The organism is Blastococcus sp. SYSU DS0541, assembly GCF_054050875.1.
The window spans coordinates 1-115,343 of sequence record NZ_JBJHAD010000001.1 but is presented as its reverse complement, the minus strand read 5'-3'; the positions used below and the strand labels follow the sequence as shown (position 1 = coordinate 115,343).

The following is a 115,343-nucleotide window of genomic DNA, read 5'->3' as shown; positions in this document are numbered from 1 at the left end:
GGCGGCGCGGGACGCGGGGACCGGCACCAGCAGGAGCGGCGGCTCGCCGTCCACCCCGAGCCGGACGGCGGCGACGGCGAGGGCGAGCGCCGCACCCAGCGGCACCGCGAGCTCCGCCCGCCCGTGCTCCTTGAAGGCGTTGACCACCGGGCGCACCGGGCCGGCGTAGGCGGCGGCCGCCACGGTGGGCGGGAAGCCCGCCGGGAAGCGCCGGGGCGAGGCCAGGTGCGGCGCGGCCAGCAGCCGGGCGCAGCCGGGGCAGAGGACCGCGCCGGGGAGTCCGCACCCGGCGCAGCAGCGGGGCAGCACCAGGTCGGCCAGCGCCGCCCCCACCCTGCCGATCGTCGCGCTGAGCACCACGGCAGCCTATGGCCCCGTCCAGAGGCTCGGGTCGAGCGTGCGAGGACTGAGGACGACGGGGTCCTCCTCCTGTGGACGGCGCCCGGCTCAGGACGGGTAGAAGGGCGCCGTCCCCCGCAGCGGCTCGGCGCCGGGGACCAGCGTCACCCACCGGCCCCCGGACAGCTGCCAGACGGTGCCGCCGGCGCTCACCAGCGGCTGCCGCGAGGGGGCGACCGCCAGCGCGGTCGGCTGGCTGGGCAGCCCGGACGTGGAGACCGGGGCCAGGCCCCAGCCGTCGACCCCGACGGTGTACGGGACGATCCGGTCCTCGCCCGCGTCCCCCGCGAGCACCATGAGGCTGCCGCTGTCCCGCCAGCCGACGTCGATGACGCCGGACAGGGTGGGCGCGACGTCCCGCAGGTCGCGCAGCACCACCGCGCTGTCCCCCTCGGAGCGGACGACGGTGCCGACGTGGAGCCGGCGGCCCTGCGCCCCCTCGACGACGACCGCGGCACGGACGCCGTCGGGCGAGAGCTGCAGCACGTCCGCCCGCCCCAGCCCGGGGAGGGTCGGCGCGGCGACCGGCTGCGGCGGCCCCCCGGCGGGCACCCGGACCAGCTCGGCGCCGTCCCGCACCACCCACGCCTCCGTGCGCGTCGCGGCGACGGTCGGCGCGCTGATCGAGCTCCCGCCGAGCACGGGGGCCAGCTCGCCCCCGTAGGGCCCGGCGAGCAGTTCGGCACCGGCCTCGTCGCTGCGGACACCGGTGAGGAAGTTGAGCTGGCCGCTGGCCGCCGCGACGGCGGCACTGTCCAGGTCGTAGCGCCCCTCCCCCGCGGGGCCGGGGACCGCGTCGCCCCGCGGGACCGTGCGGACGGCCCCGGCCTCGACGTAGTGGCCGACCCCGTCGACGGGGACGGCGTCCGGGTCGAAGGAGGCCCAGTCCTCGACGGTCTGCTGCCGGGGCACGCCGCTGGGGGTCACCGGCTCGCCGTCGAGCAGGATGACGACGTTGGTGATCCGCGGCCGGACCAGCTGCTGCAGGCTCCAGACCAGCTGCGCGCAGACCTCGGCGAGGATCGGCGCGGGCTCCGCCGGCAGGCCGCTGAGCTCCACGGTGGCGGTCTGCCCCTCGACCGTGACGGTGGAGCCCAGCTCCACCCCGCTCAGGGGGTTGAGGACGCCGGCGGCCAGCGGCGCCGACGGCCCCGTGATCAGCCGCTCCACCAGCGCCGTGGGCTGGGACTCCCCGCGGATGAGGTAGCGGGGGTCGGGGACGACGCGCGACGCGGTCGGGTCGAGGAAGTAGGCGTCGATCGGGTCGTAGAGCCGCCGGAAGTCGGGCTCGAGCATGATCAGGCCGTCGGGTGGGTTGGTGATCCGCCACTCGCCGTCGACCTGCTGCAGGGTGAAGTCCCGGGTGAAGACGCCCCGCTCGGCGACGGTGAACACCCCGCGGGGGTCGACCGTCCCGATCAGGTTGGCGGTCACCGTGACCGCGCCCTCGTCCGTCGTCACGACGGCGTAGTCGGTGCCGATGACGCTGATCCCGCTGTCGTCGGCCCACGTCTCGGCCGGTCCGGGCGCCAGGTACTGCCGGGCCACCGGGTGGCGGCGCACCGTGCTGGCGGCCGCATCGATGAACTGGCGCACGATCTCCTCGGCGCTGGCCCCGGGCACCGGGGCGACGGGCTCGATGCCGACCGCCTCGGGCACCCGGGCCGGCGCCTGGGTGATCAGGACCGTCGCGGAGTCGGTGGGCACGGTGGAGCAGGAGACGAGCGTCAGCAGCGCGGTGAGCAGCGCCAGGACGACCGCGGGGCGACGGCGGATCACCGCAGCGCCCCCGGCCGGCGCAGCTTCACCGGCCGCAGCGGCAGCGGCGAGCTGGTCAGGTCGGTGCCCGCCACCAGCGGCAGCGTGAGCCGGAACTGCGCACCGGCGCCGGGCTGGCCCCACACCTGCAGCCAGCCGCCGTGCAGACGGGCGTCCTCGAGGCTGATCGACAGGCCCAGCCCGCTGCCGCCCACGGTGCGCACGCGGGAGGGGTCGGCGCGCCAGAACCGGTCGAACACGTGCTGCGCCTCCCCCGGGCTGAGGCCGACCCCGTGGTCGCGGACGGTGACCGCGGCCGCCGACCGGTTGGCCGCCAGGGTGATCTCCACCGGGTGCCCGGCCCCGTGCTCGATCGCGTTGCCGACCAGGTTGCGCAGGATCCGCTCCACCCGGCGGACGTCGACCTCGGCCAGGACCGCCTCGTCCGGCCGGGTGACCACGAGGTCGCAGGCGTGCCGCTCGGCCAAGGCGCTCATCCCGTCGACGACCCGGCCGACCAGCGCGCCCATGTCGGCCGGCGCGGAGTCGAGCACGGCGGCGCCGGCGTCGTACCGGCTGATCTCCAGCAGGTCGGTGAGCAGCGCCTCGAAGCGGTCGAGCTCGGCGCTCAGCAGCTCGGCGGAGCGGGCCACGTGCGCGGGGAAGTCGCCCCGGGCCTCGTGCAGCACCTCGGCGGCCATCTGCACGGTGGTCAGCGGCGTGCGCAGCTCGTGGGACACGTCGGAGGTGAACCGCTGCTGCAGCTGCGAGAGGCCCTCGAGCTGGGTGATCTGCCGCTGGAGGCTGTCGGCCATCGCGTTGAAGCTGGTCGCCAGCCGCGCGAGGTCGTCCTCGCCGCGCACCACCATGCGCTCCTCGAGCTGCCCCTCGGCGAGCCGCTGGGCGGTGCCGGCCGCCTGCCGCACCGGGTCCACCACCAGCCGGGTGACCAGGACACCGATGCCGACCACGAGCAGCGTGAGGGCGACCCCGCTGATGAGCACCGTGGTGCGGATCAGGCCGAGGCTCTCCTGCTCCTGCTGGAGCGGGAAGACGTAGTAGAGCTCGATGCGGTCGGGGCCGGTGGCGTCACCGGTGACCGGCGCGCCCACCACCAGGCTCGGCCGGGGGTCGCCGACGTCGCCGGGGACCATGTCGTACTTCGAGGCCTGGTTGCCGGCGTCCACCGCGGCCCGGAGCTCCTCGGGCAGCGCGGCGGTGAGGGGCCGGCGGTTCGTGGCGGGGATCTCGGCCCCGGCGGAGGGCCGGTAGACCATGACGACGTCGAAGTCGCCGGCCGCGCCGCCGCGGTCCAGCAGCTGGTTCACCGTGCGGGCCAGGGTGGCGCGGACGCTGGCGGCGTCGCCGGTCGCGATGCCGGCGACCTCGCTCTGGGCGTACACGACACCGGCCTGGACCTGGTCGATCGCGGCCTGCCGCTTGACGTCGAGCAGCTGGTCCTTGATCTGGCTGAACAGCACCAGGCTGACGATCACCACCACGGTGCCGGCGAGCAGCATGGTGATGGCGCCGATGCGGACCTGCAGCGACGAACGCCAGGTCTGCGCCGCCCGGGCGCCGAGCTCGTGGAGGGTCCGCCGCGTGCGGCGGCGTGCCCGCCCGGCCCGGCGGCGCAGCCCGCGCCCGAGCCGGACGAGCTCGTCGCGGGTGCCCGGCCGGCCACCTGCCCCCTGCGGGGGGCGACCCGCACCCGTGCCCGTCTCGGGGGTCCGGGTGGCGGTCACCGCTCCAGTGTCACCCGGCCGGCGCCCGATGCGGGGAGCCCGCACAGGGTGACGCGCGACTCGCCCCCGGTCGCGGTGCCGCGGCTCACGGTGGGCCGGCCTTGTAGCCCACGCCGCGCACGGTGAGCACGACCTCGGGCTTCTCGGGGTCCTTCTCGACCTTGGCGCGAAGCCGCTGCACGTGCACGTTCACCAGGCGGGTGTCGGCGGCGTGCCGGTAGCCCCACACCTGCTCGAGCAGGAGCTCGCGGGTGAAGACCTGGCGCGGCTTGCGGGCCAGTGCGACCAGCAGGTCGAACTCCAGCGGGGTCAGCGCGATGGGGACGCCGTCCCGGCTGACCTGGTGCGCCGGGACGTCGATCTGCACGTCGCCGATGCTCAGGTTCTCCGCCTGCCCGGTCTCCCCGCGGCGCAGCTGCGCCCGGACGCGGGCGACGAGCTCGACGGGCTTGAACGGCTTGGTGACGTAGTCGTCGGCCCCGGCCTCCAGCCCCTGGACGACGTCGATCGTGTCGCCCTTGGCGGTGAGCATGACGATGGGCACCGTCGACTGGGTGCGGATGTCCTGGCAGATCTGCAGGCCGTTGCGGCCGGGCAGCATCAGGTCGAGCAGCACCAGGTCCGGCCGGGTCTGCTGGAAGACGCCGACGGCCCGGTTGCCGTCGGAGACGAAGGCGGGTTCGTACCCCTCGCGCCGCAGCACGATGCCGAGCATCTCGGCGAGGGCGGCGTCGTCGTCGACGACGAGGACACGGCCGCGGCTGGGCCCGTTCTGCGGAGCGGTGGGGGGCACGGCGACCATTCTGCGCTGTTCAGGGCGCCGAGGGGGCTGCACCCCACCCGCCAGGGTGGCTGCCGGGACGGCTGGGACCCCCTTGCCACCCCAGGGCACAGGAAGCTCCCCCTGCGCATCAGGGCCCGAAGACGCAGGTGGAGCTTCCTGTGCCCCCTGTGGTGACGTGCTGGAACGGCCCCTCGCAGGGCCCCACCACGAGCGGAGCGAGTGGTGGGGGGCGAGGGGGTCCTTTCAGTAGCGGTAGTGGTCGCTCTTGTAGGGGCCTTCGACGGGGACCCCGATGTAGTCGGCCTGCACCTTGGTCAGCTCGGTCAGCTTCACGCCGAGCGCATCGAGGTGCAGCCGCGCCACGTGCTCGTCGAGCTTCTTCGGCAGCACCGTGACGCCGGGGGTCTGCCCCTCGTAGGCGGCGCGGTTGTTCCACAGCTCGATCTGGGCGAGCACCTGGTTGGAGAAGGAGGCGCTCATGACGAAGCTGGGGTGCCCGGTGGCGTTGCCGAGGTTCAGCAGCCGCCCCTCCGACAGCAGGATGATCGTGTGGCCGTCGGCGAACCGCCACTCGTCGACCTGCGGCTTGATCGTCGTCCGCTCGACGCCGGGGGTGCGGGCCAGGCCGGCGACGTCGATCTCGTTGTCGAAGTGCCCGATGTTGCCGATGATCGCCTGGTGCTTGGTCCGGCCGAGCTGCTCGGCCGAGATGATGTCCTTGTTGCCGGTCGCGGTGATGATGATGTCGGCCTTGCCGATGACCTCGTCGAGCGTGGTCACCTCGTAGCCGTGCATCGCCGCCTGCAGCGCGTTGATCGGGTCGATCTCGGTGACGATCACGCGGGCACCCTGGCCGCGGAGCGACTCCGCGCAGCCCTTGCCGACGTCCCCGTAGCCGCAGACCACGGCCACCTTGCCGCCGATCATCACGTCGGTGGCGCGGTTGATGCCGTCGATGAGCGAGTGCCGGCAGCCGTAGAGGTTGTCGAACTTGCTCTTGGTGACCGAGTCGTTGACGTTGATCGCCGGGAAGAGCAGCCGGCCGTCGCGGGCCAGCTCGTACAGGCGCATGACGCCGGTGGTGGTCTCCTCGGTGACGCCCCTGATGCCCTGGCCGATGCGGGTCCAGTACCCGGCGTCGGTGGCCAGCGTGCCGCGGAGGACGTCCAGGATGACGCCGTACTCCTCGGAGTCGGCGTCGGTGGTGTCGGGGACGACGCCGTCGGCCTCGAAGCGGGTGCCCAGGTGCACGAGCAGGGTGGCGTCGCCGCCGTCGTCGAGCAGCATGTTCGGGCCCACGACCTCACCGGCCTCGTCACGGAACTCGAACAGCCGCTGGGTGCACCACCAGTACTCCTCGAGCGTCTCGCCCTTCCAGGCGAAGACCGGCACGCCGGCCGGCTGCTCGGGGGTGCCCTCGCCGACGACGATCGCGGCGGCGGCGTGGTCCTGGGTGGAGAAGATGTTGCAGCTGACCCAGCGGACGTCGGCGCCCAGCGCGGTCAGCGTCTCGATGAGGACGGCGGTCTGCACGGTCATGTGCAGGGAGCCGGCGATCCGCGCGCCGGCCAGGGGCTGCGCGTCGCCGTACTCGGCACGCAGCGCCATGAGGCCGGGCATCTCGTGCTCGGCGAGCTGGATCTCCTTGCGCCCGAACGGCGCCAGGGAGAGGTCGGCGACCTTGAAGTCGCCGTCGGTCAGCGTGCGGGTGCCAGTGCTGGCGGTCAAGAGAAGCTCCAGGTCCGGCCCGGCTGAGGAGCCGGGCCTCGGGTCGGATGCGTGGTCGCTGCGATCCCCGCCCACGGCGGGGAGAGCGAGCATGCCGAGGCTTCGGCGGGGCTCGTGCCGTGGTCCAGCCTACGTCGTCGGACGGCCATCCGCGGCCGGTGATGCCTGGCGGTCCTGCCGCAGGGGCGCCCCCGGTGTCACGATCCGGGCCACCACCTGCTCGTTGTTGGACGTGTAGGCCTCGTAGCAGACGGTCGCGCCGGAGGCCTCCAGGTACTCCTGCCAGGCGAGGTGCTCGCCGCCCTCCTGCCAGCCCGGGTAGTTGAAGTACTCGTCGAAGAGCACCACCGACCCGGCGACCAGCCGCGGCCCCACCAGCGACAGCACGGTCACCGCCGAGGAGTACAGGTCGCCGTCCACGTGCAGGAAGTGGACGGGCCCGGGGTGCTGGTCGAGGAAGCCGGGGAGCGTCTCGTCGAACCAGCCGGTGACCAGCTCCGCCCCCTCGACCCGGGGGATCCGGTCCACGGCGAAGGCACCGGCGCGCACGTGCGGCCGGTAGTCCGCCGGCAGCCCCTGGAAGGAGTCGAAGCCGTAGACCTCCCTCCCCTCGCGGGACGCCGCGATGATCCGGAGGGAGCGGCCCTGGAAGACGCCGAACTCCAGCGCCATCCCGCCCGGTGGCGCGATCTCGAGCGCGTACCGCAGCGTGCTCTCGGGGTCGTGGAACTCCCGGCCGGTCGGCATGGCCTGGCGCACCCAGCGGGCAGAGCTCAGCGCGGCCTCCCGTTCACCGGCCGCCAGCAGGTCCCGCCTGGCCCGGAACTCCGCCTCCCCGACGATCCGCTCCACCTCGGAGCGGACGATGCGGGTCATCCGTTCCTCGAAGGGGCGCACCAACCAACCGTCGATCCGCCGCCGCACGGCGCCCCTCACGGTGCCGGCACCCTGCCCGTCCGCCATGCGCTCTCCCTTCCGCGGCACCCGGCGCGAACCGGCTCCCGCGATGTCTCGCCGATGGGTCCTGCTACCGGTCGTCGAACAGCCGCGCCCAGGTGTCCCGGCTGCTCAGCTCCGGCAGACGACGGCGGTACTCGTCGCGGGCGCGCTCACCCTCGCGCGCCAGCCGCCACAGGACCGCGGCCCCCTGCCGGGCGAGCTCGAGCATGCGGTCGCGGTCGAAGGAGCGGACGCGCACGCCCGACTGCGAGGGGTCGGTGACGACGGCGGTGTCGAACCGGGCCACGTGCCACCACTGGGCGTCGCCGGCGGCGATCGCGGCGGTTCCCCGCGGCCGGCGCAGCAGCTGCGACAGGATCCGCTTCCCCAGCACCGCGCGCACCATGGACGGGTCGCCCGCCGACACCTCCTTGGGCATCGCCGCGGCGGGGATGCCCGGAACCGCGGACGCCGGGTGGGTGGCCGTCTCCGGGTGCTCGCTCCACAGCTTCCGGACCACCGAGACGGTCTCCGCCCCGCCGTCCGCCAGGACGTCGGGGCCGCTCAGGAAGTCCTCCACCGCCCGCAGCATGAGCGCTGCGAGGCCGTACCGCATCGACACCAGGTAGTCGGTCAGCTGGCGCGCCAGGTGCTCGACGATGCGACGCCGGTCGAAGTCGCTGTGCAGGGCGCTGACGATCAGGGAGTTGCGGAAGCTGAAGTACCGCGACCAGTCGTCCCAGTTCTTCCACGCGAAGTCGGCGTGCCAGACGCCCGCCCCGGGGAGCGTCACGGTGGGGAACCCGGCCGCCCGCGCACGCAGGCCGTACTCGATGTCGTCCCACTGGAAGAACATCGGCAGCGGGTACCCGATCGCGTGGACGACCTCCGAAGGCACCAGGCAGGTCCACCACGCGTTGTAGTCCGCGTCCACCCGGACGTCCTGCTGCTCCTCGGTGAGGTCGGCGTCGGCGAGGGCGCCCGCCACCGGCCGGCCGGCGCGCAGGATGGCCAGATCGGCCGTCTCCGCACCCACGTGCAGCCGGTCGGGGTGCAGCAGGTTGAGCATCTGACCGCCCACGAGCAGCGGCTCGTCGGCGCAGTCGGCGAGCGCCCGCAGCCGCAGCACGCTGTCGGGCTCCAGCCGGATGTCGTCGTCCATGAGCAGGAGGTCGACCGGGCTGCCCGCCGCCTCCCCCAGGGCCTCGTAGATGCCGCGCGTGAAGCCGCCGGCACCGCCGAGGTTGGGCTGCCGGACGTAGCGCAGCGCGGCGCCGAGCGCATCGCGGACCGCGGCGAAGCCGGCACGGGAGTCGACGGTGTCGGTCCCCTGGTCGACGACGTACACGGCCCCGAGGTCACCGGCGACCTCGGGATCGGAGGCGAGCGTCTCCAGGGTTGCCAGGCAGTCGTCGGCCCGGTTGAAGGTGCAGATGACCACCGCGGTCTCGCGGCGCGGCCGGTGGGCGGCCACCGACCAACGAACCCGCTCGACGGTCATCCTCGAGTCGGCGGTCTGGAGCTCCAGCCACAGCGCCCCGCCGTCGACGAACCGGTCCAGCGCGACGGTGAGCGCCACGGTGTCCTGCGAGGCGTCGTCGGCGCTGTGCGCCGCCACCGTGCGCGGCCTGCCGTCGCCGTCCGAGGCGACGACCCGCAGCGTCCCCGACCCGCTGACGACGGCGGTGACCTCGACCTCGCGGACCGACGTCCAGCGCTGCCAGTAGGACGCCGGGAAACGACCGAAGTAGGTGTTGGTGGTGACGACGGCGTGCCCGTCGACGACCACCCGGTCGCGGTCGCGCAGCATGACGCCCTGGGTGGCCACGCTGTACAGCTCGTCGGGTGCCTGGGGCGTGGGGCCGCGGAACAGGGTCCGCTGCGCGACCAGCCTGCCGGGACCGGGCGGTCCTCCGCCGTCCCGACCCTCCGGGCCGGTCGCCTCACGCGTGTGCAGAACCATGGGCCGAACGATCCTCCCACCAGACGAACGGCGCCCGAGGGCGCCCTTGATGATCAAAACTAGACGGGCTCACGCCGTTCGGCAGAGGAGCGCCCTCGGGGCGGACGCACGGGCCGGGGGTCGTCACGGAGAGCGAACCCCTGTTCCCGTCCCACCACGGCCGGTGCGCCGCCGCAGCGAGCGGAACCAGAGGAGCGCCTGGAGCGCGGCCACCGTCGCCGCTCCCGCGGCCACGGCGGCGCCGGCCCGGAGTCCCGGCGGCCGGTGGGTGAGGACGAGCGTCCCCTCACCTTCCGGGACCGCGGCCACGATCAGGCCGGCCGGCCCGTCGACGAGGTCCACCTCCCGGCCGTCGACGGTCGCGGTGTAGCCGGGCCAGGCGAGCCGTGCGAAAGCGATGCGCCCGGCCCGGTCCGCGTCGTAGCGGACCGTCTCCTGCTGCGGACCGGCCGCGCTCCCCAGGACCTCCACGCCGGACGAGCTCCACGAGACCCGCCCCGTGCCGTCGAGCGGCTGCTCGCGCACCCACACCGTCCGGACGTCGTCCCTCTCGAGCACCTGCCACCCCGGCGGCGGCTCCTGCGCCGCCGGGCCGGGCAGCAGCGAACGCTGGATGACCAGCGTGGAGACCCGCATCGCGTCGACCAAGGGCACCGGGATCCCCTCACCGGCCGGTTCCCACAGGCGGTCGAACGCTTCCGGGCAGACGGCGCCGCGGTAGTCCATGCACAGCTCCGTGCCGAACTCGAGGAATCCGATACCGCTGTAGCTGCCGACGGCCCGGGCGCCGGCGGCGCGCGGCAGGTTGCCGAAGAGGATCTCCCCCCGGGCCATCTGCTCGCTCGTGACACCCTCGAGCGCGGCCAGCTGGAGCACCGTCCCCTCGTAGCCGACGGCACCCGCCGCCATGCGGTCCAGGTCGTGCGGCGGGTAGGTCGCGGGGTCGGGAGCCGGCTGCGGCAGGGTGCTCGTCTGCAGGAACAGCACGAGGACCGTGCCGACCACGCCGACCGCTCCGAGCGCCGGCATCCCGCGGCGCAGCCCCGACGCCAGCGCCGCGGCGACGAGTGCGGCCACCAGCACCAGCCCGGCGAGGTGGATGCGGTCCATCTCGGCCGGTCGCACCGCCCAGGCGAGGTACGCGCCGACCAGCACGACGGCACCGCTGGCGGCTGCGCGTCGCCGGACGCGGTCGGTGGCGAGGCCGGCGGACAGCACGACGGCGAAGCAGACCGCAGCCGCGAGGTACAGGTGCTCGATGAGCCGGACGGGCCAGCGGAACAGCCACAGGTTGGAGGGGCCGAGGGCGGCCAGCAGGAAGAAGCCACCGACGACGGCGAGGCTGACCAGCGAGCGGGGCGGGCGGCGCAGCGCATGCCACCGCAGCCAGGGCAGCAGGGGCAGCACGAACCAGGCGAAATAGGTGGAGGGGACGCGTTCCACGAGCGCGCCGTTCCAGTTGAGCATGGCCGGCAGGTACGTGGGCGAGCTGGCGGCCACCAGGTCGCCCACGTCCGGGACGAGGAACGTGTCGTTGGCGACCACCGCCAGGGTCTGCCGGGCCGACACCGGGTTGGTGCCCAGCAACGGCAGGAACACCGCCAGGGCGAGCGCTCCGACGCAGGCGCCCATCACGATCAGGTGGGCCAGCCTGGCGAACCGCCGCTGGAGGAGCAGCTCGACGGCGATCGCCCCCAGCACCACCACCAGCCCCAGCGCCGCGTAGGGGCTGCCGGTGGTCATCGCCAGCGCACCGAAGAGGAAGGGCACGAAGGGGTTGAGCCGGCCACGGGAGTGCCGGCGGGCCGCCCACCAGAAGTGGGTCACCCAGGTGAACGCGAACAGCCCGGCGGGCCAGCCCGATGCCTCGTACCAGAGCGTGAAGCCCGACACCGGGACCGCGGTCGCCACCAGGACGGCCGGGATGCGGCCGGCCCCGCACTCCCGGGCCAGCAGGAACACGCCGGCTGCCAGGACGGCGAGCATCTCGATCATGACCACGGCAGAGGCCAGCGAGAGGTCCTCGAAGAAGGACACCAGGACGAAGTTCAGCAGGTTGACCGGGTTCCAGATGCCCAGCAGCGCCTCGGCGGCGTAGTTCCCGCCCACCCATCCCGCCGGGTCCATCGTCGGCCACCGGCCGTCCCGCAGCTGCTCGCCGAAGACGTGCCAGAGCGGTGCGAACTGCTCGACCTGGTCCCCGACGTAGAAGAAGTGCTCGCCCCGCCACTGCGGGATGGTCCCGATGACCGCCGTCAGGACGCCGACGCCGAGCGCGACGAGCCAGTCGGGCGCCCGCAGCAGAGGTCCGAGGCGACCACGCCGCTCCGGCGGCGACGACCGACCGGCCGTCTCCGACGCGACCGAGGCCCCGGTGGCCTCGGCGACCTCGGCGCTCACCGCCGGCCCCCGGACGCCGACACGGCACCGCTGCCGATGTCACCGGCGGGCCCGGCCGGCCGGCCCGCGAGCAGCCGGCGGGAGAGCAGGAAGGTCACGGGGATGGCGGCCGCGGCGGCGACCAGCGGGGCGACGCGCTCGGCCAGGCCCAGCCACTCCACCAGGACCACCACCCCGACCGTGGTCAGGAGGTAGTTCGTCGCGTTGGTGAGCGGCCAGAGGGCGAACTTCCGCCACGTGGGCCGGGTCCTGAACGTCCACAGCGTGTTCAGGAAGAAGGAGCCGACCATGGCGACGACCAACGCCAGCAGGTGGGCGACGAGGTACGGCACGACGACGTGCAGGAGCAGGTAGGTGCCGTAGTAGACGCCGGTGTTGATCACCCCGACGACGGCGAACCTGGCGACATGCTGGAGCATCAGCCGCGGCCGGCCCTCGACTCCCGCTGCCCGGTGACCGGCTCCGACTGCCACGGGTCCTCCGCGTCCCCACCGACGGCGCCACCGTGGGCTCCCGGCCCACCAGGTGCCGCGGAGGCCACGTTGTTCTCGAACAGCAGCGTCTCGCGCACCGGCGCCCGGGTGCGGCGGGGCGCCTGCACCCCGGGTTCGTGGTCGCTCGCCTCGGCGACGATGAAGTGCGGGCGCTGCTTGGCCTCGAAGTAGATCCGCCCGACGTACTCGCCGATGACCCCCAGGAAGAGCAGCTGGAGGCCACCCAGACCGAGGATCGCCGTGACGAGCGTGATGTACCCGGGGACCGCGATGCCCCCGAAGACGGCGGCGACGATCAGGTAGCCCACGTACGTGAAGGACAACGCCGTCACCAGCAGACCGACGTAGATCGCCAGGCGCAGGGGGGCGTTGTTGAACGACATGATGCCGTCGACCCCGTAGTTCAGCAGCCGGCGCAGCGTCCACTTGCTCCCGCCGGTGCCCTGCCGGGACTCGTTGCGGTAGTCGACGTGCGCGGTGGGGAAGCCGATCCAGGAGAACAGCCCCTTGGAGAACCGGTTGTACTCCCCCATCTGCAGCAGCGCGTCGACCGCGCGGCGGCTCAGCAGCCGGAAGTCCCCGACGCCGTCCTCCATCTGCACCTCGACCAGCGAGTTCGCCAGGCGGTAGTAGAGGCGGGCCAGCACGGTCCGGGCGAGCGCATCCCCCTCCCGCGTGCGCCGGGCCACGACCTGGTCGTAGCCCTGCCGGTGCAACGCGAGCATCTCCACGAGCAGGCGCGGCGGGTGCTGGAGGTCGGCGTCCATGATCACGACGACGTCGCCGGAGGCGTAGGCCAGGCCGGCCAGCATCGCCGACTCCTTGCCGAAGTTCCGGCTCAGGGAGACGTAGCGCACCCGCGGATCGGCGTCGTGCAGCAGTCGCACCACCCCCATCGTCCGGTCGCGACTGCCGTCGTCGACCAGGACGATCTCCACGTCGACCCCGGCGTTCTCGACGGCGTCGAAGACACGCGACACGAGCTGCGGGAGCACCTCTTCCTCGTTGTGGCAGGGCACCACCACGGACAGCAGCATGCGTTGTTCCTCCTCCGGTCCGGCTCCCAGCCTCCCAGGTCACCGCGGACCGTGACACGGACCGGGCCACGGTCATCGGTCCAGGTTGCTACGCCGACGGCCATCCCGCCCGCCGGACCACCGGGTCGCCCCCGCACGGGTCGCGGCTGCCCTCGGCCCGACGGCGGGGCGGATCACTCGCAGCCGACGCCGTCGCCGTCACCGTCCAGGCCCGGCGACCACCCCGGGTCACCGGCGCGGATCGGAGCTGCGCCGTGGGCACGGACCGCGGAGCAGTCCCCGTAGGCGGCGGTTCGCGGTGCGGTCTCGCTCGCCGCCGTCCCCGCACCGACCGGCAGCGGCTCACCCGGGCATCCGGCGAGCACCCTGGCGATCGCGTCACCCTCGGCCGCGGTCATCCACAGACCGTAGGCAGCCTTCACGGCGACCTGCCGGGCCACGTAGGCGCAGCGGTACCGACCGTCCGGTGGCAACCAGGTCGCGGCGTCTCCGTCACCCTTCTGCATGTTGAGCGGCCCGTCGACGGCGAGCAGGTTCAGCGGGTCGTTGGCGAAGCGGATCCGTCGCTCCTCGTCCCAGGTCCGGGCGCCCTTCTGCCAGGCGTCCGAGAGCGCGACCACGTGGTCGATCTGCACGTCGTCACTGGTGTCCTGGCCGCGCTGGAAGGCGATGGTGCGCCCCGAGTACGGGTCGGCGAGGGTGCCGGTCACGACGACGCAGTCCCGGGTCCCCGGCTCGGTCGTCTCCCCGGTCAGGTCGCGGGCCAGGACGTCGTTGCGCGTGTCGCAGCCGTTGCGGTCGGTGTCGACCCAGCCGGGGCCGAACTCGTCGCGGTCGTAGCCGGTCCTCGGGGCGCGGCCCTTCACCTCCAGCCCCTCCAGGGCGGCCAGGGCCGATCCGGCGACCGGCGCGGGCGCCTCGGCCGTCACCCCGGTCCGGTCGCCGCTCCCGGCGACGTCGACCACCTCGCAGCCGGTCAGCAGACCGAGCGCGAGGACCGCACCGGCCAGCCGGCGGGAGCGGGATTCGGGTCGGACGTGCACGCAACTCCCCCAGCAGCCGGACGGCGACCGGGCCGACGCTAGGCCGGGAGCACGGCCGCCCCTCGGCGCAACGCCGGGGTGGCCGGCGTCTCAGCTGAGGTTGGTCGTCGCCCGGTAGAGGACGGCCGGACCGCGTGCGGTGACCGGTGCGCCGGCCGGGAGGAAGGCGGCGCGCCCCTTCTCCAGGGTCAGCTCACCGTCGACCGAGGCGAGGACCGCGACCCCCTCCGTGCACAGCAGCAGCTGCGGCCCCCGCGTGGTGAGCACCCCCGCCTGCTCGTCGAGGTGCACGCGGGTGAGGTCGAAGTCCTGGACGGGGACCGGGTAGCGCAGCCCGCCGGGGCCGAGCACCGGGTGGATCACCGGGACCTTGCCGTCGGTGAAGTCGAGGACCTCGATCAACGCCGCCAGGTCGACGTGCTTGGCCGTCAGCCCACCGCGCAGCACGTTGTCCGAGCTGGCCATGACCTCGACGCCCGCGCCCGAGAGGTAGGCGTGCAGGTTCCCCGCAGGGAGGAAGACCGCCTCGCCGGGGGCCAGCTTGAGGTGGTTGCACATCAGCGAGATGACCACCCCGGGGTCACCCGGGTAGGTCTCCGCGAGGCTCGCCGCCCACCGGTAGGTGTTGATGAACTCGGGGTCGTGCGCCGCCACGAAGCGGGCGGCCGCCCTGGCCACGGCGGACACCAGCTCGGTGCGCCGCTCGCCGGTCAGCGCCAGCAGCTGCGGGATCGCCGCGCGCAGGCCACCACGCGCCAGGGCGGCGATGGTCGGCTTGAGCTCGGGGACCTGCAGTTTGGCCAGGCAGTGCAGCGACTCCTCGACCGGCCGGAAGCCGCAGAGCGCCTCGAACGTGGTGAGCGCCAGCAGGAGCTCGGGCTTGTGGAAGGGGTCCTTGAAGGTGCGCGTCGGGTCGTCGTGCGGGATGCCGGCGGCCTCCTCGGCCGCGTAGCCGGCCTCCGCCTGCGCCGTCGTCGGGTGGGCCTGCAGCGAGAGCGGCGTCTCCGCGGCGAGCACCTTCATCAGGAAGGGGAGGCGCGCGCCGAAGCGCTCCACGACCGCAGGGCCGAGCAGCCGGTCGGGCTCCTCGGCGATCGCCTTGTCCAGCGGGCGGCCGTCGGAGAGCACGCTGGGCTCATCGGGGTGCGCGCCCACCCACAGCTCCGCGTGCGGGCGTTCCGCGGGGACGGGCTCACCCAGGAGTTCGGGGATGACGGTCCGGCTCCCCCACGGGTAGAACCGCACGCCGTTGCTCAGCTGCCACATCGTCCGGACAGATTACGGCCCGCCCCGGCGCCGCCGGGCGCAACTCACCCCCGAGGGGAAGCGAGTCCACCCCCAGCCTCTCTCAGTGCGCCTCGGTGCCGGCCTTCGAGCGGTGCACCGTCAGGTTCATCACCAGCACGACCAGGGCCCCGACCACGAGGCCGAGGAGCGCGCTGGCGAGCGTGTTGACCAGCCACCCGACGACCCCGCCGAGGGCGCCGGTGGCGTCGTGGGCGGCCTCCTCCAGGTGGTGCACCACGTCGTACAGCCCGTGCCAGCCCAGCTCCTCGGTGCCCACCAGGATGATGTGCCCGCCGACCCAGAGCATCGCGGCGGTGCCGACGACGGTGAGGGCGGACAGCAGCTTCGGCATGCCCCGCACCAGGGCGCGGCCGAACGCGGCCACGCGCTTGCCGGTCCGCTGGGCCAGGCTGAGCCCGACGTCGTCCATCTTCACGATCACGCCGACCACGCCGTACACGAGGACGGTGATGCCCACGGCGACGACGACGAGGATGATCGCCCGTGACCAGAACGCCTCGGCGGCCACCTCGTTCAGCGAGATGACCATGATCTCGGCCGACAGGATGAAGTCGGTGCGCACCGCCCCGGAGACGATCGTCTTCTCGTCCGGGAGCGCGTCCTCCACCGTCGCGTGCGACTCCTGGTGGCCGCTGACCCGGTGCCAGATCTTCTCCGCGCCCTCGTAGCAGAGGTAGGCGCCGCCGATCATCAGGATCGGGGTCAGCAGCCACGGCAGGAACTGGCTCAGCAGCAGGATCGCCGGGAGGATGACCAGCAGCTTGTTGCGCAGCGAGCCCAGGGCGATCTTCCGGATGATCGGCAGCTCGCGCTCGGCGTTCAGGCCGTGCACGTACTGCGGGGTGACGGCCGTGTCGTCGACGACGACGCCGGCGGCCTTCATGCTGGCCCGCCCGGCGGCCGCGCCGATGTCGTCGATGGAGGCGGCGGCTGCGCGCGCCAGCACTGCGACGTCGTCGAGCAGGGCTACGAGTCCACCGGCCAAGGGAGTTCCTTCCGATCGGTCAGCACCGGTGTGCTGTCGCAATGATGGTGGACCGTCCGGGGCCCGCGCGCGTCCTCAGGGACGCTGGGCGCGCTCGAGGTCGAGGGCGAGCGCGAGGTAGACGGCGCTGAAGTCGGCGACCGCCAGCTGGCGCGCCACCCGCGGCAGCCGGCCGAACCGCTCGGGCTCCCCGTGCTCGGCCAGGCCGCTGACCGGCACGCTGCGGGCGGCGGCGGTGCTCAGCACCTGCTGCATCGCCTCCCCCGCCGAGCGCGGCTCCCGTTCTCCGGCGTCGTCCTGCCCGCCGGCCTCGCTGTCGCGGATCGTCAGCAGCCGCAGCCGCCGGCCGGTGTCGTCGGCGCGGTCGCGGAAGAAGTCGTCGGCGGCGTCCTGGGGCGCCAGCGGCCCCCCGAGGACGGCGCAGGCGGCCACCCGCTGGTCGGGCAGCCGGAACTCGGTGGCCGGCAGACCCGCGAGGGTGGCGAGCTGGTCGGCGATCCGGGTGGCGGCAGCGCCCGCCAGCGGCCCCTCCGAGGCGATCACCGGCAGTGCGTCGAGCAGCTCCAGGGCCAGGCTCTTGGCCGGGTTCACGAACGTCTCCCGCGCCGGGCCGCACTCCCCGGCCACCTCGTCCAGCGCGGCCGCGACCACCTCCGGGTCGGCCACCCCCTGCGCCAGCAGCCCGAGGTCGGTGGCCAGCTGCAGCATCGGGGTGAGCAGCGACCACAGGGTGGCGTGCCGGACCCGGGTGCGCGGCAGCGCCACGTAGGGCGCCCGCGCGGAGGCGCACACGCTGCGCAGCGGTGCGTCGTCGCCCCCGATGCCGACCAGGGAGACCCCGCGGCGGGCGGCCTCGTAGGCCGGCGCGACCGCGTAGGCGCCGGCTCCGGTGCGGGTCGCCACGACGGCGATGTCGCTCGGGCCGGTCCACACCGGCAGCGCCGGACCGGGGACCACGTCCACGGTGACCGGGCTCGAGGGGCCGAGGAGAGCCCGCAGGACGGAGGCGGCGACGGCGCCCTCCCGCCGGGCGACGACGACCAACCCGCGGGGCCGGCCGCCCTCGGTGACCCGTTCCAGGCCGGCCTCCTCGGTCAGCCGCGTGGTCTCCCGCACCTGCGCGCCCGCCCCGGCGACGGCCGGCAGCAGGCCGCGCGGGTCGCGGGCGCGCAGCAGCTCCAGGTCGTCGAGGACCTCCTCGGCGAACTCCGGCGAGGTCACCGCGTGCCGGTCCTCATCCGCGCTGCCGCGCCTCGTCCAGCAGCAGGACCGGGATGCCGTCGCGGACGGGGAAGGCCCGGTCACAGGTGCCGCAGACCAGCTCGCCGGCCGCCTCGTCGACGGTCAGCGGCGTGTGGTGGGTGTCCGGGCAGGCGAGGATCGCCAGCAGCTCGGGGTCGAGCCCCAGGGGGCCGCCGGCCGGGGTGCTCTGGGTTCCGGTCATTCCCGCTCCTGTCCCGCGCGCACGGTGCCGAGCACCCGGTCGCGCACCTCGCTCATCCGCGCCTGGTCCGGCGCCTCGACGTTGAGCCGCAGCAGCGGCTCGGTGTTGCTGGCCCGCAGGTTGAACCACGCGCCGTCGGGCAGCTCGACGGTCAGGCCGTCGAGCTCGTCGACCGTCACGCCGTCCTCCTTCTCGAAGAGCTCGCGCACCGCCGCCGTCCGCTCCCCCGCATCGGCCACCGTCGAGTTGATCTCGCCGGAGGCCGCGTAGCGCGCGTACGCGGCGGTCAGCCCGGACAACGGCCGGCTCTGCTCGCCCAGCGCCGCCAGCACGTGCATGGCCGCGAGCATGCCCGTGTCGGCCCGCCAGAAGTCGCGGAAGTAGTAGTGCGCGGAGTGCTCGCCGCCGAAGACGGCGTCGGTGCGGGCCATCTCCGCCTTGATGAACGAGTGCCCCACCCGCGTGCGCACCGGCTGCCCGCCGTGCTCGCGGACGATCTCGGGCACCGCCCGCGAGGTGATCAGGTTGTGGATGATCGTCGTCCCGCGACCCTTGGCCAGCTCCCGCACGGCCACCAGCGCCGTGATCGCCGACGGGCTCACCGGCTCGCCCCGCTCGTCGACGACGAAGACCCGGTCGGCGTCGCCGTCGAAGGCCAGGCCGATGTCGGCGCCGTGCTCCACGACGCCGCGCTGCAGGTCGACCAGGTTCGCCGGGTCCAGCGGATTGGCCTCGTGGTTGGGGAACGAGCCGTCCAGCTCGAAGTACATCGGGACCACGTCCAGGGGCAGGTCGGCGAGGACGACGGGCACCGTGTGCCCGCCCATCCCGTTGCCCGCGTCGACGACGACCTTCAGCGGCCGGATACCGGAGAGGTCGACCAGCGAACGCAGGTGGGCGGCGTACTCGGGCAGGACGTCCCGCGACGACACCGTGCCGACCCGCTCGGGGGCGCGCTCGTAGGCGTCCCGCTCGGCCCACTCCCGGATGGTGACCAGCCCGGAGTCCTGGCCGATGGGGGCGGCCCCGGCCCGGCACAGCTTGATGCCGTTGTACTGCGCGGGGTTGTGGCTGGCCGTGAACATCGCCCCGGGCAGGTCCAGCGAGCCGGCGGCGAAGTACAGCAGGTCGGTGGAGCCCAGCCCCGCCTCGACGACGTCGACGCCGCGCCCGATGACGCCCTCGGCGAAGGCGCGGGAGAGCGGGATGGACGACTCGCGCATGTCGTGGGCGGTCACCACCGCCGTCGCGCCGGTCTCGGCGTGCACGAACTCGGCGAAGGCCGCGCCGATCGCCCGGGCGACGTCCTCGTCCCACTGGTCGGGGACGACCCCGCGGACGTCGTAGGCCTTGATGAGGGCCGAGAGATCTCGCACCCCACGACACTATCGGCGCGCCTGGCGAGGTGCTGGAACCGGCCTCGTCCCAGGGTCCCGCGGCGTGCGGAGCGCGTCGTGGGGTGGGGCGCGGTCCTTCTAGGGCAGGTCGGGAAGGACCCGCAGGTGGCCGCGGCGGATGCCGCTGCCGTCGTCGGCGGGGTCGCGCGGCGGCTCGGGCCGGGCGGCCTCGCGGACGGCGTCGGCGAGGGCGAGCAGGTCGTCGCCGGTCGGCCCGACGTCGTCGATGTCGATCTCGTGCCGGACGACCTCCCAGCCGCGCGGGACGGTCAGCCGCTCGGCGTGGAACTCGCACAGGTCGTAGCTGTGCGGCTCGGAGTACGTCGCCAACGGGCCCACGACAGCGGTCGACTCCGCGTAGACGTAGGTCAGGGTCGCCGCTGCCGGTTGCGCGCAGCCGCTGCGCGAGCAGCGCCGTGACTGCCTCACCACCGGTTCCTCACGCAGGGCACAGTAATCGCGCCCGGCCGTGCGCGACAGCAGGCGCACCGGGAAACCGGCTGTGGCGCCCCATCCTGCACGATGACCCCGTGGGCATCGTCACCGGTCGGACGCGGGGTGCGGCCCCGCACGGCCGGACGCGGGGAAACCTCCGGCGGACGGTCCCGGGCCCCGGCGTGTCGGCTCCCGCCGTACCCTGCGTGCAGTCATGAGCCACCCCTCGCGCCGCCGCCCCCGTTCCCGCCGCGACCGCCACGGTCGCGGCCTGCGAGGACGCCTGGTGCCCGCCCAGGTACCGCTGTCGCGCAGCCGCGCCGAGCAGTTCGACGACCTGGTGCTGGACGCGGTCGAGGACCTGGAGCGCCGCTGGGAGCGTGAGCTGGCCGGCGTCGAGTTCGCCGTCGAGGACGTGCCGTGGGTGGAGCACACCGATCCCGACGAGGCGCTGCTGGACGCCGACGTGCTCGACGACGCGGGCGTCCCCCTCGCCCGCCTGCTGCCGGCGCGCCGCGAGAAGGGCGAGGACGTGCCGCCGCGGATCGTGGTCTACCGGCGGCCGCTGGAGCTGCGCGCGCACGACCGCGAGGACCTCGCCGACCTGGTGCGCGACGTCGTCGTCGACCAGGTGGCCACCCTGCTGGGCCGCGACCCCGAGGAGATCGACCCCGCGGGCTGATCACCCGGCGGCTCCGGACCGGTGTGCCGCCTGCCCGGCAGGCGCTGCTGGGATGCTGGGCGTGATGGACGTCGGCACCGCATCCGTGGGGATCGCCCTCGGGGCCGTCCTCGTGGCGCTCGTCCTGGCGTGGGCCCGATCCGCCCGCGGCCGCGCGCGCGATCGGTCGCGCGCCCGCGTCGACGACCTGGCGGACTTCCTGGAGCACCCGCCGGGCACCCGGGAGGAGCCGCCGCGGGCCGCCGGCTGGGTCGGTCTCGCGCCGGGACCACCCGCCCCGCTCAGCGGTGCCACCGCAGGCCGGTGGTGGGTAGCGGCCGGCGCCGCCGTCACCGCGCTGGCGCTGGCGGGCGCCGTGGTGGTCGCCACCGGTGGCGGCGGGGGGCGATCCACCCTCCCGGTGGCCACCCGCCCCGCCGGCCAGGAGCCGGACGCCGGGACCCTCGAGGCGGACCTCGCGTTCGCCGGCCTGGTGCTCGAGCAGCGGGCCGTGGGCATCACGGCCGCCTACCCCGAGGCGCAGCTGACCACCGGCGGCGAGGGGACGCGGCTGACGGTCCGCCTGCCCACCTACAACTGCCTCGCCGCGGTCGCTCCGCCCGACCCGGAAGCGGCCGGGTGCGTCGCCGCCGCCGTCGAGCAGGGCACCGTGCAGACGCCCGACCTCCGGCTCGAACGGAGCGGCGGCCGGTTGCTCCTCAGCGGGGAGCTGGCCACCTGGACGGACCCCACGGGGTCACCGCCGGAGCCCACCGGCCGGGTCTACCCCCTGCAGCTGACCCTGTCCCCCGGGGACCAGGTCGCCGCCGGAGGCTGGCGCGACGTCCTCGGCCGGCTCGAGCTCGGAACCGAGAGCGCCCCGGCCGACGAGGGCAGCCGGGTCCGCGCCGCGGGCTGACGGCGCCGCCTGCCCGCAGCCCGGCCGCTCAGACGGAACCGGTCAGGTACTGCTCCAACGCGTCCCGCCAGCCGCGCGGCCGGTAGCCCGTCGCGCGGACCTTCGCCAGGTCGAGCACGGAGTTGAGCGGCCGCGGTGCGACACCCTCCTTGCCGCCGAAGTACTCGGCGGTGCTCACCCCCGTCACGTCATCGGCGGAGCGCCCGCGGGCGGCGTACACGAGCCGGGCCACGTCGGCCCAGGAGCCGGGTTCGCCGTCGCCGGTGAGGTTGTAGGTGCCGTAGGGGGCCCGGGTCTCCACCAGGTGCCGGATCCCGGCGGCGAGGTCCGCCGTGAAGGTGAGCCGGCCGATCTGGTCGTCGACCACCGACGGCGAGATGCCACGGTCGGCGAGGCCGGCCATGGTGCGCACGAAGTTGCCCCCCTCCCCCACCACCCAGGTGGTGCGCACCAGCCAGTGGCGCTCGACGGCGGCCGCGCGCGCGTCGCCGTCGGCCTTGCTGCGGCCGTAGACGCTCAGCGGCGAGGGCGGCAGGTCCTCCGGGATGGGCCCGGGATGCGTGCCGTCGAAGACGTACTCGCTGGAGACGTGGACGAACGCCGCTCCGGCCCGGTCGGCAGCCTCCGCGAGGTGCCCGACGGCGTCGACGTTCGCGGCACGGACCGCGGCCAGGTTCGCCGGGTCCTCCGCGGCGTCGACCGCCGTCCACGCGGCGGCGTTCAGCACGACGTCGACGCCGGTCCAGTCGAACGCCGCCACGGCGGCGGGATCGGTGACGTCGAGGGCGGCCCGGTCGAGGGCGACCGCGCCGGGGAACTCCCGCCCCAGCGCCCGGCCCAGCTGCCCGCCCGCGCCCAGGACGACGGCGTTCACTGGCCGCGCGCGGCGTAGGCGGCCTCGACCTGCTCCTTCTGCGGCCGCCACCAGTCCTCGTTGCCCCGGTACCAGTCGATGGTCGCCGCCAGGCCGTCGCCGAACTCGGTGTAGCGCGGGGTCCAGCCCAGTTCGCTGCGCAGCTTGGTGGCGTCGATCGCGTAGCGCAGGTCGTGGCCCACCCGGTCGGTGACGTGGTCGAACGCGTCGGCCGGCTGCCCGGTCAGCTCCAGGATCAGCCGCAGGACCTCGAGGTTGTTCCTCTCGCCGTCGGCGCCGATGAGGTAGGTCTCACCCGAGCGGCCCTTGTCCAGGATCGTGTGCACGGCCGAGTTGTGGTCGTCCACGTGGATCCAGTCGCGCACGTTCTCGCCGGCGCCGTACAGCTTGGGCCGGAGGCCGGAGAGCACGTTGGTGATCTGGCGCGGGATGAACTTCTCGACGTGCTGGTAGGGCCCGTAGTTGTTCGAGCAGTTCGAGATCGTGGCGTGGATGCCGAAGGAGCGCACCCACGCCCGCACCAGCAGGTCCGAGCCGGCCTTGGTCGAGGAGTACGGGCTGCTGGGGTTGTACGGCGTCTCCGGCGTGAACTTCGCCGGGTCGTCGAGCTCCAGGTCGCCGTAGACCTCGTCGGTGGAGATGTGGTGGTAGCGCACGCCGTGCCGGCGCACCGCCTCGAGCAGGGTGAACGTGCCGACGACGTTGGTCTCCAGGAACGGCGAGGGGTCCCGCAGCGAGTTGTCGTTGTGGCTCTCCGCGGCGAAGTGCACGACGACGTCGCTGCGGCCCACCAGCCGGTCGACGACGTCGGCGTCGGCCACCGACCCGTGGACGAACTCGATCTGGTCGCGGACCCCCTCCAGGGAGGCCTCGTTCCCGGCATAGGTGAGTGCGTCGAGCACGACCACCTCGTACTCGGGCCGCTCGCGCAGCGTCTGGTGCACGAAGTTGGCGCCGATGAACCCGGCACCCCCGGTGACGAGCATGCGCATCGCTTGCTGAACCCTTCGTCGTCGCCTCCCGTCGAGGCGACGCCCCGACCGGCACCCGCCGTCCAGCGGGCTGTCGTGTCCGGATCGACGGTAACCGAACCGCATCCCGCCGCGCGTTCCGCAGCGCCGACCTCAGCGCGGCCAGGACCGGGCCGGCGCGGTGAGCGCGACGACCGGCGCGCCCAGCTCGGTCCGCAGCCCCCCGTCGGGGGCACTGCCCCACCACGGCCAGCGGTCGTCCCCCTCGACGAGGGTGAGCAGACCGGCGCGTGCACGCCCGCCCTGCCGCACGACCGCGACCTCCACCCGGCCGACGGCGGCGTGCAGCCGGGCCACGCTCCGGAGGTGGTCGCGCGTCCGGCGATCGGGTTCCGCCTGCAGGAGGTGCGGCAACCACCGCTCCAGCTCCCGGGGATCGCGGGAGCGGTGCACCGCACCCACCTCCTCCAGCCCGTCGACCAGGCGCGAGCTCCGGGCGTTGGCCACGACCGCGGTGGGGAGGCGCGCGGACAGCGCACGGACGGTGGGGTCGCCGAGCGGCAGCCCGGTGAGCCGTAGCGACCAGGGGCCGCGCAGGGAGTCCAGCAGGGCGAGCACACCGGCGGCCAGCAGCTCCGCGGCCTCGTCGTCGCGCGCCGGGAGCCGCGCCGTGGGCCGGCCACCGGGCAGGGGTGGCCGCCGCTGCCCGAGCACGGTGACCGCGGTGACGAGGCCGCGCCGCCGGAGGTCCAGGAAGGCCGCCGCGAGGGCTGGGCCGCCCGCGGGGCCGTCGACGACGACGGCGGCCGGGCGGGCGGGGGGCCACCGCGTGCCGCCGTCGTTGAGCACGGCGGTCAGCCACGGCGCGCGGGCGGTCAGCGGCGCCTTCAGCGCCGCGGCGAGCGGCTCCGCGGCCCGGACCTCGCGGGCCACCCGGGCTCGACCGACGGCGATCCGGGCGACCATGCCCCGAACAGAACCACAGCCGCCGGCGAGGGGCGCCGGCGGCTGAGGTGAGTTGCTGGAACCGGCCCCGCCCAGAGGCTCGTCGCGAGCCTGCGAGCGATGAGGAGGGCGGGGTCCTTCTGCTTATACGGCGCGGCGGCGCAGGCGGCGCCGCTCGCGCTCGGAGAGGCCGCCCCAGATGCCGAAGCGCTCGTCGTTGGCGAGGGCGTACTCCAGGCACTCTGCCTTGACCTCGCAGCCGGTGCAGATCTTCTTCGCCTCGCGGGTGGAGCCGCCCTTCTCGGGGAAGAACGCCTCCGGGTCGGTCTCGGCGCAGAGCGCGCGCTCCTGCCACGACTGGGTGTCGGCCTCCAGGCCGAACCCGAGGAAACCGACGAACGGCTGCCCCGTGCCCTGGCCCAGGGCCGTGCCCGAACCGTGCCCGGAGCCCGCCAACCGGTCGGTCGACCGCTCCGAGCCGTTCACGTAGTCGCTCAACCACGACACCTCTGCCATGACGGTGCGTCCCCTCTCGCTCTCGTCACGGTGCGCGGCCGGCAGGACGTCCCCGGGCCGTTCAGCACTCGTCGACACCGCGGGAATTACACGCGTGTCGTTGCCCGGCCGTCAACTTCGCCCGGTGTAAGCGACACGCCACACCAGCCCCATCCGCACCAGGGCGTTCGTCACATCTCGTGGCACCCCCCGACACGCCCGGCGAACAGTCGACAAGTGCTCATCGGGCACGATGCGTTTCGTGCAGATCGTCGTGCTGGCCGGTGGTACCGGAGGGGCTCGATTCCTACGGGGGGTCCGCGCCGCGGCTCCCGGGGCCGAGATCACGGCCGTGGTGAACACCGGCGACGACGTGACGCTGCACGGGCTGCGCATCTGCCCCGACCTGGACACGGTGGTCTACACCCTCGGCGGCGGGATCGACGAGGAGCGGGGCTGGGGGCGGGCCGACGAGTCCTGGACGGTCAAGCAGGAGCTCGCCGCCTACGGCGCCGACCCCGACTGGTTCGGCCTCGGCGACCGCGACCTGGCCACGCACCTGATCCGCACCCGGATGCTCGACGCGGGCTACGCACTCTCGGCGGTGACCGCGGCGCTGGCCGACCGCTGGCAGCCCGGCGTCACGGTGCTGCCCATGAGCGACCAGCGGGTGGAGACCCACGTGGTCGTGACCGATCCCGAGAACGGCCGGCAGCGGGCGATCCACTTCCAGGAGTGGTGGGTGCGCCACCGCGCGGCCCTCGACCCCGCCGCCTTCGTGCAGATCGGGGTCGAGGCGGCTCGCCCGGCGCCGGGTGTCGTCGAGGCGCTGGCCGCCGCCGACGCCGTCCTGCTCGCGCCGTCGAACCCCGTGGTGTCCATCGGCACCGTCCTGGGCGTGCCGGGGCTCCGGGACGCCCTGCTGGCCTCCCCGGCCCGCATCGCGGGCGTTTCCCCCGTCGTCGGCGGCGCGGTCGTGCGGGGCATGGCCGACCGCTGCCTGCCCGTCCTCGGCATCGAGGTGAGCGCCGAGGGCGTCGGCCGGCACTACGGCGCCCGCGCCGACGGCGGCCTGCTCGACGCCTGGTTGGTCGCCGAGGACGACCCCGCGGACGTCCCGGGCGTCGACGTGCGCCGGGTGCCGCTGCTCATGTCCTCCCCCGACGCGACGACGGCCCTGGCCCGCGCCGCGCTCGACGCCTGCGCCCGGTGAGCGGGGGCCTTCTGCCGGCCGGCGTCTCGGTGCTGCCCGTCGCCGGGCTGCCCGAGTTCGGCCCGGGAGACGACCTCGCCGCGGCGCTGGCCGCCGCCGCGCCGTGGCTCGCCGACGGCGACGTCGTCGTCGTCACCTCGAAGGTGGTCTCGAAGGTGGAGGGGCGGCTGGTCCGTGTCGAGCCCGGGGCCGACCGGGAGGCCGTCCGGCAGCGGGCGATCGATGCCGAGACGGTACGGGTGCTCGCCCGCCGCGGACCGCTGAAGATCGTGCAGACCCGGCAGGGCTGGGTGGTCGCGGCCGCCGGCATCGACGCGTCCAACGTCGCCGCGGACACCCTGGTGCTTCTCCCGGAGGACGGCGACGCCTCCGCCCGGCGGCTGCGGTCCCGGTTGCGCGAGCTCGCGGGGGTGGACGTCGCCGTCGTGGTCAGCGACACCTTCGGCCGCACCTGGCGCGAGGGGCTGACCGACGTCGCGGTCGGCTCGGCCGGGATCACCGCCCTGGACGACCACCGCGGCGCGGTCGACGCCCACGGCAACCGGCTGGAGACGACCCGGGTCGCGGTGGTCGACGAGCTCGCCTCCGCCGCGGACCTGGTGAAGGGCAAGCTGGCCGGCGTCCCGGTCGCGGTGGTGCGCGGGCTCCCCCTGGACTCCCCCGCCGAGGACGCCGACGAGGGCACCCGGCCGCTGGTGCGCCTGCCGGCCGACGACCTGTTCCCCTACGGCGCGCGGGACCTGGTGGGCTCCCGTGAGCCCGCGACCGAACTCGTGCCGCGCCCCGGGGACCGGGAGGCCGCGGCGGCGGCGTTCCGGGTGGCCAGCGCCGCACTGCCGGAGTTCCCCGTGGTGCTCCGGCACGGCGGGGAGGGCGACGGCGCCGTCGACGTCCATCTCCCCGACGCGGTGACGACGACGAGCGCCCTCAACGCCGGTGCCCTGGTCGGCGCCGCGATCGTGCAGCTGCACGCCGAGGGCTGGGCCACCCGCTGGGAGCCGGCGGCCACCGCCGGGGGGACGTCACTGGTCGGCAGGCTCTGGCTGGGCAGCCCGCACCGACCGTGACCGGGCGACCTCGACGGGGCGGTAGGTAGGTTGCCGGCATGGAGATCCGCGAACTCGCCGTCCCGGACAGCTACGTGCTCGACCTCGTGCCGCACGGGGACTCGCGGGGTCGTTTCACCGAGTGGTACCGGGCCGACGTCCTCTCCGGGGCGACCGGTTTCGGCCTCACGCTGGCCCAGGCCAACCACAGCGTCTCCGCCCGCGGGGTGCTCAGGGGCGTGCACTTCGCGCTGGTCCCCCCGGGGCAGGCCAAGTACGTGTACTGCCCCAGCGGCAAGGTGCTCGACGTGATCGTCGACGTCCGGGTCGGCTCCCCCACGTTCGGGGTGCACGACTCCGTCCTCCTCGACAGCGAGCAGCCGAGGGCGGTCTACCTCGCCGAGGGCCTGGGCCACGCGTTCGTGTCGCTGGCCGACAACAGCTCCGTCACCTACCTGGTGTCCTCCGGCTACTCCCCCGGCCGCGAGTTCGGGATCAACCCGATGGACCCCGAGCTCGACCTCCCGTGGCCCGGGGACATGGAGTTCGAGTTCTCGGCCAAGGACCAGGCCGCCCCGTCGCTGGCCGAGGCGCGGGAGCAGGGGATCCTGCCGACCATGGAGCAGTGCGCGGCCCGGTACGCCGAGCTGCGGGCGGAGACCTGAGGGTCCCCGGCCGCAGCTCGGCCGCGGATCAGACCGCGCCGCCGAAGAAGACCGAGTCCTCGAAGAAGTCCGGCGCGACCTCCAGGCGGAGCTGACCGGCCTCGCTCTCGAGCACCTGGAACAGGAACGTCGCGGTCAGGCTGCCGCCCGGTGGGATGGAGCCGGAGAAGTAGTTGTCCGGGTCCGATCCACCGCTGTCGAAGGTGAGCGACGCGGCGTTCCCCGCACCCCCACTGGTCAGCATGACGTCATCGAGCGGCTGGAAGGTCGTCGATGTCTTGTTCGTGAAGGTGATGGTGAAGAGCACTCCGACATAGCCGGCCGACGGCGATGGCGCAGCCGTCGAGGAGACGTGCACCCGCTGCGGCTGCTGCACCGTGACAGCGACTCCGTAGGGGAGCGTGGCGGTAGCGCCGAAGTTGAAGTGCGAGACGGTGAAGGACCGGCAGCCGAGTACCGGGTTCCGCGTGCCATCCCCCACGTTGATCGCGTACAGGCAGAGTTGGTGGACGCCGGGGAGCGGCGGGGTCAGGATCCCTGAGAAACCGTGGTGCGGGCCGTACGCAGGGAAGACCGCGGCGATGTCGGCCCGGCTCTGCCCGGCTGTCACGTCCGCGGCGAACACTCCGTCCACGTACGCGTGGACGTTGATCGGGGCCGGAGTCTCCGGGTCGAGGGTCCAGCCCCGGAAGTAGAGACCCTGGCCGATCAGGGCGACCTGCTCGAGGTTGCCCACCGGGTTCAGCGCTGCGGACCCGCCGACGGTGACGTTCCGGCAACCCAGGAGCGGATTGGCGTCACCGATCCCGACGTTGATCGCGTAGACGCAGACCTGGTGTCCACCGCTGCTCAACGAGCCCAGGTCGAGGGCCCAGCCGTGCAGCGGCCCGTACGACGGGTAGGCGGCCGCAACGTCGTATCGGGGGTCGTCGGCCGTGGCCGTCGCTGCGAGACGGCCGTCGACGTAGGCGTGGACGTCGATGGCGGCGGCCGTCTCCGGGTCGAAGGTCCAGCCGCTGACATGGAGTCGGCCGTTGTAGCTGAAGCCGTCCACGTTCCCCACCGGATTGAGCGGCGAGGCGGCTGCGGCCGACCCGCTCAAGCCGACAACCATCATCGCCGCAGTGACTGCGACGCCGAATTTGCGCATTGCTCCCCGTTTCTTCTCGCCACCGGGCAGTGGCCGCACGGAAAGTAGCCCGCCTCGATGTCCGCAGGACGCTCTCGCGATGAGGCACCGCACTCGTGGGCCGGGAGTGGCGATTGAGCTGCGGGGGCACCATGTCGTGCCCTTCCCGAAGAGTCGATCGTGGTGCCAGGCAGACCTCGTCGAGCCCGACGGTCAGCCGGCAGTCACAGCTCCTCGGGTTCGCAGGCCACCAGGTCGTTGTCCGGGTCGAGGTCGTTCACGTCGCCGTAGTACGGCAGGGCTTCCTCGAAGAACTGCTGCGCCGCCGCGCGCGTCGCGAAGTCCGTGCAGGACCGGTACGGCGGTCGCGGCGGGGTCTGGGGCCCGCCGTCGTGCGGGACGGTGATCGTCCGGCAGCCCAGGTACACCTCGCGGACCGTGCCCCCACCGAGGTTCGACGTGAGGAGGCACACCCGGTGCGTTCCCCGCGGGGGCGTGTCCACGAGCACCTGGACACCGTGGTGCGGGCCGTAGGAGGGATAGACGGCGGCCACGTCGTGACGCGGATGCTCCGCCCGCAACGCACGGACGACCGGGACGCCCACCTGGACGGCGACCGAGATGGGCGCCGGCGTCTCCGGGTCGAAGGTCCAGCCCCGCACCAGGAGCCCGCGATCGGTGAGCTCCACACCGTCGAGGCTGCCGACCGGGTTGAGCCCCGGATCCGGAGCGACGGTGAAGTCCCAGCAACCGAGCAGGGTGTCGCCCGTGCCGCGGCCGACGTTCACCGCCGTGATGCAGGCCCGGTGCACCCCCGCGAGCAGCGGACCGGCGTCGATCTCCCAGCCGCGCCAGGGACCGGTGCCCGGGTGGGCAGCCTCGACGTCCGGCCGCCATCGGTCGGCCAGCTCGTAGGAGATCGGGAGGCCGTCCACCGTGCCCCTCATCCAGATCGGCTCGTAGGTCTCGGGATCCAGAGCCCAGCCGCGCAGGAGCAACCGGCCCTCGTACCGGGCGGACTCCACGTTCCCGATCGGGTCGTGGCCGCCGCCGGGCACCACCACGTCACGGCACCCCAGCAGCGGGTTGGTCTGACCGCGCCCGACGTTGATCGCGTACACGCACACCCGGTGCGGTCCTGGAGGAAGCGACCCGAGGTCGAGAGACCAACCGTGGGCGGCCCCGTAGGACGGGTGGACGGCGGCCACGTCCGGACGGTTCCCGTCAGCCGTGCCCCAAGCAGCCCACCGCCCGTCGACGTAGGCGTGCACGGAGATGGCCGCCGACGTCTCCGGGTCGAAGGTCCAGCCGTTGACGATTAGCCGGTCGACGTAGCCGGCCGAGTCGAAGCTGCCGACCGGCTCCAGCGGCACGGAAGCGGCCGCGCCGGAGGCGACGGTGAGTCCGACAGCGGCCAGCAGGACCACGAGCACAGACCTGCACGTGCGCACGTCACTCCTCAGCGTTCTGCCGCCCCGTCCGGCAGGCCGCCGCGGTCCGCGCACGCCGGAAGGTACAGGCCGAACGATCGCCCAACGCGCGGCGCGTCGCCACGATGAGTGGTGACTCGCGCCGCTTGGTTCAGATGCGCCGGTGGTCGGTCGGCGCGAAGCGCGGGCCACGCCGGGGGCGCCGTGGCCCGCCCGCCAGGAGCAACCGCACCACCCGCTGCCGTTGGCCGCGCCAGGGCTCCAGCAGCGCGAGCATCTCCTCGTCGTCGGTGTGCCGCCGCCCGGTGAGCGCGAAGCCGACCACGTTCTTCAGGTGGTAGTCCCCGACGCTCACCGCGTCGGGGTCGCCGCACGCCCGCTGGACGACCTCGGCCGCGGTCCAGACACCGATGCCGGGGACGGTCCGCAACCGCCGCTGCAGCTCGGCCGAGTCGCACCCCTCGTCAACCTGCAGCCGGTGCGCGACCCCGGCCACCGCCCGCAGCGCGCGGCGCCGGGCCCCGTCGAGACCGCAGCGGTGCCACTCCCAGTCGGTGACCTCGAGCACCCGGCGCGCCGACGGCACCACGCGCATGCCCTGAGGAGCGGGGCCGGGTGCCGGCTCGCCCGCGAGGCGGCACAGCTCGCGGAAGACCCGGTATGCCTCCGCCGTCGTCACCTTCTGCTCCAGGACGGCGGGCACCAGCGCATCCCACGCGCGGCCGGTGCGCCCCAGCCGCAGTCCCGGGTGCGCACGGTGGAGCTCGGCCACCAGCGGGTGCGATCCCCCCGGCCGGAACTCCTCCGGCCGGTCGTCGGCACCCAGCCAGCCCGGCACGGCCGCCGCCGCGCGCTCGGCCCCGGGACCCCACGCGTCGACCCGCACCGCACCCGCCTCGCGGCTGATCGCCACCGTGGCCGGCCCCTCGACCGTGGTCGTGGTCCGCCACAGACGGCCCTCGGCGACCTGCATCGTGGGATCTGCCGCTCCCCGGCGGTGCGGGGACAGCGCCCGCCCCACGTCCAGCGGCCAGCCCGGCACCCAGGCCACCGTGTGCTCGGCGGCCCGGGTGGCCGGGCTCGTGCTCGTGCTCAGGAGGTGCTCCGGGTGCTCAGCGGGGGGCCATGCGCAGCGCACCGTCCATCCGGATGACCTCCCCGTTGAGGTAACCGTTCTCGACGATGGCGAGCGCGAGCTCGGCGAAGTCCGACGGACGGCCGAGCCGCTTGGGGAAGGGTATGCCCGCGGAGAGCGCCGCCCGCGCCTCCTCGGGCAGCGAGCCGAGCAGCGGCGTGTCCACGAGCCCCGGCGCGATGGTGCAGACGCGCACGCCCACGCTGGAGAGATCACGGGCCGCCGGCAGGGTCATGCCGACGACGCCTCCCTTGGACGCCGAGTACGCCAGCTGGCCGATCTGGCCGTCGAACGCGGCGATCGAGGCCGTGTTGACGACGACACCGCGCTCCCCTTCCTCACCCGGTTCGGTCTGCGCCATCGCCGCGGCGGCCAGGCGCAGGACGTTGAAGGTGCCGATCAGGTTCACGCCCAGGACCCGGGTGAACCCGCCCAGCTCGTGCGGCTCGCCGCTGCGTCCGACCGTGCGCTGCGCCAGGCCGATCCCGGCGCAGCTGATCGCGATCCGCAGCGGCCGGTCCTTGCCGGTCGCCTCGGCGACGGCGGCCTGCACCGAGGCCTCGTCCGTGACATCGGTGCGGACGAAGGTGGTGTGCCCACCCAGCTCCGCGGCGAGCGCCTGCCCCCGCTCTTCGTTCAGGTCCATGATCGTGACCGCGGCACCCCGGGCGGCGAGGGCTCTCGTGGTGGCCTCACCGAGACCGGAGGCCCCGCCGCTGACCACGGCGGCGACGTCGAAGTTCTTCATGTCCCGCAGCCAACCACGGCGGTCAGCTGAAGCGACGGCCGTGTCGCTCCTCCACCGCGGTCAGCAGCTGCTTCACCCGCTCGGCCTCGGTGACGGGGCAGACCGCGGTCACGTCCGCGGTGTGCACGACGACGCTGTCGCGCACCCCCACCAGCGCCACCAGGTGGTCGGGGTCGTCGCTGAAGACGACGTTGCCGGAGCTGTCGAGGAGGACGGTGAGCCCGCTGACGGCGTTGCCGTCGCCGTCGTGGTCCAGGGTGTGGGCCAGCGCGGGCCAGGAGCCGACGTCCAGCCAGTCGACGTCGAGGTCCGCGACCAGCACCCGCCCGGGTTCAGCGGCGGCCGGCTCGAGCACCGCGTAGTCCACGCTGATCTTCGGCAGGGTCGGGAAGACCGCGGCGAGGACGTCGTCGCGCGCCTGCCCCGCCGGTGCGGCCACGATGCGCGCCAGCCCCTCGGCCGACGCCGGCAGGTGCTCGGCCAGCGCCTCGAGGACCGTGCCCGCCCGCCAGACGAACATGCCCGAGTTCCAGAGGTACTCCCCCGAGGCCAGGTACTGCCGCGCCGTCGCCAGGTCGGGCTTCTCCCGGAAGGAGTCGACCTCGGCCACGCCGGCGGTGCCGCTGGATGCACCGCGCCGCACGTACCCGAACCCGGTGGCCGGGCCGGTCGGGGTGATGCCGAGCGTGACCAGCGCACGTGGCCGGTCGCGGAGCACCTCGAACGCGGTGCGCAGCACCGTGGCGAAGCGCTCGACCGGGCGGATGACGTGGTCGGCGCTGACGACCGCGAGCTCGGCGTCCGGATCCACGTCCGCGACCAGCGCGGCGGCGAGCCCCACGGCGTTCGCCGTGTCCCGGGGGACGGGTTCGAGGATCAGCCGGTCGGCACCGAGCCGCGGCAGCGCGGTGCGCACCTGCTCGCCGTAGCCGGCCGCGGTGCAGACCCAGATCCGCTCGGCGGGCAGCACCGCCTCGAGACGGGCGAACGCCTCGGCGAGCAGGCTGTGGGCACCACGCGGGGCACCGGTCGCGGCACCCTGCTCCTCGTCGGCGATCACGTCCAGGAGCTGCTTGGGGCGGGCGGCCCGGGACAGCGGCCACAGCCGCGTACCGGAGCCACCGGCCATGATCACTGCGTGGCGCACGTGGGCCCCCCTCGTCCTCGAACGGTCATCCCGGGGACGCCCCGCCCACCTCGTCACCCCGCCGGCGCCACGGACGCCGGCGCGAGCGGGGCAGCGCCTCCGCGGACCTCTGGGGCGGTGCACCGGCCCCCACGCGAGCGCTCACGTAGGAGACCAGCATCCGGCCACCGAGCCCGGCGCGGAGGGCCACGCGCAGCGGCAACCGCGACGGCCCCGGATGGCGGCGCACCAGGTAGCGCAGCGCGCTGGTGTGGTGGACCCGCTGCATCCGGTGCGGGTCGCGGCGGGTCGAGTGGCCGCCCTCGTGCTCGACCACGGCGGTCGGGGCGTAGACGTGCAGCCAGCCGCGCTCACCGAGCCGGGCAGCCAGGTCGACGTCCTCGAAGTACATGAAGTAGCCGGGATCGAACCCGCCCACGGAGTGGAACGCCTCGAGGTCCACCAGCAGGCACGAGCCGGAGAGCCAGCCCGCGGTCCGCTCGCGCGGCTCCTCCCGCTCCCGGCGGTACCGGGCGGTCCACGGGTTGCCCGGCCAGACCCAGCCGAGGAGGGCGTGCCCGGTCCCCGTCGACAAGGAGGGGAGGTCACGCGCCGACGGGTACAGCCGGGCGTCCGGCGAGCGGATGGCGGGGCCCACGGTCGCCGCCCGCGGCCACCGCCGCGCCACCGCGATCAGCTCGTCGACCGACCCGGGCTCGAAGCGGAGGTCAGGGTTCGCCACGAGGGCCCACCCGGACCGGACGTCGGCGAGCCCGGCGTTCACGGCCGCGCCGTAGCCCACGTTGCCACCGGTGCGCAGCAGCCGGACGTCGGCGACGCCGGAGGCGGCCCGCTCCGGCACCCCGTCCGTGGACCCGTTGTCCGCGAGGACCACGTCGAGCGGCCGGGTGGTCGCCGTGCGGAGGGTGTCCAGGAACCCGCTCAGGGACTCCCCGGGCGAGTACGTCACGGCCACCACGCGCAACGGCGGGTCGGCGGGCACATCGCTCACCCTGCGGACAGTACGTCTCGCCCGGCCCACGCCCGGGAGACGGGGGCCTCGGCGCTCGCCCGGTCGGACCGGACCCCCACCGGTAGTGTCGGGCGGCATGAGCACGGACGCCCCTGACCTCGTCGTCGTCGGATCCGGCTTCTTCGGTCTGACCGTCGCCGAACGGGCCGCGAGCCAGCTCGGCAAGCGCGTGCTGGTCATCGACCGCCGGTCCCACATCGGGGGCAACGCCTACTCCGCACCCGAGCCCGAGACGGGCATCGAGGTGCACGTGTACGGCGCCCACCTGTTCCACACGTCGAACGAGCGGGTCTGGCAGTACGTCAACCAGTTCACCGAGTTCACGAACTACCAGCACAAGGTCTACTCGATCTACCAGGGGCAGACCTACTCGCTGCCGATGAACCTGGCCACGATCTGCCAGTACTTCGGCAGGAGCTTCTCCCCCGACGAGGCCCGCGCCCTCGTCGCCGAGCAGGCCGGAGAGTTCGACACCGCAGAGGCGGCGAACCTCGAGGAGAAGGCCATCTCCCTGATCGGCCGGCCGCTCTACGAGGCGTTCATCCGCGGCTACACGAAGAAGCAGTGGCAGACCGATCCCACCGAGCTGCCCGCCGCCGTCATCGCGCGCCTGCCGGTGCGGTACACGTTCGACAACCGCTACTTCAACGACACCTACGAGGGTCTGCCGAAGGACGGCTACACGGCCTGGCTGCAGCGGATGGCCGACCACCCGAACATCGAGGTGCGGCTGGACACGGACTGGTTCGACGTCCGCGACGAGCTCCCCGCCGACGTCCCGACGGTGTTCACCGGCCCGATCGACAAGTACTTCGGCTACGAGGCCGGGGAGCTGGGCTGGCGGACGCTGGACTTCGAGACCGAGGTCCTGCCCACCGGGGACTTCCAGGGCACCTCGGTCATGAACTACGCGGACGAGGACGTGCCCTGGACCCGGATCCACGAGTTCCGGCACTTCCACCCCGAGCGCGACTACCCGACCGACAGGACCGTCGTGGTGCGGGAGTTCTCACGGTTCGCCGAGACCGGCGACGAGCCGTACTACCCCATCAACACGCCCGAGGACCGCGCCAAGCTCGAGCGGTACCGGGAGCTGGCCGCCAAGGAGGCGGCGGAGAAGCGGGTGCTGTTCGGTGGCCGGCTCGGCACCTACAAGTACCTGGACATGCACATGGCGATCGGGTCGGCGCTGACCATGTTCGACAACCGGATCCGGCCGTTCTTCGACCAGGGCGCCTCGCTCGACGGCCGCCTGGAGGACTGACGGAGGGCGGCGCCCGCCGCGACGGGCCGTTCAGCGGCGGACGAACCGCTCCCGCCGGCCGGCACGGGTCAGCCTCAGCCAGTCGCGGAACCCGGCCGGGTCGCGCCGGGACACCAGGAAGAACCAGCTGAACCGGATCATCTCCAGCGGCCACAGCCACCTCATGCCGGGCTGAGCCATCAGGTAGCCGCGGTTGCGGTACGTGAAGAAGCGCTTCACCTCGTCGTCGGGGTACTGGGCGGACAGCGCTCCCCGCAGGATCGGCTTGAACTCCCGGGAGCCGCTGGGATGCAGGTACGCCGTCCCCGTCGTGGTGCCGAACCGCAGGCCGGAGCGCATGAGCCGCCGGTGCATCTCGGTCTCGTCGCCGCGGAAGAACATCCGGTAGTCGGGCACCCCGATCACCTCGAGGGCGCGGGCCCGGAACAGCGCACCGTTGAACAGCGAGGCGTAACCGTCCAGCAGGTGGATCCCGCGGAAGTCCTCGTGCCAGTGCCGCCAGCGGAGCCCGCGACGGAGCGGGAAGGCCAACCGCTCGGGGTGGTCCATGTCCAGGACCATCGGGGAGATCTCGTCCAGGTCGAGGGCCTGCGCTTGCCCCAGGAGGGTGGCGAGGACCTCGTCGTCGGCCGGCCGGCCGTCGTCGTCGGCGCACCAGACCCAGTCAGCCCCGAGCGACAGGGCGTACAGCATGCCGAGGGCGAAGCCACCCGCCCCGCCGAGGTTCCGCTTGGAGGGGAGATAGGTCGTCGGCACCCCGATCGAGTCCACCACCCGCTCGGTCTCGATGTCGTTGCCGTTGTCGACCACCACGACGTGGTCGACCGGGCGGGACTGCCGGCAGAGGGCGTCCAGGCTCCTCGCCAGGGTCGCGGGACGGTCCTTGGTGCAGACGACGGCCACCACGAGCTCCCCCGGGCCACCGGGCAGGCTCACGAGGAGCCACCGTGGTAGAGCCCCAGGACCTCGTCGAGGGGGCCCTGCGCCCGCACCTGGCCGTGCTCGAGCCAGAGCGCCGAGTCGCACAGCTGGCGCAGGAAGTCCTCCGAGTGCGAGGCGAAGACCAGCAGCCCGGCCCGCTCGACGAGGTCCGCGAGCCGTTCCTTCGCACGCTCCAGGAAGGCGGCGTCCACGGCGCCGATCCCCTCGTCCAGCAGCAGGATCTCCGGATCGATGCTGGTCACCACCCCGAGCGCCAGGCGGATGCGCATGCCGGTCGAGTACGTGCGGAGCGGGAGCGAGAGGAAGTCGCCCAGCTCGGTGAACTCGGCGATGTCGTCGATCCGGCCCTGCATCTGCCGGCGCGTCATGCCCAGGAAGAGGCCCCGGATGAGGATGTTCTCGTAGCCGGAGATCTCCGGGTCCATGCCGACGCCCAGGTCGAAGACGGGCGCGACCCGGCCCCGGATCTCGGCGGTTCCCCGTGTGGGTTCGTAGATGCCGGAGAGCAGGCGGAGCAGGGTCGACTTCCCCGCGCCGTTGTGCCCGACGAGTCCGACCCGCGCTCCGTGGCCCAGCTCCAGGGTCACGTCCCGCAGGGCCTCGACGATCGGCACCTTCCGCGCGCTGTCGATGTTGCCGCCGACCAGGCCGAGCACGGTCTTCTTCAGCGACCGGCTCTTCCCGTCGAAGACGGGGAAGTCGACGCAGGCTCCGGTCAGGGAGATGCCCACATCCGTGTTCGTGGACGTCGTCGTCATCGCAGCGCCCTCATACCCAGTAGGCGACCCGCGCCCGGTACCGCCGCAGGACGAGGAGGGTCAGCAGCCAGCCGAGGACGGTGATGCCCGCGACCACCAGCCAGTGGTGCCACACCTGCTCCTGCCCGAGCATCGGCCTCCGGACGATCTCGACGAAGTGCATGAGCGGGTTCAGCTCCACCAGCCGTGCCCGTTCGGCGATCGTCGGGTTGGGGCTGTTCAGGAAGTCCTCGTAGATCCACACGATCGGGGTGAGGAAGAACGCCAGTTGCACCACGCTCTGCACCACCGGCGTGAGGTCGCGGAAGCGGGTGCTGGCGATCCCGAAGAACAGCGCGACCCAGACCCCGTTCACGGCGAGGAGGAGGAAGGCCGGCAACGCCAGGAGGCTGCTCCAGTCGAGGGGCTGGGGGAACACCAGGAGCATGATCGCGTAGACCACGAGGTTGTGCGCGAGGAACAGGGACTGCCGCCACACGAGCCGGTAGACGTGCACGCTCAGCGGCGCGGGCAGGTGGTGGATGAGGCCGACGTTGCTGATGAAGACGTCGGCGCCCTCGATGATGCAGCCGCTGATGAAGCCCCAGACGATGAAGCCGACCAGGATGTAGGGCAACTGCTGCTCGAGGGGGTTGCCGAACAGTCCCGCGTACAGGATGCCCAGCGCCACGGCCGTGACGGCCATGCTGATCGAGATCCAGACCGGCCCGAGGACCGACCGGCGGTAGCGCTGCCGGATGTCCTGCCAGCCCAGGTGGCCCCACAGGGTGCGCTGCTGCCAGCCGGCCCGGAGGTCCCCGAACGCCCTCCCCAGCGAGATGCTCGGCGCGGTCACCGGGCGCGGTGCGTCGACGAGAGGAGCTCCCACACGCGCCGCTCTCCCCTCCACGTCCGACGAACGGAGCCCACCGGAGCTCGCCGGTCAGGCTGATGCAGCGAGAGAGTACGTGCGGAGGTGCCGTTCGGTACAGGCGGCCCAGGTGAAGGTGCCCGCGCGGGTGATCGCCGCGGCGGACAGCTCGGCGCGCCGCTGCGGCCGGTGCAGCAGGTCGCCCAGCGCGGCGGCGATCCCCTCGGCGGTGGGCTCGGTGTACGCGACGGCGTCACCACCCACCTCCGGGAGGGCCAGCGACGTGGTGGTGAGCACCGCCGCCCCGCAGGCCATCGCCTCCAGCACGGGGAGCCCGAAGCCCTCGGCGAGGCTCGGGTAGGCCACGACGTCGGCCCCGCCCAGGAACCCGGAGAGCAGATCGAGCGGGAGGTAGCCGGGCATGTGGACCTCCAGCTCCCCCGGCACCTCCGCCAGCGCGTCGTCGATGCGGGAGTCCCAGCCACGCCCACCGGCGATCACGAGCGCCGGCGGCTCCGGGAGGTCGCTGACTGCGGCGCGCCAGCCCTCGACCAGGGCGGGCACGTTCTTCCGCGGCTCGATGGTGCCCAGGAACGCCACGTACCGCGACGCGCGGAGTCCGAGGTGCTCCCGCGCGGCGCGCACGCCGTCCTCGTCCGGGACGTGGAAGGTCGAGGGGTCGACGCCGTGGTGCGCGACGTCGACCTGGCCGTGCACGGCCCCCGTGACCCGCGCGAGCTCGTCCAGCGTGGCCTGCGAGGGCACCACGCACCGGGCGGCCAGGCGCAGCGACGCCCTGGTCCAGGTGCGGAAGAAGGCCCGCTTGACCGACAGGTGGACGTCGGGGTGCGTGAAGAAGGTGGCGTCGTGCAGGGTCGTCACCACGGGTACACCGCTGCGCAGCGGCATCGTGTAGTGCGGGCAGTGGACGACGTCGGCGCCCACCCGCTCGGCCAGCCGGGGTAGCCCGGTCTGCTCCCACAGCATCCGCGCCGGGCGCCGGGCAGCACCCCGAGGGGCGGCCACCACGTCGGCGCACGGCGCCAGCTTGCCGTAGTGCTCCAGGTCCCGGTGCTGGCAGACGACCACCAGGTCGGCGCCGGCGTCCCCCAGACCCCTGATCAGCTGGTCCACGTAGCGCCCCACGCCCCCGCGGTTCTCGGGGACCGCGGTGGCGTCCATCAGCACCCGCACATCGGCGCTGCGCATGATCACCACTCCGTTCGGCCGCCTGCTCGCCCACGGTACGTACCGGCAGCGGCGGACGCCCGGACCGACCGGCGCGCCCGCCCGGGAACTACCGCCGAAAAGGGCGCGCCAATTGGGCACAGTTACCCTTGCGCGGTGCGAGGGATCATTCTGGCCGGCGGTAGCGGCACGCGGCTCTATCCGATCACCAAGGGCATCAGCAAGCAGCTGATGCCGATCTACGACAAGCCGATGATCTACTACCCGCTGTCCTTGCTGATGAATGCGGGTATCCGGGAGATCCTCATCATCACCACCCCGGAGGACCGGCCCTCGTTCGAGCGGCTGCTCGGCGACGGGACCGACATCGGGATCGAGCTGTCCTACGCCGTCCAGCCGCGGCCGGAGGGCCTCGCGCAGGCGTTCGTGATCGGGGCGGACTTCATCGGCGACCAGCCGGTCGCGCTCGTGCTGGGCGACAACATCTTCTACGGGACCGGCCTGGGCCAGAGCCTGCGCGCGAACACCGAACCGCAGGGCGGGCACGTCTTCGCCTACCACGTGGCCAACCCCAGCGACTACGGCGTCGTCGAGTTCGACGAGGCCGGCCGGGTCATCTCCATCGAGGAGAAGCCCGCCACGCCGAAGAGCTCCTACGCCGTCCCCGGCCTCTACTTCTACGACAACCAGGTCGTCGACATCGCCGCCAAGATCCAGCCGAGCTCCCGCGGCGAGCTGGAGATCACCGCGGTGAACGACGAGTACCTGCGCCGCGGGCAGCTGACCGTGACGGTCCTCCCGCGCGGGACGGCGTGGCTGGACACCGGCACGCACGTCTCGATGATGCAGGCCGCCGAGTTCGTCCAGGTGGTCGAGGACCGGCAGGGCTGGAAGATCGGCTGCATCGAGGAGATCGCCTGGCGTCGGGGCTACATCGACGACACCCAGCTCCGCGCGCTGGCCGAACCCCTCGTCAAGAGCGGCTACGGGAGCTACCTGCTCCGCGTGCTGACCGACTGAGCTGCACCACGGTCGACGACATCAGGCGACCGTGGTGCAGGCGGGCGGACGATCGGGCAACCCTGCCGTCGGCGTAGCTGCCGTGGACGCACACGTGCCGCGGGCTGCCCGCAGGTCCCCCCGCACCAGCGTCACAGGCGGGCGTACAGCGACCACAGCCGGTCGGCCACCGCGTCCCAGGTGAAGTCGGCGGCACGCGCGAGCCCTGCGGCACGCAGCGCAGCCCGCTCCCCGGGATCGGCGATCAGCTCCTCCAGCGCCCCCGCGAGGGCTTTGCCGTCCCCGGCGGGCACCACCCGGGTGGCCCCACCGCCGACCTCGACGAGGGCGGGGGCGTCCGAGGTCACGACGGGCACCCCTGCAGCCATGGCTTCCACGACCGGGAGCCCGAAACCCTCCGCCCGGCTGGGGACGACGGCGAGCACGGCGCCCGAGAGGACGGCGGCCAGGTCGGCGTCGGACACGCCGCCCAGCAGGCGCACGCTGCCGTCCGGCAGGCCGAGGTCCGTCGCCATGGCGGAGGGATCGATCCCACCCCATCCCGGATGACCCACGACCGCGAGCGGCGGGAGTTCGCCACCCGCCGCGGCGAGCGCCGTGAGCAGCACGTCGAGGCCTTTCCGGGGCTCCAGGGTCGCGACCGTGACCAGGTGGCCACCGGTCAGCCCGAGCCTCGTCAGGCGATCGGCGGCATCGGCGGGTGCGCGCAACCGGTCACTCACCCCGGCTCCGGCGACCACCACGGGCGCCCGCAGCTCGACGTGGTCGCGCAACTCGCGGGCCACCGCCTCGGTGGGCACCACGACGGCGTCCGCGCCACGGCCGACCCGCTGGGCCATCGCGCGGTGCCAGCGCACCCCCCGGGGGGTGAGCGTCCCGGGGTGCGTCCACGGCACCGCGTCGTGCACGGTCACCACGAGCGGGACCCCGCGCCGGCGCGGAGGAGCCAGCAGTGTCGGTGCGTGGACGACGTCGGCGCCCCGCGGACGCGGTGGAGCACCCACTTGCCACGCGACGGTCAGCGGCCGTGCGGGCAAGGGCAGCCTCCGCGGGCCGCGCACTCCGGGCCGCCGAGCCGCCCCGGCATCGCGGTGCCACGCGGTCCACCCGGTCACGGAGTCCCCGGGGGACGCCCGGCGCGCCAGGGCCTCGGCGACCTCACCGGCGTAGCGCCCCGTCCCGCCGGGCACCCGGGACAGCACCTGCTCCAGCACGACGGCGACCCGCACCCGTCTCAGCCTACGGGCAGCGGCACGCCTACCGTGCCGACCATGAGGACCACGCCGAACCCTCCGGCCGGCGGCGACGACGACGTGACCGTCGTGGTGGTGACCTGGCAGGGGGCACACCTCCTCACGCCTTGCCTGGACTCGTTGCGGCGTCAGACGTTCCCCCACCGCGTCCTCGTCGTCGACAACGCGTCCACCGACGGGACCGCCGAACTGCTCGCGGCGCGGCCCGACGTGCGGGTGATCCGGACCGTGGAGAACCTGGGGTTCGCCGGCGGGGTGCAGGCCGGGATCGACGCCGTCGACACCCCGTTCGTCGCCCTGCTCAACAACGACGCGGTGGCCGACGACCACTGGCTGGAGGAGCTGATGACCGCAGCCCGGGCGCACCCGGGGTGCGCCGCCGTCACCTCTCTCATCCTGCTCGCCGACCGGGCAGTCCCCACCGTGAACAACGCAGGCGTCACGCTGCTCGAAACCTGGTACGGCACGGACATCGGGTACGGCGAACGGCCCCAGGACCACGCCGACCCCCGGGAGGTGTTCGGCTTCAGCGGCGGAGCCGCACTGCTCCGCACGGAGGCGGTCCGCTCCGTCGGGGGCTTCGCGACCGAGTTCTTCCTCTACTACGAGGACACGGAGCTGTCGTGGCGCCTCCGCGACGCGGGGTGGGCCATCCGGTACCAGCCGACGGCCGTGGTCCGGCACGCCCACTCCGCGACCACCGACCAGAGTTCCCGCCTCTTCGCGTACCACAACGAGCGGAACCGGCTGTGGATGCTCATGCGCCGGGCCCCGTGGCCGACGGTCCTCCGTGCCTACGTCCGGTTCCTCCTGACGACGACCTCGCTGGCGCTGCGGCACCGCGGCAGCAGGAGCGGACCGCTGCCCTGGAACATGCGACTCCCCCTGCGGCTGGCCGTCGCCCGGGACGCGCTCCGGTACCTGCCGCGCGCGGTGGCACTCCGGCGGTCGTCAGGCGCTCGTCGACCGCCCCCCGCGTGACGGAAGGGTCCCGAGCGACGGCCGTGGCGCGACCCGCCGGAAGGCGGGGGCCCTGCACCGCCCGGTGTTAGCGTGTGTCGGACGGCGTTGCGAGTCCCGCACGCAGTGAGCACGACACCGGTCCGGGCCCTCGGAGACCCCGATCGGCGGTGATCAACGTGTTGCCGGCGCACCGGCGCACGCGAAGAAGACAGGTGGAATCCGCAGCATGACGCAGGCTGTGCGGGACGTGTGGCAGTACCGCGGGCTGATCGGCAATTTCGCCAACCGCGAGGTCAAAGGCAAGTACAAGGGAAGCCTGCTCGGCTCCGCCTGGTCCCTGATCAACCCGCTCGCCACGCTGGCGACGTACAGCATCGTCTTCGGTTTCATCCTCCGGTTCCCCACACCGGTCGCGGGGAACGGGACGCTCGAGAGCTTCCCGATCTACCTCTTCACCGCCCTCACTGCGTGGAACTTCTTCCACGCCGTGACGACGAGCGGCATGGGAGCACTGGTGAGTGCGGGGCCGCTCTTGCGGAAGATCTACTTCCCGCCGTTCGCGCCGGTCATGGGTTCGGCGCTCGCCGTGCTCAACCAGACGGCGATCGAGTTCGGGCTGCTGTTCCTCGTCTACGTCCTCGTCTGGAACATCAGCTGGACGTTCCTGATGGTCCCCGTCCTCCTCCTCATGCTGGGGGCCTTCGCCCTGGGTCTCGGCATGCTGCTCGCGATCCTCAACGCCCGGTTCCGGGACGTGGCGTACATCGTCACCGTGCTCCTGGGCCTGCTGTTCTACGCCTCTCCCATCATCTACCCCATCACCCTGGTCACCGAGCTCTACGCCGAGCACCCGTGGCTGCGGATCTACGAGTACAACCCCATCACCTCGTTCATCGAGGCGTTCCGCGATGTGCTCTGGGACCTGCAGTTCCCCGGGTGGGGCCGGCTCGCATACCTGGCGACGCTGAGCCTGGCCATGCTCACCGTGGGGTGGTGGTTCTTCCAGCGAAAGGCCGCCGACGTGAGCGAGGACCTGTGACCGCACCACTGGGCAACGACACCGCACCCGGCCGCGCCGAAGCCGCCGACGTGGCCATCGCGGTGCGGGGCGTGACCAAGAAGTTCCGTCTCCACAACGACCGGAAGACGAACGTCAAGGAGCTCTTCAGCGCTCGTCGCCGCCAGTCCCGCCACGAGGAGTTCTGGGCCCTCAAGGGCGTCTCCCTGGACATCCCGCGAGGCAAGACCTTCGGCCTGATCGGGCACAACGGGTCGGGCAAGTCGACGCTGCTCAAGCTGGTCGCCGGCATCCACCGCCCCTCGAGCGGCACGATCACCGCATCCGGCCGGGTCTCGGCCATGCTGGAGCTCGGCGCCGGGTTCCACCCCGAGATGTCCGGCCGCGACAACATCTACCTGAACGGGTCCATCCTCGGGATGACCCGCAGGCAGATCGACGCCGCCATGGACGACATCATCGAGTTCAGCGGCCTCGGGGAGTTCATCGACACCCCCGTCAAGGTCTACAGCTCGGGCATGTACGTGCGGCTGGGCTTCGCCATCGCGGTGAACCTCGATCCCGAGATCCTCATCATCGACGAGGTCATCGCCGTCGGGGACGAGGCGTTCCAGCGCCGCTGCTTCGACCACCTGTACCAGCTCCGCCGGAAGGGCGTCACCATCGTTCTGGTGACCCACTCACTGGCGCTGGTGTCCGACCTCTGCGACGAGGCGGCCTGGCTCGACGGCGGCACGCTGCGCCACGTCGGCCCCGCCCGCGAGGTGGTGGACTCCTACCTCACCGAGGTGAACGCCAAGGAGGCCGCGACGGACCAGAAGGAGAGCGAGGGCGAGAGCGACGCGCTCGTCGAGTCAGCGGCGGACCCCGACGGCTTCGAGGGGAAGACCCCGCGACGCGGCTCCGGCGAGGTCCGCGTGACCGGGGTGCAGTACCTCGACGAGCACGGAGCGGACCGCAAGTTCCTCACGACCGGGCGCCCCTGCACGCTGCGGATCTCCTACGACGCCGGCACCGAGATCCCGGAGGTCACCTTCGGGCTCGCCTTCGTGCACGAGTCCGGGGTCCAGGCCGCCGGACCGAACTCCGGTTACGGCCCGGACACCTTCGCCCTGCCACGCGGCCGAGGCACGGTCGACTACTCGCTCGACTCGTTGCCCTTGCAGCCGGGCGAGTACCTCGTCAGCGCCGCGGTCGTCGACAAGGGACACATGTACGACTACATCGACCGGGCCTTCGTCCTCAAGGTGCGCGCGGAGGACGCCGTCACCGAGCCGGGCCTCATCCGCATGTCTGGACGCTGGACCCACCAGGCTGCGTTGCCGGCGGCCGACGAGCTGACCTCCCACTGAGCGAGGAACCCCGATGATCACCGAAGAAACTCTCAAGTCGCTCCTGCTCGCCCTGGCAGAGAAGACGCACGACGACGTCGAGCGCATCATCACCTCCAACGGCGGGCTGACCGACGAGGAGCGCACGTCCATCCGGCAGGCGCTGGACTCCGCCGACACCTCGGCGGGCATGGCGCGCGCTCTCGGCGACACCCTCCGCGCGGCCGGGGACATCGACTACCTCGCCAACGAGTGCTACCGGGCCGCCTTCTACCTCGGCGACGGGCTCGCCGAGCTGCGTTCGGACGACTTGTTCGGCTACTTCTCCACCAAACGGACCGGTCGGATCCTCGACAAGTGGATCCACTACTTCCCCGTCTACTCGGAGCACTTCGCGCGATTCCGGGGCACGCCGGTGCGCATCCTGGAGATCGGCGTGTACCGCGGCGGATCGCTGGACATGTGGCGCTGGTACTTCGGTCCGGATGCCGTCCTGGTCGGGGCCGACATCGACGAGCGCGCCCAGCAGGTGGCCGCCCCCGACCACGTCGTCGAGATCGGCGATCAGACCGACCCCGAGTTCCTCAAGTCCCTGGTGGAGAAGTACGGGCCGTTCGACATCGTGATCGACGACGGCGGGCACGAGATGCGCCAGCAGATCGTCACCGCGGAGACCCTGTTCCCGCTGCTGGCCGAGGACGGGGTGCTCCTCACCGAGGACTGCCACACCTCCTACTGGGACGCCTACCAGGGTGGGGTCGGTCGTCCGGGGACCTTCATCGAGTGGTGCAAGGACCGCATCGACGACATCAACGGCTACCACCGCCCCGGCCCCGTCGAGCCCGTCTGGACCGACCACGTGGCGAGCATGGCGTTCTACGACTCGATCGTGGTCATGCGGAAGAAGCGGCGATTCGCGCCCTTCGCCGAGCAGGTGGGCCACGCCGAGTTCCTGCTCCTGCCGCGGCTGTCGGCGCAGCACTACACCGAGATGGCCGCGCGGCGGGACGCCGCGATCGCCCAGCGCGAGGAGGCCCGCATGGAGGCCGAGGCGGTGCGCACCGCTCACGAGGCCGAGGTGAAGAAGCTCCACGACGAGATCGAGGAGCTCCGTGCGCAGGTGCCGGCACCGCGCCCCCTCGGCGAGACCCGCCGCTCACCCCTCACGAGGCTCAAGAAGCTGCGCCGCCGCGACGAGGGCTGACGTCGGCCTCCTGCGCGGCGGTCAGCGGCGGGGCACGCGAGCGAGCAGCCGGCGGGCCACCAGCCCGATGCCGCCCTCGCGAAGGGCGGCGGCGATCCGCCGGCGGAGCGTGCCTCGCGGAGGTCCCGCCGGCCGGAGACCCAGCTGGAGCCGGTCCACCGCATCGAGCGCCAGGTCAGGCGCCCGCCGCGGCGCGGAGCAGAACGCCACCAGCGGACGCGCCACCCGGTCCCAGGCCAGCTCGGCGGACAGGTCACGCGCCGCGTTGCCGAGCGATGAACGCGCACCGGGCGATCCGGCCAGTTCGAGGAGCGCGGCGCTCAGCGCCTCGACGTCCCCCGGCGGCACGACGAGGCCGGCGCCGCGGCCCGACAGCACGTCGGCCAGTTCGTCGCCGGCCGTGGTGATCACGGGAAGTCCGCACCACAGGTAGTCCAGCACCCGTGTGCGGAAGGCGAACTCGGTCTCCAGGTGGTCCCAGTGGGTGCTCACCGCGATGTCGGCGGAACGGAGCCACCGATCGCGTTCCTCGTAGGGTACCCAGCCCTCGTGGAAGACGACGGTCCGGTCCAGCACGCCCGCCTCCTCGGCGGCCCGGCGGGCCTCCCCCGCGTTCCCCTCCACGCCGGCGACCGGATGGCGGGTCCCGAGGAAGAGGAGACGCAACCGCGGCGCACGGTGCTCGACCTCTGCCATCGCGCGCACGAGGGTGACCGGGTCCAGCCACTCGTAGATCCCGCCGCCCCAGACGACGACCACGTCGCCGGGCGCGATCGACGGGTGCGCCCGGGCCAGGGCGTGCCGGTCGCCGTCCACCGGGGGGCGGCGCGGGGTGCCGAACGGCACGACGGCCACGAGGGCAGAGAGATCCGGGGCCCGGTCGTAGGTCACCGGGTTGACCCGGCCGAGCGCGGCGAGATGCCCCAACCACAGGGCGCGTTGGCGCCGCGAGGCGCACAGCACCAGGTCGGCACGGGACAACTGGACGTTCAGCGCCGTGATGCAGTCCCTGACCACCGCCCGGCGAGCTCCTTCACCGAGCCCGCGGGTGCGTTCCAGCTGCTCGAGGTGGAACGGGTCGTACGCATCGACGACCAATGGCACGTCTGACTCGGCCAGCCAGGGGTGCAGCCCGAGCACGTCTCCCTGGACGACGACCGACCCCGCCGACCGGACGAGCTCACGCAGGTGCGCCCGATCGCGAGCGGCAGTGAGCTGTACCGCCGGGTCGCTGATGCCCACCTCGGACAGGGACGCGACGGTGACCGCACCGATCACTGGTTCCGCCGCGAGGGTGCGAGCGAGCTCCAGGGTGCGGATGGCCGGTCCGGCCATCCGCACGCCCAGCGGCTCAGCGGTGACGAAGAGGACGCCCGGGGCGGTCAGGCGCCCCTCCCTTCGGGGTCGCAGAGGTAGTCGTAGATCCCGCTCAGCGCACGGTCCCAGTCCCCGTGCCGTTCGGCGATGTCCTGGAGGCCTCGCGTGGACAGCCGTTCGCGCAGCGCCTTGTCCCGGCACAGACGCTCCAGCTGGTCGGCCAGGTCGTCCGCCGTGCGCTTGGAGAGCAGGCAGTTCTCCTCGTGCTCGAGGATCCAGTGCCCCCAGGGGTTGTCGAACGCGACGACGGGAACGCCGCAGGCCATCAGCTCCAGGGGCAGGTACGACGGGTGCTTGGAGACGGTGAGCGCCAGGCCCACGTCGCTGTTCCGGTAGAGCTCACCGGTCGCCCGGTAGGCCAGCAACCCGAGGGGCTTGATGTCCTCGTCCGCGCCCTGCCCGGTGGCCCAGGCGCCGGCCGTCACGATGCGGACACCGTCGCCGAGACGACGCTTGAGCTCTTCGAGCGCCAGGGACGCCATCTCCCAGCAGTTCCGCCAGTGACCGGGACGGGCGTAGACGAACACGGTCACCGGCGAACCCGGTGTGCGCTCGTGCCGCCACCGGGCGTGGAAGACCGATCCGTCGACGGCCGGCATGAACCCCATGCCCTTGCCGTCGTAGTCCTCGGCGTAGATCTTCTGCAGGTTGTGGGTGTTGCAGAGCCCGTACAGCCCCAGGCGGTAGGTCTCCTCCGCCAGGGCGTACAGCGTGCTGGCCGGGTAGAACATCGGCTCGAAGTCCTGGATCAGGTAGAACTTCCGCTTCATGTTGGGTGCGTGCGCCAGCGCGTAGGCGGTGACCCAGAGCGTCGCGATCCCGACGTCGGCCTCGGGCACGTCGGACAGGCTCTCCCGCGACCCGTCGTAGAAGACGATCTGCGAGTCGGCCAGTGAGGGGAACGCCGCCGCCAGCGCCGACCGGACGAAGTGGTCCGGAGGGCTGCCCCACACGACGAAGCGGTTCTCGACGCCGTGGTTGCGCGCCAGCTCGTCCGCGATCCGGAGCGCCGAGTTGATGCCGCCGTAGAACGGGCTGTCGATGTCCGGGATGAACCAGTTGACCGTCCGCACCGCGAACGGCTCGGCGTTCTCCCGGTGCAGCGCGTCGATGGCCGCCACGTCGGCCGGCAGTGCCCGGCACATGTCGGCGAGCATGCGCGACTCCGCGGCGTCGTTGCGCTGCCGGAACGCGGTGAAGTCGCGGCCGAGCGGACCGGCCAGGCGCTGCTGCGGGCTGGGTTCGTGCCGGCCCTTCAGGGCGGGCGTGCGGCTGCCCAGGGAGAGGCTGGGGTTCCAGTACGGGTCGCCGCCGAACAGCCAGGTGTTGTAGCGCCAGTAGCTGGCGAAGAAGTCCTGGGTCGGCACGGTCGTGCCGCGGGTGGCCGACTCCAGGTGCCGGATGCCGGAGAACGGTGAGCAGATGTTCCGGCGGCCGTCCAGGACCATGTCCAGGCCCAGCGACACATCGGAGCCGCACAGGACGAACCGCTCGTCGAACCCGCCCACCTGCTCGAACAACTCACGGCGGACGGCGCAGCAGGCCCCGGTCACGGCCAGCACGTTGCGATACCAGTCGGTCGGCCCGTACATCGAGTCGCTGCCGGGCGCCATGCCCTCGAAGACGTGGTCGGCGAACCCACCCATGCCCAGGATCACCCCGGCGTGCTGGATCTTCCCGTCCGGCCCGGTGAGCTGGAGACCCGACACCCCGATCTCCGGCTGCATGGCCCAGCCCACGAGCTCCTTCAACCACTGCGGGTCGAGGACCTCGGTGTCGTCGTTGAGGAAGACCAGCACCTCCCCCGAGGAGGCCCGCACCGCGGCGTTGTTGACGGCGCTGTAGTTGAACGGCTGCTCGTGCCACCACAGGACCTCGACCGGGTAGTCGAGGCCGCGTCCGGCGTACCACTGCTCGTTCTCCGGCGTCTGCCCGCCGTTGTCGACGATCACCACGTCGAAGGTCGGGTAGTCCGTGCCCTCGAGCGACGGCAGGCAGGTCGACAGCATCGGCCGGTTGTGACGCGTCGGGATGATGATGCTGACCGACGGCCATTCCGCCGGGGTCCAGCGCAGCCGCACCGTTCCACCGGGCGCCGGCTCCGCCCGCGCGGTGATGCCCTTCCGGTCGAGGTGCTGCTGGACGATGCGCACCGCGTCGTCGTCCGGGACCGGGTCCCGCTCGGGGACGCTGCTCAGGACACGGGTCACCCGGGTCACGCGCTCCGGCTCGCAGTCCGCGCGGAGGAGGAGGTCCCAGTGGCCGGCCTCGCCGGCGTCGACCCGCAGACCCCCTGCGGCCAGGTACCGGGCGCGGCGGATGGCGAAAGCCCGCCCGACGTAGGGGGCGCCGAGCAGGAGCTCGGGGGACCACGACGGCCGGAACCGCGGATCGGTGGGCCGGTCGCCGTCCAGGACGTCGTCGTCCCAGGTGATGACGTCCACGAGCGGGTCGCGCCGGGCCGCCATCGCCACCTGGTAGAGGCAGTCCGGACGGAGCCGGTCACCGGCCTGGAGCAGGACGACCAGGTCAGCGTCGCCGTGGATCACGTGCGTGTTGGCGGACTCGACCGGGATGCCTCCCGCCTGCACGACCCGTCCGCTGACCGCCGGCTCGACCGACGACGGGAGGACGGGGTCGCAGGCCACCGCGGTCCAGTGCTCCCAGGACTGCTCCTCGAGCGAGGCGAGGGTGTCGCCGACGGCACCCTTGCCGGGCAGGATGATCACCTGGACCGACACCGGGTGCGAGGCGCGACGGGAGTACTCGCGCTGGGCGTCCCGCTCCTGCGGGGTCGCCTCGTGCTCGCGCAGCCAGCTGCGGTAGGAGGGCGCGGTCGGCTCGACGACGCCGGGGATGGCCCACAGCGACCGGATCGTGCCGGCGGTGTGCAGCACCTCGCGGTAGGTCGACAGCGCGGCCTTCGCCACCGCGCGCTGCTTGCTCCCCTCGGGCAGCCGGTCGCGGACCGTCTCCCTGACCCGCTGCTTCCAGCCCGTCGGCAGGCTCTCCGGGATCACAGGTGCATCGGTGACGGTGGCAGGTTCACCCGGCAGCCCTGCTGAGTCCGACACCGCCTGCGAGACTGGTTCCAGGGCCTCGGGCGAGGCGTCGGACGAGGAGGAGGTCACGATTAACGGCTCCCGTGGTGGTCGGCTGTGCGATTCATCCGGGAACTCCCCGCGCGACGGGCAGGGGCACCGGAGCCCCCAACCTACCTGGCCCCCCAGGGCGCGGCCGTCCGGATGGAACGGCTGTGCCGGGAGATGCTGACGTGCGTGTAGTTCTCGACGCGACCCCCCTCCTGGGCCCTCGGACGGGGGTCGGCCGGTACGTCGCCTCCCTGGCCCGGGAGCTGGCCGTCGGCCGGGACGACCTCGCGGTCGCCTGCGTCGCGTTCACCGCGCGCGGTCGCCGCGCGCTGCCAGCCCAGCTCCCGCCCGGGGCCACGGCTGTCGGGCCGCCCGCCCCGGCCCGCCTGCTGCACCGGCTCTGGGCCCGGTCGGAGTGGCCGGCGGTGACCCGGCTCACCGGCCCCGCCGACGTCTTCCACGCCACGAACTTCGTGCTCCCGCCCACCGGCCGTGCCGCGGGCGTCGTCACGGTGCACGACCTCTCCTTCCTCCACCGGCGGGACTCGGTCACCCCGGCCGCGCGCGCCTACCGCGACCTGGTGCCCCTCGGCCTGCGGCGGGCGCGGATGGTGCTCACCCCGAGCCGGTCGGTGGCCGAGGAGCTGGCCGAGACCTACGGCGTCGCGGAGGACCGGCTGGCCGTCACGCATCTCGGGGTCGACACCGAGTGGTTCACCGCGGAAGCGCCGGACGACGTCATGCGCCGGCGGCTGGACCTGCCGTCGCGCTACTTCCTCTTCGTGGGCAACCTCGAGCCGCGCAAGAACCTGCCGCTCCTGCTGTCCGCCTACCGCGCCCTGCTGGCCACCCTCCCGGATGCACCCGGGCTCGTCCTCGTCGGGCCGGAGGGCTGGGGGCCGCAGCTGGACCTGGAGGGGATCCCACCGTCCAGGATCCGCCTCACCGGCTACCTCCCGGACACCGACGTGCGTTCAGCCGTCGCCGGCGCCACTGCCCTGGTCTACCCGACCGCGTACGAAGGTTTCGGGCTTCCTCCGCTCGAAGCCCTGGCCTGCGGCACTCCGGTCGTCGCGTCCGACCTGCCGGTCATCCGGGAGGTGGTGGGACACGATCCCGCCGTCGCGACGCTCGTCCCGGAAGGGCGTGAGGCGCCCCTGACCGACGCCCTGCTCCGTGCCGCGACGGAGCCGGAACCGTCGGGCGCGCGCGAGCAGCGCCGCGAGCGCGCCCGACGGTTCGACTGGCACGCCACGGCGGCGGCCACCCTGGAGGCGTATCGGAGAGCGGTCAGCCGGTGACCGTCAGGGTCGCGCAACCCAGCAGCGGGTTGACCGCACCGGCCGTGTCGATGGCGTAGGCGCACACGGTCCGCCGGCCCGACAGCGGGCCCAGGTAGGCGGTGTACCCGTGGGCCTCCCCGGCCCCGCTGATCGCCGCTGCGACGTCCGGCCGGGACTGGTCCGCGGTCAGCCGCCCGGCGTACCGGCCGTCCAGGTAGAAGTGGACGTCGATGGAGCGCGCGGGGAGGTCGGGGTCGTACGCCCAGCCCCGCACGACCAGGTGCCCCGCTTCTGCGGTCACCGCGTCCACCGCGCCCCGCGGCTCGACGCTGGGCGCCACGGTGACCGCGAGACAACCCAGCCGGGTGTTGGGTGCGCTGCCACCGAGGACGTTGATCGCGTACGCGCAGGCCTCGTGGCGGCCGGGCGCGAGCACGACCGTGGTGGCGAACCCGTGCGCCGACCCCGTGCCCGGGTGCGCGGCCTCGACGTCCGGGCGCGGCGCATCCGCCGTGACGTGCGAGGCCATCCGGCCGTCGACGTAGAGGTGGACGTCGATCGGCGCCGAGGTGTCCGGGTCCAGCGCCCACCCTCGGAGGGCGACGGTGGCCCCCTCGGCGGACGCCACCTCGAGGTTCCCGATGGGGGGGACGCCGACGAGCGCGGTGGAGCAGCCGAGCTGCGGGTTCTCGGTTCCCTGGCGCACGTTGATGGCGTAGGTGCAGACCTCGTGCTCACCGGGGGCGACGGCGACGTCTCCGGAGAAGCCGTGCCGCCTGCCCAGGTCCGCGAACTCGGCAGGGATGTCGTCGCGATGCTGGTCCGCGCGCAGCGCGGCCGCCCACTGCCCGTCGACGTAGACGTGGACGTCGACGGGGCCGGCCGTCTCGGGATCCAGTGCCCAGCCCGAGACGCTGATCGCCCGCGGTCCGCCCGAGACGTCGGCACGGCCAGCGGGTCGCACCTCCAACGTCGTGGTCCAGCACCCCAGTTGCGGGTTGTGCCCGCCCGACGGCGAGTTGATCGCGAAGAGGCACACCTCGTTCCGACCAGGCTGCAGCGGTACGGGTATGCGGAAACCACGCGCCGTCCCCGCGGCCGGGTAGGCCTCTGCCACGTCCGGGCGCGGCTGGTCGGCCAGAGCCTGCGTCGCCCACGCGCCGTTCACGTAGACGTGCACCGCGGTCGGCGAGGAGCTGTCCGGGTCCAGGGCCCAACCGGTCAGCTCCCCCTGCCCTTCGCGGAGCACAGCGGCGTCGATGGACCCCAGCGGCAGCCCCCGGGTGTCCACGGTGCGGCAGCCGAGCTTGGTGTTCGGGGCGAAAGCGCCGACGTTGATGGCGTACACGCAGACCTCGTGGATGCCCTGCGTGACACCGATCGTCCGTTCGTAGCCGTGCGCGCCTCCCCACGCCGGCAGCGCGGCGGCCACGTCGTCGCGGCGAGCATCGGCCGTCACCGAACCCTGCAGCTGCCCGTCGACGTAGACGTGGACGCTGATCGGGGCCGTGGTGTCCGGGTCGACCGCCCACCCCCGGATGTCCACCTGGTTCCCCGTGCGGGCGGTCACCGAGTCGAGCGCACCCAGCGGCTGCCAGGCCGACTCCCCCGGCGCCTGGGTGGACGTGAACCAGTCCGTGAAGTACAGCCAGAAGTTGCGGTTGCCGTACGCCGAGCAGGCGTCCCCGGAACCGTATCCGGCGGCGAGGGCAGCGGCGTTGGGCTGGTAGGGCGTGTAGATGTACAGGCCCGCGGTGGCCTGGTTGTGGATGTAGACCTGGCTGGATCCGCAGTCGCGATTCGGGTGGTACAGCACGGTGTTGGTGCGACCGGCCCGGTACCCGTACGACGTGGGATGAGCCTTGTAGACCTGGAACCGCCGTGCCGCGCTGTACACCTGGTTCTGGAACCCGTTGTACGCCGGGTCGCAGGGGGCCGTGTCAGGACATGCGTAGCCCATGGCCTCCCGGTAGCGCCGCTCGTACAGTGACGACCCGGTGTTGGTCACCAGCGACTGTTCCTTCTGCAGCATCACGAGGAGCACCCGGGGACTGACGTTGCACGCCCGGGCTGCCTTGCTGATGATGGTGGCCGCGCTCTCCTGGGACCCGGCCGCATAGCCGGAGCAGTACTGATCCGCGGATCGGGCGGTGGTGTCCTGGCGGTAGTCCTTGAGGCACGGTGTCCCGTCGGATCCCGCACGGCAGTTCATGCCCTTGAGCTCGATGAACTTCCGGACGTCGTCGGGGCTCATCCCGGCTCCGTCGAAGAACACCGAGTCGCTGATGATGTTGCCGGGGTTGAACTGCCCCAGGTCCGCGGTGACATCGAGGTCGACCCGGTCGGGGGACGAGCCGCCGGCGACGAGCAGACCGGCGGCAGTGGCCATCACCGTGATCCCCAGGGCCAACCGGGTCAGGAGCCGCTTCATCTGGCCGGGACCTCCACGTCCACGGCCGGGGAGACACCCGTCGACGTGTCCGACCGGTAGGACAGGACCGCCTCCCAGGTGCCGGCCGCCAGGTCGGCACCGGCGACCTGCAGGAGCCCGCACGTGGTGGTCGTCGCATCCGGAGCAGCCGTGTTCTCGACGCTGAGGCTCTGGGATCCACGTGACAGCGTCAGCACGCAGCTGCCGTGCGACTCGATGACTCCCGCGACGTAGCCGTTGACCTCGACCGACCCGGTGTCCTCCACCCAGGCCGCGAAGGTGACGACAGGATCCACCGGCGTGGCACCGCGCACCGTCGACGTCTCCGCGGGAACCGGCGCCGGTGCGGAGGTGCGCTCGGGGTCGACACCGGCGGGGGCGGTCGTCCGGGTCGGACCCCCGGCCGCGGCCCCCCCGGCGGCTGTCCCCGGGTCGGCGACCGGAGCCGGGTCAGAGCCACCATGCCCGCTCCACCACCACCACGTCACGATCGCCGCGAGGAGCAGGAGGACGAGGGCGGCACCCCCTGCCCTCCGGCGGCGGTGCGCAGATCGAGACATGGCCGTGCCTTTCATGAGGACCAGAGCCGGGGATCCGGATGTAGCGGTGCGGGTCAGACCTGGACCGTGCGGCACCCGAGGAGCGGGTTAGTCGAGCCGTGCCCGGTGTTGATGGCGTAGGCGCAGACCTGGTGCTGCCCGCTGCCCAGCGGCAGCGTGATCGCGTAACCGTGGGCCGGGCCGGCGGTGGGCACGGCCGCTGCCACATCCGCTCGGGTCTCCGCCGCCGTGATGGCCGCCCCCCAGCGACCGTCGACGTAGACGTGCACCGACGTCGCACCGGCCCCCCGGTCGGGATCCCAGGCCCAGCCGTGGACGGCCACGCCGTGGGTGCCGGCGTCGACGCCGTCGAGGCTGCCGACGGGGTTCCACGCGGATGCGGCAACGGACACCGAACGGCACCCCAGCTGCGTGTTCACGGTCCCGTAGCCGGTGTTCAGTGCGTATGCGCACACGGACCGCGCGCCCGGTGCCAGATCCAGGGTCGCCACGTAGCCGTGCCGGCTGCCCGCCGCCGGGAACGCGGCCGCCACGTCGTCCCGGCGACCGTCCGCACGGAGAGCCTTCGCAGGGACGCCGTCGACGTGCAGGTGGATCACGGAGGCCTCCTGCGGCGTGTCGTCGTCCAGGGCCCATCCCGTGACGGTCACCGTGCGCCCACTGGCGCTGACGGTGTCCAGGCTGCCGCGCGGAGCCCACGGTCCGGCCGGGGCGTCCACCGTCCGGCAACCGAGTTCGGGGTTGGTGGTCCCGGCGTTCTGGTTGATGGCGTAGACGCAGACCTTGTGCCTGCCCGGGCCCGGGCTCTCGAACGACGCCTGGAACCCGTGCGCCGGTCCTGCGTCCCGTATCGCCGCGGCGACATCGGGTCGGTCCAGCCCGGCGGTCACCGCCCCCACTGCGCTGCCGTTGACGTACACGTGCACGCTGAGGGCCGCGGTGAGCGCATCCGGGTCCACAGCCCACCCGCGGAGCGACACGGTGCGCCCTGAGATCGTGGCCGCCTCCAGGTTGCCGACCGGGTCCTTCCCCGGTGCCGGGTCGGTCGCGACGGTGACGTACTGGCACCGCGTCCAGACGTCGGCACCGGAAGGCGGGGCGTTGAGCAGCACCACGCACACCTGGTGCCGGCCCCGTGTGAGGGAGAGGGAACCGGCGAAGCCGTGGCCTGGGCCGGCCTGCGGGTGCACCGCCGCGACGTCCGGTCGGAACCGGTCGGCCGTGGCGGTGACCACACGACGGCCGCCCACCTCGATGCCCACGGCGATGCTCCCCGTCGGGAAGTCGGGATCGAAGGTCCAGCCGGAGAACGACAGCACCGAGCCGTCGAGCTGCAGGGACTCCAGGCCGCCGAGCGGACTACCGCCGGGGGACCGGCCGATGCGCCCTCCCACCATGTCCCGTAGCTGGCCCATGCGGTTGTACGCGTACTGCCCCGGGCAGGCCGTGTTGGTGACGTCTCGGTGCGCGAAGACGGTCGGCACGGTGACGACCTGCCCCGCCGGGAAGCGCGACGTGCCACCGCCGGACGTCAGCTGGGTCGTGCCCTTGGGGTCCACCCCGTACAGATCCAGCTTCCAGGCGATGATCGCGGCGACGCTGTCGAGCATGGCCTGCGGCGTGTCGACCTTCGAGTAGTCCCCCAGCATCGAGACCCCGAAGGTCCCGGTGTTGAAGCCACCGGCGTGCGCGCCGACGACGGTGCTGGACAGCCCGCCGTGACGGCCTTCGAAGATCCGGCCAAACCGGTCGACGATCACGTTGTAGCCGATGTCCCCCCAGCCCCGGCTCTTCGTGTGGTAGGCGTAGATCGACCGCATGATCGCCGGCACCTGATCGGCGGTGTAGCCGTTCGCGTCGGCCGTGTGGTGCAGCGTGGCGGCCTTGATGGTGGGCGCGTACTCGGGGTCCCAGAACCGGATCGACTCGTCCGCTCCCCACTGCGCACGGCTGTGCACCACCGGCATCGCCGACGCCGCGTGCGCCTGGCCGACCGCGTCGGAAGCGCCGAGCGCGGTATCGGCCTCGCTCGTGCCCGGGTCGATCAGCTCGACCTGCACGTCTCGCGGCTGCTCGCCGCCGGCCGCGGTCACCTGCACCTCGACGCCGCTGCTCGGGCCGGTCCAGTACGGCGCGGTTCCCGCCCGCACCTCGGCGGTCTCCGCGGACGGGGACTGCTCGACGTCATCGGCCTGGAGCTCTGCCCACTCCCCCCATCCCCCACCGACGGCGCGCGAGCGGAGCCGCACCGTCACGTCGCGGGTCTCCTCGTCGACACCCCAGGTGACTCCGACGGCGGAGAACTCCTCCCCCCGTGAGCGCGCGAACGTCAGGACCGGGTCCTCTGCTGCCACCGGCTGAGCTCCGGGCCCGGCGTCGCCGGCGACCTCCCCGACCAGTTCGGGCACGATGTCCTCGGCCTGTGCCACGTCGGCCACGGACGTGGGCGCGTCGGCGGAGCCGAGCTCGACGGTGTCGATGCTCGTCTCGACGGGCTCCGCCTCGGGCAACGGCGAGGCGTAGACAGGCAGCACGAGGAGGGTGCCGGTCAGGGCCACGAATGCGGTGGTTCCCGCGATGACGCGACACACGGTCGACCTCCGGTTGGGTGTCAGCGGGGCGGCAGCTGGCGGGGAAGGAGCCCCGCTCCACTCATCGGTCGACGGCGACACGGACTTGAGCTCGGCACGACCTCGACACGAGGGTAAGTGACTAAAACGTGACAGATCGTGACCGACACGCACGGTCGGGCATCGCCGGATTGCGGGAGACGCGAAGCGCCTCGATGGGTGGCAGCGGCGCGCCGGGTCACCGGGCCGTCGGTCGGGTCGACCCCGGAGGGGCGGCTGCCGGACCCGCACCGCGCGACGGATGGGGCCTGTTGTGCCCTGCGTGACGGACGGCACCGAAGAGGCGCCGGAGTCGCCGGGAACACCCGGTCTCTGCCCTCGGGGCCGCCCGGTGCGACGTATCGTCCCGGCACGTCCAGCCTGACGGGCGAGACGCCCGAACCTGCCCCGAGTCCGGCCCGACGTGAGGACCACCCGTGACCCGCTCTGCAGAGCGCCCCGACGGCGCCTCGAGCCCACTGCCCGCCCGACTCGACCCCCGGGCCGGCCGGCCGCGTCGCTCCCCCGATGGCTCGACCCGGCGCCGCTCACGGGACGGCGCGGCGGGTTCCGGTGGCGGCTCCGCTGGCGCCGTGACGGCCGTGCGCGCCATCGCCGCGGTGCTGTCGCTGGTGCTGCTCGGGACCGGGGGCTGGGGCTGGTACCTCGGACGGGTCGCCGATGCCAGCGTCACGCGCACCGACGCGATCCCGACCAGCGGCAACGAGGGGCTCGGGCGCGCCGGTGAGGCCATGAACCTGCTGCTGGTGGGCAACGACAGCCGCGCCAGCGCGACGGAGGACGAGCTCGAGGCGCTCAACACCGAGGCGAGCAACGGGATCAACACCGACACGATGATCTTGGCGCACGTCCCCGCCGACGGCTCACGCGCGTCGTTCGTCTCCTTCCCCCGCGACTCCTACGTCCGGATCCCCGGCTACGGCTGGGACAAGCTGAACGCCGCCTACGCCTACGGTTACACCCAGGAGGCGTCGGAGAACGCCACGGAGACCGAGAAGCAGGCGGCGGGCGCGCAGCTGCTCATCCGCACCATCAGCCAGCTCACCGGTCTGCAGATCGACCACTACGCCGAGGTCGACCTGCTCGGCTTCTTCAACCTGTCCACCGTCGTGGGCGGCGTCGAGGTCAACCTCTGCGAGCCCGCCAAGGACGGCTACTCGGGCGTGAACCTCCCCGCGGGCGTGCAGACGATCAGCGGCGAGCAGGCCCTGGCCTTCGTGCGCCAGCGGCACGGGCTGCTCCGCGGTGACTTCGACCGGATCGTGCGGCAGCAGGTGTTCATCGCCGGGATGATCCGCAAGATCCTCTCCGACAACGTCCTGCTGGACCTCGGCAAGCAGCGCGAGCTGGTCCAGGCGGCCGCCGACTCCCTCACCGTCGACCAGTCGCTGGACCTCTTCGAGCTGGCCGGCCAGATGCAGTCGGTGACCGCCGGCGGCGTCGACTTCCAGACGGTGCCCAACCTGGGGACCGACCGCGACGACCAGGATCGGTCCATCGTGCGGCTCGAGGACGAGGACGCGCTCCACGACTTCTTCGCCGACCTCTCGGCCGAGCCGGAGGAGGAGGCCCCGGTGACGACCGAGGCGCCGCGGACCGTCGACCCCGCCACGGTGACCGTGGACGTCTACAACGGCTCGGGCATCTCCGGTCTGGCCGGTGAGGCGGCCGAGTCGCTGACGGCGGGCGGGTTCTCCGTCGGGACGACCGGCAACGCCGACTCCAGCGACTACGAGCAGACGGTCGTCCGCCACGCCGCCGGCGACGAAGCGCTCGCCCTGACCGTGGCCGCCGCCATCCCCGGCGCGGTCGCCGAGGAGAGCGACGACGCCGCCACCGGTAGCGTGCAGCTCGTGCTGGGCAGCGACTTCAACGGCGTGGGTCAGGCCGTCACCCCGCAGGCACCGACCGCACCGGTGGAGGGCCAGGACGCCCGCACCGCGGCGGACACCGCCTGCATCAACTGATGCCCGCCCCCCTCACCCCCGCGGACCTCCTGGCCGGGGCGCTGGACCGCTCCCCCGCCACCCCCCTGCTGACGTACTACGACGACGCCACCGGGGAGCGGGTCGAGCTCTCGACGGCGACGCTGGCGAACTGGGTGGCCAAGACGGCGAACCTCCTGCAGGAGGAGTTCGACGTCGGCCCCGGCAGCCGGGTCGCCCTGGCGCTCCCGGTGCACTGGCAGACCGCGGCCGTGCTCCTCGCCGTGTGGAGCTGCGGGGCCACGGTGGTCGACACCGCCCCGGAGGACGACGGACGGCTCGACGACGTCGACGTCGTGCTCGCAGCGCAGGACCGCCTGCAGCCCCTCGAGGAGCAGGGGGTCGCGGAGCTGCTCGGCCTGTCCCTGCACCCCCTGGGCATGGGCATGACCGGGTACACCGGCCCGGCGCGGGACTTCGCGCTCGAGGTGCGGGTGCACGGTGACGTGTTCCACCCGTGGGCACCGCCCCGGCCGGACGGTCCGGGCCTCGCCCTGGGCGGCCTGGAGCTCTCCCTCGCCGGCCTCGTGCAGGCGGCCGGCGAGCTGGCGGAGCGGCTGGGCATCGTGGCCGGCGACCGGCTGATGGTGGACGCCTCCGTCGCCGCCGAGGCCGGACCGGTGGCCTGGCTGCTCGCACCGCTGGCCGCCGGCGCGTCGGTGGTCCTCGTCGGCTCGGCGGACGTCTCGCGCCTCGAGCACCGCGCCGCCACCGAGCGTGTCACGGCTACCCTCGGGCACCGGATCGACGGGGTCCGCGAGCTGGGCCGGGAGGCCTGACCGGCCGCGGCCCGCACCCCGCCGCCATGGAGGCCGGAGGACCGTGACCGCAGCGACGAACCCGCCCCGCAGCAGGGGGCGCCGACGGTGACCTTCTCGATCCTCGGGCGCGACCCGGGCACCGGGGAGCTCGGGGTCGCCGTCTCGTCCTGCATCCTCGCCGTCGGCCGCGCGGTGCCCGGCGCCCGACCGGGCGTGGGCGTCGTCGCCGTGCAGGCGCGCAGCCCGCGCGGGACCGGGTACGCCGTCCTCGAGGGGCTGGCTGCGGGCAGCGAGCCCGCGGACCTGGTCCGCCGGGCCACGCACTCGGCCGAGGACGGGGACCGCCAGCTCGCCGTCATGGACGCCACCGGGCAGGTGGCGGCCGACACCGGACCGGGGTCCTTCCCCGCCGGTGGACACCTCCTCGGTGACGGCTGGAGCGTCCAGGGGAACATGCTCGCGTCCGACCGCGTGCTGCCGGTGATGGCCGAGGCCTTCACCGGCGCCACCGGCGCGCTGCCCGACCGGCTGCTCGCGGCGCTGCTCGCCGGCCAGGAGGCCGGTGGCGACCTGCGCGGCCGCCAGTCGGCTGCGCTGCTCGTCGTCGCCGGGGAGCCGGCCACGGAGGAGGACGACGGCCTGCGCGCGGACCTGCGCGTCGACGACTCCGGCGATCCGGTGGCCCAGCTCCGCATGCTGCGCAACCTGCAGCGGGCGTACGACGAGCGGGACTACGAGTACCTGGCGCTCTTCGCCCCGGAGGGCGCCCGCGACCTCTACGCCGCTCTCGCCGCATCCCGACGAGGGGACCGGGACGGAGCCCGCCGGGCGCTGGAGGCGATGCGCAGCCGACCGGGCTGGTCGACATGGCTCGGCGCCATGGCCGGCGACGCCCGGCTGGCTGCGGTCTCCCGGCTCCTGGACTGAGCCGCCGTCGCGCGGCAGCTGCGCCGGCGGAGGGCTCGGCTACCTGAGCAGGCTGCGGGCGATCACCATGCGCTGCACCTGGTTGGTGCCCTCGTAGATCTGGGTGATCTTGGCGTCGCGCATCATGCGCTCGACCGGGAAGTCCTGGGTGTAGCCGGCGCCGCCGAACAGCTGGACGGCGTCGGTGGTCACCTGCATGGCGACGTCGGAGGCGAACGCCTTGGCCGAGGCCGAGAGCCCGGTGACGTCGGGACGCCCCTGCTCCCCCGCGGTGGCGGCGACGTAGACCAGCTGGCGGGCCGCCTGGATCCTCATCTCCATGTCGGCGAGCATGAACTGCACGCCCTGGAACTCGCCGACGGCCTTGCCGAACTGCTTCCGCTCCTTGACGTAGGCGACGGAGGCGTCCAGGGCCCCCTGCGCGACGCCGACGGCCTGGGCGCCGATGGTGGGCCGGGTGAAGTCGAGGGTGCGCAGCGCGGTCTTGAAGCCGGTGCCCGGCGCCCCGATGATCCGGTCGGCGGGGATGGTGCAGTCGGTGAAGTAGAGCTCGCAGGTCGGCGAGCCCTTGATGCCCATCTTGCGCTCCTTGGGACCCACGGCGAAGCCCGGGTCGTCCCGGTGGACGGCGAACGCGGAGATGCCGTTGGCGCCCTTCTCGGGATCGGTGACGGCCATGACCGTGTACCACTCGGAGACGCCGGAGTTGGTGATCCACGCCTTGGTGCCGTTGAGCACCCAGCTGTCGCCGTCGAGGCGGGCGCGGGTCTTCATGGCGGCGGCGTCGGAGCCGGCCTCGCGCTCGGACAGGCCGTAGCTGATCATCGCCTCGCCGGCGGCGATGGGGGCGAGCACCTTCTGCTTGAGGTCCTCGGACGCCGACAGGATCACCGGCATCGAGCCCAGCTTGTTGACCGCGGGGATCAGCGAGGCGCTCATGTCGACCCGGGCGACCTCCTCGATGACGATGCACGTCGCGATCGCGTCGGCGCCCTCGCCGCCGTAGGCCTCGGGGATGTGGGTGGCGTGGAAGCCCGCCGCGGTGAGCGCCTTCTGCGCCTCGATCGGGTACCGCGACTCGGCGTCCACCTCGGCGGCGTGGGGCGCGATCTCCCGCTCGGCGATGTCGCGCACCGCCGCCCGGATCGCCTCGTGCTCCTCGGTCAACGCGTACAGCCCGCTGTTCGTACCCACGCCGACGATCGTAGGACGTCCGACTACCCGCGGGTAGCGAGGCGCTCCTGGAGGGTGAGGTCCCGGGTGACGACGCTCTCGGCGAGCTCGGCCTGGAACCGCTCGACCCGGCTGCGCAGCTCCGCGTCGCCGGCGGCGAGGATGCGCACCGCGAGCAGCCCGGCGTTCCGGCCGCCGCCGATGCCCACGGTGGCCACCGGCACGCCGGCAGGCATCTGCACGATCGAGAGCAGGCTGTCCAGCCCGTCGAGCCGGTCCAGCGGCCGGGGCACGCCGATGACCGGCAGCGGGGTGGCCGCCGCGACCATCCCGGGCAGGTGGGCGGCCCCACCGGCGCCGGCGACGATCACCCGCAGGCCGCGGCCGGCGGCGGCCTCGGCGTAGTCGAGCATCCGGCGGGGGGTGCGGTGCGCCGAGAGGACGTGCGCCTCCCAGGCGACGCCGAACTCCTCGAGCGCCTCGGCGGCCGGCTGCATCACCGGCCAGTCCGAGTCGCTGCCCATGACGATGCCGACGACCGGGTCGCTCATGCCCTGCTCCTCAGTGCTCGTGCTCGTGCTCGTGCTCGAACGCGAACGCCGGGTCGACGACCCCGTCGGCCAGGTACCGGGCCGCGGCCACCGCCCGGGCGCGCACCTCGGCGAGCTCCGTGCCGAGGGCGGTCACGTGGCCCAGCTTGCGGCCCGGGCGCTGCGTCTTGCCGTACCAGTGCAGCTTCACGTCGGGCCAGTGCGCCATGAAGTGGTGGATCCGCTCGTCGAGCGCCGGGCCGGTCCAACCCTCGTCCGCCGCCGCACCGCCGAGCACGTTCGCCATCACCACGACCGGGGCGACCATCTCCGTGGAGCCCAGCGGGTAGTCGAGGACGGCGCGCAGGTGCTGCTCGAACTGGCTGGTGCGCGCGCCCTCGATGGTCCAGTGGCCGGAGTTGTGCGGCCGCATCGCCAGCTCGTTGACCAGCACCCCGTCCTCGGTCTCGAACAGCTCGACCGCGAGCATGCCGACGACGCCGAGCCGGTCGGCGATCCGCACGGCGAGCTCCTGGGCCGCGGTGGCCAGGTCGTCGGGGAGCCCGGGCGCGGGCGCGTACACCTCGGCGCAGACGCCGTCGCGCTGCACGGTCTCCACGACCGGCCACACCGCCACCTGGCCGAACGGCGACCGCGCGACCTGGGCCGAGAGCTCCCTAACCATGGCCACCCGCTGCTCGGCCAGCAGGGTGCCGTGCCGTTCCAGCAGCCCGGCGGCGGCCTCGGCATCCCCCACGACGAACACCCCCTTGCCGTCGTAGCCGCCGCGGGGGGTCTTGAGCACGACGGGCCAGCCGTGCGCCCCGGCGAAGGCGGCGACGTCGCGCGCCGTCCGCACCTCCGCCCAGGCCGGCTGCGGCTCCCCGGCCTCCGCGAGCGCACGGCGCAGCACCAGCTTGTCCTGCGCGTGCACCAGGGCATCCGGGCCCGGGGCGACGCGGATGCCCTCCTCGACCAGCGTGCGGAGGTGCTCCGTCGGCACGTGCTCGTGGTCGAAGGTGACCACCGTGGCCCCGTCGGCCACCGCGCGGAGGGCCTCGAGGTCCTGGTGGTCACCGAGTCGCACGTCGGCGGCAACGAGCGCGGCCGACTCGTCCGGGCCGGCGGACAGCACGCGCAGGGACTGACCGAGCGCGACGGCGGCCTGGGACGTCATGCGGGCGAGCTGACCGCCGCCGACCACGGCCACCACGGGCAGCCCGGTGCGCGAGTCGAGTGGAGTGGCCATGGTGACTGCCGAGACTAAGGGCAGCCCATTCCCCGCTCGTCGGGAGGGGAACGGAGCCTCGCAGCTTCTAGCCTCCCTGCGTGACGGCTCCATCACAGTGCGCACTCCTTAGCGCGCGCACGCCCCGTCCGGGTTCCCGGCTGGACTTCCTCGACGGCCTCCGGGGGGTGGCGGTCGGCCTCGTCCTGGCCCAGCACGTGGGCGAGCGAGCGTTCCCCGCCTTCCAGGAGCTGACGCATTCCGGCGTCCTGCTGGGCCAGATGGGCGTCATGGTGTTCTTCCTGTGCAGCGGCTTCATCATCCCGGCCAGCCTCGAGCGAGGCCCGGTGTCGGACGGGCGCGGCCGCCGGTTGGCCGCCTTCTGGCGCAGCCGCTTCTTCCGGCTCTTCCCCCTCTACTGGCTCAGCCTGGGCGCTGCCGCCTGGCTGGCCTTCTCCGGTGTCGCCACACCTGCAGCCCCCATGTCGGTGGGCGACTGGCTGGCCAACCTGTCCATGGTCCAGATGCTGGTCGGCGTCCCGAACGCGCTGGTGTCCTACTGGACGCTGGCCTTCGAGATGCTGTTCTACCTGGGGGTGTCGGTCCTGTTCGCCCTCCGGCTCCACCGGCACAGCGTCGCGCTCGCGCTGACTGCCGCGGCGGTGTGCCTGGCGCTCGCCCTGGGCGCCGGCTCTCTCGTGGGCGCGACCCCGCCGACCGGCGCGTTCTGCCTGGCCACCATGCTCACCGGCACGGTCTTCCACCGCTGGCACAGCGGGGCGGTGCCCTCGCGCTCCCTGGTGCTGTGCGTGGCCGCCGTCCTCGCATCGGGGGTCGCCCTGCTGCACGCGGCGGTCGTCGTGACGCCGCAGCGGCCGGATGCCCCGGCCTTCCTGGCGATGCTCACCGCCTGGCTCGGCGCGTACCTCCTGTTCTGCGCCGGCATCGCCCTCCGGCGGCGCGCGGTGCCGGCCCCCCTGCGCCGGCTGGGCGTCACCAGCTACTCGGTCTACCTGGTGCAATGCCTGGTGCTGGCCGCGGTGCCCGCGCTGCCCGGCGCCTGGCTGAGCTCGGCGCTGTGGGTGGTCGTCACCCTCGCGGTCAGCGAGCTGACCTACCGATGGGTCGAGCTGCCGGCCGTCGCGCTCGGGCGGCGAAGCCGGCCCCGCGCCGACCTCCCACCGCCGGCGACGGCTCCGGTCACCGCCGCGCCCGCCCTCGTCCCGCCCCCTCGCCGGCCTGCGCCGGCCCGGGAGGAGGCCACCGTCTGATCGGGGACTCTTCCGCGGGGACCGGCACCCGGCCGGGAGCGAGTCCGTCGATGGGGCCCGGGGTCACCCGGCCAGTCGCGAGCCGTTGCGGCCGGCGACGACCTCCAGCCGTGTGGGGATGCGGGTGCGCAGCTCCTCGAGGTGGCTGATCACCCCCACCGTGCGGCCGCCGCGGCGGAGCTCGTCCAGCACCGTCATCACGGCGTCCAGCGCCTGCGCGTCCAGAGTGCCGAACCCCTCGTCCACGAACAGGGTGTCGATCCGGACGCCGCCGGTCTCCGCGGTGACCACGTCGGCGAGGCCCAGCGCCAGCGCCAGGGAAGCCATGAAGCTCTCCCCGCCCGAGAGCGTCTTGGTGGGCCGGCGGGCGCCGGTGTACTCGTCGAGGACGTCCAGGCCCAGGCCACCGCGGGCGCCGTGCCGGCCCTGCGCGTCGCTGTGCAGGAACGTGTAGCGGCCGCCCGACATGTCCAGCAGCCGCCGGCTGGCCACCTCGGCGACCTGTTCCAGCCGCGCGGCCAGCACGAACGACTGCAGGCGCATGCGGCGTGCGTTGGCCCCCCGACCGTGCGTCAGGTCGGCCAGCGCCGTGACCTGGTCGCTCCAGGCGCGCAGCTCGGCCAGCGTGAGCTCGGCTGCGCTCACCCGCCCCACCAGGTCCTCGAGCGAGCTCGTGCAGCGGCGCGCCTGCTTGAGCTCGGCCACCGCCTCCTCCCGCCGGCGGGTGCCGGCGGCGCAGCGGCTCTCCAGCGCGCCGAGGTCGGGGCGCGGGGGGAGATCGGCGAGCTCCGGGTCGGTCAGCCGAGCGCGCAGGACGGCCACCCGCTGGTCGTGACCGTCGAGCTGCCGGTCCAGCTCGGCCAGCCGGCCGGGACCGGCCAGCGCCGACTCCGCCGCCCCGGCGTCGTCGAACCCGGCGGCCCGGGCCCGCTCCTCCGCCGCCCGGCTCGCCGCCTGGGCCTCGGCTCGGGCGCGCAGCTCCTCGACCTCGGCCGCGACCACCGACTCGCACGCCTCCGCGGCGGCCGACAGCCGGGCGACCCGGGCCGCCAGATCGGCGTCGTCGCCCCGGGCGGCGGCCAGCCGGCCGGTCAGCTCCGCGAGGCCGCTGGTCAGCGCGTGGTGCTCGGCGGTCCGGGCGCGCAGCTCCTCGCGGTCGGCGCCCAGGCGGGCCGCCGCCTCCTCCCGCTCGGCGACCAGCTCGCGCAACCGGGACTCGGCCGGGGCGAGACCCCCGGCCAGGCCGGTCGCGCTGCGCACGGCCGCGGTCAACTCCAGGACGCGTGCCGCCTGCTGCTCCGGCGGCAGCTCGCCGGCGCGGGCCCGCAGGCCGGCCAGCTCGCGCTCCGCCACCTCCAGCCGGCCGGTCGCCGCGGTGAACGCCGCCTCCGCGGCGTCGGCGAGCCCCCGGGCGGCGTCCTCGTCGGCGGCCGTGACCCGCTCGGCACCCGGCGCCGCGGGGCGCGGGTGCTCGACGGCACCGCAGACCGGGCAGTCGGCACCGTCGACGAGGCCGGCGGCGAGCTCGGCGGCCATGCCGTCGAGTCGCCGGGCGCGCAGCTCCAGCCACCGCTCCCGGGCGTCGGCCCGGTCGTCGCGCGCCCGGGCGGCGTCGTCGCGCAGCACGTGGAGCGCCCGGTCCAGGTCCGCCGCCCCCCGTGCGGCGACGAGGCCTGCCTCCGCGGACTCCAGCGACGCACGCAGACCCGGCAGCTCCGCGGCGGCCGCCCGGGCCCGGGCCACCTCCTGCTCCTGCCCGGCGAGCAGTGCCGGGAGGGCTGCGACGGCCTGCTCCCCCGCGCGGCACCGCTCGGTCAGCTCGCGGACCTGCCGTGCGAGCGCGGCGACGGAGCGCTCCAGGGCACGCGCGCGCTCCACCTCCGGGAGGAGCGCCCGCGCCTCGGCGGCCCGGTCCCGCAGCTCGCGCGCCACCACGCCGTCGGCCGGACGGCCCTCCGCGACCGGCCGCCACGTCGCGACGGCGCCGGTCAGGCATTCCGCGGCGCGTTCGGCCGCCCGACCGGCCGCGCACGCGGCGTCCAGCACGTCGCGCAGCGGTTCGGCCCGGCGAGCGGCGTCGCGCTCGGCCCGCAGGGGCGCGAGCGTCCGCGCGCGCCGCTCGAGATCCGCGAACTCCGCCGAGGCCTGGTCGCGCCGGGTGTGCCGTGCGGCCAGCGCACGGGCCTCGGTCAGCTCGGCGTCGGCACCGGCCACCTCCGCGGCGGCCGCGTCGGCCCGCGCCGTGGCCGACGCGAGCCGCGCCGCCGCGGTCGCGCGGACCTCCGCCACCCAGCGCAGCACGCCACCCCCCGCCCCGGCGCCCACCGACTCGGGGGCCAGCTCCTCGGGCACCTCGACGCCGGCCGCCTGGGCGACGCGGTCGAGCAGGGTGCCCAGCTGGTGCCGGGCGTCCTCGGTGGCCGCGCGGACCGCCGTCCGCTCGTCGGCGAGCCACTCCTCGGCCCGGGCGAAGCGGTCGACGTCGAACAGCGTGCGGAGCAGCTCGGTGCGGTGCTCCGGCTCGGCTCGCAGGAACCGCGCGAAGTCACCCTGCGGGAGGAGCACGACCTGGCAGAACTGGTGCACGTCGAGCCCCAGCCGCGTGCGCAGGTGCTCGGAGCCCTCGTCGATGCGCGTGCTGACCGGCTCCCACCCGCCGTCGGTGAGCCGGGAGACCACCAGCTTGGCCTGCTCGGTCGCCCAGCCCTCACCGCGCTTCTTCGGCCGCTGCTGCTCCGGCCGCCGCACCACGCGCAGCCGCTCCTCGCCGAGGGTCAGCTCGCAGCTGACCTCCGTGCGGGTGGCGGCGTCGGCGTGGTCGCTGCGCAACCGCTTCTCCTCGCCGCGGGCGCCGGGGACCCGCCCGTAGAGCGCGAAGACGACCCCGTCCAGCAGCGTGGTCTTACCCGCACCCGTCGGCCCCCACAGCAGGAAGAGCCCGTCCCGGCCCACCTCGTCGAGGTCGACCTCGACGGTGCCGGCGAAGGGCCCGAACGCCGTGAGGGACAGCCGGTGCAGCCTCATCGGGCCGCCTCCTCGCGGTCGGCGGCACCGAGCGCGCGGGCCAGCAGCTCGCGCTCCGCAGCGCTGGCCGGGACGCCGCGCACCGCACTGACGAACTCCCCGGCGATCTCCAGGGCGCTGCGCCCCCGCATCCGTTCGCGGTAGCTGCCACCCCCGGCCGAGGCCTCGGCGCCGGTCCAGTCCAGGTGCACGCAGTACGGGAACCGGGCCTGCAGCCGGCGCATGGGGTCGGCGGGCCGGGCCGGATCGGTGAGCCGGGCGGAGACGAAGTGGCCCTCCGCAGCCGCGTGCGCCGGGTCGGCGAGCAACTCCTCGAGCGTGCCCGTGAGCACGCTGAGCGGCCGCGGGGTGGGCAGCGGCACCGCGTGCACCCCGGCCAGGCCGGCGGCGTCCAGCTCGACCAGCCAGGCCTGCTTCTGCTGCCCGGCCTCCCCGAAGGAGTAGGCCAGCGGCGAGCCGCTGTAGCGCATCCGCGGGCTGAGCGTCTGCGGCCGGTGCAGGTGTCCGAGCGCCACGTAGTCGACCCCGTCGAAGACCGGACCGGGCACCAGGTCGACGCCGCCGACGCAGATGTCCCGCTCGCTGTCGCTGGCCACCCCGCCGCCGACGAAGGCGTGCGCCAGCACCACCGAGCGCACCCCCGGCCGCAGGAAGAGGTCGGCCCTCACCCGGTCCATCGCCTCCCGCAGCACCGCCTCGTGCCCGCGGGCACCGGGGACCCCGAGCTCGTGCCGGGCCACCTCCGGCTCCAGGAACGGGATCCCGTAGACCGCCACCTCGCCGTGCTCGTCGGCCAGGAGGACCGGTTCGTCCGACCGCGCCGTCGCCGCGCGCACGTGCAGGCCGGCGGCGCTCAGCAACCCCGAGAAGGTGCCCAGCCGCCGGGCCGAGTCGTGGTTGCCGGGCGTCAGCACGACCTGCGCGCCGGTGCCCAGGAGCCGGCCGACCACCCGGTCGAGCACCGCCGTGGCGTCGGCCGAGGGCACCGCCCGGTCGTAGACGTCGCCCGCGACGACGACGACGTCGACCTCCTCGCGGGCGACGACGGCGGCCAGCTCGCCCAGCACCTCCTCCTGCTCGGCGAGCAGGTCGGTGCCGTGGAGGGTGCGGCCGATGTGCCAGTCGGAGGTGTGCAGCAGCCGCATGGGCGCAAGGTAAGGAGGGGGTCCGACAGAACCGCCGAGGCGCGCCGTGACGGCCCCGTCACATCGGGTCCGCGGCTCAGAGCACCTCGGTGGAGCGCCAGCCGCCCTGCGGCGGCCAGTCCTCGTCCCCGCGGATGTAGCCGGCGGACTCCCGGGCCCGCCGCTCGGCGTCCTCCTCGACCATCACGTTGAGCAGCTGCTGCACCCGGTCGCTGTCGGGGATCCGGTGGAGCACGGTCGGGCCGCTGTCTCCGGCGGTCTCGATCGTGAGCGAGCCGGAGTTGACGATCCGCTCCCACAGCGTCTGGGTGTAGGAGACGTCGGTGATGCGGGACAGCCCCAGGTCGCGGCCGCGGCGGGCCAGGATCCCCTCGCGGAACAGCAACCGGTGGGTGGTGACCACGTAGTGCGTCGTCCGCCAGCGGAGCAGGGGGACGACCACGAGGACGAGCAGGAGCACGACGGCGACGCAGACGATCGCCAGCCGGAACATCCCCTGCTGCCGCCCCGGGGGCACGAGCGCCGCGCCGAACGACGCGCCGCCGACGACGAGCAGGAAGAAGAGGACCGGCCGGACGAGGGTCAGCCAGTGCGGGTGCAGGTGGCGCACGACCTCTTCGTCGTCGGCGAGCAGCTTGTCCGGGTACGGCACCCCACCAGGATGACGCCGGACCGGCCTCCCGCGGGGCGATCGGCCCCTCGGCGCGTCCGGGCGGGTTCAGGCCGGGCGGACGTGCCGGACGTCGCCGCTCGCGAGCTCGACCTGCCCCTCGGCGGTGTCCAGCACCAGGCGGCCGTCCCAGTCGATCGCCCGGGCGGTGCCGAGGAGCGCCGACCCGTCCGGCATCGTCACCTCGACCGCGCTGCCGACCGTGGAGGACCAGGACAGGTAGTCGCGGGCGAGCCCGGAGACCACCGGGTCGCCCAGTGCCTCCACCCAGCCGCGGTAGCGCCGCTCGACCGCGCGCAGGAAGGCCAGCAGGACGGGCCCGCGGTCGACGGTCCCACCGGTGACGACCGACAGCGACGTCCCGGTGGCCGGCAGCTCGGCGGAGGTGGTCGAGACGTTGAGCCCGACCCCGACGACGACGCCGGAGGACCCCCCGGTCCCGCCGACCGACTCGGCGAGGATGCCGGCGAGCTTGCGCCCGTCCCCGGCCAGCAGGTCGTTGGGCCACTTCACCGACGAGAGCACCCCCGCGACCTCCCGCACGGACTCGGCCAGCGCCACCCCGGTGAGCAGGGGCAGCCAGCCCCGGCGGGCGGCGGGCACGTCGGGGCGCAGGAGGAAGGAGACGGTCAGCCCGGCGCGGGGCGGCGACGTCCACACCCGGTCGAGCCGGCCGCGGCCGGTGACCTGGTGCTCCGCCACCAGGACGGTCCCCTCCGGGGCGCCGTCGGCGGCGGCCGCGGAGAGCGCAGCGTTCGTGCTGCCGATCTCCTCCACGACCTCGACCGAGCGCCACAGCGCGCTGTCGCGCGTGAGGGCGGCCTGCAGGGCGGGCGCGTCGAGGGCGGGCCGGTCGAGGTCGGACCAGCGCGAGGAGGACGTGTCGGGCACGAGGAGACCGTAGCCAGGGACGGCGGGGCGGTGGACGCTCGCACCGGCAGCAGGACACCGGACGGAAGGGGACGAGCCGCTCCCCTACGCTACGGATCTCGTGGCCCGGCATACGAGGTCACGCCCCGAGCACAGCAGCGCCGCCACGGCGGCCGACGAGCGCCAGCGAGGAGAACGAGGACGCGTGAGTGCCGCCGAACTGGAGAGCGCCGGGGAGCACGTCCCCGACGACGTCGACATCCACACGACCGCGGGCAAGCTCGCCGACTTCGAGCGCCGGGTGCAGGAGGCCGTCCACGCGGGCTCCGAGCGCGCGGTGGAGAAGCAGCACGCGGCCGGGAAGATGACCGCCCGCGAGCGGATCGAGGCGCTGCTGGACCCGGGCTCGTTCACCGAGTTCGACGAGTTCGCCCGGCACCGGTCGACGAACTTCGGGATGGCCGAGAAGCGGCCCTTCGGCGACGGCGTGGTGACCGGCTACGGCACCGTCGATGGCCGGCCGGTGGCGATCTTCTCCCAGGACGTCACGGTCTTCGGCGGGAGCCTCGGCGAGGTCTACGGCGAGAAGATCGTGAAGGTGCAGGACTTCGCCATCAAGAACGGCTGTCCCGTGATCGGCATCAACGAGGGCGGCGGCGCGCGCATCCAGGAGGGCGTGGTCTCCCTCGGCCTCTACGGCGAGATCTTCCGGCGGAACGTGCACGCCTCCGGCGTCATCCCGCAGATCTCGCTGGTCATGGGCCCGGCGGCCGGCGGGCACGTCTACTCCCCCGCGCTCACCGACTTCATCGTCATGGTGGACAAGACCAGCCAGATGTTCATCACCGGCCCCGACGTCGTGAAGACCGTGACCGGCGAGGACGTCTCGCTCGAGGAGCTGGGCGGGGCGCGCACGCACAACACCAAGTCCGGCGTCGCCCACTACCTCGCCGAGGACGAGACCGACGCGCTCGACTACGTCAAGGCGCTGCTGTCCTACCTGCCGAGCAACAACCTCGACCCGCTCCCGGCGGTCGAGATGGCGCCCGTCGAGACCGTCCTCCCGGATGCGCTGACCGACGAGGACCGCGAGCTCGACACCTTCATCCCGGACTCGGCCAACACCCCCTACGACATGCACACCGTCATCGAGCACGTGCTCGACGACGGCGAGTTCCTCGAGGTGCAGCCGCTGTTCGCGCCCAACATCCTCATCGGCTTCGGCCGGGTCGAGGGCCGGCCGCTCGGCATCGTGGCCAACCAGCCCACCCAGTTCGCCGGCACGCTGGACATCGACGCCAGCGAGAAGGCCGCGCGCTTCGTGCGCACCTGCGACGCCTTCAACATCCCGGTGCTCACCTTCGTCGACGTGCCGGGCTTCCTGCCGGGGACGTCGCAGGAGTGGGAGGGCATCATCCGGCGCGGGGCGAAGCTGATCTACGCCTACGCCGAGGCGACCGTCCCGAAGGTCACGGTGATCACCCGCAAGGCCTACGGCGGCGCCTACGACGTCATGGGCTCCAAGCACCTGGGCGCCGACGTGAACCTGGCGTGGCCGACCGCGCAGATCGCCGTCGTCGGCGCGCAGGGTGCGGTCGGGATCCTCTACCGCAAGGAGCTCGCCGCGGCCGAGGACCCCGACGCCAAGCGCGCGGAGCTGATCGCCGAGTACGAGGACACCCTCGCCAACCCCTACATCGCCGCAGACCGCGGGTACGTCGACGCGGTGATCCCGCCGTCGCACACCCGCGTCCAGGTGACCAAGGCGCTGCGCGTGCTGGCCAACAAGCGCCAGACGCTCCCGCCCAAGAAGCACGGGAACATCCCGCTGTGAGTGAGGGAACCGCACCCCTGCTGCGGGTGGTGAGGGGTGAGCCGACGGCGGAGGAGTTGGCGGCGCTGACCGTCGTCGTGGCCGCGATGTCGCAGCGGCGCACCCGCCGCCGGCCGACGCCGGTCGGCGCCTGGGCGTCGTACGGCGACGCGCACCGCCGGCCGCAGACCGCCGGGCACGGCGGCTGGCGCGCCGCGGGGAGGTTCGCGTGACCGCGGACCGCCGGCTGGTGCTGGCCTCGGCGTCGCCGGCCCGGCTCTCCCTGCTCCGGCAGGCCGGTCTCTCCCCCGAGGTCGTGGTGAGCGACGTCGACGAGTCGGCCTACTCGGCCCCGCGCGTGGCCGAGCAGGTCGCCCTCCTGGCGGCCGCCAAGGCCGCGGCGGTCGCCAAGCGGGAGACCGACGCCCTCGTCATCGGCGCGGACTCGCTCCTGGAGTTCGGCGGCAAGCCCCAGGGCAAGCCGGCGGACGCCGCCGAGGCCCGCGACCGCTGGCGGCGGATGGCCGGGCGTTCCGGCATCCTGCACACCGGCCAGGCGCTGTTCGACGTGCGGGACGGCGCCGTGGTGAGCCGGGACATCGCGGTCGCCTCGACCGTCGTCTACTTCGCCGACCCCACGCCGGCCGAGGTGGAGGCCTATCTGGCCACCGGCGAGCCGCTGGCCGTGGCGGGGGCCTTCACCCTCGACGGGCTGGGGGCGCCCTTCGTCCGCCGCGTCGAGGGCGACCCCGCGGCCGTGGTCGGGCTGTCCCTGACGGTCCTGCGGACGCAGTTGTCCAAGCGAGGTCTGACCATCACCGATCTCTGGCGTCGCTGAGCATCGCGGCGTCGCTGAACCACCCCGCCCGACGCGGGCACTGACAATCGTTCGACCGGCCCACAGAAGAGGGAGAGCACCGGTGCAGAAGGTCCTCATCGCCAACCGCGGCGAGATCGCGGTCCGCGTGGCCCGCGCGTGCAAGGACGCGGGTCTGACCAGCGTGGCGGTCTACGCCGAGCCCGACCGCGATGCGCTGCACGTGCGCGTCGCCGACGAGGCCTTCGCGCTCGGCGGCACCACGCCCGGTGACTCCTACCTGGTCATCGACAAGATCCTCGACGCCGCCAAGCAGTCCGGCGCCGACGCGATCCACCCCGGCTACGGCTTCCTGTCGGAGAACGCCGACTTCGCCCAGGCCGTCATCGACGCCGGGCTCACCTGGATCGGCCCCTCCCCCGAGGCGATCATCGCCCTCGGCGACAAGGTGCAGGCCCGGCACATCGCCACCAAGGCCGGCGCTCCCCTCGTCCCCGGCACCAAGGACCCGGTCGGCGGCGCCGACGAGGTCGTGGCGTTCGCCGAGGAGCACGGCCTCCCGGTCGCCATCAAGGCGGCGTTCGGCGGTGGCGGCCGCGGCCTCAAGGTCGCCCGCACCATGGAGGAGATCCCCGAGCTCTTCGACTCAGCCGTGCGGGAGGCCGTCTCGGCCTTCGGCCGCGGCGAGTGCTTCGTCGAGCGGTTCCTCGACAAGCCCCGCCACGTCGAGGCCCAGGTGCTCGCCGACCAGCACGGCACCGTCATCGTCGTCGGCACCCGTGACTGCTCCCTGCAGCGCCGCAACCAGAAGCTGGTCGAGGAGGCCCCGGCGCCGTTCCTCACCGACGAGCAGCGCGCGCGGATCCACTCCTCGGCGAAGGCGATCTGCGCCGAGGCCGGCTACCACGGGGCCGGCACGGTCGAGTACCTCGTCGGCGCGGACGGCTCCATCTCCTTCCTCGAGGTCAACACCCGCCTGCAGGTGGAGCACCCGGTGTCGGAGGAGACCAGCGGCATCGACCTGGTCCGGCAGCAGTTCCGCATCGCCGACGGCCTCCCCCTGGAGATCACCGAGGACCCGGCGCCCCGCGGCCACAGCATCGAGTTCCGCATCAACGCCGAGGACGCCGGCCGCAACTTCATGCCGGCTCCCGGCCCGGTGGACCGCCTGGAGATCCCGCAGGGGCCCGGCGTCCGCTGGGACTCCGGAGTCGAAACCGGTGGGGAGGTCGCCGGCGCGTTCGACTCGATGCTCGCCAAGCTCATCGTCACCGGCGCCACCCGCGAGGAGGCGCTGCAGCGCGCCCGCCGGGCGCTGGACGAGCTGGTCGTCGAGGGCATGCCCACGGTCATCCCGTTCCACCGGGCCGTCGTCCGCGACGAGGCGTTCACCAGCGAGCCGTTCACCGTGCACACCCGCTGGATCGAGACCGAGTGGGACAACCAGGTCCCGCCCTACGACGCCGCGCCCGCCGGTCAGGACGAGGAGACTCCCCGGCAGACCGTCGTCGTCGAGGTCGGTGGCCGCCGGCTCGAGGTGTCGCTGCCCGCCGGGCTCGCCGCCGGCGGCGGGGGCGCGGCCCCCGGCGCGACCGCCAAGCCCCGCAAGCGCGGCGGCGGGGGTGGCGGCTCCGCGGCCTCCGGGAACTCCCTCACCTCGCCGATGCAGGGCACGATCGTCAAGGTGGCCGTCGAGGACGGCGCCACCGTCGAGGCCGGCGACCTCGTCGTCGTCCTCGAGGCGATGAAGATGGAGCAGCCGATCACCGCGCACAAGGCCGGCACGATCTCCGGTCTGGCCGCCGAGGTCGGCGCCTCGGTCACCAGCGGTGCGGTCATCTGCACGATCGCCGACGCGGACTAGCGCACCCGGCACGACGGGAGCCCGTGACCGCACGCGGTCACGGGCTTCCGTGCAGGACCGGCACGGTCAGACGGTCACGTCCCGGCAGCCGAACGATGTGTTGGCCGAGGAGACCTCCTGGTCGATGGCGTACACGCAGACCCGGTGCGCCCCCGGCGCCACCTGGCCGGACCAGCCGAACCCGTGCACCGGGCCGGCGTGCGGGAAGGCGCCCCCCACGTCCGGCCGGTCGCCGTCGGCCCGCAGCGCCACCCCGGCGCCGTCGACGTACACGTGCACTGCGACCGGGGCGGTCGGGGAGTCAGGATCGAACGTCCAGCCCGACAGCGACAGCGTCGTCCCCGACGCCGACAGGGTGTCCCAGCTGCCCACCGGCCGGGCCAGCCCCACCGCCACGTCCCGGCAGCCGAAGGGCGTGTTCGCGGAGGACACCTCGCGGTCGATGGCGTACACGCACACCCGGTGCATCCCCGGCGCCAGGTCGGCCGACCAACCGAAACCGTGCGCCGATCCGGCGTGCGGGAACGCCGCCCCGACGTCCGGCCGATCCCGGTCGGCCACGAGCCCGACGCCCTTGCCGTCGACGTAGACGTGCACGTCCACCGCGCCCGTCGGGGAGTCCGGGTCGTAGGTCCAACCCGACAGCGACACCGTCGTCCCCGTGGCCGACAGCGAGTCCCAGGTGCCGGTCGGCCGGGTGAAGGCCACGGCCACGTCACGGCAGCCGAGGGAGGTGTTCGTCGACGGGACCTCGCGGTCGATGGCGTAGGCGCAGACACGGTGCATCCCGGGCGCCAGGTCGGCCGACCAACCGAAACCGTGCGCGGACCCGGCGTGCGGGAAAGCCGCCCCCACGTCCGGCCGGTCCCCGTCGGCCTGCAGCGCCACCCCGGCACCGTCGACGTACAGGTGCACCGCCGACGCCGGATCGGGGGTGTTGGGGTCCAAGGCCCAGCCCCGCACCGTCAGCGTGGTCCCCGACGCCGAGACGGCGTCCAACGAGCCGATCGGCCGGGTGGGCGCCGTGGGCACCGTGGGATCCCCCGCCGTCGCCACCCGGACGGTCGCCTCGGTGGCCGAGGCGGCGACGACCGTCACGGTCAGGTCGGTACCCGAGATCGGCACCGCCCGGGCGAACGGCAGGGCGACCTGCAGATCGCTCCTCCAACCGGACAGGCTCGACGGCGTGGCGTCGAGCAGGAACGACGTGGCACCGTGCGCCGCCCTGTCCGCGTCCGTACCGGCACGGCGGAGGAGGACACCGCTCTCCAGGCGGAGGCGGTTCGCCTCCGTCCCCAGCCACGCGTCCTGGAGGTCGGGGGTGCGGTACTCGAGCCAGTAGGCCCGGCCGTGGGAATCCGTCAGCCGCAGGGCACGGGTCCCGGTGCGTCCTGAGGTGGGCGACAGGGTGACCAGGGTCCCGGACGACGTGACCGAGACGGACTTCGTGTGCTCGGGCGGCAGCACCCCGAGCCGGGCAGCATGCGGGGCGCTGAGCGAGCCCACCTGCTCCCAGGAGACGCCCATGACGTCGTACCAGTCGTTGTAGTCGGTGACCGCGCAGGTGCCGCCCTCGACGGTCCCGTCGCACTGGTGGCTCGACGAGTGCCAGAGGCTGAAGTTGTGCCCGAACTCGTGGGCGACGAGGGACGTGGCGGTGCCCCGGGCGTAGAGCCTGCCCCCGGCTCCGGGCCCGGTTCCCACCTCGGCGAGCCCGTGGGGGCACCGGGAGGCGTCGGTGGATCCGTTGCTCACGTAGAGCATGAGGTGCTTGCCGGGGGCGGCCGTGAAGTTGACCGAAGGGAGCTTCGCCACCTCGTTCCAGAGCCCCACGTAGTCCGTGCACTTCGCGGTCGTGGTGATCCAGTCGTGGGAGGCGGAGACACCCAGGCCGATGGCCCCCTGGCTCTCCTTCGACCAGAACTGCGCCACCGGCCCGTTGACCGCATCGACGACCTGCTGCAACGTCGTGCTGTCGGTGGTCCCGCCGCCGGCGACCACCATGACCACGGTGACCTGGTTCGTCACCGTCGTCGCGGCCTCTGCCGTCGCCGGCTCCTCCGCGGGCGCCGGCTCCACGATCTCGGCGGCGAGGACCTCCCGGGCGGGCTCGATGACGCCCTCGGCCGCCGCGACGTCGGTCACCTCCCCGCCGACCGTCACCTCGACGGTGGTGCCGACCGCGATGTCCTGGACGTCGTCGGTCGGGATCCTGACCGCATCGCCGGTCTCCGGCTCGATCCAGGTGAGCGGCTGGGAGAAGAGGTCTTCTCCGGCGGAGTGGTGGTCCTCGGGCTCGGCCCAGGCCTGCACCAGCTCGCCGGTGACCGTCTCGGCGGCTGCGACGGGCTCGTCCTGCGCCCGCGTCGCCGGGGTGGAGAGCACGGTGAGTGACACGGCACCGGCGGCGACCAGGACGGACGCCCGCAGAAGTCGGGAACGGGGGGTGACGCGCACGCGGAGCTCCTGGGCCGAGGGGACTACCCCCTGTGCATCGGCGGGCGCCCGGCGGAACTGAACCGGTCGGACGGGACCGTCACCCGCGCAGGCGATGCCGACGCACCACCTGCACCAGCAGCAGGACCGAGCCCGCGAGCACCGCCCCGGCGGCCGGCAGCGCGAAGCCGGTGGAGGAGGTGGAACTGTCGGCGACCGGCTCCAGGGGGATGCCGGACCGCGGCGCCGCGACGTGGACCGGAGGGGCCAGCGGCAGCGGCGGCTGCGGCGTCGCCTCGGGGGCGCGCTGCCCGGCGGGCTCCTCGGCGGGACCCGGGGCCACAGGCGTGGCCGCCGCACCGCCCCGCGGGGTGGCGTCCTGCCCGGCCGGGGCCTGTGCCGCGGCCACTGCGGGCCGCGCCGCCGGGACCACGTCCACCACGGCCCGGCCGCCGTCGACGCCGCGCAGCGTGAGGGTGAAGTCCCCTCCGGAGAGCGGGATCGCGACCCCCAACGGCAGCGCGAACTGCAGATCGGCGTCCCAGCGGGCGGCCGGGCCGGGCGTCCCGTCCAGCAGCAGCGAGGTGTCGGGGAACGGACCCGTCCGGCGGAGCAGCACCCCTGCGTCGAGGCGGTAGACGTTGTCGCGGGTGCCGAGCCAGGCGTCGGGCCCGGTCGCGGCCCGGAACTCCAGCCAGTAGGCGTCGCCCTCGGCGTCCACCAGCCGGAGCGCCCGCAGGCCGGCGCCGCCACCCAGCGGCGCCAGGGTGACGCTCGTGGCCCCCTCCCCGACCGCCACGGTCCGCTGCGCGTCGCCGGGGAGAACACCCAGCGCCGCGGCCTGGACGGCGTTGAGCGAACCCAGCTGCGCCCAGGAGGCGCCCATCACGTCGTAGTAGTCGCGGTAGGCGGCGGTGCGGCAGGAGCCGCCCTCCACCGCGCCGTCGCACTGCTGCCCCGAGGAGTGCCCGAGGCCGAAGTTGTGCCCCAGCTCGTGCGCGATGACCGAGGCACCGCCGTCGCGGACGTAGAGGCGCCCGCCGGACGCCGGCGAGGTGCCGACCTGGGCCAGCGCGTACGAGCAGGCCGGCTGGTCGGCGGCCTGGCCGCTCAGCCGGAGCATCAGGTGCTTGCCGGGGCCGGCGCTGAACCCGACCTCCGCGGCGACCTCGTCCCAGAGCCCTTGGGGGTCCGTGCAACCGGCCGTCGTCCGCACCCAGGCGTGCCGGGCGGTCACGCCGAGGGTGACGGCGCCGCCGGTCTGCTCGGCCCAGAACCGGGAGACCGGGCCGTCGACGGTCGTCACGACGTCGCCGAGCCGCGTGCCGTCCGGCTCCGTCCCCGCCGGCGCCACCAGCACCACGGTGACCTGGTTGGTCAGGCCGCCGCGCGGAGCGGGCGGCGGCTCGGGCGTCGCGACCGGCGCCGGGGAGAGGACGTCGCTTGCCAGCACGGTGCGGGCGGGGTCGTGCCCGTCGGCGCTCGCCTCGTCCTCGACGGTCCTCCCGACCGTCAGCTCCACCGTGGAACCCGCCGGGACGTCGGCGACCTGCTCGGCCGGCACGCGCACCGCGCCGTCGGCGGTGGTCACCCAGCTCAGCCGGGCCGCGTCGTCCTCACCGTCGGCGTGGTGGCCCCCGGAGCCCTCGGCCCAGACGTGCACGAGCTCGCCGCGGACCGTGGTGGTGCCGCCGTCCGCGAGGGCCGCGCCCGGCACCACGACGACGCCCAGTGCGGCGGCGAGCACCGCGCCGGCCAGCCCGAGCGCGCGGGACGGACGACGGAGGCCGCGGGGACGACGGAGGTCGTGGTCAGGAGACATCTACTCCTGACTCGGCGGCCCGGGGCCGCGTCGGCACCGGATCGGGGATGTTGAGCCGAACTCCCGTCACACCCGGCGCAGCCGCCCCGGCCGCCCCCAAGGCTCCGCTACGCCAGGTCGTCGGCCCCCATCAGGCGACGCCCCGCCTCGGTGATCGAACCCGACAGCGACGGGTAGATGGCGAACGTCTGCGCGAGGTCGTCGACCGTCAGCCCCTTGGTCACGGCGAGCGCGATGGGGAGGATCAGCTCCGACGCGCCCGGGGCCACGACGACGCCCCCCATGATCACGCCGGTCGAGCGGCGGGCGAAGAGCTTCACGAAGCCGTCGTGCAGGTCTCCCATCTTCGCCCGCGCGTTCGTGGCCAGGGGCAGGCGCACGGCCTCGACGTCGGCGTTCTCGGCGAGCGACTTCTCCTGCACGCCGACGGTGGCGATCTCGGGGTGGGTGAAGACGTTCGCGGCGACCGTCTTGAGCTTGATCGGCGCGACCGCCTCGCCCAGCGCGTGCCACATGGCGATCCGCCCCTGCATGGCGGCCACGGAGGCCAGCTGGAAGACGCCGGTGACGTCACCGGCGGCGTAGATGCCGGGTACGGAGGTCCGGGAGACCCGGTCGACGACGACGTGCCCGGACTCGGTGACCTGCACCCCGTGCTCCTCCAGGTTGAGCCCGGCGGTGTTGGGCACGGTGCCGACGGTCATCAAGGCGTGGGAACCCTCGACGCAGCGCCCGTCGGTGAGTGCGACGGAGATCCCCTTCTCGGTGCGCGTGACGCCGGCGGCCCGGCCGCGCTCCAGGCGGCCACCGCGGGACTGGAAGACCTGCTCGAGCACCTCGGCGGCGTCGGAGTCCTCGCCCGGGAGCACGCGGTCGCGGGAGGACACGAGGGTGACCGGCACGCCGGCCTCCAGGTAACCGGAGGCGAACTCCGCGCCCGTGACGCCCGAGCCGACGACCACCAGGTGCTCCGGCGCCTCCTGCAGGTCGTAGACGTCGCGCCAGTCGAGGATCCGCTCGCCGTCGGGTTCCGCCCCGGGCAGGACACGCGGGTCGGCGCCGGTGGCGATGAGGACGACGTCGCCCTCGACCTCCTCGGTGACGTTGCCGTCGTCGTCGAGGATCTCCACCTCGTGCGCGGCCAGGCCGGGCTCGTCGTCGGCCAGCCGCCCCCGTCCGGGGACGATCCGCACGCCCTCGGCGTCCAGCCGGGCGTGGATGTCGGCCGACTGCGCCATCGACAGGTTCTTCACCCGCTGGTTGGCGGCAGGGAGGTCCAGGCTCACGGTCGCGAGCTCCGCGCCGTGCACGCCGAGGACGGCGGAGTCGCGCACCGACGTCATCGCGCCGGCCGCCGCGATCAGGGCCTTGGAGGGCACGCAGTCGGTGAGCACGCTGGCGCCGCCGATGCCGTCGCGCTCGATGACGGTGACCTGCGCACCGAGCTGCGCGGCGACGAGCGCGGCCTCGTAGCCGGCCGGGCCACCACCGATGATGACGATGCGGGTCATGGGTCCATCTTCCGTTGCCGAGCGTGGGTCGTCGCCATTGTCCCCGGTGCGGGCCCGATCGGCGTCACCCGCCCACCGGCGCCCGCCGGGTCGCCTGGCTAGTCTCGCCGGGATGGGCCTCTACGCCGCCTACGGATCCAACATGGACCCGGCTCAGATGCTGCGCCGGTGTCCGTCGTCCCCGCACGCCGGCACCGGCTGGATCCGCGGCTGGCGGCTGACGTTCGGCGGCGAGGACCTCGGCTGGGAGGGCGCGCTGGCGACCCTCGTCCCGGAGGACGACGACTCGCCGGGCGTGTTCGTCGCGCTGTACGACCTCACCGAGGCCGACGAGCGGGCCCTGGACGCCTGGGAGGGTGCCGACTCCGGCCTCTACCGCCGGGTGCACCTCCGGGTGCACACGCTGGGCGGAGACGTGGTCGCCTACGTCTACGTGCTCGACGCGTTCGAGGGTGGGCTGCCCTCGGCCCGGCACCTGGGCGCGATGGCCGACGCCGCCGAGGCCGCCGGCGCGCCTGACGACTACGTGCGCGAGCTCCGCTCCCGGGACTGCCGCAGCGCCTTCTGACCCCACCTCCCCCGGTGATCATGGCGCCGTGACTCTCTCGGGCCCGTCCGGAGCGGTCACCGCACCATGATCGCGGCGGGACGGGCGGTGAGCTGACGGCGCACCTGCTCCACCATCGCCTCCGCGCGGCGGTAGACGTCGACCGCGGTGAAGTGCAGGAGCCGCCAGTCCCGCTCGCTCAGCCAGTTGTGGCGGTCGCGATCGGCGGCGAGCTGCTGCCGGGTCATGTGCGCCTCCAGCCCGTCGAACTCCGCTCCGACGCGGTGGTCCTCCCACCCGACGTCGAGACGGTGCCGTCGGCCGCCGTCCTGGACCTCGAGCTGGACGGCCGGCGGCGGCAGACGGGCCGCCAGGAACCGCCAGCGCATCCGGGACTCCATCGGTGACTCGGACCGACCGTCAGCGGCCGGGATCAGCTCGTCCAGCCGTGCCACCCCGCGGAGCCCGCGCTGGCGCACCCGCTCGTGGGCGAGCTGCTCGCGCGTGCAGGCGCCTGCGCGCAGGGCCCGGTCGAGGGTCGCGAGCGCATCGATCGGCGCGCCGAGCCGGGCGACGTCGCATGCCGTGCGCGCACCCGGCGTGCACCAGACTCCGTCCAGGAAGACCGCATCGGCGGTGTCGAGCGCCGACGGGTGCACCTGGAGCTGCCGCAGCAGCCGGTTGTCCATCTCAGCCGGCCCCAGGAAGTGCAGACGGTCGGTGGCGGCCGCGGTGTCCGACCGCAGGTCGAACCCCCACAAGAGGGCCGCTGTGCTGTGGCAGGCGACCAGGTCGCCGCCGAGCCAGAGCGCGGCGGCCCGGACCAGCGCCGGGATCTCCTCGGGCAGCTCGCCGTCGACGTAGATCCCCCGCCAGGGCGTGCGCCGCCAGCGACCGCTGCGCACCACCGCCCGGATCCGCGCCGGCGAGTGCCACTCGAGCGCCTGCTCCCGCGTGAACACACCGCCCTGGCGGGCCACCAGGCGCACGAAGCTCTGCGACATGCCGCCGACGTTGGCCCGTCATCTCGAGGCTCGGAGGCATCACCCGGAACCTGTGGACAGGGCCGACGATGGGGATCGACGCAGCCCCCGCCGCCGATCATGGCGCCGCGACCACTGCTGCGCCGCATCGAGTGGTCGCCGCGCCATGATCGCGGGGGGAGACGCGGGTCAGCCGGCGCGGAAGGTGTCCAGGACCTGCCGGGCGGCCAGGGCCGGGGTGAGCTCGCCGGCGAGCACCGCCTTCTCGAGGTCGGGCACGGCGGCACGGACGCCGGGGTGGGCGCGCAGCGCGTGCTCCAGCCCGTCGCGCACCAGCTGCCAGGTCCAGCGCACCTGTTGCGCGCGGCGGCGCTCGTCGAACTCCCCCGAGACCTTGGCCCGCTCCTGGTGCTCGAGGAGCTTGGCCCAGACCTCGTCCAGTCCCTCGCCGGTGAGCCCGGCGCAGGTGAGCACCGGGACGTCCCAGCCATTGCCGCGCCCGCGCAGCAACCGGATCGCCTGGGCGAGCTCCCGGGCGGCCTTCCGGGCGTCCGCGGCGGCCGGCCCGTCGGCCTTGTTGACGGCGATGACGTCGGCTATCTCGAGGATGCCGCGCTTGATGCCCTGCAACTGGTCGCCGGTGCGCGCGATCGTCAGGAAGAGGAACGAGTCGACCATCTCGGCGACGGTGATCTCCGACTGCCCGACGCCGACGGTCTCGACCAGGACGACGTCGTAGCCGGCCGCCTCGACCACGACCATCGACTCGCGGGTGGCCTGCGCGACCCCGCCCAGGGTGCCCGACGTCGGCGAGGGCCGGATGAAGGCGTTCGGGTCGACCGCCAGCCGCGCCATCCGCGTCTTGTCGCCGAGGATCGAACCGCCCGACCGCGCCGACGACGGGTCGACGGCGAGCACCGCGACCTTCGACCCGGCCCCCGTCAGGTCCACCCCGAGCTGGTCGATGAACGTCGACTTCCCCACGCCGGGGACGCCGCTGATGCCCACGCGGCGCGCTCCCCCGGCGTGCGGCAGCAGCTCGACCAGCAGCTCCTGCGCCTTCTCGCGGTGGTCGGCCCGCCGCGACTCCACCAGGGTGATGGCCCGCGCCACCACCCGGCGGTCCCCGGCCAGCACCCCCTCGACGAGGACCGGGACGTCGACCTCTCGAGCCATCAGTGACCGAGACGGGAGGACAGCGTCCGCAGCAGCTCCTGCGCCGCCTCGGCGATGACCGTGCCGGGCGGGAAGACCGCGGCGGCGCCCATCTCCTTCAGCGTCGGCACGTCGTCGGGCGGGATGACACCGCCGACGACGATCAGCACGTCGTCGGCACCGAGCTCGGCCAGCGCGTCGCGGAGCGCCGGCACCAGCGTGAGGTGGCCGGCCGCGAGCGAGGAGACGCCGACGACGTGGACGTCGGCCTCCACCGCCTGGCGGGCGACCTCGTCCGGGGTCTGGAACAGCGGGCCGACGTCGACGTCGAAACCGAGGTCGGCGAACGCGGTCGCGATGACCTTCTGGCCGCGGTCGTGCCCGTCCTGGCCCATCTTGGCCACCAGGATGCGCGGCCTGCGACCCTCGGCCTCGGCGAACTCCTCGGCCAGCCGCCGCGTCTCCTCCATGGGCCCGGATGCTCCTGCCTCGTCGCGGTAGACCCCGGAGATGGTGCGCACCTGACCGGCGTGCCGGCCGTAGACGACCTCGAGGGCGTCGGAGATCTCCCCGACGGTCGCCTTGGCCCGCGCGGCGTCGACGGCAAGCTTCAGCAGGTTGCTGTCGAGGTCGTTGCCACGCGTGCCGTCGGCGGCGGCGCGGGCGGCGTCGGTGAGCCGGCCTAGCGCCTCGGTGACGGCGCGGCCGTCGCGGTCGGCGCGCAGCTGCTCGAGCTTGGCCTTCTGCTGGGCGAGCACGTCGGCGTTGTCGACCTTGAGCACCTCGATCGCCTCGTCGGCGTCGACCCGGTACTTGTTCACGCCGATCACCGGCTGGCGGCCGGAGTCGATGCGGGCCTGGGTGCGGGCCGCCGCCTCCTCGATGCGCAGCTTGGGGATGCCGTCGTCGATCGCCTGGGCCATCCCGCCGTGCTCGGCGACCTCCTGGATGTGCGCCCAGGCGCGGCGGGCCAGGTCGTAGGTCAGCTTCTCCACGTACGCGGAGCCACCCCACGGATCGACGACGCGGGTGGTGCCCGACTCCTGCTGCAGCATCAGCTGGGTGTTGCGGGCGATGCGGGCGGAGAAGTCCGTGGGCAGCGCGAGCGCCTCGTCCAGGGCGTTGGTGTGCAGCGACTGGGTGTGCCCCTGGGTGGCTGCCATCGCCTCCAGGCACGTGCGGACGACGTTGTTGTAGACGTCCTGCGCGGTCAGCGACCAGCCCGAGGTCTGCGAGTGGGTGCGCAACGACAGCGACTTGGGGTTCTGCGCGCCGGCCTCCTTCACCAGCTTCGCCCACAGCAGCCGCCCGGCCCGGAGCTTCGCGACCTCCATGAAGAAGTTCATGCCGATGGCCCAGAAGAAGGACAGCCGCGGCGCGAAGGCGTCGACGTCCATGCCCGCGGCCTGGCCGGCCTTCAGGTACTCGACGCCGTCGGCGAGCGTGTAGGCCAGCTCCAGGTCGGCCGTCGCCCCGGCCTCCTGGATGTGGTAGCCCGAGATGGAGATCGAGTTGAACTTCGGCATCCGCTGCGAGGTGAACGCGAAGATGTCGCTGATGATCTGCATCGAGGGCTTGGGCGGGTAGATGTAGGTGTTGCGCACCATGAACTCTTTGAGGATGTCGTTCTGGATGGTGCCGGTCAGCTGACCCGGCTCCACCCCCTGCTCCTCGGCCGCCACGATGTAGAGCGCGAGCACCGGCAGCACGGCGCCGTTCATCGTCATCGACACGCTCATCTTGTCCAGCGGGATGCCGTCGAACAGCTGCCGCATGTCCAGGATCGAGTCGATGGCCACCCCGGCCATGCCGACGTCCCCGGGCACCCGGGGGTGGTCGGAGTCGTAGCCGCGGTGGGTGGGCAGGTCGAAGGCGATCGACAGCCCCTTCTGCCCGGCGGCGAGGTTGCGCCGGTAGAAGGCGTTGGACTCCGCCGCGGTGGAGAAGCCCGCGTACTGGCGGACGGTCCACGGCTGGGTGGTGTACATCGTCGGGTAGGGGCCGCGCAGGAACGGCGGCAGGCCGGGCAGGGTCTCGAGGAAGTCCAGGCCCTGCAGGTCGGCCGGGGTGTACAGCGGCGGGACGGAGATCCCCTCGGGGGTCTCCCAGGCCGCCTCCTCGACGCTGCGGCCGGTCGCCTCCTCGAACGCCTTGGCCCAGTCGCCGGCCGAGGCACCCGCGGAGGGTGCGCCCAGCTCCACGGAACCGAAGTCGGGGATGCCGCTCATGCCCGCTCTCCTTCCAGACCCAGCTCGGAGTGCACCGTGCGCAGCGCCGCGAGGGCGTCGCACCCGGCGTGCACGTACCCGTCGACGCCGTCGACGGCGAGGTCGGGCTTGCCCGCCAGCCACACCTGGGTGGCGCCGGCCGCCTTCAGCTCCGCCGCCAGCCCGGCCGCGTGCTCGGCGTAGTCCTTGTCGGTGCCGCAGATGCAGGCCACGGTCGTGCCCGCGTCGGCCAGCGCGGTGGCGCCGTCGCCGGCCGGGGTCGCCAGCCCGCCGGCCTGGAACAGGTTGGCCGCGAAGCTCGCCCGGGCGGTGTGCCGGGCGATGGGGCCCAGGGTCGCCAGGTAGACGGACGGCCGCTCCCCCGCAGCGTCGGCCGCGTCGCGCAGCGCCTCGAACTCCTGCGCCGCGCGCACCCGCGGCAGCCCGCCGGTCGCCGGCAGCACCTCGGCGGCCGGTCGGCGCTCGGGCAGCTTCTCGGTGAGGTTGGGGAACTCGCTGACGCCGGTGATCGCGTCCGCTCGGGTGGCCAGCCGCTTCGCCCTCGCGTCCCAGGCCTGCGCGATCCGGTCGCGGACCAGCCCCGAGGCCAGCGCCGCCGACAGCCCGCCGGCCCGCTCAATCTCGGTGAACCACGCCCAGGCGGCGCGGGCCAGCTCGTCGGTCAGGGACTCCACGTACCAGGAGCCACCGGCGGGGTCGAGCACCCGGCCCAGGTGGCCCTCCTCGACGAGGAGGTTCTGGGTGTTGCGCGCGATCCGGCGGGAGAAGGAGTCCGGCAGGCCCAGCGCGGCGTCGAACGGCTGCACGGTGACCGCGTCCGCGCCCCCGACACCCGCGGCGAAGCAGGCCACGGTCGTGCGCAGCATGTTGACCCACGGGTCGCGCTTCGTCGTCATCACCGAGGAGGTGACGGCGTGCTGCCGCTGGGCGCGGGCCTCGGGCGAGGCGCCGCTCACCTCGCCGACGCGGTCCCACAGCCGGCGGGCGGCGCGCAGCGCAGCGATGGTCGTGAACTGGTCGGCCGACGCGGCGTAGCGGAACTCCAGCTGGGCGGCGGCCTCGTCGACGGTCAGCCCGCCGTCCGTGAGGGCGCGCAGGTAGGCGAGCCCCGCGGCGAGCGAGCAGCCGAGCTCCTCCACCACCGAGGCACCGGCGTCGTGGAAGACCGTGCCGTCGACGACGACGGCGCGCAGGGCGGAGCCGGGCCGACCAGCACCGTGGGCGGCGGCGCGGCGGGCGACGTCGGCGAGGCCGGTCAGGTCCTGCCGCTCCCCGGAGGCTGCCTCGACGCCCAGCGGGTCCAGGCCGAGCGAGCCGCCGGACGCGAGGTCGGAGCGCCCCTCGACCAGGTCGAGGAAGGCCGCGGCGGCCGGGAACCCACCCTGCACGGTCACCGGCGCGAGGTCGAGGTAGACGTCGGCGAGCACCTCACCCAGCGCGTCGACCGGGATCGCGCCCTCGCCGAGCACCAGCCACAGCGAGGTGACGCCGTTCTCCAGGTCGGCGGCGATCGCCTCCTTCGTCACCGCGACGTCGGGGTGCGCGTGCCGCTGGCGGATGTCCCACCCGCCGGACGCGCCGCCCTCGGCGCCGCCGGACGCCGTGACCTCGGCCGAGCCGGCCGGCCCGCCGGCGGGGCGGGCACCGCGCACGAACGGCGGCAGGCCCGGGACGCCGATCCCCGCGGGGAGGTCACCGGCGTCCTCGGCGGTGTAGAGGGGGGCCACCGAGACACCCGGGGCCACCGGCCGGCGCAGCGCGTCCTCGACCGGGTCGGGGAGCTCCTCGCGACCGGCCTTGCGCAGCACGCCGGCCACGAGCTCGCGCCACTGGTCGCGGGTCACCGCGTCGAACTCGCCCGCGAGCGCGAGGTCCTCCGGGACCGCGTGCTTGGCCGGCACCTCGGCGTCAGCCGCCGCCGGCCCCTGGCCGGTCGTCTCGTCGGTCGTGCTCATCCTGGGGTTCCCGCCTCTCGTCGACGGCTCGTCGGGCAGAAGTGTCTCCGGGAGCGGGTCTGCGCGTGCGAGGGGGTGCCCCGGAGCTGCCCGGGGACGGTTCGGCGTCGGCCTCCAGCGCGAGCAGCGCGGTGCGGGCGAGCAGCCGCACCCCGACGCCGATGGCCCGCTCGTCGACGTCGAAGGTGCCCCGGTGCAGGTCCAGGGGGGCGCCGCCGCCATGGGTCCCCAGCCGGGCCAGCGCGATCGGCATGACGTCGGCGAACCAGCCGAAGTCCTCCCCGCCCATGCTCTGCGGCGAGAGCAGGAGGTTCTCCGCGCCGACGGTGCCCAGCGCGGCCGAGCGCAGCAGCGCCACGGCACGCGGGTCGTTGACCACCGGCGGCACCCCGCGGACGTAGTCGACGTCGACCTCGGCGCCGGTGGTGGCGGCGACCCGCGCCACGAGGGAGCGCATCAGCTCCTCGGCGTCCTTCCACGCCTCCCGGTCCAGCACCCGGACGGTGCCCCGCAGCGTCCCCCGCTGCGGGATGGCGTTGGCCGCGACACCGGCGTTGACCGCGCCCCAGACGAGCGACATCCCCGTCCGCGGGTCGACCTGGCGGGAGAGCAGCCCGGGCACGTCGGTGATGATCCGCCCGAGCGCATCGACGAGGTCGACGGTCATCTGCGGCCGGGCGGTGTGCCCGCCGGGCCCGGTGAGCGTGACGTCCATCCGGTCGCAGGCCGCGGTGATGGGGCCCGTGCGCAGCCCGATCCTCCCGGCGGGGATGGACGGGTCGCAGTGCAGCGCGAAGGCGCGGGATGCGCCGTCGAGGACGCCGGAGGCCACCACCTCGGTGGCCCCGCCCGGCACCGTCTCCTCGGCCGGCTGGAAGACGCAGCGGACCGTGCCGGGCAGCCCGTCGAGCGAGGCGAGCGCGACGGCGACGCCGAGGACCACCGTCGTGTGCACGTCGTGGCCGCAGGCGTGGGCCAGACCCTCGCGGGTGGAGGCGTACGGCACGTCCTTGAGGTCCTTCAGGGGGAGCGCGTCGATGTCGGCCCGCAGGACGACGATCGGTCCCCCGCCCGCGCCGACGTCGACGCTGAGGCCGGTGCCGGTCGGCAGCCGGCGCGGGACCAGCCCGTGGTGGCGCAGCCGCTCCTCGAGGAAGGAGGTCGTCTCGAACTCCGCGTAACCGAGTTCGGGGTGGGCGTGCAGGTGCCGCCGGGTGGCCGACAGCGCGGGCCCGTTCGCGGCGACCCACTCGTCGACCGCGGCGCCCAGCTTCTCGACGACCGGGGTCATGCGGCGTGCCCGCCCTCGCACGAGGCCGGACCCGGCACCGGGCCGTCGGGCTGCCCGGCGGGGCCCGAGGAGGGCAGCCCGTCCCGGAGCTCGGCCAGCAGGCCGTCCACGACCGGCGCCAGGTCGCCGTCGTTCGCCAGCGCCACCGCCCGCTGCCGCTGGTAGGAGGCGCCGACCTCCAGCACGCGGAGCACGTCGGCGAGCTCGGCCTCGCAGTCCAGCCGCTTGGCCGTGGGCATCAGCTCCTCGACCAGCTCGGTGATCGCCTCGCGCACCGGCCGGACGGCGTACTGCTCGTCGACGATGATCTCGGCGTCCAGGCCGTAGCGGGACGCCCGCCACTTGTTCTCCCGCACGACCCACTCCTCGGGGCGGGGCAGGGTGTAGCCGCGGTCGAGCTGGGTGTCGAACTGCTCGACCAGGCACTGGGTGAGGGCGGCGACCGCCCCGATCTCGTCGAGGGTGGGCAGGCCGTCGCAGATGCGCAGCTCCACGGTGCCGAAGTCGGGGTGGGGCCGGATGTCCCACCACACCTCGCGGACGCTCTCGATGCTCTTCGTGGAGATCAGTGTCTCCATGTACTCCTCGAACTCGCCCCAGCCGTCGAGCTGGAAGGGCAGCCCCGCGGTCGGCATGCCCTCGAAGATCTTCGTGCGGGCCGAGGCCAGGCCGGTGTCGCAGCCGACCCAGAACGGCGAGGACGACGACAGCGCCAGGAAGTGCGGCACGTACTGGCACAGCGCGTTGACGATCGGGATGACCTTCTCCGGCGCCCGGACCCCGACGTGCACGTGGACGCCGAAGATCTGCAGCCGGCGGGCCAGCCACTGCATGCGCTCGACGAGCTGCCCGTAGCGCTCCTTCGGCGAGATCTCCTGCGTCTGCCAGTCGGTGAACGGGTGGGTGCCGGCGCAGAGCAGCCCCAGCCCCCGTTCGTCGGCCGCGGCGACCACCTCGGCCAGGGTGCCCGCGAGGTCGGCCTTCGCCTCGCGCACCGTGGTGCAGACGCCGGTGATGATCTCGATGGTCGACTGCAGCAGCTCGTGCTTGGCCTTGGGGTGCTCGTCGGCCCCCTCGGGGCGCATCGCCTCGAGGATCTCGACGGCACCGGGTGCGAGCTCGCGCGTCTCGCGGTCGACGAGCTGCAGCTCCCACTCCACGCCGAGGCTGGAGCGCTCCGAGCTACGGAAGGGGATCTCCACCTCCGGGAGTCTAGAAGGACCTGCCTGCCCCCCGTCCCTCGCTCGGCTCGGCGGAGGCCCCTGCAGGCAGGCAGTCCCAGCCCCCGACGGGTCGGGTTCCCCGGCCGGCCGCGCCGGCCAGGCGTCGAGGACGCCCTCCGCCCGTCGTGCCCACCGGGCGCGGCGGACATCCACCGCGTTTCCCGGGCTGCGTTAGCGTCCCTGCGTGAGCGAGCTCCCCGGAACCGACCCCACCGCCCTGGCCGCGCAGGCGGCCGACGCCCTGACCACCGCGCTCGGCGGCCCGCACGACGTCGCCGTCGTCATGGGCTCGGGCTGGGCACCCGCCGCCGACGCGTTCGGCGAGGCCGCCGGGTCGGTGGCGATCGGCGACCTGCCCGGCTTCGCGGCCCCGACCGTCGTCGGGCACGGCGGCGAGATCCGCTCGGTGCGGGTCGGCGAGCGGAAGGTGCTGCTCTTCCTCGGCCGCACCCACTACTACGAGGGGCGCGGCGTCGAGGCGGTCGCCCACGGGGTGCGGACGGCGGTCGCCGCGGGCGTGAGGACGGTCGTCCTGACCAACGCCGCGGGCGGGCTGGCCCCCGAGCACCGGGTCGGCCAGGCCGTGGTGATCTCCGACCACCTGAACCTGACCGCGCGCTCCCCGCTCGTGGGCGCAAACTTCGTCGACCTCACCGACCTCTACTCCTCGCGGCTGCGCGCGATCGCCCGGGAGCTCGACCCCTCGCTGGCCGAGGGCGTCTACGCGCAGCTCCCCGGCCCGCACTTCGAGACGCCGGCCGAGATCCGCATGCTGCGCACCCTGGGCGCCGACCTCGTCGGCATGTCCACCGCGCTGGAGGCGATCGCCGCCCGGGCCGCGGGCGCGGAGGTGTTCGGCCTCTCGATGGTCACCAACGCCGCCGCGGGGATCACCGGCGAGGCGCTGAACCACGAGGAGGTCCTCGCGGCGGGCAAGGCGGCCGCGGGACGGCTCGGGGAGCTGCTGGTGCGGCTCATCGAGCGGCTGCCGTGACCGGCCACGAGGCGTCGCCGTCCGGCCCGGTCGTCCTCACCGGCGCGGCCGGGCGGATCGGCACGGTCCTGCGGGGCGGGCTCCCCGAGCGCGGGTGGGCGGTGCGCAGCCTCGACGTCGTCCCGGTGCCCGAGCCCCGGCCCGGCGAGGAGCACCTGGTCGCCGACGTCACCGACCTCGACGCGATGACCGGTGCGCTGCGGGGCGCCGCGGCCGTCGTCCACCTGGCCGGCGTCGTGGGCGAGTCCACCTGGCCGGCGATCAGCCACGCGAACATCCAGGGCACGTACGCCACGGTCGAGGCAGCTCGCCGCGCCGGCGTCCGGCGCGTGGTTCTGGCCAGCAGCAACCACGCCAGCGGTTTCACCGCACGCCCCGCGGAGGGGCTGCTGCGCGAGGTCGACGCGCCGCCGCGGCCGGACACCTACTACGGCGTCGCCAAGGTGGCGATGGAGGCGCTCGGGTCGCTCTACGCCGACCGGTACGGCATGGAGGTCGTGTGCCTGCGCATCGGCAGCGCCTTCCCGGAGCCGACGACGGTGCGCATGCTCGCCACCTGGCTCTCCCCCGCCGACACCGTCTCCCTGGTGGACGCGGCACTGCGGACGCCCGACCCGGGCTGCACGGTGGTGTGGGGCGTCTCGGCCAACACCCGCAACTGGTGGGACCTCGCCGCTGCGCGCGCCATCGGCTACGAGCCGGCCGACGACGCCGAGGTGTACGCCGAGGCCCTCATCGCGGCCCAGGGCGAGCCGGACCCCGAGGACCCGGTGCACGCGCGGGTGGGCGGCCAGTACACGCTGCCGGAGTTCGACGCCGAGAACGTCGAGGCGGCGGGGGGCCGGTTGTGAGCGACGTCGTGACGCAGGCCCGCGCCTGGGCCGACGCCGATCCGCACGAGGGCGACCGCGCGGAGATCCTCGCGCTGGTCGACGCCGGCGACACCGCCGAGCTCGCCCGCCGCTTCTCCGGTCCGCTCACCTTCGGGACGGCGGGGCTCCGCGGTCCGCTGCGGGCCGGACCGGCCGGGATGAACGCCGCCGTGGTGCTGCGCGCCGCGGCCGGGGTGGGCCGGTACCTGTTGGACACCGGGGAGGGCGGCGGGACCGTGGTGATCGGCTTCGACGCACGGCGGCGGTCCGACGAGTTCGCCCTCCTCTCGGCCCAGGTGTTCTCGGTGCTGGGGTTCCAGGTGCAGCTCATGCCGCGCCCGCTGCCCACCCCGGTGCTGGCCTTCGCCGTCCGGCAGCTCGATGCCGCGGCCGGGGTGATGGTCACCGCCAGCCACAACCCGCCCGACGACAACGGCTACAAGCTCTACCTGCGGGGCGGGGCGCAGCTCGTGCCGCCGGCCGACCGCGCGATCGAGGAGTCGATCGCCGCGGTGGGCCCCGCGCGGGAGATCCCCCTCGCCGGCGGCCACGGGGTCCTGGGCGACGACGTCCTCGCCGAGTACGTCACGGCGGTCGTGCGGGCGCTGGATCCCGAACGGGTGCCGGCCGCCGACCGGGCGGCGCTGCGCGTGGCGTACACCGCCATGCACGGGGTGGGCGCGTCGACGACCCGGCTGGTGTTCGCCGCAGCGGGGTTCGCGGAGCCGGCCGGCGTGCCCGAGCAGGACGCACCCGATCCGGCGTTCCCGACGGTCGCCTTCCCGAACCCGGAGGAGCCCGGGGCGGTGGACCTGCTCACCGCGCTGGCCGAGCGGTCCGGGGCCGACGTCGCCATCGCGCAGGACCCCGATGCCGACCGCTGCTCGGTGGTCGTGGGCGGGCGGCAGCTGACCGGTGACGAGGTGGGGGCGCTGCTGGCCGACTGGCTGCTGCGCCGCGGGGTGCGCGGCACCTACGCGTCCTCGCTGGTGAGCGGCTCGCTGATGCACGTCGTCGCCGAGTCGCACGGCGTCCCGTCGGAGGAGACCCCGACCGGCTTCAAGTGGATCATGCGCGCGGGCTCCGACGCCGCGCCGCTGGTGTTCGGCTACGAGGAGGCGCTGGGCTACTCGGTGGCTCCGTCGGTGGTGCGGGACAAGGACGGCATCTCGGCGGCGCTCGCGGTGGCCCTGCTGGCGGCGGAGCTCAAGGCCGGGGGCCGCACGGTGCTGGACCGGCTGGACGAGCTGGCCACCGAGCACGGCCTCTTCGTCACCGGCCAGCTGTCGGTGCGGGTCGAGGACCTCTCGGTCATCTCCGGGGCGATGGCTCGGCTGCGGTCGCGGCCGCCGTCGTCGCTGCTCGGCCGGCCGGTGGAGTTCGCCGACCTCGCCGGGTCCACCCCACCGGTGGACGCCGTCCGCCTGCTGGGCGACGGCGTGCGGGTGATCGTCCGGCCCAGCGGCACCGAGCCCAAGCTCAAGGCGTACCTGGAGACGGTCGTCCCGGTGCACGACGACGCCGGCCTGATCGCCGCACGCGGCCGCGGCGCCGACGAGCTGGACCAGCTGCGGGCGGAGATGAAGGCGGCGCTGGGCTTGTGACCCCCTGCCGCCGCGACGTCGCGGCGGTCACCCCGGGACGCGCTCGCGGCACCCCGTGTCCAGGGCGCGGGCCGCCGTCGCCAGGACCGCCACGACGTCCCGGCCGAACCCCACGTCGCAGGGGTGGGTGCCACCGGCGATCGCTGCGGAGGTCAGCTCGTCGACGGCGACGGCGAAGGCGTCCACCGGGGCCTCGACATCGGGCAGGAGCACCAGCCGGCCGGCGTCGCCGTGGACGAAGAACTCGATGCCGGTCGACATCGGCGCCACCGTGTGCGACAGGGTCACGGTGGAGGCCGTCCCCGATTCGTGGGTGAGCACCAGGTGGACGGTGTCGTGCAGCCCGGCCCCGGCCTGCACCGCGACGACGGGCCCCAGCGCCGGCAGGAACAGCGACAGGGCGTGCGGGCCGATGTCCCAGAGCGCGCCGTGCTGCTGCCGCCACGACGAGGCGCCGAACGGGGAGCCGGCGATGGACGACAACCAGGACCCGGCACCGCCGGCGAGCTCCGTGCGGGCCGCCTGGGTGAGCCAGGTCGACGTCGCGGTCTGGAAGCGGAACGTGAAGAAGACGACGGAGGCGACACCGGCGTCGCGGACGGCGGCGACCACCCGGTCGGCGGCGGCGACGTCGAGGGCGACGGGCTTCTCGAGCAGCAGGTGCTTGCCCGCGGCGGCGGCGCGCTCGGCCAGCGGCGCCTGCACGTGCGGCGGCAGCGCGATGGCGACGGCGTCGACCTGCTCCAGCAGCTCGTCGAGGTCGGCGAAGCCGGGGACGTCGAAGTCGGCGGCCACCGCCTCCGCCTTGGCGACGTCACGGCCCCAGACGCCGACCAGCTCGGCGGAGGGGTGCCCGGCCAAGGCGGTCGCGTGGATCTCCTTCGCCCAGAAGCCGGTGCCGAGCACCCCGAACCTCACGGTCAGACCGCGCCGAACTGGCGGTCGCCGGCGTCGCCGAGCCCCGGGACGATGTAGGCCTTGTCGTTGAGCCCCTCGTCGACGCTCGCGGTGAACACCCGCAGCGGCAGGCCGCTCTCCTCGAGACGACGGAGGCCGTCGGGCGCGGCGAGGGCGCAGAGCACCGTGATCGACGTCGTGCCCCGGGCGGTGAGCAGCTCGCAGCAGTGCACGAGCGAGCCGCCGGTGGCGAGCATCGGGTCGAGCACGAAGACGTCGCGGCCGACCAGCGACTCGGGCAGCGAGGCCATGTACGCCTCCGGCTGGAAGGTCTCCTCGTTGCGGGCGAGCCCGACGAAGCCCATCTGGGACTCCGGCAGCATCCCGTGCGCGGTGTCGGCCATCCCGAGACCGGCGCGGAGCACGGGGACGATCAGCGGCGGGGCGGCCAGCCGGTACCCGGTGGTCGTGGTGACCGGGGTGGTGATCGGCTCCTCCGCGATGGCGAGATCGCGGGTGGCCTCGTAGACCAGCATCTGCGTCAGCTCGCGGAGCGCGGCGCGGAACATGGCGTTGTCCGTCCGCTCGTCACGCATCTTGGAGAGACGGGCACGGGCCAGCGGGTGGTCGACGACGGTCAGCTGCACGCCGGACACCGTATCGGCCGGCACGGCAGAGCCGGGCGCCGTCCTCGCAGCCCCCGTCGTGCACACGAGACAGGGCTCAGCCCGCGCGGGAATTGGCCGACTCCGCGGTGATGCGGGGGAGGACGAGGATCTCGGTGCCGTCGGGCCGGTAGGTGCGCCATCGGCCGTCGGGTTGTCGTTCGACGCGGAACCCGTGGTGGATCTTGGTGTGGTGCCGTTCGCAGAGCAGGGCTGAGTTCTCCAGCGAGGTGTCCCCGCCGTCGGCCCAGTGCACGATGTGGTGGACGTCGCACCAGTGGGCGGGGGCGTGGCAGCCTGCGAACGAAAGGACCCCTCCGCCCCCCGCCACTCGCAAGCTCGCGGCGGGCCCCTGCGAAGGGGCCGAACGCGGCCGACGTCGAGGGGTTGGCCTTCGGGGCCGATGACGATGCGGGTGACGGTGCCGTCGCAGGCCAGCCAGCGGGCCCGGGCGGCGGAGATCGTGGCGCCGAAGCCGAGGGTGGCCGCGCCGGGGCCGGCGTCCGGGTCGATGAGGTCCTCCAGGTCCACCCGGACGACCACCTGGGGTTTGTGGGTGCGCAGCACCGGCAGGGCGCCGGCGGCCAGGGCGTTGTCGGCGAGCTGCACGAACGCGTCGCCCTGCTGCTGGGCCCGGGTGCGCATGTCCCCGGCGGGCCGGTCGGCCTGCACCACCGACTCCAGCGCGGCCTGCACCTTCTCCCCGCCCACGGCGTCCAGTTCGCCGCGGAAGGAGACCGACCCGTCGGCGTGCTCGACGAAGGTGAGGGAGCGTCCCTCGGTGGGATCGGGCTCGGGGCCGTCGGGGTCCAGCCGGGCCAGGTAGTGGGCCACCACCTGGCGCAGCTCGGCGTGCGGGCGGGTGGCGGCCACCTCCGCGAGCGCCGCGTCCACCCCGGCCAGGTCCACGCCCTGGGCTGCGGCGGCGGCCAGGTTGGCCGGGGCGGCCACCGGGGCGATCACCGCCAGGGCCTCCGGCGGCAGGGCCCCGGTCGCGGCCGCGGCGGCGACCGCCGGTAGGGCCTCCATCGCCCGTCCGGTGCTCACCAGCCGGGAGGCGGCGGCGGACGAGTACCGGGCGTGCCCGCGCAGCCAGGAGGCCATCGTCTTCTGCCCGTCGTGCTCGGCGGCCCCAGTGAGCTCGCACTGCCGCACCGTGCGGGCCATCTCGGTGGTCAGCCGGTTCCCGGCCACCAGCAGCGGGGCCAGCCGTTCGATCAGCTGCGGCCCGAACGCACCCTCGATCCGCTCGCCGGCCAGGTCATCCAGCGCGGCCACCAACCGGGCGAGCGCATCAGACGCACCTGTCGAACGCATGTGCGAATACTACCGCTCGTGGACGACACCCGTAGCGCGAATCCCCAGTTCAGCGGCCTGTCCACTGATCACCAGGAGGGCGGAACGGCGACGAGGAACCTGCGTCGCGAAGGTGGGCCTGCACCCCCATGCCCCTGCGGATCGCCGACGTCCCCACCGGCCCAGGACGCCTCGGCGGACGGATCGACCACCCTCGGTCGCGTCCTCCTGCTCCGGCAGGGTGAGCGGGTTCGGGGACCGGCGCACGGCAGGGGAGAATGGCGCGCATGACCCACGTCCTCGACCCCGACGCGCTCCCCGGGGCGACCTCCGCGGTGCACGCGCCGTCGCCGCCGTACGACGACGTGACCCGCTCCGACGCGGCGTTCCGCGCCTTCCTGCACGGCCTGCCCGGCGTGGACCAGGTGGGTGCCGAGGCGCGCGCGGCCCAGCTGGGCACCCGGTCGATCAAGACCACCTCGAAGGCGTGGGCCATCGACATGGCCATCTCGATGGTCGACCTGACCACCCTCGAGGGCGCCGACACCCCGGGGAAGGTGCGCAGCCTCGCCGCCAAGGCCCGGCAGCCCGACCCCTCGGACCCGACGACGCCGCAGGTCGCCGCCGTCTGCGTGTACGGCGACCTCGCAGGCGTCGCCCGGGAGGCGCTCCAGGGCACCGGCATCCACGTCGCCGCCGTCGCCACCGCCTTCCCCAGCGGTCGCGCCAGCCGCGCGGTGAAGCTCGCCGACGTCCGCGACGCCGTCGAGAACGGCGCCGACGAGATCGACATGGTCATCGACCGGGGCGCCTTCCTGACCGGCCGCTACCTCGACGTCTACGAGGAGATCGTCGCGGTCAAGGAGGCGTGCTCCCCTCCCGGCCGCACCCCCGCGCACCTCAAGGTGATCCTCGAGACCGGTGAGCTGAAGACGCTCGACAACGTCCGCCGCGCCTCCTGGATCGCCATGCTCGCCGGCGGGGACTTCATCAAGACCTCCACCGGCAAGGTCACCCCCGCCGCCACCCTTCCGGTCGGCCTGGTGATGCTCGAGGCGGTCCGCGACTTCCGCATCGCCACCGGCCGCCAGATCGGCTTCAAGCCCGCCGGCGGCATCAGGACGACGAAGGACGCCATCAAGCACCTCGTGATGATCAACGAGACGGCCGGCCCCGACTGGCTGGACCCCGACTGGTTCCGGTTCGGCGCCTCCAGCCTGCTCAACGACCTCCTCCTCCAGCGGCAGAAGCTGCGCACCGGCCACTACTCCGGCCCCGACTACGTCACGGTGGACTGACCGCAATGCCTACTCCCCCGCCCAGCCCGGCCCGGCCCACGTCCGTGTTCGAGTACGCCCCCGCCCCCGAGTCACGCTCGATCGTGAACATCGCCCCCTCCTACGGCCTGTTCGTCGACGGCGAGTTCGTCGACGGCACCGGCGAGCCGTTCAAGACGGTCAACCCGGCCACCGAGGAGGTCCTCAGCGAGGTCTCCGCCGCGAGCGAGGCCGACGTCGACCGCGCCGTCCGCGCCGCCCGCCGGGCCTTCGAGAAGACGTGGGGCCCGATGCGCCCCGCCGACCGCGGCAAGTACCTCTTCCGCATCGCCCGGCTGCTGCAGGAGCGGGCGCGGGAGTTCGCCGTCCTCGAGTCGCTGGACAACGGCAAGCCGATCCGGGAGTCGCGCGACGTCGACGTCCCCTTGGCCGCGGCCCACTTCTTCTACCACGCGGGCTGGGCCGACAAGCTCGAGCACGCGGGCCTGGGCCCGGCCCCGAAGCCCCTCGGCGTGGCCGGCCAGGTCATCCCGTGGAACTTCCCGCTGCTCATGCTGGCGTGGAAGGTCGCGCCCGCGCTCGCCACCGGCAACACCGTCGTCCTCAAGCCGGCCGAGACCACCCCGCTCACCGCGCTGCTGTTCGCCGAGATCTGCCGCCAGGCGGACCTCCCCGCGGGCGTGGTCAACATCGTTCCCGGCGCCGGGGAGACCGGCCGGGCCGTCGTCGAGCACGACGACGTCGACAAGGTCGCGTTCACCGGGTCCACCGAGGTCGGCCGGTCGATCGCCCGCGCCGTCGCCGGCACCCGCAAGAAGCTGACGCTGGAGCTCGGGGGCAAGGCCGCGAACATCGTGTTCGACGACGCCCCGATCGACCAGGCCGTCGAGGGCATCGTCCAGGGGATCTTCTTCAACCAGGGCCACGTCTGCTGCGCGGGCTCCCGGCTGCTGGTGCAGGAGTCGATCCACGACGAGGTCATCGCCTCGCTGCAGCGCCGGATCGGCACCCTGCGCATCGGCGACCCGCTGGACAAGAACACCGACATCGGGGCCATCAACTCCGCCGAGCAGCTGGCCCGCATCCGGGAGCTCTCCGACATCGGCGAGGCGGAGGGCGCCCAGCGCTGGCAGCCGGCCTGCGAGCTGCCCGCGCGCGGCTACTGGTTCCCGCCCACGGTCTTCACCGACGTCTCCCCCGCCCACCGCATCGCCCGCGACGAGGTCTTCGGCCCGGTGCTCAGCGTGCTCACCTTCCGCACCCCCGACGAGGCCGTGGCGAAGGCGAACAACTCCACCTACGGGCTGTCGGCGGGCATCTGGAGCGAGAAGGGGTCGCGGATCCTGAAGATCGCCGACCAGCTCCGCGCCGGCGTGGTCTGGGCCAACACCTTCAACAAGTTCGACCCGACGTCGCCCTTCGGCGGCTACAAGCAGTCCGGCTACGGCCGCGAGGGCGGCCGCCACGGGCTGGCCGCCTACCTGACGGGAGCTGACAGCAAGTGAGCATCGCAGCGAGCGCCGGCGAGCGAGGAGCGCAGCGCGCGCGAAAGCTCCCCAGAGGAAAGGGTGCTGACCAGTGATCGGGAACGACCGGCTCGCCGTCCGGAAGACCTACAAGCTCTACGTGGGGGGCGCCTTCCCGCGCTCGGAGTCCGGCCGCACCTACGAGGTCACCGACGCGAAGGGCCACTTCGTGGCCAACGCCGCCCGGGCCTCGCGCAAGGACGCCCGGGACGCCGTGGTCGCCGCCCGGGCCGCCTTCCCCAAGTGGTCGGGCGCGACCGCCTACAACCGCGGCCAGGTGCTCTACCGCGTGGCCGAGGTGATGGAGGGCCGGCACGTCCAGTTCTGCGAGGAGGTCGCGCACGGCGAGGGGCTGTCGGCGGGGAAGGCTCGCGCCGCCGTCGACGCCGCCATCGACCGCTGGGTCTGGTACGCCGGCTGGACCGACAAGCTGGCGTCCGTCCTCGGCGGGGCCAACCCGGTCGCCGGGCCGTACTTCGACTTCAGCCTCCCGGAGCCGACCGGCGTCGTCGCCGTCCTCGCCCCGCAGCAGTCGAGCCTGCTCGGCCTGGTGAGCGTGCTCGCCCCGGTGCTCGCCACCGGCTGCACCGCCGTCGTCGTCACGTCGAAGGAGCGGCCGATCCCGGCCGTCACCCTCGGGGAGGTGCTCGCCACCAGCGACGTGCCCGGCGGTGTGGTCAACCTGCTCACCGGCGACGCCGAGGAGCTCGGCCCGTGGCTGGCCGAGCACGCCGACGTCGACGCCATCGACCTCACCGGCGCCCCGGCCGGCCGCGCGATGGAGTTCGAGCGGGAGGCCGCCGGCACCATCAAGCGGGTCGTCCGCCCGCCGGTCACCGAACCGGACTGGACCGCTGACCCGGGCCTCTCCCGCATGACGCCGTTCCTCGAGACGAAGACGGTGTGGCATCCGATGGGCGTCTGATGAAGGACCCCCTCCTCCTCACCTCTCGCAGGCCGGGGGGCCCGGGAGGGGGCCGTTCCACCCGTCTCGGTGGCCGGTGACCTCGGGGAGGCCACCGGCCACCGTCGCACTACCCTCGCCCCGTGCCTCATTTCGACGTCGTCGTCCTCGGTGCCGGCCCCGGCGGGTACGTCGCCGCCATCCGCGCCGCCCAGCTCGGCAAGAGCGTGGCGGTGGTCGAGTCCCAGTACTGGGGCGGTGTGTGCCTGAACGTGGGCTGCATCCCGTCGAAGGCGCTGCTGCGCAACGCCGAGCTCGCCCACCTGGTGCGCGACGGCGCCGACACCTTCGGCATCTCCGGCGACGTCTCCTTCGACTTCGGCGCCGCCTTCGACCGCAGCCGCACGGTCGCCGAGGGCCGGGTCAAGGGCGTGCACTTCCTGATGAAGAAGAACAAGATCACCGAGATCGACGGCTGGGGCACCTTCACCGACCCCCACACCCTGAAGGTCGCCCTGAACGCCGGCGGCGAGGAGACCGTCAGCTTCGACGCGGTGATCATCGCGACCGGGGCGCACACCCGGTTCCTGCCGGGCACGGAGCTCTCCGAGCGCGTGGTCACCTACGAGGAGCAGATCCTCAGCCGCGAGCTGCCGGCGAGCATCATCATCGCCGGCGCGGGCGCGATCGGGGTCGAGTTCGCCTTCGTGCTCCGCAACTACGGTGTGCGGGTCACGATCGTCGAGTACGCCGACCGGATGCTGCCGCTCGAGGACGCCGCCGTCTCCAAGGAGCTGGCCAAGGCCTACCGCAAGCTCGGCGTGGAGGTGCTCACCTCCACCAAGGTCGAGCGGATCGACGACACGGGCGATCAGGTGACGGTCACCGTCTCCGATGCCAAGGGCACCCGCGAACTCCACGCGGACAAGGTCATGCAGGCGATCGGGTTCCAGCCCCGCGTCGACGGCTACGGCCTGGAGAAGCTGGGCGTCGAGCTGACCGAGCGCGTCCGCGCGATCGCGATCGACGAGCGCATGCGCACGAACGTGCCGCACGTCTACGCCATCGGCGACGTCACCGCCAAGCTGATGCTCGCCCACGTCGCCGAGGCCCAGGGTGTCGTCGCCGCCGAGACGATCGCCGGCGCGGAGACCATGGAGCTCGACTACGTGATGATGCCGCGGGCCACGTTCTGCTCGCCGCAGGTCGCCAGCTTCGGCTACACCGAGGCGCAGGCCCGCGAGCTGGCCGACGAGAAGGGCTGGAAGGTCAAGGTCGCCCAGTTCCCCTTCACCGCCAACGGCAAGGCGCAGGGGCTGGCCGAGCCCGGCGGCTTCGTCAAGCTGATCGCCGACGAGACCTACGGCGAGCTGCTCGGCGGGCACCTGGTCGGCCCGGAGGTCACCGAGCTGCTCCCCGAGCTGACGCTCGCGCAGAAGTGGGACCTCACCGCCACCGAGCTCGCCCGCAACGTGCACGCCCACCCCACGCTCAGCGAGGGGCTGCAGGAAGCGATCCACGGCCTCGCCGGCCACATGATCAACCTCTGAGACCCCCCGCGCGGCCCGGAGATGCGTCCCCGGAGCGACAGGGCAGGATGGGCGGGTGGCCAGGCCCAGCATCGTCCCCATCGCACTGACCCTCGACGACCGCACGGGGTACACCCTGTGGGCTCCGCCGTGGGAGGAGGACGGCGAGGAGTGGCAGGCGTTCCTCGGCACGACCGAGGGCGACGTCGCGACCGTGCACCTCTTCCCGACGCCGGCGAAGCTCGCCGCCTTCTGCCGCACGCGCACCGACCACGACCTCGCCGACCACCCGGTGTGGCCGGTCGTCGCCGGGCTGGCGGCCCCCGACCTGACCCCGGACGAGGACCACCGGTACGACCTCGACGGGGTCTACGACATCGCCGCCGAGAACCCCGACCGGTGGGCGGTGGAGGAGCTGGCCGCCACCGTGGACATCGTGAGCCGGCTGGCCGAGTGCCTGGACACCACCGACGAGGACGACGACGAGGAGCAGTTCGAGGCCGTCGCCGAGCTCGCCGCCAAGCCCGAGATCGGCTCCCTCGGCCTGGGCGTGGAGGCGTTCGCCGGGCGCTCCGGAGAGGACGCCTGGATCGGTGTCGGGAGCGTCTTCGACGAGTTGTGGGAGGACGTCGTCGAGGAGCTCTCCGACCACTTCGACTGGACCGGCGGCGGCACCGCCACGCTCGAGGAGTACCCGTCGGCCTCCGAGGCCGGCGACGACGTGCCCGGCGACGAGGAGGACCTGCCCGACCAGGTGGAGATCGCCGACGCCGAGCCGGCCGGCGCAACGGCCGCGTCGGTGGCCGGTCGGCCGGGCGTCAGCACGATCGCGCGCGGCAGCCGGGTGACCGCCTCCCCCGCCGCGGTCGCCGCCGCCGCCGAGTTCTGGGAGGCCGTCGGCATCCTGCCGGTCGAGGTGGTCGTCCCCGAGGGCGCCGGGGTGACCCTGCGCTGCTACGTCGAGGACGTCGCCCGGTTCCTCGGCCGCGACGGCGAGGTCTTCCTCTTCGACACCCCGGCCGACCTCGCGCGGTTCTGCGCCGGCAACGAGCGGCACGACCTGGTCGAGATCGCCTCCTGGCCCGAGGTCGCCGACACCGACACACCACCCCTGCCGGCCGAGCAGGACCGCTACGACCTCACCGAGCTCTCCGAGGTGCTGGGCGAGGTCGCCGACGGCGCCGCCGGGCTGGTCACCCACCGGGCGCTCGTCCAGCCCGCGGAGGGCGTGCGCGACCTGGGCGAGTACGCCGGGCTGACCCGCGTGGAGGAGCTGCTCGCCCCCACCGCACCGCTCGGCCGGGCGCTGGCGCGTGCGGACCGGCAGCCCGACGAGCCCCTGGACGCCGTCGAGGCCGCCCGGTTGCGCACCGACTGGGACGAGGCCGTGGCCGCGGTGAGCGGAGCCCTGGTCTTCCGCGAGTGAAGAAGACCCGGTCCAGAGGCTCGCGGCGAGCCCCTGGATGGGGCCGTACGACGGCGGCCCGCCCCGGATGTCCGGGACGGGCCGCCGTCTGCGTGCTGGGGTGGGGTCAGCTGCCCTGGCGCGGGGGTCGGGCCGAGCGCTCGCCGCCGAACCGGCGGTCACTACCGCCGGGCCGGCCGGACCGCTCGCCGCCGGAGCGGTTGCGGTCCCCGTAGGAGCGGCGGGGGCCACCGCGGTGACCGCCACCGGGCCGGTCGCCCTCGCGGCGCGGACGGCCGCCGGGACCACCGGCGCGACGGGAGTCGCGGACCGGGCGCTCGACCGGCTCGACGTGCACGCCGCTGGCGACGAGCTCGGCGATCTCCTGGTCACCCGGGGTCACCCGGCGCAGGACCGGGTCGACCTTGGCCTGGCGGAACCGGCGCTTGGACTGGCCGACCTGGTCGGGCAGCAGCAGCGACACGACGACACCGGCCGCACCCGCGCGGGCCGTGCGGCCCGACCGGTGCAGGTAGGTCTTCGAGTCCGCCGGCGGGTCGTAGTGCACGACCAGCGAGACGTCGTCGACGTGGATGCCGCGGGCGGCGACGTCGGTGGCCACCAGCACGGGCGAGCGGGCGTCGGTGAACGCCTCCAGCGCGCGCTTGCGAGCCGCCTGCGGCAGGCCGCCGTGGATGGCGGCCGCCTTGACCCCGGTCTCGAGCAGGTGCTCGGTCAGGCGATCGGCACCCAGCTGCGTGCGGACGAAGATGAGCGTCCGCCCGGGGCGCTGGGCCAGCTCCTTGGTCAGCGCGACCTTGTCGCGGAACGCCAGGGTGTAGGCGCGGTGCTCGGCCGGCGGTGCGTCGTCCCCGGGGCGCTTGACCTCGTGCCGCGCCGGGTCCTTGAGGTACCGGCGCACCAGGGCGTCGACCTCGCCGTCCAGCGTCGCCGAGAACAGCAGGCGCTGGGCGTCGGCGGCGGTCTGGTCGAGGAGCTCCTTGACGACCGGGAGGAAGCCCAGGTCGGCCATGAAGTCGGCCTCGTCGAGGACGGTGATGACCACCTCGGCGAGGCTGGCCTCGCCCTGGCTGATCAGGTCCTGCAGCCGGCCGGGGGTGGCGATGATGACGTCCACGCCGCGGCGCAGCTGCTGGATCTGGCGGTACATGGGCGCGCCGCCGTAGACGGTGGCGAGCTGCACGCCGGTCGCCTGGCCGAGGGGCGCCAGGTTGTCGTGCACCTGCTGGGCGAGCTCGCGGGTGGGCACGAGGACCAGCCCGCGGGGGGCGCGGCGGCCGTGCTTGACCTCGGCACCGATGCGGGCCAGGAGCGGCAGGCCGAAGGCCAGGGTCTTGCCCGAGCCGGTGGCTGCCTTGCCGAGCACGTCGCGGCCGGCGAGCGCGTCGGGCAGGGCCGACGTCTGGATGGCGAAGGGGTGGCGGATGTCGCGCCGCTCGAGCGCGGTCACCAGCGGCTGGGGCAGACCCAGCTGGGCGAAGGTGGGACCGGCGGGCGCCTCGGGGGCCTGGACCGGGGTGGTCTCGGCCTCGTTCGACTCGAGCGGGGCAGGGTGGATCAACGTCATGCGGGGTGGGGCTCCGATACTGCTCGGAGCGCGTCCCGTGGAAGAGGACGAGCCCCGGCACGTGCCGGCGTCCTCACTTGGCGATCAGCTGCGACCTGGCAGGACGCGGGATCTGCACGGATGCGCTCGTTCCCGGACCGACCGTCCGGGAGGATGACCGGCCTTGTGCCGGTGCCTCTACCGTAGCAGCGGAGATCATGGCGCCATTCCCGCGGACGGGGGTGACGGCGCCCACCCGACCGGAGTCAGTCGGCGTCCTCGTCCCGGTGCCCGGCCGAGACCGCCAGCACCCCCTCGAGGTCGGCGAGCCGGGCGGCGAGCGTCGTCACCGGCCCCGCGCCCTCCAGCGTCAGCCGCACCGTGGCCTGCGGGACACCGCTGCGCTGCTCGGGCTCGACGGACGTGTCGAGGTTGCGGACCGTGAAGCCCTGCTGCGTGCACTCGGCCAGCGCCCGGCGCAGCACGCCCTGCCCGTCCCGGTAGGTCAGCACCAGCGGGTAGGCGTGCGCCGCCCGGCCCGAGAGCCGGCGGGCCAGCGGGGTGAAGGCGTAGGCGATCAGCAGGTGAACGGCGGTGGCGACCGCGGCGTACGTCCACAGCCCCGCCCCCGCCGCCATGCCGACGGCGGCGGTGAGCCAGACGACGGCCGCGGTCGTCAGCCCACGGACGGCGTCGCGCCGGACGAAGATCAGGCCGCCGCCGATGAAGCCGAGCCCGGAGACCACCTGGGCGGCGATGCGGGAGTCGCCGAACTCGGCCCCGCTGATCACCATGAACAGCGCCGCGGCGAACCCGACGATGGTGAGCGTCCGCAGCCCGGCCGCCTTCTGCCGCAGCTCCCGCTCGAACCCGATGAGTGCCGAGAGGGCGAACGCCACCCCGAGGTCGGCCAGCCGGTCCACGGACCCCCCGGTCGTCTCGGCGAGCAGGACCTCCACGGCTCAGCCCTCCAGCGCGGCGTACCCGGGGCGGACCACCTCGTCCAGCAGCCGCCGGCGCTCGTCGTCGGGCAGGAAGGCGGCGGCCAGCGCCCGCTCGGTCACCGTCTGGACGTCGTCCCATGTCCAGCCGAACGTCGTCGCCACGTCGGTGACCTCGCTGGTCAGCGAGACCCCGCTCATCAGCCGGTTGTCGGTGTTGAGCGTGACGGCGAAGCCCAGCCGGTGCAGGCGGTCCACCGGGTGCTCGGCCAGGGAGGGGTAGGCGCCGGTCTGCACGTTGGACGACGGCGCGACCTCCAGGGTGACCTGCGCGTCGCGCACCCGCTGCGCGACCGGGCCCAGGGTGCCGTCAGCGGCGACCTCGTCGGCGATCCGCACGCCGTGGCCGAGCCGCTCGGCGCCGGCGCCGTCGAGCGCGGCCACGATGCTGCCGATGCCGGCGGCCTCCCCGGCGTGCACCGTCCGGTGCGCCCCGGCGCGGTCCAGCAGGGCGATCGCGGCGGGGATCCGGTCGGGCGGGAACCCGTCCTCGGGGCCGGCGAGGTCGAAGCCGACGACGCCGGCGTCGCGGTAGCGGACGACGAGACCGGCGACCTCCTCCCAGCGGTCCTCCTGCCGCATGGCGCACAGCAGGGTGCCGATGCGGATGCAGGTGCCCGCTGCAGCGGCGTCCCGGCTGCCCCGCGCATAACCGTCCAGCATGGCCTCGACCGCGGCCTCCAGGGGCATCCCGCCGGTGAGCAGCTCGGGGGCCATGCGGACCTCGGCGTACGCGACGCCGTCGGCGGCGAGGTCCAGCGCGCACTCCCGCGCCACCCGCGCCACGGCGTCCGGGGTCTGCATCACCGCGACGGTGTGCGCGAACGTCTCCAGGTACCGCACGAGGGAGCCGGAGTCGGCCGCCTCGCGGAACCAGCGCCCGAGCGCCTCGGCGTCCGACACCGGGAGCTCCCGGTAGCCCAGCTGGTCGGCCAGCTCCAGCACCGTCTGCGGTCGCAGCCCGCCGTCCAGGTGGTCGTGCAGCAGGACCTTGGGGGCGCGACGGACGTACTCGGCATTCAGCGGTGCAGGCACACGGGAAAGCTACCGACCCACCGATCGGTGTCATGACGAGGTCCGGAGGACCGCAGTGTCGCAGTCACCGGTCCTGCCAGCGGAAGGTGCGGACGCACAGCAGCAGGCCCAGCACGCACCAGACGGCGAGGACGACCGCCACCGTGCCGAGCTCCCAGGAGCCGGCCGGCTCGCGGGCGGCGAGGGAGTCGGGCAGGAAGACCGAGCGCAGGCCCTGCGCCAGCCACTTCACCGGGAAGACGGCGGCGACGTCCTGCAGCCAGCCCGGCACCTGGTCGAAGGGCATGAAGACGCCGGAGATGAACTCCAGCACCAGCGCGATCGGCGTGACCGTCGCCGAGGCGGACCGGGAGTTCCGGGCGAGGGAGGAGACCGCGATACCCAGCAGCGTGCAGGCCGCCGCCCCCAGCACGGTGACCCAGGCGAAGGTGAGCCAGTCGGCCCCGGTGGGCAGGTCGATGCCGAACACCAGGATGCCGACCACCAGCAGCAGCACGATGGTCGCGATCGTCACCGCGACGACCTGGGCGACCTTGCCGACGAAGTAGGCGGTCCTCGGCATCGGGCTGCCGGCCAGCGCCTTGAGGGTGCCGTCGGAGCGCTCGCCCGCGATGTGGATCGCCATGTTCTGCAGGCTCGCGCCGACGATGCCCGCGGCGATCACCCCCGCCATGAAGTACTGCGGGAAGTCCACGCCCGAGCCGAGGTCGTACTCCAGCACCGCGCCCAGCCCCAGCAGGAGGATGACCGGGAACACGAGCGTGAAGACGACCGACTCGCGCTGGCGGAAGAACTCCTTGAGCTCCACCCCGGCCCGGGTGCGGGAGACCCGGGCGACCGAGGGCAGCGGGGCCGGCGCCGGGGCGGGGGTGGTCACGAGCGGTCCCCGATCATCTTGAGGTAGACGTCCTCCAGGGTGGGCCGGCTGACCGCGAGGTCGGGCACCTCACCCGGGAAGCGGGCAGCCAGGTCGGCCACGAAGGCGGTGGGCGTGGCGGTCTCGGCCGTGCGCCGGGCGCCGTCCTCGGTCCAGCTGACGACGGCGGGCGCAGTGCCTCGGCCGCCGAGCGCGGTGGGGACGGCGACCTCGGCGAGCTGGCCGTGGGCGATGACGCCGACGCGGTCGGCGAGCTCCTCGGCCTCGTCGAGGTAGTGGGTGGTGAGCAGCATCGTGGTGCCCAGCTCGCGCAGCGACCGGATCAGCGACCAGAACTGGCGGCGGGCCTCCGGGTCGAAGCCCGTGGTGGGCTCGTCGAGGAAGAGCAGCCGCGGCCGGCCGACGATGCCCAGCGCCACGTCGAGCCGGCGCCGCTGCCCGCCGGAGAGGGTCCGCCCGCGGGCGCCCGCCTTCTCCGTGAGCCCCACCAGCTCCAGCACCTCGTCGGGATCCCGCGGGTCGGCGTAGTAGGACGCCTGGGCGGTGAGCAGCTCGCGCACCGAGAGCTGGCTGTCCCCGGCGCCGGACTGCAGCACGATGCCGAGCTCGGCCTTCCAGCGGCGCCCGCCCCGCGCCGGGTCGACGCCGAGCACGCGCACCTCCCCGCCGTCGCGGTCCCGGTACCCCTCGCAGATCTCGACCGTCGTCGTCTTCCCGGCCCCGTTCGGCCCCAGCAGCGCGAAGATCTCCCCGCGGCGGATGTCGAGGTCCAGGCCGTCGACGGCCGCGCGGTCGCCGTAGCGCTTGACCAGGCCGCGGATGGATATCGCCGCGTCCGGGTCCACCGGCTCCCTCACGGGTCCCGCCGCGAGCCCGGGAGTGGTGGGGAGGAGGGAGTCCTTCTGCACGAGGGAACAGTCTCCCCCCTCGGCCCGGACCGCCCGCGCCCCTCCCCCCGTGATCATGGCGCCGGGACCACGGATCCGGGTCCGGAAGTGGTCACGGAGCCATGATCACGACGGGGGTCAGGCGGTGATGCGGTCGAGCACCAGCGGCAGCGGCTGGTCGCCCGTGTCCACGCCGATGGCACCCTCGAGCGCCTCGAGCGCCCGCGGGATGCGGTCGGCGTCGTCGGTCTGGAGCTCCAGGAGCGGCTGGCCCGCGGTCACCCGATCCCCCACGCCCGCCGTCAAGGTGATGCCGGCGGCGGCCGAGACCGGGTCCTCCTTGCGGGCCCGCCCCGCGCCCAGCCGCCAGGCGGCGACGCCGAGGGAGTAGGCGTCCAGCCGGGTCAGCGTGCCGTCGGCGGGGGCGGTCACGACGTGCCGCTCGGCAGGCTGCGGCAGCGGGGCGTCGGGGTCGCCGCCCTGTGCCGCGACCATGCGGCGCCAGACGTCCATCGCCCGACCGTCGGCCAGCGCGTCGGCGGGGTCGACGTCGTCCCGTCCGGCGCCGGCCAGCATCTCCCGGGCCAGCGCGAGGGTCAGCTCGACGACGTCGGCGGGCCCCCCACCGGCGAGCACCTCCACCGACTCCGCGACCTCCACCGCGTTGCCCGCGGCGCGGCCCAGCGGCCGGTCCATGGCGGTCACCAGGGCGACCGTGCGCACCCCGGCGGCCTCCCCGAGCCCGACCATCGTGCGGGCCAGCGTGCGGGCGTCGTCGGAGTTCTTCATGAAAGCGCCCGAGCCGGTCTTGACGTCCAGGACCAGCGCGTCCGCACCCTCGGCGATCTTCTTGCTCATGATCGAGCTGGCGATGAGCGGGATCGACTCGACGGTGCCCGTGACGTCGCGCAGCGCGTACAGCAGCTTGTCGGCCGGGGCGAGGTCGTGGCCGGCCGCGCAGATCACCGCCCCGACGTCGCGGAGCTGGGCGAGGTAGGACTCCTCGTGCACGTCGGCCCGCCAGCCGGGGATCGCCTCCAGCTTGTCCAGCGTGCCCCCGGTGTGGCCCAGGCCCCGGCCGGAGAGCTGCGGCACGGCCACCCCGCAGGCGGCGACCAGGGGCGCCAGCGGCAGCGTGATCTTGTCGCCGACCCCGCCGGTGGAGTGCTTGTCGGCCGTGGGGCGGCCCAGCGACGAGAGGTCCTTGCGCTCGCCCGAGTCGATCATCGCCTGGGTCCAGGCGGCGAGCTCGTCAGCGGTCATGCCGCGGAAGAACACCGCCATGAGCAGCGCGCTCATCTGCTCGTCGGGGACCTGTCCCGCGGTGTAGGCGCCGATCACCCAGCGGATCTGCTCCGGGGTGAGCGGGACGCCGTCCCGCTTGGCCCGGATGACGTCGATCGCGTCGTGCCCGGCCATCAGCCCTGCCCTCTCTCGGCCGCCGCCACCAGGTCGTCGGGGCCGAAGGCGTCCGGCAGCACCTCGCGCATCGGCACGATGCCGAGCGACACCGTCTCGATGAGCATCTCGGCGCCCCCGTGCTCCCACAGCAGCTGGCGGCAGCGGCCGCACGGCATGAGCGGCTGGCCGTCCCCGCCGACGCAGGCCACGGCGACCAGCCGGCCGCCCCCGGTGCGGGCGAGGTCGCTCACCATGCCGCACTCGGCGCACAGGCCCAGCCCGTAGGAGGCGTTCTCGACGTTGCACCCGGTGACGACGCGGCCGTCGTCCACCAGCCCGGCGACGCCGACCGGGAACCTCGAGTACGGCGCGTAGGCGTGGGTCATCGCCTCGCGGGCCGCGGCGCGCAGGGCGTCCCAGTCCGGCTGCATCAGTGTTCCCCTCGTCGGTAGACCAGTCCGTCGGCCTTGGGCATCCGCAGCCGTTGGGAGGCCAGCGAGAGCACCAGCAGCGTGGTCAGGTGCGGGGTGAAGAAGACGATGCCGTCGGGCAGCTCCTCGATCGAGAGGAAGCCGACCAGCGCGGCCGCCGCCACCACGGCGGCGAGCACGGCGGGGATCCAGCGACGCCGCATCGCCTGGTAGACCGCGACGCCGACCAGCAGGATCGCGACCAGCAGCAGCAGCGCGACCACCGCCGTCCGGCTGCGCAGCTGCAGGGCGTCGGAGAAGCCGAAGAGCCCGGCGCCGGCGGCCAGCCCACCCGGGCGCCAGTTGCCGAAGATCAGCGCGGCGAGGCCGATGAAGCCGCGCCCGCCGGTCTGGCCCTCGCGGTAGATGCCCGCGACGAAGACCAGGAAGACGCCGCCCAGCCCGGCCAGCGCACCGGAGATGATCACCGCGAGGTACTTCATCCGGTACACCGGCACGCCCAGCGAGTCGGCGGCGGCCGGGTTCTCGCCGCAGGAGCGCAGCCGCAGCCCGAACGCCGTCCGCCAGAGGACGACGTAGGAGATCGGGATGAGCAGGATCGCCAGCAGCGTGACCACGCCCAGCCCGCTGGTGAGCCCGCGCAGCACCCCCGCGAGGTCGCTGATCAGGAACCAGCCGGTGTTCTCGACGTCGCCCAGCAGGTCGGGTCCCGAGGAGAGCACCGGGACCGAGAAGCTCGGCGGGTCGCTGCCCACCGACGGCGACTGCGTCGGCCCGCCCCCGGTCCCCTCGACGTAGACGAGCTCGGAGAGGAAGCGCGCGACGCCGGCGGCGAGGATGTTGATCGCCACGCCGGAGATGACGTGGTCGACCCCGAAGGTCACCGTCGCGATCGCGTGCAGCAGGCCACCGATGGCACCGAGCACGGTGCCGCCGATGATGGCGCCGACCCAGCCCCACTGCCAGCCGGCCCAGCCGGCGCCCCAGGTGCCGAGGATCAGCATCCCCTCGAGGCCGATGTTGACCACGCCGGCGCGCTCGGAGTAGAGCCCGCCCAGCGCCGCCAGCCCGATCGGCACCGCCAGCAGCAGGGCTGCCCGCATCGTGGAGGACGAGGTCAGCGCCTCCTCACCCGAGATCGCGCGGGTGACGGAGAAGACGAACAGCAGGCCGAGGACCAGCCACACGATGCGGGTGCCGCGGCCGCCGCCGGTCAGCCGGTCGGTCAGCGGGCCGCGGCTGGGCCGGGTGGCGGTGCTGCCCCCGGACGGGGTCGCGGTGGTCATGCTCCCACCTCGCTGACGCTCGGTGACCCCATGCCCACTGGTGGCTCTGCCTTTCTCGAGCTCGCGAGCTCGCTCATGCGCGCGCCTCCTCGGAAGAGCCGGGAACCCCGGTGCGGACGCGGTGCCCGCCGTCCGGACCGGTGCCGGGCCCGGGACCGCCCGGGTCGGCGCTGCCACCGGGGTCCGGGGGCGCGCCGGTCGCCTCGGCGCCGGAGCGCTCGGCCGAGCGCAGGGCCAGCCGGCGGGCGATCTCGTTGGCGATGACGACGGCGAGCACGATCGTGCCCTGGATGATCGTGACGACCGACGCCGGGATGTCGGCGAACTGCAGCGGCAGGGCGGCGCGGTCGAGGAAGGCGAACAGCAGCGCGGCCAGCGCGATCCCCACGACGTTGTTCCGGCCGAGCAGCGCCACGGCGATGCCCAGGAAGCCCAGCCCGGCGGTGAACTCGGTGCCGAAGGCGCGGGTGTCGCCGAGCAGGTCGGGCAGCCCGATCAGGCCGGCGACCGCGCCCGAGAGCAGCATCGTGGTGACCACCATGCGCCGGGCGTCGACCCCGCTGGCCGTGGCCGCGGAGGCCGAGATGCCGGTGGCCCGCAGGTCGAAGCCGAAGCGGGTGCGCTGGATCAGCACCGCGATCACGATGCCCACGACGACGGCGACGAGCAGGAACCCGAACAGCTCCGTGCGGGGCTCGGCCAGCCCGAAGGCGCCGAGCACGCCGTTGAGCCCCGGGAACCAGGCCGACTCCGGCAGCGGCGTCGTCGTGATGATCGACGCGCCCTCGGGGCTCCCCCGGAACGGGCCGGTGAGCAGGAAGGACGCCAGCCCGAGCGCGATGAAGTTCAGCATGATCGAGCTGATGACCTCGCTGACGCCGCGGGTCACCTTGAGCACACCCACGATGCCGGCCCACAGCGCGCCGACCACCATGGCGACGACGATGACCAGCAGCACGTGCAGCGGGCCGGGCAGCACGACGGCCGCACCGACGGCGGCGGCGACGACGGTGGCCAGCCGGTACTGGCCCTCGACGCCGATGTTGAACAGGCCCATGCGGAAGGCGACCGACACCGCGAGCCCCGCCAGGAAGAGCGGGACGGCGCGGTTGAGGATCACCACGATCGACTGCACCTGCTGGGAGGGCGCGTCGCCGAGGTCGGTCATGACCTGGAGCGCCCGCATCGGGTTCTCGCCGATGAGCGCGATGACCAGGGCCGAGATGACCAGGGCGACGAGGACGGCGAGCGCCGGGCCCAGCAGCGCCAGGCCGGTGCTGCGCAGACGGTTCACGCCGCACCTGCCGCGGTCCGGGCGCCGGTCATGTACCCGCCGAGCTCCTCGGGGGTGACCTGGCGCGGGTCCACCGTCGCCACCAGGCGGCCGCGGAACATGACGTGCAGTGTGTCGGAGAGACCGATCAGCTCGTCGAGGTCGGCCGACACCAGCACGATCCCCATCCCTTCGCCCCGGGCGTCCTTGAGCAGCTCCCAGATGACCGACTGCGCGCCGACGTCGACCCCGCGGGTGGGGTGGGCGGCGATGAGGAGGCGGGGGGCGGCGCTCATCTCGCGGCCGACGATCAGCTTCTGCTGGTTGCCACCGGAGAGCGCCACCGCGAGCGTGTCCGGGCCGGGTGCCCGGACGTCGTACTCGCGCATGATCCGCTCGGTGTCGGCGCGCGCGCCCTTGCGGTCGATGAACGGCCCCCGCGCGGCCGGCGGCCGGGTCTGGTGGCCGAGGATGCGGTTCTCCCAGAGCGGGGCGTCCAGCAGCATCCCCTGCCGGTGCCGGTCCTCGGGGATGAAGCCGATGCCGGCCTCCCGGCGGGCGCGGGTGCTCCACCCGGTGAGGTCCTGCTCGCCCAGGTGCACGGTGCCGGCGGCCAGCGAGCGCAGGCCCATGATCGCCTCGACGAGCTCGGCCTGGCCGTTGCCCTCGACCCCGGCGATGCCCACGACCTCGCCCTCGCGGACGGTGAGGTCGACGCCGTCGACCAGCGGCCGCCCGGCGTCCGAGGCGACGGTGACGCCCGCGAGGCGCAGCACCGGCGTCTCGCGCACGGTGGAGCTGCGCAGCTCCGGCGTCGGCAGCTCGGCCCCGACCATCATCTCGGCGAGCTGCTTGGCCGTGGTCGTGCGGGGATCGGCCTCGCCGACGGTGGTGCCCCGGCGGATCACGGTGATCGCGTCGGCGACCTTCCGGACCTCGTCGAGCTTGTGCGAGATGAAGATGACGGTGAGACCCTCGCGCTTGAGCTCCGCGAGGTTGCCGAAGAGCTCGTCGACCTCCTGGGGGACCAGGACGGCGGTGGGCTCGTCGAGGATCAGCGTCCGGGCGTTGCGGTAGAGCACCTTGGCGATCTCGACGCGTTGCCGGTCACCGACGCCGAGGTCCTCGACCAGGTCGTCGGGGCGCAGCCCCAGCCCGTAGCGCTCGGAGATCTCCTCGATCCGGCGGCCGGCGGCGGCCCGGTCCAGCCGGCCACCCTTCGTCGGCTCGCTGCCCAGGACCACGTTCTCGAGGACCGTGAAGTTGTCGGCCAGCATGAAGTGCTGGTGGACCATGCCGATGCCCGCCGCGATCGCGTCGGCCGGGCTGCGGAACTGCACGGGGCGGCCGTCGACGAGGATCGTGCCCTCGTCCGGCCGGTGCTCGCCGTACAGCGTCTTCATCAGCGTGGACTTGCCCGCGCCGTTCTCACCGACGATCGCGTGCACCTCGCCGCGGCGGACCGCCAGCTCGATGTCCTTGTTCGCGACGACGCCGGGGAAGCGCTTGGTGATGCCGCGCAGCTCGACCGCGTACGGCGACCGCGCCGCCCCGCCGTCGGGCTGCGCGGCACCGGCTCCTGGAGCCTGGGCCATGGGTGGGCCTCTCTCTCACGGTGCGCCGCGCGGGCGGCGCTGGTCTCGATCCGGCGCACCGGTGACGACGCCGGTCCGGACGTCGTCCCCCGGGCTGCCGGTGGTCGGGCGGGGAACCCGGGTGAGGGCACCTGCCGTGGGCATGATGACGCACCCCCGCGGCGACCGGGAGCGCGCCCCCCGCGCGGGTGGGGTGGCGCCCCGCTCACCACGACGGCGGGCCCGGGCAGCACGCCCGGACCCGCCGTCGGTGGTTCACTCCGGTGGGGGGGGGGGGGGGGGGGGGGGGGGGGGGGCGGGGGGGGGGGGGGGGGGGGGGGGGGGGTGGGGGGCGGGGGGGTGTGGGGGTGTTTGGGTGGGTCTCTTTTTTGTTGGGTTT

The 115,343-nt window shown here is 73.8% G+C and carries 95 protein-coding genes and 1 pseudogene (1 of these 96 running past the window's edge); 29 read left to right on the top strand and 67 right to left on the bottom strand.

Annotation, left to right across the window (positions count from 1 at the left end; genetic code table 11):
• From ACI794_RS00480 to ACI794_RS00400, 17 genes are all read right to left on the bottom strand, one after another.
• On the bottom strand, nucleotides 1-357 hold the beginning of the coding sequence (locus tag ACI794_RS00480; RefSeq protein ID WP_456602802.1) for a ComF family protein. The gene continues 441 nt to the left of window position 1, outside the view; the window shows 357 of its 798 coding nt (coding positions 1-357); the start codon lies at nucleotides 355-357; its stop codon lies off the left edge, out of view.
• A gap of 90 nt (nucleotides 358-447) precedes the next feature.
• Nucleotides 448-2,178 (bottom strand): LpqB family beta-propeller domain-containing protein, encoded by a 1,731-nt coding sequence (locus tag ACI794_RS00475; RefSeq protein WP_456602803.1) that lies wholly within the window; start codon nucleotides 2,176-2,178, stop codon nucleotides 448-450.
• Entirely contained in the window at nucleotides 2,175-3,902 is a 1,728-nt protein-coding gene (mtrB, locus tag ACI794_RS00470; RefSeq protein ID WP_456580623.1) for an MtrAB system histidine kinase MtrB, read from the bottom strand. Before mtrB ends, ACI794_RS00475 begins: the two co-directional genes overlap by 4 nt.
• Before the next feature lie 85 nt (nucleotides 3,903-3,987).
• Nucleotides 3,988-4,704, bottom strand: coding sequence for an MtrAB system response regulator MtrA (gene mtrA / locus ACI794_RS00465; protein WP_456580624.1), 717 nt, complete (start codon nucleotides 4,702-4,704; stop codon nucleotides 3,988-3,990).
• A gap of 225 nt (nucleotides 4,705-4,929) precedes the next feature.
• Complete coding sequence (gene ahcY, locus ACI794_RS00460) at nucleotides 4,930-6,414, bottom strand: adenosylhomocysteinase (protein WP_456615456.1); 1,485 nt, start codon at nucleotides 6,412-6,414, stop codon at nucleotides 4,930-4,932.
• A 129-nt stretch (nucleotides 6,415-6,543) separates the two neighbouring features.
• On the bottom strand, nucleotides 6,544-7,377 hold the full coding sequence (locus ACI794_RS00455) for a class I SAM-dependent methyltransferase (protein ID WP_456602805.1): 834 nt from the start codon (nucleotides 7,375-7,377) through the stop codon (nucleotides 6,544-6,546).
• A gap of 64 nt (nucleotides 7,378-7,441) precedes the next feature.
• Nucleotides 7,442-9,316 carry a glycosyltransferase gene (locus ACI794_RS00450; protein ID WP_456615455.1) on the bottom strand — a complete coding sequence of 625 codons (1,875 nt, stop codon included), beginning with the start codon at nucleotides 9,314-9,316 and terminating at the stop codon, nucleotides 7,442-7,444.
• Between the two features lie 123 nt (nucleotides 9,317-9,439).
• Nucleotides 9,440-11,716, bottom strand: coding sequence for a hypothetical protein (locus ACI794_RS00445; RefSeq protein ID WP_456615454.1), 2,277 nt, complete (start codon nucleotides 11,714-11,716; stop codon nucleotides 9,440-9,442).
• On the bottom strand, nucleotides 11,713-12,135 hold the full coding sequence (locus ACI794_RS00440; protein ID WP_456615453.1) for a GtrA family protein: 423 nt from the start codon (nucleotides 12,133-12,135) through the stop codon (nucleotides 11,713-11,715). The genes ACI794_RS00445 and ACI794_RS00440 overlap by 4 nt, the downstream gene beginning before the upstream one ends.
• A complete protein-coding gene (locus ACI794_RS00435) occupies nucleotides 12,135-13,247 on the bottom strand; it encodes a glycosyltransferase family 2 protein (RefSeq protein WP_456615452.1) in 1,113 nt (370 codons plus the stop codon). The genes ACI794_RS00440 and ACI794_RS00435 overlap by 1 nt, the downstream gene beginning before the upstream one ends.
• A 173-nt stretch (nucleotides 13,248-13,420) precedes the next feature.
• Nucleotides 13,421-14,290: an HNH endonuclease family protein gene (locus ACI794_RS00430; protein WP_456615451.1), complete on the bottom strand. Its 870-nt coding sequence runs from the start codon at nucleotides 14,288-14,290 to the stop codon at nucleotides 13,421-13,423.
• A 90-nt stretch (nucleotides 14,291-14,380) separates the two neighbouring features.
• Nucleotides 14,381-15,556 carry a mannose-6-phosphate isomerase, class I gene (gene manA / locus ACI794_RS00425; protein WP_456602811.1) on the bottom strand — a complete coding sequence of 392 codons (1,176 nt, stop codon included), beginning with the start codon at nucleotides 15,554-15,556 and terminating at the stop codon, nucleotides 14,381-14,383.
• An 82-nt stretch (nucleotides 15,557-15,638) separates the two neighbouring features.
• On the bottom strand, nucleotides 15,639-16,583 hold the full coding sequence (locus tag ACI794_RS00420) for a DUF808 domain-containing protein (RefSeq protein WP_456602812.1): 945 nt from the start codon (nucleotides 16,581-16,583) through the stop codon (nucleotides 15,639-15,641).
• Between the two features lie 75 nt (nucleotides 16,584-16,658).
• Nucleotides 16,659-17,804 carry an SIS domain-containing protein gene (locus tag ACI794_RS00415; RefSeq protein ID WP_456602813.1) on the bottom strand — a complete coding sequence of 382 codons (1,146 nt, stop codon included), beginning with the start codon at nucleotides 17,802-17,804 and terminating at the stop codon, nucleotides 16,659-16,661.
• Between the two features lie 13 nt (nucleotides 17,805-17,817).
• Entirely contained in the window at nucleotides 17,818-18,027 is a 210-nt protein-coding gene (locus tag ACI794_RS00410; RefSeq protein WP_456580635.1) for a Trm112 family protein, read from the bottom strand.
• Nucleotides 18,024-19,403, bottom strand: coding sequence for a phosphomannomutase/phosphoglucomutase (locus ACI794_RS00405; RefSeq protein ID WP_456602814.1), 1,380 nt, complete (start codon nucleotides 19,401-19,403; stop codon nucleotides 18,024-18,026). The genes ACI794_RS00410 and ACI794_RS00405 overlap by 4 nt, the downstream gene beginning before the upstream one ends.
• 99 nt (nucleotides 19,404-19,502) lie before the next feature.
• Nucleotides 19,503-19,853: a DUF3499 domain-containing protein gene (locus tag ACI794_RS00400; RefSeq protein WP_456580637.1), complete on the bottom strand. Its 351-nt coding sequence runs from the start codon at nucleotides 19,851-19,853 to the stop codon at nucleotides 19,503-19,505.
• A gap of 292 nt (nucleotides 19,854-20,145) precedes the next feature.
• Between ACI794_RS00400 and ACI794_RS00395 the strand changes: the two genes are divergently transcribed.
• Nucleotides 20,146-20,541, top strand: coding sequence for a metallopeptidase family protein (locus tag ACI794_RS00395; protein WP_456602815.1), 396 nt, complete (start codon nucleotides 20,146-20,148; stop codon nucleotides 20,539-20,541).
• A gap of 64 nt (nucleotides 20,542-20,605) precedes the next feature.
• Nucleotides 20,606-21,439, top strand: a complete 834-nt coding sequence (locus ACI794_RS00390; RefSeq protein ID WP_456602816.1) for a hypothetical protein — start codon at nucleotides 20,606-20,608, stop codon at nucleotides 21,437-21,439.
• Nucleotides 21,440-21,467: 28 nt separating this feature from the next.
• On the opposite strand, the gene ACI794_RS00385 is transcribed toward ACI794_RS00390, so the two are convergent.
• The 4 genes from ACI794_RS00385 to ACI794_RS00370 form a co-directional block, all read right to left on the bottom strand.
• The gene (locus ACI794_RS00385; RefSeq protein WP_456602817.1) at nucleotides 21,468-22,313 is read right to left on the bottom strand and encodes an SDR family oxidoreductase; all 846 of its coding nucleotides are present in this window, start codon (nucleotides 22,311-22,313) and stop codon (nucleotides 21,468-21,470) included.
• Nucleotides 22,310-23,305: a dTDP-glucose 4,6-dehydratase gene (rfbB, locus tag ACI794_RS00380; RefSeq protein ID WP_456602818.1), complete on the bottom strand. Its 996-nt coding sequence runs from the start codon at nucleotides 23,303-23,305 to the stop codon at nucleotides 22,310-22,312. Before rfbB ends, ACI794_RS00385 begins: the two co-directional genes overlap by 4 nt.
• 132 nt (nucleotides 23,306-23,437) lie before the next feature.
• Nucleotides 23,438-24,250 (bottom strand): GNAT family N-acetyltransferase, encoded by an 813-nt coding sequence (locus ACI794_RS00375; RefSeq protein WP_456615450.1) that lies wholly within the window; start codon nucleotides 24,248-24,250, stop codon nucleotides 23,438-23,440.
• Nucleotides 24,251-24,373: 123 nt separating this feature from the next.
• Complete coding sequence (locus ACI794_RS00370; protein ID WP_456580700.1) at nucleotides 24,374-24,604, bottom strand: WhiB family transcriptional regulator; 231 nt, start codon at nucleotides 24,602-24,604, stop codon at nucleotides 24,374-24,376.
• A 382-nt stretch (nucleotides 24,605-24,986) separates the two neighbouring features.
• On the opposite strand from ACI794_RS00370, the gene cofD reads away from it, so the two are divergent.
• From cofD to ACI794_RS00355, 3 genes are read left to right on the top strand one after another with little or no spacing between them, the layout of a single operon-like run.
• On the top strand, nucleotides 24,987-25,937 hold the full coding sequence (gene cofD, locus ACI794_RS00365) for a 2-phospho-L-lactate transferase (protein WP_456602820.1): 951 nt from the start codon (nucleotides 24,987-24,989) through the stop codon (nucleotides 25,935-25,937).
• Nucleotides 25,934-27,004 carry a coenzyme F420-0:L-glutamate ligase gene (locus ACI794_RS00360; RefSeq protein WP_456602821.1) on the top strand — a complete coding sequence of 357 codons (1,071 nt, stop codon included), beginning with the start codon at nucleotides 25,934-25,936 and terminating at the stop codon, nucleotides 27,002-27,004. Before cofD ends, ACI794_RS00360 begins: the two co-directional genes overlap by 4 nt.
• 38 nt (nucleotides 27,005-27,042) lie before the next feature.
• Nucleotides 27,043-27,648, top strand: coding sequence for a dTDP-4-dehydrorhamnose 3,5-epimerase family protein (locus tag ACI794_RS00355; protein ID WP_456580645.1), 606 nt, complete (start codon nucleotides 27,043-27,045; stop codon nucleotides 27,646-27,648).
• Between the two features lie 28 nt (nucleotides 27,649-27,676).
• On the opposite strand, the gene ACI794_RS00350 is transcribed toward ACI794_RS00355, so the two are convergent.
• From ACI794_RS00350 to ACI794_RS00325, 6 genes are all read right to left on the bottom strand, one after another.
• Nucleotides 27,677-28,837: a hypothetical protein gene (locus tag ACI794_RS00350; protein WP_456615449.1), complete on the bottom strand. Its 1,161-nt coding sequence runs from the start codon at nucleotides 28,835-28,837 to the stop codon at nucleotides 27,677-27,679.
• A gap of 164 nt (nucleotides 28,838-29,001) precedes the next feature.
• Entirely contained in the window at nucleotides 29,002-30,228 is a 1,227-nt protein-coding gene (locus tag ACI794_RS00345; RefSeq protein WP_456615448.1) for a hypothetical protein, read from the bottom strand.
• Nucleotides 30,229-30,358: 130 nt separating this feature from the next.
• Complete coding sequence (locus ACI794_RS00340) at nucleotides 30,359-31,249, bottom strand: DNA-3-methyladenine glycosylase family protein (RefSeq protein WP_456615447.1); 891 nt, start codon at nucleotides 31,247-31,249, stop codon at nucleotides 30,359-30,361.
• Between the two features lie 70 nt (nucleotides 31,250-31,319).
• Entirely contained in the window at nucleotides 31,320-32,090 is a 771-nt protein-coding gene (locus ACI794_RS00335) for an SDR family NAD(P)-dependent oxidoreductase (RefSeq protein ID WP_456602826.1), read from the bottom strand.
• Between the two features lie 22 nt (nucleotides 32,091-32,112).
• Nucleotides 32,113-33,237, bottom strand: a complete 1,125-nt coding sequence (locus tag ACI794_RS00330; protein WP_456602827.1) for a mannose-1-phosphate guanylyltransferase — start codon at nucleotides 33,235-33,237, stop codon at nucleotides 32,113-32,115.
• A gap of 25 nt (nucleotides 33,238-33,262) precedes the next feature.
• Nucleotides 33,263-34,228 (bottom strand): glycosyltransferase family 2 protein, encoded by a 966-nt coding sequence (locus ACI794_RS00325; protein WP_456615446.1) that lies wholly within the window; start codon nucleotides 34,226-34,228, stop codon nucleotides 33,263-33,265.
• Between the two features lie 97 nt (nucleotides 34,229-34,325).
• Here ACI794_RS00325 and glf point away from each other — a divergent pair, with 97 nt between their 5' ends.
• A complete protein-coding gene (gene glf / locus ACI794_RS00320) occupies nucleotides 34,326-35,513 on the top strand; it encodes a UDP-galactopyranose mutase (protein WP_456580652.1) in 1,188 nt (395 codons plus the stop codon).
• A gap of 30 nt (nucleotides 35,514-35,543) precedes the next feature.
• Here glf and glfT1 read toward each other — a convergent pair whose 3' ends face one another.
• The 4 genes from glfT1 to ACI794_RS00300 all read right to left on the bottom strand — a co-directional run bounded on the left by glfT1 (nucleotide 35,544) and on the right by ACI794_RS00300 (nucleotide 39,272).
• Nucleotides 35,544-36,449: a galactofuranosyltransferase GlfT1 gene (glfT1, locus tag ACI794_RS00315; protein WP_456602828.1), complete on the bottom strand. Its 906-nt coding sequence runs from the start codon at nucleotides 36,447-36,449 to the stop codon at nucleotides 35,544-35,546.
• Nucleotides 36,446-37,213: a galactan export ABC transporter ATP-binding subunit Wzt/RfbE gene (gene wzt, locus ACI794_RS00310; protein WP_456580654.1), complete on the bottom strand. Its 768-nt coding sequence runs from the start codon at nucleotides 37,211-37,213 to the stop codon at nucleotides 36,446-36,448. Before wzt ends, glfT1 begins: the two co-directional genes overlap by 4 nt.
• Nucleotides 37,214-37,223: 10 nt before the next feature.
• Nucleotides 37,224-38,048: a galactan export ABC transporter permease subunit Wzm/RfbD gene (gene wzm / locus ACI794_RS00305; protein ID WP_456580655.1), complete on the bottom strand. Its 825-nt coding sequence runs from the start codon at nucleotides 38,046-38,048 to the stop codon at nucleotides 37,224-37,226.
• A gap of 87 nt (nucleotides 38,049-38,135) precedes the next feature.
• Nucleotides 38,136-39,272, bottom strand: a complete 1,137-nt coding sequence (locus ACI794_RS00300; RefSeq protein WP_456602830.1) for a glycosyltransferase family 4 protein — start codon at nucleotides 39,270-39,272, stop codon at nucleotides 38,136-38,138.
• Nucleotides 39,273-39,407: 135 nt separating this feature from the next.
• Here ACI794_RS00300 and rfbA point away from each other — a divergent pair, with 135 nt between their 5' ends.
• Complete coding sequence (rfbA, locus tag ACI794_RS00295; RefSeq protein WP_456615445.1) at nucleotides 39,408-40,271, top strand: glucose-1-phosphate thymidylyltransferase RfbA; 864 nt, start codon at nucleotides 39,408-39,410, stop codon at nucleotides 40,269-40,271.
• Between the two features lie 131 nt (nucleotides 40,272-40,402).
• Here rfbA and ACI794_RS00290 read toward each other — a convergent pair whose 3' ends face one another.
• Nucleotides 40,403-41,500 (bottom strand): glycosyltransferase family 4 protein, encoded by a 1,098-nt coding sequence (locus tag ACI794_RS00290; RefSeq protein ID WP_456615444.1) that lies wholly within the window; start codon nucleotides 41,498-41,500, stop codon nucleotides 40,403-40,405.
• Between the two features lie 42 nt (nucleotides 41,501-41,542).
• Here ACI794_RS00290 and ACI794_RS00285 point away from each other — a divergent pair, with 42 nt between their 5' ends.
• The 4 genes from ACI794_RS00285 to ACI794_RS00270 all read left to right on the top strand — a co-directional run bounded on the left by ACI794_RS00285 (nucleotide 41,543) and on the right by ACI794_RS00270 (nucleotide 46,040).
• Nucleotides 41,543-42,505, top strand: a complete 963-nt coding sequence (locus ACI794_RS00285; protein ID WP_456602833.1) for a glycosyltransferase family 2 protein — start codon at nucleotides 41,543-41,545, stop codon at nucleotides 42,503-42,505.
• A 208-nt stretch (nucleotides 42,506-42,713) separates the two neighbouring features.
• Nucleotides 42,714-43,526: an ABC transporter permease gene (locus ACI794_RS00280; RefSeq protein ID WP_456580660.1), complete on the top strand. Its 813-nt coding sequence runs from the start codon at nucleotides 42,714-42,716 to the stop codon at nucleotides 43,524-43,526.
• Nucleotides 43,523-44,857, top strand: a complete 1,335-nt coding sequence (locus ACI794_RS00275) for an ABC transporter ATP-binding protein (protein ID WP_456580661.1) — start codon at nucleotides 43,523-43,525, stop codon at nucleotides 44,855-44,857. Before ACI794_RS00280 ends, ACI794_RS00275 begins: the two co-directional genes overlap by 4 nt.
• Nucleotides 44,858-44,870: 13 nt before the next feature.
• Entirely contained in the window at nucleotides 44,871-46,040 is a 1,170-nt protein-coding gene (locus ACI794_RS00270) for a class I SAM-dependent methyltransferase (protein ID WP_456602834.1), read from the top strand.
• Nucleotides 46,041-46,061: 21 nt separating this feature from the next.
• On the opposite strand, the gene ACI794_RS00265 is transcribed toward ACI794_RS00270, so the two are convergent.
• Together ACI794_RS00265 and ACI794_RS00260 are read right to left on the bottom strand one after the other, a co-directional pair.
• Complete coding sequence (locus tag ACI794_RS00265) at nucleotides 46,062-47,375, bottom strand: glycosyltransferase (RefSeq protein WP_456615443.1); 1,314 nt, start codon at nucleotides 47,373-47,375, stop codon at nucleotides 46,062-46,064.
• Nucleotides 47,376-47,422: 47 nt separating this feature from the next.
• Nucleotides 47,423-50,437, bottom strand: coding sequence for a rhamnosyltransferase WsaF family glycosyltransferase (locus tag ACI794_RS00260; RefSeq protein ID WP_456615442.1), 3,015 nt, complete (start codon nucleotides 50,435-50,437; stop codon nucleotides 47,423-47,425).
• A 254-nt stretch (nucleotides 50,438-50,691) separates the two neighbouring features.
• Between ACI794_RS00260 and ACI794_RS00255 the strand changes: the two genes are divergently transcribed.
• Nucleotides 50,692-51,810 (top strand): glycosyltransferase family 4 protein, encoded by a 1,119-nt coding sequence (locus ACI794_RS00255; protein WP_456602837.1) that lies wholly within the window; start codon nucleotides 50,692-50,694, stop codon nucleotides 51,808-51,810.
• Here ACI794_RS00255 and ACI794_RS00250 read toward each other — a convergent pair.
• The 3 genes from ACI794_RS00250 to ACI794_RS00240 all read right to left on the bottom strand — a co-directional run bounded on the left by ACI794_RS00250 (nucleotide 51,800) and on the right by ACI794_RS00240 (nucleotide 57,374).
• Entirely contained in the window at nucleotides 51,800-54,223 is a 2,424-nt protein-coding gene (locus ACI794_RS00250) for a hypothetical protein (protein WP_456615441.1), read from the bottom strand. The genes ACI794_RS00255 and ACI794_RS00250 overlap by 11 nt on opposite strands.
• Entirely contained in the window at nucleotides 54,220-54,519 is a 300-nt protein-coding gene (locus tag ACI794_RS00245) for a hypothetical protein (protein ID WP_456602839.1), read from the bottom strand. Before ACI794_RS00245 ends, ACI794_RS00250 begins: the two co-directional genes overlap by 4 nt.
• Nucleotides 54,520-54,836: 317 nt before the next feature.
• Nucleotides 54,837-57,374, bottom strand: coding sequence for an N-acetylmuramoyl-L-alanine amidase (locus ACI794_RS00240; protein WP_456615440.1), 2,538 nt, complete (start codon nucleotides 57,372-57,374; stop codon nucleotides 54,837-54,839).
• A 611-nt stretch (nucleotides 57,375-57,985) separates the two neighbouring features.
• On the opposite strand from ACI794_RS00240, the gene ACI794_RS00235 reads away from it, so the two are divergent.
• From ACI794_RS00235 to ACI794_RS00225, 3 genes are all read left to right on the top strand, one after another.
• Complete coding sequence (locus tag ACI794_RS00235) at nucleotides 57,986-59,380, top strand: LCP family protein (RefSeq protein ID WP_456615439.1); 1,395 nt, start codon at nucleotides 57,986-57,988, stop codon at nucleotides 59,378-59,380.
• A complete protein-coding gene (locus ACI794_RS00230) occupies nucleotides 59,380-60,177 on the top strand; it encodes a TIGR03089 family protein (RefSeq protein WP_456615438.1) in 798 nt (265 codons plus the stop codon). Before ACI794_RS00235 ends, ACI794_RS00230 begins: the two co-directional genes overlap by 1 nt.
• Before the next feature lie 87 nt (nucleotides 60,178-60,264).
• Entirely contained in the window at nucleotides 60,265-61,086 is an 822-nt protein-coding gene (locus ACI794_RS00225) for a DUF1028 domain-containing protein (protein ID WP_456615437.1), read from the top strand.
• 39 nt (nucleotides 61,087-61,125) lie between these two features.
• Here ACI794_RS00225 and ACI794_RS00220 read toward each other — a convergent pair whose 3' ends face one another.
• From ACI794_RS00220 to ACI794_RS00210, 3 genes are read right to left on the bottom strand one after another with little or no spacing between them, the layout of a single operon-like run.
• Nucleotides 61,126-62,280 (bottom strand): acyl-CoA dehydrogenase family protein, encoded by a 1,155-nt coding sequence (locus tag ACI794_RS00220; protein WP_456615436.1) that lies wholly within the window; start codon nucleotides 62,278-62,280, stop codon nucleotides 61,126-61,128.
• Nucleotides 62,281-62,303: 23 nt separating this feature from the next.
• Nucleotides 62,304-62,810, bottom strand: coding sequence for a 5-(carboxyamino)imidazole ribonucleotide mutase (purE, locus tag ACI794_RS00215; RefSeq protein WP_456615435.1), 507 nt, complete (start codon nucleotides 62,808-62,810; stop codon nucleotides 62,304-62,306).
• 10 nt (nucleotides 62,811-62,820) lie between these two features.
• Complete coding sequence (locus ACI794_RS00210) at nucleotides 62,821-64,038, bottom strand: 5-(carboxyamino)imidazole ribonucleotide synthase (protein ID WP_456615434.1); 1,218 nt, start codon at nucleotides 64,036-64,038, stop codon at nucleotides 62,821-62,823.
• 80 nt (nucleotides 64,039-64,118) lie between these two features.
• Here ACI794_RS00210 and ACI794_RS00205 point away from each other — a divergent pair, with 80 nt between their 5' ends.
• Nucleotides 64,119-65,288 (top strand): acyltransferase family protein, encoded by a 1,170-nt coding sequence (locus ACI794_RS00205; RefSeq protein WP_456615433.1) that lies wholly within the window; start codon nucleotides 64,119-64,121, stop codon nucleotides 65,286-65,288.
• A 63-nt stretch (nucleotides 65,289-65,351) separates the two neighbouring features.
• Here the strand turns inward: ACI794_RS00205 and ACI794_RS00200 are convergent, their stop codons facing one another.
• The 4 genes from ACI794_RS00200 to ACI794_RS00185 form a co-directional block, all read right to left on the bottom strand.
• Nucleotides 65,352-68,312 (bottom strand): AAA family ATPase, encoded by a 2,961-nt coding sequence (locus ACI794_RS00200; RefSeq protein WP_456615432.1) that lies wholly within the window; start codon nucleotides 68,310-68,312, stop codon nucleotides 65,352-65,354.
• The gene (locus ACI794_RS00195; protein ID WP_456615431.1) at nucleotides 68,309-69,457 is read right to left on the bottom strand and encodes an exonuclease SbcCD subunit D; all 1,149 of its coding nucleotides are present in this window, start codon (nucleotides 69,455-69,457) and stop codon (nucleotides 68,309-68,311) included. The genes ACI794_RS00200 and ACI794_RS00195 overlap by 4 nt, the downstream gene beginning before the upstream one ends.
• A 76-nt stretch (nucleotides 69,458-69,533) precedes the next feature.
• The gene (locus ACI794_RS00190; protein WP_456602848.1) at nucleotides 69,534-70,109 is read right to left on the bottom strand and encodes a PH domain-containing protein; all 576 of its coding nucleotides are present in this window, start codon (nucleotides 70,107-70,109) and stop codon (nucleotides 69,534-69,536) included.
• Nucleotides 70,110-70,175: 66 nt separating this feature from the next.
• On the bottom strand, nucleotides 70,176-71,018 hold the full coding sequence (locus ACI794_RS00185) for a biotin--[acetyl-CoA-carboxylase] ligase (RefSeq protein ID WP_456602849.1): 843 nt from the start codon (nucleotides 71,016-71,018) through the stop codon (nucleotides 70,176-70,178).
• Between the two features lie 184 nt (nucleotides 71,019-71,202).
• Between ACI794_RS00185 and ACI794_RS00180 the strand changes: the two genes are divergently transcribed.
• From ACI794_RS00180 to ACI794_RS00165, 4 genes are all read left to right on the top strand, one after another.
• Entirely contained in the window at nucleotides 71,203-72,831 is a 1,629-nt protein-coding gene (locus ACI794_RS00180) for an acyl-CoA carboxylase subunit beta (protein WP_456602850.1), read from the top strand.
• On the top strand, nucleotides 72,828-73,043 hold the full coding sequence (locus ACI794_RS00175; RefSeq protein ID WP_456602851.1) for an acyl-CoA carboxylase subunit epsilon: 216 nt from the start codon (nucleotides 72,828-72,830) through the stop codon (nucleotides 73,041-73,043). The genes ACI794_RS00180 and ACI794_RS00175 overlap by 4 nt, the downstream gene beginning before the upstream one ends.
• Complete coding sequence (locus ACI794_RS00170; RefSeq protein WP_456615430.1) at nucleotides 73,040-73,648, top strand: Maf family protein; 609 nt, start codon at nucleotides 73,040-73,042, stop codon at nucleotides 73,646-73,648. The genes ACI794_RS00175 and ACI794_RS00170 overlap by 4 nt, the downstream gene beginning before the upstream one ends.
• An 82-nt stretch (nucleotides 73,649-73,730) precedes the next feature.
• On the top strand, nucleotides 73,731-75,491 hold the full coding sequence (locus ACI794_RS00165; RefSeq protein WP_456602853.1) for an acetyl/propionyl/methylcrotonyl-CoA carboxylase subunit alpha: 1,761 nt from the start codon (nucleotides 73,731-73,733) through the stop codon (nucleotides 75,489-75,491).
• A gap of 66 nt (nucleotides 75,492-75,557) precedes the next feature.
• Here ACI794_RS00165 and ACI794_RS00160 read toward each other — a convergent pair whose 3' ends face one another.
• The 3 genes from ACI794_RS00160 to ACI794_RS00150 all read right to left on the bottom strand — a co-directional run bounded on the left by ACI794_RS00160 (nucleotide 75,558) and on the right by ACI794_RS00150 (nucleotide 81,260).
• Nucleotides 75,558-77,948, bottom strand: coding sequence for a hypothetical protein (locus tag ACI794_RS00160; RefSeq protein ID WP_456602854.1), 2,391 nt, complete (start codon nucleotides 77,946-77,948; stop codon nucleotides 75,558-75,560).
• A gap of 79 nt (nucleotides 77,949-78,027) precedes the next feature.
• Entirely contained in the window at nucleotides 78,028-79,749 is a 1,722-nt protein-coding gene (locus ACI794_RS00155; RefSeq protein ID WP_456602855.1) for a reprolysin-like metallopeptidase, read from the bottom strand.
• Between the two features lie 107 nt (nucleotides 79,750-79,856).
• On the bottom strand, nucleotides 79,857-81,260 hold the full coding sequence (locus ACI794_RS00150) for an NAD(P)H-quinone dehydrogenase (protein WP_456615429.1): 1,404 nt from the start codon (nucleotides 81,258-81,260) through the stop codon (nucleotides 79,857-79,859).
• A gap of 112 nt (nucleotides 81,261-81,372) precedes the next feature.
• Between ACI794_RS00150 and ACI794_RS00145 the strand changes: the two genes are divergently transcribed.
• Nucleotides 81,373-81,828, top strand: a complete 456-nt coding sequence (locus tag ACI794_RS00145; RefSeq protein WP_456602857.1) for a gamma-glutamylcyclotransferase family protein — start codon at nucleotides 81,373-81,375, stop codon at nucleotides 81,826-81,828.
• 56 nt (nucleotides 81,829-81,884) lie between these two features.
• Here the strand turns inward: ACI794_RS00145 and ACI794_RS00140 are convergent, their stop codons facing one another.
• The 6 genes from ACI794_RS00140 to ACI794_RS00115 all read right to left on the bottom strand — a co-directional run bounded on the left by ACI794_RS00140 (nucleotide 81,885) and on the right by ACI794_RS00115 (nucleotide 90,621).
• A complete protein-coding gene (locus tag ACI794_RS00140; protein WP_456615428.1) occupies nucleotides 81,885-82,811 on the bottom strand; it encodes a hypothetical protein in 927 nt (308 codons plus the stop codon).
• 168 nt (nucleotides 82,812-82,979) lie between these two features.
• A complete protein-coding gene (meaB, locus tag ACI794_RS00135) occupies nucleotides 82,980-83,966 on the bottom strand; it encodes a methylmalonyl Co-A mutase-associated GTPase MeaB (RefSeq protein WP_456602859.1) in 987 nt (328 codons plus the stop codon).
• Entirely contained in the window at nucleotides 83,966-86,173 is a 2,208-nt protein-coding gene (scpA, locus tag ACI794_RS00130; RefSeq protein ID WP_456615427.1) for a methylmalonyl-CoA mutase, read from the bottom strand. Before scpA ends, meaB begins: the two co-directional genes overlap by 1 nt.
• On the bottom strand, nucleotides 86,170-88,128 hold the full coding sequence (locus ACI794_RS00125) for a methylmalonyl-CoA mutase family protein (protein WP_456615426.1): 1,959 nt from the start codon (nucleotides 88,126-88,128) through the stop codon (nucleotides 86,170-86,172). The genes scpA and ACI794_RS00125 overlap by 4 nt, the downstream gene beginning before the upstream one ends.
• Entirely contained in the window at nucleotides 88,082-89,419 is a 1,338-nt protein-coding gene (locus ACI794_RS00120) for an amidohydrolase (RefSeq protein ID WP_456602862.1), read from the bottom strand. Before ACI794_RS00120 ends, ACI794_RS00125 begins: the two co-directional genes overlap by 47 nt.
• Nucleotides 89,416-90,621, bottom strand: a complete 1,206-nt coding sequence (locus tag ACI794_RS00115; protein ID WP_456580693.1) for a glutamate--cysteine ligase — start codon at nucleotides 90,619-90,621, stop codon at nucleotides 89,416-89,418. Before ACI794_RS00115 ends, ACI794_RS00120 begins: the two co-directional genes overlap by 4 nt.
• 205 nt (nucleotides 90,622-90,826) lie before the next feature.
• On the opposite strand from ACI794_RS00115, the gene ACI794_RS00110 reads away from it, so the two are divergent.
• From ACI794_RS00110 to ACI794_RS00100, 3 genes are read left to right on the top strand one after another with little or no spacing between them, the layout of a single operon-like run.
• Complete coding sequence (locus ACI794_RS00110) at nucleotides 90,827-91,636, top strand: purine-nucleoside phosphorylase (protein ID WP_456602863.1); 810 nt, start codon at nucleotides 90,827-90,829, stop codon at nucleotides 91,634-91,636.
• Nucleotides 91,633-92,487, top strand: a complete 855-nt coding sequence (locus tag ACI794_RS00105) for an NAD-dependent epimerase/dehydratase family protein (RefSeq protein WP_456615425.1) — start codon at nucleotides 91,633-91,635, stop codon at nucleotides 92,485-92,487. Before ACI794_RS00110 ends, ACI794_RS00105 begins: the two co-directional genes overlap by 4 nt.
• Nucleotides 92,484-94,112, top strand: coding sequence for a phospho-sugar mutase (locus tag ACI794_RS00100; protein WP_456615424.1), 1,629 nt, complete (start codon nucleotides 92,484-92,486; stop codon nucleotides 94,110-94,112). The genes ACI794_RS00105 and ACI794_RS00100 overlap by 4 nt, the downstream gene beginning before the upstream one ends.
• A 27-nt stretch (nucleotides 94,113-94,139) precedes the next feature.
• Here ACI794_RS00100 and ACI794_RS00095 read toward each other — a convergent pair whose 3' ends face one another.
• The 4 genes and pseudogenes from ACI794_RS00095 to ACI794_RS00080 all read right to left on the bottom strand — a co-directional run.
• Nucleotides 94,140-95,030 carry a Gfo/Idh/MocA family protein gene (locus ACI794_RS00095; protein ID WP_456615423.1) on the bottom strand — a complete coding sequence of 297 codons (891 nt, stop codon included), beginning with the start codon at nucleotides 95,028-95,030 and terminating at the stop codon, nucleotides 94,140-94,142.
• Between the two features lie 2 nt (nucleotides 95,031-95,032).
• Entirely contained in the window at nucleotides 95,033-95,656 is a 624-nt protein-coding gene (gene upp, locus ACI794_RS00090; RefSeq protein WP_456580698.1) for a uracil phosphoribosyltransferase, read from the bottom strand.
• Between the two features lie 76 nt (nucleotides 95,657-95,732).
• The gene (locus ACI794_RS00085) at nucleotides 95,733-95,930 is read right to left on the bottom strand and encodes a hypothetical protein (protein WP_456615588.1); all 198 of its coding nucleotides are present in this window, start codon (nucleotides 95,928-95,930) and stop codon (nucleotides 95,733-95,735) included.
• A 170-nt stretch (nucleotides 95,931-96,100) separates the two neighbouring features.
• Nucleotides 96,101-96,841, bottom strand: a pseudogene (locus tag ACI794_RS00080) (DUF222 domain-containing protein); the annotation flags it as partial.
• A 416-nt stretch (nucleotides 96,842-97,257) separates the two neighbouring features.
• On the opposite strand from ACI794_RS00080, the gene deoC reads away from it, so the two are divergent.
• From deoC to ACI794_RS00055, 5 genes are all read left to right on the top strand, one after another.
• On the top strand, nucleotides 97,258-98,268 hold the full coding sequence (gene deoC, locus ACI794_RS00075) for a deoxyribose-phosphate aldolase (protein WP_456604266.1): 1,011 nt from the start codon (nucleotides 97,258-97,260) through the stop codon (nucleotides 98,266-98,268).
• 5 nt (nucleotides 98,269-98,273) lie between these two features.
• Nucleotides 98,274-99,752, top strand: a complete 1,479-nt coding sequence (locus ACI794_RS00070; RefSeq protein ID WP_456615422.1) for an aldehyde dehydrogenase family protein — start codon at nucleotides 98,274-98,276, stop codon at nucleotides 99,750-99,752.
• A 73-nt stretch (nucleotides 99,753-99,825) separates the two neighbouring features.
• Entirely contained in the window at nucleotides 99,826-100,698 is an 873-nt protein-coding gene (locus ACI794_RS00065) for an aldehyde dehydrogenase family protein (RefSeq protein WP_456604264.1), read from the top strand.
• Between the two features lie 122 nt (nucleotides 100,699-100,820).
• Entirely contained in the window at nucleotides 100,821-102,227 is a 1,407-nt protein-coding gene (lpdA, locus tag ACI794_RS00060) for a dihydrolipoyl dehydrogenase (RefSeq protein WP_456615421.1), read from the top strand.
• A gap of 55 nt (nucleotides 102,228-102,282) precedes the next feature.
• Nucleotides 102,283-103,632: a hypothetical protein gene (locus ACI794_RS00055; protein WP_456604224.1), complete on the top strand. Its 1,350-nt coding sequence runs from the start codon at nucleotides 102,283-102,285 to the stop codon at nucleotides 103,630-103,632.
• Between the two features lie 106 nt (nucleotides 103,633-103,738).
• On the opposite strand, the gene ACI794_RS00050 is transcribed toward ACI794_RS00055, so the two are convergent.
• The 10 genes from ACI794_RS00050 to ACI794_RS00005 form a co-directional block, all read right to left on the bottom strand.
• Nucleotides 103,739-105,199 carry a DEAD/DEAH box helicase gene (locus tag ACI794_RS00050; RefSeq protein ID WP_456615420.1) on the bottom strand — a complete coding sequence of 487 codons (1,461 nt, stop codon included), beginning with the start codon at nucleotides 105,197-105,199 and terminating at the stop codon, nucleotides 103,739-103,741.
• A gap of 245 nt (nucleotides 105,200-105,444) precedes the next feature.
• Nucleotides 105,445-106,137 carry an MgtC/SapB family protein gene (locus tag ACI794_RS00045; RefSeq protein ID WP_456615419.1) on the bottom strand — a complete coding sequence of 231 codons (693 nt, stop codon included), beginning with the start codon at nucleotides 106,135-106,137 and terminating at the stop codon, nucleotides 105,445-105,447.
• Nucleotides 106,138-106,140: 3 nt separating this feature from the next.
• On the bottom strand, nucleotides 106,141-107,214 hold the full coding sequence (locus ACI794_RS00040) for an adenosine deaminase (protein WP_456615418.1): 1,074 nt from the start codon (nucleotides 107,212-107,214) through the stop codon (nucleotides 106,141-106,143).
• Between the two features lie 64 nt (nucleotides 107,215-107,278).
• Nucleotides 107,279-108,091, bottom strand: coding sequence for an ABC transporter permease (locus ACI794_RS00035; RefSeq protein WP_456615417.1), 813 nt, complete (start codon nucleotides 108,089-108,091; stop codon nucleotides 107,279-107,281).
• Entirely contained in the window at nucleotides 108,088-108,948 is an 861-nt protein-coding gene (locus ACI794_RS00030) for an ABC transporter ATP-binding protein (protein WP_456579579.1), read from the bottom strand. The genes ACI794_RS00035 and ACI794_RS00030 overlap by 4 nt, the downstream gene beginning before the upstream one ends.
• A 168-nt stretch (nucleotides 108,949-109,116) precedes the next feature.
• Nucleotides 109,117-110,397 carry a thymidine phosphorylase gene (locus tag ACI794_RS00025; protein WP_456615416.1) on the bottom strand — a complete coding sequence of 427 codons (1,281 nt, stop codon included), beginning with the start codon at nucleotides 110,395-110,397 and terminating at the stop codon, nucleotides 109,117-109,119.
• Nucleotides 110,397-110,810: a cytidine deaminase gene (locus tag ACI794_RS00020; RefSeq protein ID WP_456604218.1), complete on the bottom strand. Its 414-nt coding sequence runs from the start codon at nucleotides 110,808-110,810 to the stop codon at nucleotides 110,397-110,399. Before ACI794_RS00020 ends, ACI794_RS00025 begins: the two co-directional genes overlap by 1 nt.
• Nucleotides 110,810-112,096: an ABC transporter permease gene (locus tag ACI794_RS00015; RefSeq protein ID WP_456604217.1), complete on the bottom strand. Its 1,287-nt coding sequence runs from the start codon at nucleotides 112,094-112,096 to the stop codon at nucleotides 110,810-110,812. Before ACI794_RS00015 ends, ACI794_RS00020 begins: the two co-directional genes overlap by 1 nt.
• Nucleotides 112,097-112,169: 73 nt before the next feature.
• Nucleotides 112,170-113,390, bottom strand: coding sequence for an ABC transporter permease (locus ACI794_RS00010; protein WP_456579583.1), 1,221 nt, complete (start codon nucleotides 113,388-113,390; stop codon nucleotides 112,170-112,172).
• Complete coding sequence (locus ACI794_RS00005) at nucleotides 113,387-114,964, bottom strand: ABC transporter ATP-binding protein (protein ID WP_456615415.1); 1,578 nt, start codon at nucleotides 114,962-114,964, stop codon at nucleotides 113,387-113,389. The genes ACI794_RS00010 and ACI794_RS00005 overlap by 4 nt, the downstream gene beginning before the upstream one ends.
• Nucleotides 114,965-115,343 lie beyond the last annotated feature (379 nt).

Excerpts from the sequence above, each read along its gene's own strand:
- ACI794_RS00280 (WP_456580660.1), top strand. The coding sequence starts at position 42,714 with ATGACGCAGGCTGTGCGGGACGTGTGGCAGTACCGCGGGCTGATCGGC.
- ACI794_RS00435 (WP_456615452.1), bottom strand. The coding sequence starts at position 13,247 with ATGCTGCTGTCCGTGGTGGTGCCCTGCCACAACGAGGAAGAGGTGCTC.
- purE (WP_456615435.1), bottom strand. The coding sequence starts at position 62,810 with ATGAGCGACCCGGTCGTCGGCATCGTCATGGGCAGCGACTCGGACTGG.
- deoC (WP_456604266.1), top strand. The coding sequence starts at position 97,258 with ATGACCCACGTCCTCGACCCCGACGCGCTCCCCGGGGCGACCTCCGCG.
- meaB (WP_456602859.1), bottom strand. The coding sequence starts at position 83,966 with ATGGCTCGAGAGGTCGACGTCCCGGTCCTCGTCGAGGGGGTGCTGGCC.
- ACI794_RS00440 (WP_456615453.1), bottom strand. The coding sequence starts at position 12,135 with ATGCTCCAGCATGTCGCCAGGTTCGCCGTCGTCGGGGTGATCAACACC.
- ACI794_RS00335 (WP_456602826.1), bottom strand. The coding sequence starts at position 32,090 with ATGAAGAACTTCGACGTCGCCGCCGTGGTCAGCGGCGGGGCCTCCGGT.
- ACI794_RS00200 (WP_456615432.1), bottom strand. The coding sequence starts at position 68,312 with ATGAGGCTGCACCGGCTGTCCCTCACGGCGTTCGGGCCCTTCGCCGGC.
- ACI794_RS00020 (WP_456604218.1), bottom strand. The coding sequence starts at position 110,810 with ATGCAGCCGGACTGGGACGCCCTGCGCGCCGCGGCCCGCGAGGCGATG.
- ACI794_RS00070 (WP_456615422.1), top strand. The coding sequence starts at position 98,274 with ATGCCTACTCCCCCGCCCAGCCCGGCCCGGCCCACGTCCGTGTTCGAG.
- ACI794_RS00270 (WP_456602834.1), top strand. The coding sequence starts at position 44,871 with ATGATCACCGAAGAAACTCTCAAGTCGCTCCTGCTCGCCCTGGCAGAG.
- ACI794_RS00285 (WP_456602833.1), top strand. The coding sequence starts at position 41,543 with ATGAGGACCACGCCGAACCCTCCGGCCGGCGGCGACGACGACGTGACC.
- ACI794_RS00145 (WP_456602857.1), top strand. The coding sequence starts at position 81,373 with ATGGGCCTCTACGCCGCCTACGGATCCAACATGGACCCGGCTCAGATG.
- scpA (WP_456615427.1), bottom strand. The coding sequence starts at position 86,173 with ATGAGCGGCATCCCCGACTTCGGTTCCGTGGAGCTGGGCGCACCCTCC.
- ACI794_RS00210 (WP_456615434.1), bottom strand. The coding sequence starts at position 64,038 with ATGGCCACTCCACTCGACTCGCGCACCGGGCTGCCCGTGGTGGCCGTG.
- manA (WP_456602811.1), bottom strand. The coding sequence starts at position 15,556 with ATGTGGCAGCTGAGCAACGGCGTGCGGTTCTACCCGTGGGGGAGCCGG.
- ACI794_RS00125 (WP_456615426.1), bottom strand. The coding sequence starts at position 88,128 with ATGAGCACGACCGACGAGACGACCGGCCAGGGGCCGGCGGCGGCTGAC.
- ACI794_RS00150 (WP_456615429.1), bottom strand. The coding sequence starts at position 81,260 with ATGACCCGCATCGTCATCATCGGTGGTGGCCCGGCCGGCTACGAGGCC.
- ACI794_RS00230 (WP_456615438.1), top strand. The coding sequence starts at position 59,380 with ATGCCCGCCCCCCTCACCCCCGCGGACCTCCTGGCCGGGGCGCTGGAC.
- wzt (WP_456580654.1), bottom strand. The coding sequence starts at position 37,213 with ATGACGACGACGTCCACGAACACGGATGTGGGCATCTCCCTGACCGGA.
- ACI794_RS00410 (WP_456580635.1), bottom strand. The coding sequence starts at position 18,027 with ATGACCGGAACCCAGAGCACCCCGGCCGGCGGCCCCCTGGGGCTCGAC.
- ACI794_RS00300 (WP_456602830.1), bottom strand. The coding sequence starts at position 39,272 with ATGCGCAGCGCCGATGTGCGGGTGCTGATGGACGCCACCGCGGTCCCC.
- ACI794_RS00015 (WP_456604217.1), bottom strand. The coding sequence starts at position 112,096 with ATGACCACCGCGACCCCGTCCGGGGGCAGCACCGCCACCCGGCCCAGC.
- ACI794_RS00450 (WP_456615455.1), bottom strand. The coding sequence starts at position 9,316 with ATGGTTCTGCACACGCGTGAGGCGACCGGCCCGGAGGGTCGGGACGGC.
- ACI794_RS00120 (WP_456602862.1), bottom strand. The coding sequence starts at position 89,419 with ATGACCCCGGTCGTCGAGAAGCTGGGCGCCGCGGTCGACGAGTGGGTC.
- ACI794_RS00195 (WP_456615431.1), bottom strand. The coding sequence starts at position 69,457 with ATGCGGCTGCTGCACACCTCCGACTGGCACATCGGCCGCACCCTCCAC.
- ACI794_RS00050 (WP_456615420.1), bottom strand. The coding sequence starts at position 105,199 with ATGACGTTGATCCACCCTGCCCCGCTCGAGTCGAACGAGGCCGAGACC.
- ACI794_RS00455 (WP_456602805.1), bottom strand. The coding sequence starts at position 7,377 with ATGGCGGACGGGCAGGGTGCCGGCACCGTGAGGGGCGCCGTGCGGCGG.
- ACI794_RS00155 (WP_456602855.1), bottom strand. The coding sequence starts at position 79,749 with ATGTCTCCTGACCACGACCTCCGTCGTCCCCGCGGCCTCCGTCGTCCG.
- glf (WP_456580652.1), top strand. The coding sequence starts at position 34,326 with ATGAGCACGGACGCCCCTGACCTCGTCGTCGTCGGATCCGGCTTCTTC.
- mtrA (WP_456580624.1), bottom strand. The coding sequence starts at position 4,704 with ATGGTCGCCGTGCCCCCCACCGCTCCGCAGAACGGGCCCAGCCGCGGC.
- ACI794_RS00355 (WP_456580645.1), top strand. The coding sequence starts at position 27,043 with ATGGAGATCCGCGAACTCGCCGTCCCGGACAGCTACGTGCTCGACCTC.
- ACI794_RS00390 (WP_456602816.1), top strand. The coding sequence starts at position 20,606 with ATGGACGTCGGCACCGCATCCGTGGGGATCGCCCTCGGGGCCGTCCTC.
- ACI794_RS00250 (WP_456615441.1), bottom strand. The coding sequence starts at position 54,223 with ATGAAGCGGCTCCTGACCCGGTTGGCCCTGGGGATCACGGTGATGGCC.
- ACI794_RS00025 (WP_456615416.1), bottom strand. The coding sequence starts at position 110,397 with ATGGCCGGGCACGACGCGATCGACGTCATCCGGGCCAAGCGGGACGGC.
- ACI794_RS00140 (WP_456615428.1), bottom strand. The coding sequence starts at position 82,811 with ATGTCGCAGAGCTTCGTGCGCCTGGTGGCCCGCCAGGGCGGTGTGTTC.
- ACI794_RS00265 (WP_456615443.1), bottom strand. The coding sequence starts at position 47,375 with ATGGCCGGACCGGCCATCCGCACCCTGGAGCTCGCTCGCACCCTCGCG.
- ACI794_RS00375 (WP_456615450.1), bottom strand. The coding sequence starts at position 24,250 with ATGGTCGCCCGGATCGCCGTCGGTCGAGCCCGGGTGGCCCGCGAGGTC.
- ACI794_RS00005 (WP_456615415.1), bottom strand. The coding sequence starts at position 114,964 with ATGGCCCAGGCTCCAGGAGCCGGTGCCGCGCAGCCCGACGGCGGGGCG.
- rfbB (WP_456602818.1), bottom strand. The coding sequence starts at position 23,305 with ATGCGCATGCTCGTCACCGGGGGTGCCGGGTTCATCGGCGCCAACTTC.